Source organism: Leyella lascolaii, assembly GCF_900079775.1.
Lineage (GTDB): Bacteria > Bacteroidota > Bacteroidia > Bacteroidales > Bacteroidaceae > Prevotella > Prevotella lascolaii.
Genome location: NZ_LT556034.1, coordinates 1 through 115,343 on the forward strand (window position 1 = coordinate 1; position 115,343 = coordinate 115,343).

General features: G+C 50.6%; 97 protein-coding genes, 1 tRNA gene, 1 rRNA gene and 5 pseudogenes (1 of these 104 running past the window's edge). 54 read left to right on the forward strand and 50 right to left on the reverse strand.

The window, feature by feature from the left end; all coding sequences use genetic code 11:
* A 16S ribosomal RNA gene (locus tag BN4609_RS00005) occupies window positions 1–625 on the reverse strand; the annotation flags it as partial.
* A 781-nt stretch (window positions 626–1,406) separates the two neighbouring features.
* On the opposite strand from BN4609_RS00005, the gene BN4609_RS00010 reads away from it, so the two are divergent.
* A complete protein-coding gene (locus BN4609_RS00010) occupies window positions 1,407–2,120 on the forward strand; it encodes a Bax inhibitor-1/YccA family protein (protein ID WP_021993420.1) in 714 nt (237 codons plus the stop codon).
* A gap of 338 nt (window positions 2,121–2,458) precedes the next feature.
* On the opposite strand, the gene BN4609_RS00015 is transcribed toward BN4609_RS00010, so the two are convergent.
* Entirely contained in the window at window positions 2,459–3,361 is a 903-nt protein-coding gene (locus BN4609_RS00015) for an Abi family protein (RefSeq protein WP_068854733.1), read from the reverse strand.
* 1,809 nt (window positions 3,362–5,170) lie between these two features.
* On the opposite strand from BN4609_RS00015, the gene argR reads away from it, so the two are divergent.
* The 7 genes from argR (at window position 5,171) to proC (ending at window position 10,795) form a co-directional block, all read left to right on the forward strand.
* Entirely contained in the window at window positions 5,171–5,644 is a 474-nt protein-coding gene (argR, locus tag BN4609_RS00020) for an arginine repressor (protein ID WP_021993416.1), read from the forward strand.
* Between the two features lie 40 nt (window positions 5,645–5,684).
* Window positions 5,685–6,275, forward strand: a complete 591-nt coding sequence (locus BN4609_RS00025) for a GNAT family N-acetyltransferase (protein ID WP_021993415.1) — start codon at window positions 5,685–5,687, stop codon at window positions 6,273–6,275.
* Window positions 6,276–6,398: 123 nt separating this feature from the next.
* Complete coding sequence (locus tag BN4609_RS00030) at window positions 6,399–7,592, forward strand: argininosuccinate synthase (protein WP_068854734.1); 1,194 nt, start codon at window positions 6,399–6,401, stop codon at window positions 7,590–7,592.
* Window positions 7,593–7,604: 12 nt separating this feature from the next.
* On the forward strand, window positions 7,605–7,805 hold the full coding sequence (locus BN4609_RS00035; RefSeq protein ID WP_021993413.1) for a PspC domain-containing protein: 201 nt from the start codon (window positions 7,605–7,607) through the stop codon (window positions 7,803–7,805).
* Complete coding sequence (gene argC, locus BN4609_RS00040) at window positions 7,802–8,767, forward strand: N-acetyl-gamma-glutamyl-phosphate reductase (RefSeq protein WP_068854735.1); 966 nt, start codon at window positions 7,802–7,804, stop codon at window positions 8,765–8,767. The genes BN4609_RS00035 and argC overlap by 4 nt, the downstream gene beginning before the upstream one ends.
* Before the next feature lie 112 nt (window positions 8,768–8,879).
* Window positions 8,880–10,013, forward strand: a complete 1,134-nt coding sequence (locus BN4609_RS00045; RefSeq protein WP_068854736.1) for an aspartate aminotransferase family protein — start codon at window positions 8,880–8,882, stop codon at window positions 10,011–10,013.
* Window positions 10,010–10,795 (forward strand): pyrroline-5-carboxylate reductase, encoded by a 786-nt coding sequence (proC, locus tag BN4609_RS00050; RefSeq protein WP_068854738.1) that lies wholly within the window; start codon window positions 10,010–10,012, stop codon window positions 10,793–10,795. The genes BN4609_RS00045 and proC overlap by 4 nt, the downstream gene beginning before the upstream one ends.
* Before the next feature lie 5 nt (window positions 10,796–10,800).
* Here the strand turns inward: proC and BN4609_RS00055 are convergent, their stop codons facing one another.
* Window positions 10,801–11,079, reverse strand: coding sequence for a hypothetical protein (locus BN4609_RS00055; protein WP_068854740.1), 279 nt, complete (start codon window positions 11,077–11,079; stop codon window positions 10,801–10,803).
* A gap of 300 nt (window positions 11,080–11,379) precedes the next feature.
* On the opposite strand from BN4609_RS00055, the gene BN4609_RS00060 reads away from it, so the two are divergent.
* The 12 genes from BN4609_RS00060 (at window position 11,380) to rseP (ending at window position 24,769) form a co-directional block, all read left to right on the forward strand.
* Entirely contained in the window at window positions 11,380–11,946 is a 567-nt protein-coding gene (locus BN4609_RS00060) for a hypothetical protein (protein ID WP_021993408.1), read from the forward strand.
* 799 nt (window positions 11,947–12,745) lie between these two features.
* Window positions 12,746–13,300: a helix-turn-helix domain-containing protein gene (locus tag BN4609_RS00065; RefSeq protein WP_021993407.1), complete on the forward strand. Its 555-nt coding sequence runs from the start codon at window positions 12,746–12,748 to the stop codon at window positions 13,298–13,300.
* Between the two features lie 79 nt (window positions 13,301–13,379).
* A complete protein-coding gene (locus BN4609_RS00070) occupies window positions 13,380–15,044 on the forward strand; it encodes an AMP-binding protein (RefSeq protein WP_068854981.1) in 1,665 nt (554 codons plus the stop codon).
* 31 nt (window positions 15,045–15,075) lie between these two features.
* On the forward strand, window positions 15,076–16,143 hold the full coding sequence (gene proB, locus BN4609_RS00075; protein ID WP_068854742.1) for a glutamate 5-kinase: 1,068 nt from the start codon (window positions 15,076–15,078) through the stop codon (window positions 16,141–16,143).
* A 19-nt stretch (window positions 16,144–16,162) separates the two neighbouring features.
* Window positions 16,163–17,425 (forward strand): glutamate-5-semialdehyde dehydrogenase, encoded by a 1,263-nt coding sequence (locus BN4609_RS00080; RefSeq protein WP_068854744.1) that lies wholly within the window; start codon window positions 16,163–16,165, stop codon window positions 17,423–17,425.
* A gap of 82 nt (window positions 17,426–17,507) precedes the next feature.
* Window positions 17,508–18,470 (forward strand): Rossmann-fold NAD(P)-binding domain-containing protein, encoded by a 963-nt coding sequence (locus BN4609_RS00085; RefSeq protein WP_021993403.1) that lies wholly within the window; start codon window positions 17,508–17,510, stop codon window positions 18,468–18,470.
* A 559-nt stretch (window positions 18,471–19,029) separates the two neighbouring features.
* The gene (gene tsaB, locus BN4609_RS00090) at window positions 19,030–19,719 is read left to right on the forward strand and encodes a tRNA (adenosine(37)-N6)-threonylcarbamoyltransferase complex dimerization subunit type 1 TsaB (protein WP_021993402.1); all 690 of its coding nucleotides are present in this window, start codon (window positions 19,030–19,032) and stop codon (window positions 19,717–19,719) included.
* 14 nt (window positions 19,720–19,733) lie between these two features.
* Entirely contained in the window at window positions 19,734–20,327 is a 594-nt protein-coding gene (locus BN4609_RS00095; protein WP_068854746.1) for a DUF4290 domain-containing protein, read from the forward strand.
* Between the two features lie 2 nt (window positions 20,328–20,329).
* A complete protein-coding gene (gene murA, locus BN4609_RS00100) occupies window positions 20,330–21,640 on the forward strand; it encodes a UDP-N-acetylglucosamine 1-carboxyvinyltransferase (protein WP_068854748.1) in 1,311 nt (436 codons plus the stop codon).
* 45 nt (window positions 21,641–21,685) lie between these two features.
* On the forward strand, window positions 21,686–22,216 hold the full coding sequence (gene rimM / locus BN4609_RS00105) for a ribosome maturation factor RimM (RefSeq protein WP_068854750.1): 531 nt from the start codon (window positions 21,686–21,688) through the stop codon (window positions 22,214–22,216).
* Window positions 22,213–23,367: a 1-deoxy-D-xylulose-5-phosphate reductoisomerase gene (locus tag BN4609_RS00110; protein ID WP_068854752.1), complete on the forward strand. Its 1,155-nt coding sequence runs from the start codon at window positions 22,213–22,215 to the stop codon at window positions 23,365–23,367. Before rimM ends, BN4609_RS00110 begins: the two co-directional genes overlap by 4 nt.
* A 19-nt stretch (window positions 23,368–23,386) precedes the next feature.
* A complete protein-coding gene (gene rseP, locus BN4609_RS00115) occupies window positions 23,387–24,769 on the forward strand; it encodes an RIP metalloprotease RseP (RefSeq protein WP_021993397.1) in 1,383 nt (460 codons plus the stop codon).
* A 416-nt stretch (window positions 24,770–25,185) separates the two neighbouring features.
* Here rseP and BN4609_RS00120 read toward each other — a convergent pair whose 3' ends face one another.
* The 5 genes from BN4609_RS00120 to BN4609_RS00140 form a co-directional block, all read right to left on the reverse strand.
* Complete coding sequence (locus BN4609_RS00120; RefSeq protein WP_068854754.1) at window positions 25,186–26,124, reverse strand: Ppx/GppA phosphatase family protein; 939 nt, start codon at window positions 26,122–26,124, stop codon at window positions 25,186–25,188.
* Between the two features lie 20 nt (window positions 26,125–26,144).
* Window positions 26,145–28,238 carry an RNA degradosome polyphosphate kinase gene (locus BN4609_RS00125; protein ID WP_068854756.1) on the reverse strand — a complete coding sequence of 698 codons (2,094 nt, stop codon included), beginning with the start codon at window positions 28,236–28,238 and terminating at the stop codon, window positions 26,145–26,147.
* A gap of 188 nt (window positions 28,239–28,426) precedes the next feature.
* Window positions 28,427–29,017 carry a nicotinate (nicotinamide) nucleotide adenylyltransferase gene (gene nadD / locus BN4609_RS00130; RefSeq protein ID WP_068854758.1) on the reverse strand — a complete coding sequence of 197 codons (591 nt, stop codon included), beginning with the start codon at window positions 29,015–29,017 and terminating at the stop codon, window positions 28,427–28,429.
* A gap of 63 nt (window positions 29,018–29,080) precedes the next feature.
* On the reverse strand, window positions 29,081–29,653 hold the full coding sequence (gmk, locus tag BN4609_RS00135) for a guanylate kinase (protein ID WP_068854759.1): 573 nt from the start codon (window positions 29,651–29,653) through the stop codon (window positions 29,081–29,083).
* Window positions 29,654–29,737: 84 nt separating this feature from the next.
* Complete coding sequence (locus BN4609_RS00140; protein WP_068854761.1) at window positions 29,738–30,613, reverse strand: YicC/YloC family endoribonuclease; 876 nt, start codon at window positions 30,611–30,613, stop codon at window positions 29,738–29,740.
* Between the two features lie 1,871 nt (window positions 30,614–32,484).
* On the opposite strand from BN4609_RS00140, the gene BN4609_RS00155 reads away from it, so the two are divergent.
* The 4 genes from BN4609_RS00155 to BN4609_RS00170 all read left to right on the forward strand — a co-directional run bounded on the left by BN4609_RS00155 (window position 32,485) and on the right by BN4609_RS00170 (window position 34,916).
* Window positions 32,485–32,997 carry a GFO_1088 family ECF-type sigma factor gene (locus tag BN4609_RS00155; RefSeq protein WP_084791287.1) on the forward strand — a complete coding sequence of 171 codons (513 nt, stop codon included), beginning with the start codon at window positions 32,485–32,487 and terminating at the stop codon, window positions 32,995–32,997.
* Between the two features lie 34 nt (window positions 32,998–33,031).
* Window positions 33,032–33,487, forward strand: a complete 456-nt coding sequence (locus BN4609_RS00160; protein ID WP_068854770.1) for a PG0215 family putative anti-sigma factor — start codon at window positions 33,032–33,034, stop codon at window positions 33,485–33,487.
* A gap of 83 nt (window positions 33,488–33,570) precedes the next feature.
* Window positions 33,571–34,047 (forward strand): DUF6108 family protein, encoded by a 477-nt coding sequence (locus tag BN4609_RS00165; RefSeq protein WP_241033155.1) that lies wholly within the window; start codon window positions 33,571–33,573, stop codon window positions 34,045–34,047.
* A 17-nt stretch (window positions 34,048–34,064) separates the two neighbouring features.
* Window positions 34,065–34,916, forward strand: coding sequence for a hypothetical protein (locus BN4609_RS00170; RefSeq protein WP_021993936.1), 852 nt, complete (start codon window positions 34,065–34,067; stop codon window positions 34,914–34,916).
* A gap of 83 nt (window positions 34,917–34,999) precedes the next feature.
* Here BN4609_RS00170 and BN4609_RS00175 read toward each other — a convergent pair whose 3' ends face one another.
* The 7 genes from BN4609_RS00175 to BN4609_RS16350 all read right to left on the reverse strand — a co-directional run bounded on the left by BN4609_RS00175 (window position 35,000) and on the right by BN4609_RS16350 (window position 46,609).
* Window positions 35,000–35,836 (reverse strand): DUF3943 domain-containing protein, encoded by an 837-nt coding sequence (locus BN4609_RS00175; RefSeq protein WP_068854772.1) that lies wholly within the window; start codon window positions 35,834–35,836, stop codon window positions 35,000–35,002.
* 388 nt (window positions 35,837–36,224) lie between these two features.
* Window positions 36,225–38,165 (reverse strand): glycoside hydrolase family 172 protein, encoded by a 1,941-nt coding sequence (locus tag BN4609_RS00180; RefSeq protein ID WP_068854774.1) that lies wholly within the window; start codon window positions 38,163–38,165, stop codon window positions 36,225–36,227.
* A gap of 144 nt (window positions 38,166–38,309) precedes the next feature.
* A complete protein-coding gene (locus tag BN4609_RS00185) occupies window positions 38,310–42,464 on the reverse strand; it encodes a glycoside hydrolase family 2 TIM barrel-domain containing protein (RefSeq protein WP_106390468.1) in 4,155 nt (1,384 codons plus the stop codon).
* A gap of 11 nt (window positions 42,465–42,475) precedes the next feature.
* On the reverse strand, window positions 42,476–43,642 hold the full coding sequence (locus BN4609_RS00190) for a hypothetical protein (protein WP_068854776.1): 1,167 nt from the start codon (window positions 43,640–43,642) through the stop codon (window positions 42,476–42,478).
* Between the two features lie 40 nt (window positions 43,643–43,682).
* Entirely contained in the window at window positions 43,683–43,889 is a 207-nt protein-coding gene (locus tag BN4609_RS00195) for a hypothetical protein (protein WP_164071530.1), read from the reverse strand.
* 151 nt (window positions 43,890–44,040) lie between these two features.
* Entirely contained in the window at window positions 44,041–46,377 is a 2,337-nt protein-coding gene (locus BN4609_RS00200; protein WP_164071531.1) for a hypothetical protein, read from the reverse strand.
* 25 nt (window positions 46,378–46,402) lie between these two features.
* Window positions 46,403–46,609: a hypothetical protein gene (locus BN4609_RS16350; protein WP_164071532.1), complete on the reverse strand. Its 207-nt coding sequence runs from the start codon at window positions 46,607–46,609 to the stop codon at window positions 46,403–46,405.
* Window positions 46,610–48,626: 2,017 nt separating this feature from the next.
* On the opposite strand from BN4609_RS16350, the gene BN4609_RS00210 reads away from it, so the two are divergent.
* The 4 genes from BN4609_RS00210 to BN4609_RS00230 all read left to right on the forward strand — a co-directional run bounded on the left by BN4609_RS00210 (window position 48,627) and on the right by BN4609_RS00230 (window position 52,555).
* Window positions 48,627–49,190, forward strand: a complete 564-nt coding sequence (locus BN4609_RS00210) for a transposase (RefSeq protein ID WP_068854784.1) — start codon at window positions 48,627–48,629, stop codon at window positions 49,188–49,190.
* A gap of 524 nt (window positions 49,191–49,714) precedes the next feature.
* Window positions 49,715–50,527: a glycosyltransferase family protein gene (locus BN4609_RS00220; protein WP_068854984.1), complete on the forward strand. Its 813-nt coding sequence runs from the start codon at window positions 49,715–49,717 to the stop codon at window positions 50,525–50,527.
* A gap of 116 nt (window positions 50,528–50,643) precedes the next feature.
* Window positions 50,644–51,594 carry a stealth family protein gene (locus BN4609_RS00225; protein WP_068854985.1) on the forward strand — a complete coding sequence of 317 codons (951 nt, stop codon included), beginning with the start codon at window positions 50,644–50,646 and terminating at the stop codon, window positions 51,592–51,594.
* Window positions 51,595–51,607: 13 nt separating this feature from the next.
* Window positions 51,608–52,555, forward strand: coding sequence for a stealth family protein (locus BN4609_RS00230; RefSeq protein WP_241033156.1), 948 nt, complete (start codon window positions 51,608–51,610; stop codon window positions 52,553–52,555).
* Window positions 52,556–52,558: 3 nt separating this feature from the next.
* On the opposite strand, the gene BN4609_RS00235 is transcribed toward BN4609_RS00230, so the two are convergent.
* The 6 genes from BN4609_RS00235 to BN4609_RS00265 form a co-directional block, all read right to left on the reverse strand.
* The gene (locus tag BN4609_RS00235) at window positions 52,559–53,437 is read right to left on the reverse strand and encodes a glycosyltransferase family 92 protein (RefSeq protein ID WP_068854788.1); all 879 of its coding nucleotides are present in this window, start codon (window positions 53,435–53,437) and stop codon (window positions 52,559–52,561) included.
* 32 nt (window positions 53,438–53,469) lie between these two features.
* The gene (locus BN4609_RS00240) at window positions 53,470–54,462 is read right to left on the reverse strand and encodes a stealth family protein (protein ID WP_068854790.1); all 993 of its coding nucleotides are present in this window, start codon (window positions 54,460–54,462) and stop codon (window positions 53,470–53,472) included.
* A 43-nt stretch (window positions 54,463–54,505) separates the two neighbouring features.
* Complete coding sequence (locus BN4609_RS00245) at window positions 54,506–55,384, reverse strand: lysophospholipid acyltransferase family protein (protein WP_084791289.1); 879 nt, start codon at window positions 55,382–55,384, stop codon at window positions 54,506–54,508.
* A 513-nt stretch (window positions 55,385–55,897) separates the two neighbouring features.
* On the reverse strand, window positions 55,898–56,449 hold the full coding sequence (locus BN4609_RS00255; RefSeq protein WP_068854796.1) for a 3'-5' exonuclease: 552 nt from the start codon (window positions 56,447–56,449) through the stop codon (window positions 55,898–55,900).
* A 376-nt stretch (window positions 56,450–56,825) separates the two neighbouring features.
* Window positions 56,826–57,953, reverse strand: a complete 1,128-nt coding sequence (locus tag BN4609_RS00260; protein ID WP_068854798.1) for a DUF4982 domain-containing protein — start codon at window positions 57,951–57,953, stop codon at window positions 56,826–56,828.
* Window positions 57,953–59,941 carry a ligand-binding sensor domain-containing protein gene (locus BN4609_RS00265; RefSeq protein ID WP_164071533.1) on the reverse strand — a complete coding sequence of 663 codons (1,989 nt, stop codon included), beginning with the start codon at window positions 59,939–59,941 and terminating at the stop codon, window positions 57,953–57,955. Before BN4609_RS00265 ends, BN4609_RS00260 begins: the two co-directional genes overlap by 1 nt.
* Window positions 59,942–60,607: 666 nt before the next feature.
* Between BN4609_RS00265 and BN4609_RS00270 the strand changes: the two genes are divergently transcribed.
* From BN4609_RS00270 to arsB, 9 genes are all read left to right on the forward strand, one after another.
* The gene (locus BN4609_RS00270; RefSeq protein ID WP_068854802.1) at window positions 60,608–60,934 is read left to right on the forward strand and encodes a hypothetical protein; all 327 of its coding nucleotides are present in this window, start codon (window positions 60,608–60,610) and stop codon (window positions 60,932–60,934) included.
* Window positions 60,935–61,185: 251 nt separating this feature from the next.
* On the forward strand, window positions 61,186–61,512 hold the full coding sequence (locus BN4609_RS00275; protein ID WP_005800946.1) for an ArsR/SmtB family transcription factor: 327 nt from the start codon (window positions 61,186–61,188) through the stop codon (window positions 61,510–61,512).
* 77 nt (window positions 61,513–61,589) lie between these two features.
* Complete coding sequence (locus tag BN4609_RS00280) at window positions 61,590–61,823, forward strand: thioredoxin family protein (RefSeq protein ID WP_005800948.1); 234 nt, start codon at window positions 61,590–61,592, stop codon at window positions 61,821–61,823.
* Window positions 61,824–61,832: 9 nt separating this feature from the next.
* Window positions 61,833–62,276: a nitrophenyl compound nitroreductase subunit ArsF family protein gene (locus BN4609_RS00285; RefSeq protein WP_068854804.1), complete on the forward strand. Its 444-nt coding sequence runs from the start codon at window positions 61,833–61,835 to the stop codon at window positions 62,274–62,276.
* Between the two features lies 1 nt (window position 62,277).
* A complete protein-coding gene (locus BN4609_RS00290) occupies window positions 62,278–62,985 on the forward strand; it encodes an aromatic aminobenezylarsenical efflux permease ArsG family transporter (RefSeq protein WP_005655271.1) in 708 nt (235 codons plus the stop codon).
* A gap of 29 nt (window positions 62,986–63,014) precedes the next feature.
* Window positions 63,015–63,341: an arsenite efflux transporter metallochaperone ArsD gene (gene arsD, locus BN4609_RS00295; protein WP_068854806.1), complete on the forward strand. Its 327-nt coding sequence runs from the start codon at window positions 63,015–63,017 to the stop codon at window positions 63,339–63,341.
* A gap of 25 nt (window positions 63,342–63,366) precedes the next feature.
* Window positions 63,367–65,079 carry an arsenical pump-driving ATPase gene (gene arsA / locus BN4609_RS00300; RefSeq protein WP_068854808.1) on the forward strand — a complete coding sequence of 571 codons (1,713 nt, stop codon included), beginning with the start codon at window positions 63,367–63,369 and terminating at the stop codon, window positions 65,077–65,079.
* Between the two features lie 4 nt (window positions 65,080–65,083).
* Window positions 65,084–65,512, forward strand: coding sequence for an arsenate reductase ArsC (locus BN4609_RS00305; RefSeq protein ID WP_068854810.1), 429 nt, complete (start codon window positions 65,084–65,086; stop codon window positions 65,510–65,512).
* A gap of 12 nt (window positions 65,513–65,524) precedes the next feature.
* Window positions 65,525–66,571 carry an ACR3 family arsenite efflux transporter gene (gene arsB / locus BN4609_RS00310; protein ID WP_005655265.1) on the forward strand — a complete coding sequence of 349 codons (1,047 nt, stop codon included), beginning with the start codon at window positions 65,525–65,527 and terminating at the stop codon, window positions 66,569–66,571.
* A gap of 25 nt (window positions 66,572–66,596) precedes the next feature.
* Here arsB and BN4609_RS00315 read toward each other — a convergent pair whose 3' ends face one another.
* The 3 genes and pseudogenes from BN4609_RS00315 to BN4609_RS00325 form a co-directional block, all read right to left on the reverse strand.
* The gene (locus tag BN4609_RS00315; protein WP_068854812.1) at window positions 66,597–67,577 is read right to left on the reverse strand and encodes an IS982 family transposase; all 981 of its coding nucleotides are present in this window, start codon (window positions 67,575–67,577) and stop codon (window positions 66,597–66,599) included.
* A gap of 44 nt (window positions 67,578–67,621) precedes the next feature.
* Window positions 67,622–67,822: pseudogene (locus BN4609_RS00320) on the reverse strand (IS982 family transposase); the annotation flags it as partial.
* Between the two features lie 50 nt (window positions 67,823–67,872).
* Window positions 67,873–68,169, reverse strand: a complete 297-nt coding sequence (locus BN4609_RS00325) for a hypothetical protein (protein WP_068854814.1) — start codon at window positions 68,167–68,169, stop codon at window positions 67,873–67,875.
* A 100-nt stretch (window positions 68,170–68,269) separates the two neighbouring features.
* Between BN4609_RS00325 and BN4609_RS00335 the strand changes: the two are divergent.
* Window positions 68,270–69,498: pseudogene (locus BN4609_RS00335) on the forward strand (tyrosine-type recombinase/integrase).
* Between the two features lie 25 nt (window positions 69,499–69,523).
* Window positions 69,524–70,641: pseudogene (locus BN4609_RS00340) on the forward strand (PDDEXK nuclease domain-containing protein).
* 158 nt (window positions 70,642–70,799) lie between these two features.
* Here the strand turns inward: BN4609_RS00340 and BN4609_RS00345 are convergent.
* The 5 genes and pseudogenes from BN4609_RS00345 to BN4609_RS00360 all read right to left on the reverse strand — a co-directional run.
* Entirely contained in the window at window positions 70,800–72,815 is a 2,016-nt protein-coding gene (locus tag BN4609_RS00345) for a KUP/HAK/KT family potassium transporter (RefSeq protein ID WP_068854818.1), read from the reverse strand.
* Between the two features lie 231 nt (window positions 72,816–73,046).
* Entirely contained in the window at window positions 73,047–73,778 is a 732-nt protein-coding gene (locus tag BN4609_RS00350) for a hypothetical protein (protein WP_068854820.1), read from the reverse strand.
* Window positions 73,779–73,784: 6 nt separating this feature from the next.
* Entirely contained in the window at window positions 73,785–74,702 is a 918-nt protein-coding gene (locus BN4609_RS00355) for a relaxase/mobilization nuclease domain-containing protein (RefSeq protein ID WP_068854822.1), read from the reverse strand.
* Window positions 74,683–74,799: pseudogene (locus BN4609_RS17050) on the reverse strand (plasmid mobilization relaxosome protein MobC); the annotation flags it as partial. The gene BN4609_RS00355 and the pseudogene BN4609_RS17050, both read right to left, overlap by 20 nt.
* Window positions 74,800–74,955: 156 nt before the next feature.
* Window positions 74,956–75,246 (reverse strand): annotated as a pseudogene (locus BN4609_RS00360) (toprim domain-containing protein); the annotation flags it as partial.
* A gap of 483 nt (window positions 75,247–75,729) precedes the next feature.
* Here BN4609_RS00360 and BN4609_RS00365 point away from each other — a divergent pair.
* Both BN4609_RS00365 and BN4609_RS00370 read left to right on the forward strand, forming a co-directional pair.
* Window positions 75,730–76,422: a CPBP family intramembrane glutamic endopeptidase gene (locus BN4609_RS00365; RefSeq protein WP_068854824.1), complete on the forward strand. Its 693-nt coding sequence runs from the start codon at window positions 75,730–75,732 to the stop codon at window positions 76,420–76,422.
* Between the two features lie 11 nt (window positions 76,423–76,433).
* Window positions 76,434–77,432: a peptidase associated/transthyretin-like domain-containing protein gene (locus BN4609_RS00370; RefSeq protein WP_164071534.1), complete on the forward strand. Its 999-nt coding sequence runs from the start codon at window positions 76,434–76,436 to the stop codon at window positions 77,430–77,432.
* Between the two features lie 20 nt (window positions 77,433–77,452).
* Here BN4609_RS00370 and BN4609_RS00375 read toward each other — a convergent pair whose 3' ends face one another.
* Window positions 77,453–78,298 (reverse strand): aspartyl protease family protein, encoded by an 846-nt coding sequence (locus BN4609_RS00375; RefSeq protein WP_068854829.1) that lies wholly within the window; start codon window positions 78,296–78,298, stop codon window positions 77,453–77,455.
* A 209-nt stretch (window positions 78,299–78,507) separates the two neighbouring features.
* Window positions 78,508–78,589: transfer RNA gene (locus tag BN4609_RS00380), tRNA-Leu, on the reverse strand.
* Between the two features lie 817 nt (window positions 78,590–79,406).
* Between BN4609_RS00380 and BN4609_RS00390 the strand changes: the two genes are divergently transcribed.
* On the forward strand, window positions 79,407–80,498 hold the full coding sequence (locus BN4609_RS00390) for a mannose-1-phosphate guanylyltransferase (protein ID WP_021993132.1): 1,092 nt from the start codon (window positions 79,407–79,409) through the stop codon (window positions 80,496–80,498).
* Window positions 80,499–80,593: 95 nt separating this feature from the next.
* Here the strand turns inward: BN4609_RS00390 and BN4609_RS00395 are convergent, their stop codons facing one another.
* From BN4609_RS00395 to BN4609_RS00430, 6 genes are all read right to left on the reverse strand, one after another.
* A complete protein-coding gene (locus tag BN4609_RS00395; protein WP_068854833.1) occupies window positions 80,594–80,998 on the reverse strand; it encodes an HIT family protein in 405 nt (134 codons plus the stop codon).
* Between the two features lie 36 nt (window positions 80,999–81,034).
* On the reverse strand, window positions 81,035–81,502 hold the full coding sequence (gene greA, locus BN4609_RS00400; protein WP_068854835.1) for a transcription elongation factor GreA: 468 nt from the start codon (window positions 81,500–81,502) through the stop codon (window positions 81,035–81,037).
* A gap of 1,094 nt (window positions 81,503–82,596) precedes the next feature.
* Entirely contained in the window at window positions 82,597–83,196 is a 600-nt protein-coding gene (locus tag BN4609_RS00410; protein ID WP_068854838.1) for a porin family protein, read from the reverse strand.
* A 742-nt stretch (window positions 83,197–83,938) separates the two neighbouring features.
* Window positions 83,939–84,517, reverse strand: a complete 579-nt coding sequence (locus BN4609_RS00415; RefSeq protein ID WP_068854840.1) for a porin family protein — start codon at window positions 84,515–84,517, stop codon at window positions 83,939–83,941.
* A 741-nt stretch (window positions 84,518–85,258) separates the two neighbouring features.
* Window positions 85,259–85,837 carry a porin family protein gene (locus BN4609_RS00425; RefSeq protein WP_068854843.1) on the reverse strand — a complete coding sequence of 193 codons (579 nt, stop codon included), beginning with the start codon at window positions 85,835–85,837 and terminating at the stop codon, window positions 85,259–85,261.
* 362 nt (window positions 85,838–86,199) lie between these two features.
* Window positions 86,200–89,109, reverse strand: coding sequence for an AAA domain-containing protein (locus BN4609_RS00430; RefSeq protein WP_164071535.1), 2,910 nt, complete (start codon window positions 89,107–89,109; stop codon window positions 86,200–86,202).
* Between the two features lie 846 nt (window positions 89,110–89,955).
* On the opposite strand from BN4609_RS00430, the gene BN4609_RS00435 reads away from it, so the two are divergent.
* From BN4609_RS00435 to BN4609_RS00450, 4 genes are all read left to right on the forward strand, one after another.
* Window positions 89,956–90,258, forward strand: coding sequence for an ATP-dependent Clp protease adaptor ClpS (locus BN4609_RS00435; protein ID WP_021993140.1), 303 nt, complete (start codon window positions 89,956–89,958; stop codon window positions 90,256–90,258).
* A 3-nt stretch (window positions 90,259–90,261) separates the two neighbouring features.
* Window positions 90,262–92,463: an AAA family ATPase gene (locus BN4609_RS00440; RefSeq protein WP_068854847.1), complete on the forward strand. Its 2,202-nt coding sequence runs from the start codon at window positions 90,262–90,264 to the stop codon at window positions 92,461–92,463.
* Window positions 92,460–93,101: a leucyl/phenylalanyl-tRNA--protein transferase gene (gene aat / locus BN4609_RS00445; RefSeq protein ID WP_068854849.1), complete on the forward strand. Its 642-nt coding sequence runs from the start codon at window positions 92,460–92,462 to the stop codon at window positions 93,099–93,101. Before BN4609_RS00440 ends, aat begins: the two co-directional genes overlap by 4 nt.
* Window positions 93,102–93,174: 73 nt before the next feature.
* A complete protein-coding gene (locus BN4609_RS00450) occupies window positions 93,175–93,642 on the forward strand; it encodes a nucleoside deaminase (RefSeq protein WP_068854987.1) in 468 nt (155 codons plus the stop codon).
* Between the two features lie 3 nt (window positions 93,643–93,645).
* Here the strand turns inward: BN4609_RS00450 and BN4609_RS00455 are convergent, their stop codons facing one another.
* The 3 genes from BN4609_RS00455 to BN4609_RS00465 all read right to left on the reverse strand — a co-directional run bounded on the left by BN4609_RS00455 (window position 93,646) and on the right by BN4609_RS00465 (window position 95,601).
* The gene (locus BN4609_RS00455) at window positions 93,646–94,248 is read right to left on the reverse strand and encodes a LysO family transporter (RefSeq protein ID WP_068854850.1); all 603 of its coding nucleotides are present in this window, start codon (window positions 94,246–94,248) and stop codon (window positions 93,646–93,648) included.
* Window positions 94,245–94,526: a LysO family transporter gene (locus tag BN4609_RS00460; RefSeq protein WP_068854851.1), complete on the reverse strand. Its 282-nt coding sequence runs from the start codon at window positions 94,524–94,526 to the stop codon at window positions 94,245–94,247. Before BN4609_RS00460 ends, BN4609_RS00455 begins: the two co-directional genes overlap by 4 nt.
* Window positions 94,527–94,605: 79 nt before the next feature.
* Entirely contained in the window at window positions 94,606–95,601 is a 996-nt protein-coding gene (locus BN4609_RS00465) for a YqiA/YcfP family alpha/beta fold hydrolase (protein WP_068854853.1), read from the reverse strand.
* Between the two features lie 839 nt (window positions 95,602–96,440).
* Between BN4609_RS00465 and BN4609_RS00475 the strand changes: the two genes are divergently transcribed.
* Window positions 96,441–97,220: a ZIP family metal transporter gene (locus tag BN4609_RS00475; RefSeq protein ID WP_068854857.1), complete on the forward strand. Its 780-nt coding sequence runs from the start codon at window positions 96,441–96,443 to the stop codon at window positions 97,218–97,220.
* 11 nt (window positions 97,221–97,231) lie between these two features.
* Here the strand turns inward: BN4609_RS00475 and BN4609_RS00480 are convergent, their stop codons facing one another.
* A complete protein-coding gene (locus tag BN4609_RS00480; RefSeq protein WP_068854858.1) occupies window positions 97,232–99,421 on the reverse strand; it encodes a CotH kinase family protein in 2,190 nt (729 codons plus the stop codon).
* A gap of 183 nt (window positions 99,422–99,604) precedes the next feature.
* On the reverse strand, window positions 99,605–100,795 hold the full coding sequence (gene kbl, locus BN4609_RS00485; RefSeq protein ID WP_068854860.1) for a glycine C-acetyltransferase: 1,191 nt from the start codon (window positions 100,793–100,795) through the stop codon (window positions 99,605–99,607).
* Between the two features lie 295 nt (window positions 100,796–101,090).
* On the opposite strand from kbl, the gene BN4609_RS00490 reads away from it, so the two are divergent.
* Window positions 101,091–102,044, forward strand: coding sequence for an NAD-dependent epimerase/dehydratase family protein (locus BN4609_RS00490; protein ID WP_068854861.1), 954 nt, complete (start codon window positions 101,091–101,093; stop codon window positions 102,042–102,044).
* Between the two features lie 212 nt (window positions 102,045–102,256).
* Here the strand turns inward: BN4609_RS00490 and BN4609_RS00495 are convergent, their stop codons facing one another.
* The 7 genes from BN4609_RS00495 to rpmH form a co-directional block, all read right to left on the reverse strand.
* A complete protein-coding gene (locus BN4609_RS00495; RefSeq protein WP_084791292.1) occupies window positions 102,257–103,078 on the reverse strand; it encodes a DUF3298 and DUF4163 domain-containing protein in 822 nt (273 codons plus the stop codon).
* A gap of 54 nt (window positions 103,079–103,132) precedes the next feature.
* Window positions 103,133–103,822, reverse strand: coding sequence for a NigD1/NigD2 family lipoprotein (locus BN4609_RS00500; protein ID WP_068854865.1), 690 nt, complete (start codon window positions 103,820–103,822; stop codon window positions 103,133–103,135).
* Window positions 103,812–104,978 carry a 1-acyl-sn-glycerol-3-phosphate acyltransferase gene (locus tag BN4609_RS00505; RefSeq protein WP_068854867.1) on the reverse strand — a complete coding sequence of 389 codons (1,167 nt, stop codon included), beginning with the start codon at window positions 104,976–104,978 and terminating at the stop codon, window positions 103,812–103,814. Before BN4609_RS00505 ends, BN4609_RS00500 begins: the two co-directional genes overlap by 11 nt.
* 53 nt (window positions 104,979–105,031) lie before the next feature.
* Window positions 105,032–106,033, reverse strand: coding sequence for a D-alanine--D-alanine ligase (locus BN4609_RS00510; RefSeq protein WP_021994177.1), 1,002 nt, complete (start codon window positions 106,031–106,033; stop codon window positions 105,032–105,034).
* Between the two features lie 16 nt (window positions 106,034–106,049).
* The gene (locus tag BN4609_RS00515; RefSeq protein WP_021994178.1) at window positions 106,050–107,117 is read right to left on the reverse strand and encodes an RluA family pseudouridine synthase; all 1,068 of its coding nucleotides are present in this window, start codon (window positions 107,115–107,117) and stop codon (window positions 106,050–106,052) included.
* Between the two features lie 47 nt (window positions 107,118–107,164).
* Window positions 107,165–107,842 carry a PASTA domain-containing protein gene (locus BN4609_RS00520; RefSeq protein ID WP_068854869.1) on the reverse strand — a complete coding sequence of 226 codons (678 nt, stop codon included), beginning with the start codon at window positions 107,840–107,842 and terminating at the stop codon, window positions 107,165–107,167.
* A gap of 1,247 nt (window positions 107,843–109,089) precedes the next feature.
* Window positions 109,090–109,245 (reverse strand): 50S ribosomal protein L34, encoded by a 156-nt coding sequence (rpmH, locus tag BN4609_RS15485; RefSeq protein ID WP_021994181.1) that lies wholly within the window; start codon window positions 109,243–109,245, stop codon window positions 109,090–109,092.
* A gap of 184 nt (window positions 109,246–109,429) precedes the next feature.
* On the opposite strand from rpmH, the gene efp reads away from it, so the two are divergent.
* The 6 genes from efp (at window position 109,430) to BN4609_RS00550 (ending at window position 114,208) form a co-directional block, all read left to right on the forward strand.
* Window positions 109,430–109,996, forward strand: a complete 567-nt coding sequence (gene efp / locus BN4609_RS00525) for an elongation factor P (RefSeq protein ID WP_021994182.1) — start codon at window positions 109,430–109,432, stop codon at window positions 109,994–109,996.
* Window positions 109,997–110,312: 316 nt separating this feature from the next.
* Window positions 110,313–111,362 (forward strand): glycosyltransferase, encoded by a 1,050-nt coding sequence (locus tag BN4609_RS00530; RefSeq protein WP_068854988.1) that lies wholly within the window; start codon window positions 110,313–110,315, stop codon window positions 111,360–111,362.
* On the forward strand, window positions 111,359–112,048 hold the full coding sequence (gene radC, locus BN4609_RS00535; protein ID WP_068854871.1) for a RadC family protein: 690 nt from the start codon (window positions 111,359–111,361) through the stop codon (window positions 112,046–112,048). Before BN4609_RS00530 ends, radC begins: the two co-directional genes overlap by 4 nt.
* A gap of 238 nt (window positions 112,049–112,286) precedes the next feature.
* Complete coding sequence (locus BN4609_RS00540) at window positions 112,287–112,607, forward strand: metal-sulfur cluster assembly factor (protein ID WP_021994185.1); 321 nt, start codon at window positions 112,287–112,289, stop codon at window positions 112,605–112,607.
* Window positions 112,608–112,717: 110 nt separating this feature from the next.
* On the forward strand, window positions 112,718–113,488 hold the full coding sequence (locus tag BN4609_RS00545; protein WP_068854873.1) for a UDP-2,3-diacylglucosamine diphosphatase: 771 nt from the start codon (window positions 112,718–112,720) through the stop codon (window positions 113,486–113,488).
* Window positions 113,489–113,509: 21 nt separating this feature from the next.
* Window positions 113,510–114,208, forward strand: a complete 699-nt coding sequence (locus BN4609_RS00550) for an SGNH/GDSL hydrolase family protein (RefSeq protein WP_068854875.1) — start codon at window positions 113,510–113,512, stop codon at window positions 114,206–114,208.
* 212 nt (window positions 114,209–114,420) lie between these two features.
* Here BN4609_RS00550 and BN4609_RS00555 read toward each other — a convergent pair whose 3' ends face one another.
* A protein-coding gene (locus BN4609_RS00555; protein WP_068854877.1) for an acetate kinase crosses the window boundary here: on the reverse strand, window positions 114,421–115,343 show its 3' portion. The gene runs 274 nt beyond the window's last position; only the last 923 of its 1,197 coding nucleotides appear in the window; its start codon lies off the right edge, out of view — the gene reads right to left on this strand; the stop codon is at window positions 114,421–114,423.

A 115,343-nucleotide genomic window follows, 5' to 3' on the forward strand; every position in this document is an offset into this window, starting at 1 on the left:
GAGCCCGGACATTTCACAACACGCTTTTGAGACGGCCTACGCTCCCTTTAAACCCAATAAATCCGGATAACGCCCGGACCTTCCGTATTACCGCGGCTGCTGGCACGGAATTAGCCGGTCCTTATTCGTACGGTACATGCAAAGGGCCACACGTGACCCGCTTTATTCCCGCACAAAAGCAGTTTACAACCCATAGGGCCGTCTTCCTGCACGCTACTTGGCTGGTTCAGGCTTACGCCCATTGACCAATATTCCTCACTGCTGCCTCCCGTAGGAGTTTGGACCGTGTCTCAGTTCCAATGTGGGGGACCTTCCTCTCAGAACCCCTACCGATCGTAGCCACGGTGGGCCGTTACCCCGCCGTCAAGCTAATCGGACGCATCCCCATCCCTCACCGGCATAAAGCCTTTCGTCAAATTAATATGCATCTTTCTGACTGCATCCCGCATTAATCCGTCTTTCGACGGGCTGTGCCGGAGTGAAGGGCAGGTTGGATACGCGTTACTCACCCGTGCGCCGGTCGCCATCTCAGGAAATGCAAGCATCTCCCATGCTGCCCCACGACTTGCATGTGTTAAGCCTGTAGCTAGCGTTCATCCTGAGCCAGGATCAAACTCTACATTGTATAATATCTTACTGCCCCAGCCTCCGTTCACGAAGAAACAGAAGCGAAAGGCATCGTTTGCTCTGTCCAGGACCGCCGTATTCTCGGTTCAAAAAGCACCTGACATCACATTCTTGCGAATCTGACGGTTCGTTTACCTCTGGCTCCCCTCATACGAGACAAGGAGAACCGTGCTCATTGTACTACTTCTCTGTCTTTTATGTAATCTTCTTCAAAGAACTCTTTCTTCCCGCTTCAGTACTTCGTTCCTGAAAGCGGATGCAAAGGTATACACTTTTTCAATTTAATCCAAATCTTTTGAAGAAAAAGTTTCATTTTAAGATGGATTTTAACAGATATTCACACAATACTCTATACAAATTGATTTTGTACCTTATAATATATATACGCGCGCAAGCAGTTTACAAAGACACGACAGACACTGACATTACTGTCACAAAACCAAGGAACACAAGCACCGTATACATAAGTTGGTATCCAACATTTACCGACATCAAAAGATATCATATGCAATCCGCATCTTTGCCATCGCCGACATTACTTTATATAAGACAGGCAAAGCCCTCGCCCATGATGCATTCCATCACGTTCCGACTCCGGATTTTTTGATGTGCCTCCCGGGCATCAAGCGAGTTGATTGCAACTTATTTTGAACGACCACTTACTATAAAAACAAATACTGCTTAATAAAACAAAAAAGTACGGCACGCAATTTGTATCTGATGATAAAAACGCATATATTTGCAAAGCAATATCACAACAAACAAAATTCAGAACAGAAATGGAAAGAGAAAGACTTTATTATTCATCACAAGACAGGGAACTGTCATTATCCGCCGCCTTTCCGGCACTTATGCGTAAAGTGTACATATGGATGACACTTGCCCTTTCAATCACAGGCATCACCGCATACGGCGTGGCGAGCTCACCCAATCTCATAATGGCAATAGCGACCAACAGCGGACTGATGTGGGGCATTATAATAGGAACATTCGCACTCGTAATGATTATCAGTTCCGCCATAAACAGACTTTCGCTCACTACCGCCACCCTACTGTTCACGCTCTACTCCGTGCTGAACGGAATGATGCTGTCGTCCATATTCCTTGTCTACACAATGTCGTCCATCGCGCAAGTGTTCTTCATCACAGCCGGAACGTTTGCCGTAATGGCAGCTGTGGGGTACTTCACGAAAACCGATCTGACATCGTTCGGCAAACTGCTTTTCATGGCTCTAATAGGGCTTGTCATTGCCACAATAGTAAACATCTTCATGAAAAGCGGAACGATGGGACTCATCATCAGCTACGTGGGTGTGCTTATATTCGTAGGACTCACGGCTTATGACTCACAGAAAATCAAACAGATGCTGATGTCATGCGACGATGTCACTGAGAACAGCCAGAAACTTGCCCTGCTCGGATCACTGACCCTGTATCTCGATTTTCTCAATCTTTTCCTCTATCTGTTGCGCATTTTCGGAAGAAGAGAATAAAAAACACGTCTTTCAAAGATAATAAAACCGCAAGCAGTATACTTGAAGAGGAGTGTATCAATCATGATACCTCCTCTTTTTTCGTATGCTGTTCTAACACGAATCGCATCAGACTTAATCCGCAGTTCGTACTGCTGTCAGTCAGATTGATTCCAGCTTGTACCGGAAATGTAACGGTATACACGGAGAAAAAGCGAAATACAAGATGACGGAAACAGTACGGAAGAGGGATGAAAGAACCTACAATCAAGTAAAAAAACGTTATAACAGTATAATGACAGCTTCTGATTTAATGAATGTAAGCAGAAACAGTGACAGGCTGCCACATCATCTTCCCATCATTGCCATAGCGGCTCATTCTCCCAACCTACAGGAAAGCCGAGTGCAGCCTTATCTATTTCAGGAAACGAGGAAAAAAGCCTGTTCATCTTATCAAGCATATCATTGTCCGGAGATATGATGTCAAGGAAGTACTTGATGACACACATATCAAAGTAAACTTTCAGTGAATCTGTCGGCAACGTAATCCAAGGGCGTGACATTCTCATCGGCAACGTAGCACGAATAGAGAATATTCTATTCCAAATGCGGGCATGATGGCAACATGAGTTTCGCGCCACTGCGATAATGGTAAGCCATGACTCAAAAGGTGCTATCTGCAGACCGAACGATTGGGCAATACGCTTCTTTATCTTCTTATTCCTGATGTTAGAATAAATATTGGTGATCACTCCAAACGGCAGTATCTCTGTCAGCATCCATGACGGAGGATACTGATTGCTATATGTCTCCTTGAAATGATTGATGAAATCCTCTTTGGTATGGTTTAGCTCCTCTTCAATAAGACGTAAAGAGCGATTGAACTTTGAAGGGTTTGAGAATCCGTCACCATCAGTCATCCAGAATGGATTGCCCGTCATTTCCGTTCCAAAGTCCACAATAGCACAACGCACAGCCACCTCAATCTTCTCAATCTCATTGAACAAGAGCATACGGAGCTTCTTGTCAAATCTATACAGCATCATAACCTTGCCAAATGTTACGCCCTGCTTGAAAAAATGCCGTTCCTTGGGAATAGAGAGTAACGGATACATATAGGCAGACAAACGATAATAACCAATGTGGGAAAGATAATGCTTAGCCCTTTCCTCATCACTTATCTCCATACCTCTTAATTTAAGCAAACGCACCAACTCCTGTGGTGTGGAATAAGTCTTTATAAACGGAATCCTTGTTGTCATGGTTCTATAAAAAACAAAAACGACCCGCACATTTGAGCATCGTTGAGAGGCTTGGCGGGTTCTCGTGCAACAAAGATACGAATAATCATTGACAACACAAACTTTTTCGCAAGAAAGATTTTAAGAAAGTTTATTCCCAAGACATAACCACTAAGCAAATGCTCCTAATTGATTATCATCAGACAGAGTGATGTCCCAGGGAAGGAGTCCAAAATGCAAAGGTGTCACTTCTGTATCGTCAAGCCACATACCGGAAGTTCCGATGGCAGAAATCGGGCTGACACACATATGAAATAAGACACAGGCGTCCTCTTGTCTCACGTCAGGACATACTCACACATAGTATCGTCAAGACATGGCGAGAAAACAACCAATCTGTCCGGACATACCAGCACACGAAAAGAAAACATTTCTCTATCTTATCGTCTCCGCCACATAATGAAGTGACCCGACCTAAAGACAATGGGCTCTACAGCTTAACACGAAGTAAAAAATATTGACAGAACTATTTTATAAAACAGGCTGCGCCAGGCAAGATGAAAGCAAGCATTCACCGGGTCTGACTACACTGTTTGTCGGCAAAACAGATACGCTGGAGACATCCAGGTGTTTTCTTACTAAAATATTTCCCTCTCATTGTTTTTCAACAAATCATTCGCCGAGCCATATTTCTCAACCACAAGTCGCAGATTCTGTTCTTTTAAGGATGCGCACGTACCCGTTCTTACTGTTACTGACGCAATATGCCGGTGCGGGAAAGCCCGTATCATCCTGCCAAAAAGCCTTTATGAGCACGCGATAAAGGCTTTTCCGCGTGCCGGAAAAGCCTTTTCCGTCGTACAAGACACTGTTTTATACAGATGCGAGGCACACAATATGCCGGTATACAAGTGATTGTTTCAATGTGTCAGAATCAGCGCGTAGGCAGGCAGACGGCATGTTGTCTGCAAATACGCGATTCTCAGAGACTTTACGTTGTCCGCATAGTCCGATTTCCTCCACCGTATTACGTTTACTCAGTGTTTGCCAAAGACATATCCGGAGCATATCATTCCACCCATCTTCCTTTGAGTCACCTTATCCTGTTCTGCACTTGTCACGCAGACGGACGAGATATGTACGGAGCCTTGCGGAAAAGAAACGGCGGAAAGACGGAAGAATGGCGGTATGATATCATGAAAGGTTCTGTGGTTGACTCAAAGCGTCGGGATGAACAGAAACACAAACCACCGTCTCTCGAATATAAAAAAAGAGAGTCCTTGACCCGAATCAGTCATTAGAACGCCGGTCCTACATTTAAGGTTTATTGTAAGCTATTCATCCTTCTTCCGCAATGCTGCCGTAATCTTACATTCCGCCTTTTCCATGTGCAGCCCGCCACATCTTAGATGAATCTTAATACAATCCGGCTGACAGCAGCACAAAATAAGAATGAAAATATAATGACATATTCGGGGTTGAAAACCGCATCCGGCACCGTGTAACGCCAAAGACAACGCCCTCTACGCAAATGCCCCACAACCCCACACCACGCACCTTACGCATTCTGTCTCCACGGTAACGAAGCTGCGGCATAACATCTGTTATTGTAAGAGCAGCAGAGCCACATCTTTTCCGTTGGTTTACCCCGTCCCGGACTCAGGTAAGCAGCCTGACGCCGGAAGTAAAATCATGAGCCGGTTCGGTTTTGCATAAATATTCATAAAATACATCTAAAACCGCATAAAAGTGTAATTTTATGCAAAAACATTTGGTTGTTTATGCAAAAACAAGTAACTTTGCCTGCGAAAAGTGAATAAATATACAGTCATGAAAATAAAGACAAGCAGAATAGAAGCCCTTAAAATGCTTATCTCAAGCAAGGAGCTGACCTGTCAGGAGGATGTGCTCAAAGCTCTTCAGAAAGAAGGCTTCAAGCTCACCCAAGCCACCCTGAGCCGCGACATGAAGCAGTTGAAAATAGCCAAGGCTGCCAGCATGAACGGCAAATACGTCTATGTTTTGCCTAACGAGACGATGTACCGCCGCATCCCCAACCCGCCTTCAGCCCTCGAAATGCTCAAGACACCGGGATTTCTGTCCATCAATTTCTCGGGAAACATGATTGTCATAAAGACCAGACCCGGATATGCGAGCTCCATTGCCTATAACATAGACAACAGCAACATTGACGAGATACTTGGTACGATTGCCGGTGACGACACCATCTTCATAGTTGCCAAAGAAGGCACTTCGCGTGAAAGCATCGTCGAGACAATCAACAGAATAGTGAACAACATCTGATATGAACGACATATCCGAACAATAATCCGACACAGTAAAAATGGAAGAAGTAAAGGTGATAGTAGCCGATGCCACTCACGAGAAATACATCGACACAATTCTTGAGACAATTGAAAGTGCAGCAAAAGTACGCGGTACGGGTATTGCCAAACGCTCACACGAATACATCCTCACAAAGATGAAGGAGGCAAAAGCAGTCATAGCACTGGCAGGCGACCGCTTTGCAGGATTCAGCTACATCGAGACATGGGGCAACAAGCAGTATGTCACGACATCGGGACTCATTGTGCATCCCGACTTCCGGGGACAGGGGCTTGCCAAACGCATCAAGAACCTCACGTTCACACTTGCCCGCACGCGGTGGCCTCACGCCAAGATATTCAGTCTGACAAGCGGTGCGGCAGTCATGGCGATGAACACACAGCTCGGCTATCACCCCGTAACATTCGCCGAACTCACCGACGACGAGGCGTTCTGGAGAGGATGCGAGGGGTGCATCAACGTGGATGTGCTCAAACGGACGGGGCGCAAATACTGCATATGCACAGGTATGCTGTACGACCCAGAGGAGCATCTGCCTGCCAAACTGTCAGAGGATGTGCTTGAAAGAATAAAACAGCTCGGCAGCTGAAACGGCGTCAGCAGCACGACATCCAGCCCGACCGTGCGGACGGTTCCTTTTCCGTCATTAAGGAAGAGACAGGAAGCGCGCAAGACGGCAAACACAAATCAGAATCACAAAAAAACGAGAATAATGAAAAAAGTAGTTGTTGCATTTTCAGGAGGACTTGACACCTCATACACAGTGATGAAACTCGCACAGGACGGATATGAAGTACATGCTGCCTGTGCCAACACCGGCGGGTTCAGCGAAGAACAGCTGAAGGCCAACGAGCAGAACGCCTACAGACTGGGAGCCGCCAAATACGTCACCCTTGACGTCACTCACGAATACTACGAGAAATCGCTCAAATACATGATTTACGGAAACGTGATGCGCAACAACTGCTACCCCATCTCCGTATCGTCAGAGCGTATATTCCAGGCAATAGCGATAGCGCGGTATGCCAGAGAGATAGGAGCCGACGCCATAGCGCACGGCTCTACCGGAGCGGGCAACGACCAGATACGTTTTGACATGACGTTTCTCGTCATGGCACCAGGCGTGGAGATAATCACACTTACACGCGACAAGGCTCTCTCCCGTCAGGAAGAGGTGGACTATCTCAACGCGCACGGATTCAGCGCAGACTTCACAAAGCTGAAATATTCATATAATGTAGGAATATGGGGCACGAGCATCTGCGGAGGCGAACTGCTCGACTCGTCGAAAGGGCTGCCAGAGGAGGCTTATCTGAAACATGTCACGCAAACTGAAGAGCAGCTGCTGAGAATCACCTTTGACAAAGGTGAGATAACAGCCGTAAACGACGAACCGTTCGACGACAAAATAAAGGCGATACAGAAGATTGAGGAGATAGGCGCGGCATACGGCATCGGCAGGGACTGCAATGTGGGCGACACAATCATAGGAATAAAGGGACGTGTAGGTTTTGAGGCTGCCGCTCCGAAGCTCATCATCGAAGCCCACCGTCTGTTAGAGAAATACACTCTGAGCAAATGGCAGCAATACTGGAAGGACCAGATAGCCAACTGGTACGGAATGTTCCTGCATGAGAGCCAGTATCTCGAGCCTGTCATGCCGGACATAGAGGCTATGCTCACATCGTCACAGCGCAACGTGAGCGGAACGGCAATACTGAAGCTGCGCCCGCTCGGGTTTGAGACCGTAGGAGTGGATTCGGTAAACGACCTGCTCAAATCGAAGCTCGGCGAATACGGTGAGATGCAGCACGGCTGGACGGCAGAAGAGGCGAAGGGCTTCATCAAGGTGCTCAGCACTCCTCTGAGGGTCTACTACGGCATTCATCCTGACGAAGAAAGATAAAAAAACATACTTATGACCGGAAGAAAACTATATTTGTCGGACACCGACAAGAAGATAGCAGGCGTATGCGGCGGACTCGCCGACTATTTAGACATCGACGCGACCATCATACGCATCATATGGTTTGTTGCCGCATTTTTCTACGGCACAGGCTTCATCCTTTATCTTGCCTTCTGGCTCATTGTACCACGCGAAAGAAACATTATCCCATGAAGATAGGAATATTAGGCGCAGCCGGCTACACAGCCGGCGAGCTTCTGCGGCTGCTTATAAACCATCCGCAGGCAGAGATTGTGTTTGCCAACAGCGAAAGCAACGCCGGCAATCCCGTCACCGATGTACATGAAGGGCTCATCGGCGATACTGATATGCGCTTCACATCCGAAATGCCGTTCAGTGAAGTGGACGTGGTGTTCTTCTGTTTCGGGCACGGCAAGAGCGAGGCGTTCCTGAAGGAGCATGCCATACCGTCGGATGTGAGGATTATAGATCTCGCGCAGGACTTCCGCATCAAGTCTCCGGGCAACGACTATGTTTACGGTCTGCCGGAAATAAACAGGGGTCTCATTGCACATGCCAAGCACGTGGCAAACCCCGGATGTTTCGCCACATGCATACAGCTCGCACTTCTTCCGGCAGCCGCAATGGGACTGCTCACGTCTGACATCTCGGTCAACGCCATAACAGGAAGCACGGGCGCAGGACAGAAGCCGTCGTCCACCACTCACTTCTCGTGGCGTGCGGACAACATGAGCATATACAAACCGTTCTGCCACCAGCACGTGCCTGAGATAAGGCAGAGTCTGACACAGGTGCAAGGCTCGCTGCCGTGCGACATCGACTTCATTCCCTATCGCGGCAACTTCGCACGCGGCATATTCGCCACATCTGTAGTGAAGACCGACGCGACACTTGACGACATCACGGCAGCTTACAAGGATTTCTACAAAGACGCGCCGTTCACACACTATTGCGACAACGCCATTGACATGAAACAGGTTGTCAACACCAACAAGTGTCTCGTACACTGCGACAAGTTCGGCAACAAACTGCTTGTCACGTCATGCATAGACAATCTGCTGAAGGGTGCCGTCGGACAGGCTGTGCAGAACATGAACATCATGTTCGGACTTGACGAACGGTGCGGACTTGCTCTCAAAGCATCGGCTTTCTAAAACAATATCGGCATGGCAAAGTTCGACAAAGACCTTTTAGCAAACTCAATCATAGTTGGCGCGCTCGTAGCAGGCGTGTTATACATCATCATCACCACATTAAGCAAATAAGATGAAACTATTTGACGTTTATCCTTTATACGACATAAACATAGTACGGGGCAGAGGCTGCACCGTGTGGGACGACAACGGTCAGGAATACCTCGACCTTTACGGAGGACATGCCGTCATCAGCATAGGCCACTGTCATCCGGTATACGTAGAGGCTCTCAAGAATCAGCTCGACCGCCTGGGCTTCTACTCAAACTCAGTTGTCAACACTCTGCAACAGCAGCTTGCCTCACGCCTTGGCAAGGTATGCGGATATGAGGACTATCAGTTGTTTCTCATCAACAGCGGAGCGGAAGCCAACGAGAATGCCTTGAAACTGGCGTCGTTCCACACAGGCAGAACCCGCATACTCTCGGCGCAGAAAGCCTTTCACGGACGCACGTCACTGGCAGTAGAGGCTACCGACAATCCAAAGATTATCGCTCCGGTCAATGCCAACGGGCATGTGACTTATCTGCCGCTCAATGACATCACGGCATGGGAACGCGAACTGGCAAAGAATGATGTCGCAGCTGTGATACTGGAGTGCATACAGGGAGTGGGCGGCATACGTCTTGCCACCCCGGAGTTCGCGCAGGAACTGCAGACGGCATGCCGCAGACACGGCACCGTACTCATATGCGACGAGATACAGTGCGGCTACGGTCGCAGCGGCAGATTCTTCGCCCATCAGTGGCTCGGCATACGTCCTGACCTCATCACCGTGGCAAAAGGCATAGCCAACGGTTTCCCGATGGGAGCAGTGCTCATATCACCCGACTTTGTGCCGTCATACGGGTTGCTCGGCACTACCTTCGGAGGCAATCATCTGGCATGTGCCGCAGCGTTGGCGGTACTTGATGTCATGGAGAAAGACAATCTTGTGGAGAACGCATGCAAAGTGGGCAACCGTCTTCTCGAAAAGCTCGACTCTCTGAAAGCCACACAGCCGCACATCACCGACGTACGCGGTCGTGGTCTGATGATAGGCATCGAACTCGACATTCCCCACAAGGAAGTACGCTCACGACTGATTCACGACGAGCACTGCTTCACAGGCTGTGCGTCCACAAACATCCTGCGTCTGCTTCCACCGCTTTGCCTCACTGAGGAACAGGCAGACACATTCATCGAAAAACTCAAACGCTCATTATGAAAACAGCTATAATAGGCGTGGGTGCCATGGGAGGCGCAATTGCCGAAGGAATGCTTCACAGCTGTAAAGTCAATCCTGCTGACATCATAGCAGCCAATCCACACACCGACAAGCTCTGGCATCTTGTTGACGCCGGAGTCATGGTCACATCCGACAACAAGGCGGCAGCCGCAAAGGCTGATGTCGTCATAGTGGCTGTAAAACCTTGGCTCGCTGAAGACGTAATGAAAGATCTCAAGACAGTCATGGACTACCGCCGCCAGGTGCTTGTATCTGTAGTGGCAGGTGTCACTGCCGCGCAAATAAACGGATGGATGCAGAAAGACGGTGCTCTGCCTCAACTGTTCCTTGTCATACCAAACACTGCTGCGTCAATATGCGAGTCCATGACCTTCATCGCACCATGCAACGCCTCGGAGCATAATACCGAATTGATAAAAAAGCTGTTCGACAACATCGGCTCCACCATAATTACCGATGAGCGTCATCTCGCGGCAGGCATGGTTCTCGCCTCATGCGGCACGGCATTCGCCTTGCGCTACATACGCGCGTCTGCAGAGGGCGGCGTAGAGCTCGGATTCCGTGCCGCTGAAGCCACACGCATTGTCGCGCAGACCGTAAAAGGTGCTGCTTGTCTGCTCATGGATTCCGGAAGCCACCCGGAGGAGGAAATCGACAAGGTCACAACAGCCGGAGGACTGACAATAAAAGGACTTAACGCCATGGAGCAGGCTGGATTCACCGGAGCGGTGATACAGGGGCTGAAGGCAGCTGGGAAATAACCGCCTCAGTACCAAAGCCATTCCAGCGGATATACATTCCTTAACGCATCCCTGCAACTATTGGACTCAACGGCAGCCTCTCTGTTCTCGCCGTCACTTCTTGCGGGCTTATTCAAAGGAGCGTATTCAGCCATACTCCGCATCAGACTTTCCTCGGTATATTTATCAAGAGCCTTAGAAGCAGTCAGACTATTCTGCAATGTGGAACGCAGTTTCTTGTCAGTCCCGGAATCGTTTATAAAGCTTTCAAGATAGGTGGTCTCCGCTTCATCAAGCCCATTCATACCCAGTCATTCTCCGTTATAAAAAAATCAGCAAGCCATAAAAAGCATGTGTATAGGCTCTGTCAAAACTTGTAGAACATCCATCAAGGTTGGGGTGTAAGGCCTTGATCTTTTCCGCGTAAAGCTACTTGTGTAGGTTGTAAGTATCCAAAATGGGATTTCTACCGCGCAGTGATTTTCTCTGCATCATCGCAATATGACTGCGGCAACCCGTTTATTAAGCAAATTTAACTATCGGGGGGGTAAATTAGGAAAGGTTATATATCTTTGCAAATATATAACAACAATATATTATTACATATGAAAAAAATATTTTTATCATTCGTCATTGCTCTTGCCACACTAACAAGTGCATCAGCACAAAATGTCACAGTGAAAGAGCCGGAGTTTGCAGAAGAGACTCTTCTTTTAACTTCCGATTCAGAAGGAATAAAATTATCGCGAGAAAACGGGACTGTTAAAACCAAAGCCGGTGCAAGTCTGTATCTTACCGGTATCGGTAAAGTGAAGACAAGACTGACTCTCAAAGGAACAAAATCAACAAGCAAGGGCGTCGGAGGTTCTACTACACGACTCATTGTAAAAGCCAAGGACAATAACACTGATCCCAATTCTTTTATTTCTATCTTCAAGTTTGAAGTGACGAGAAAAGAACGCAGATACCAACTTGCAGAAGCAGGGACTTTGTCAAAGACAGAAAGCAACAATCTTGCAAGTGTTGAATACAAAGCGAAGAAATACGGTGAAAGTTCATACTATATTGTTATGGAAAATCTTACTCCAGGTGAGTATGGCATTGTTATAGGTGACCCGAATAATGAAAACACGAAAAACGGAATGAAAGTGACAACATTTACCGTTGAATAAATAAAGCCACGACAAAAAAACGAACTTTATCTATCCCAATATGACTGCTTCCATATAGATATTGTATGGAAGCAGTTTTAAAAAAATACCAGTTTGAGAAACATATCACAACACTCCGTTACTGCCAAGCTATATTACCGATGACAGACTTCATGCAATCATAATTGAGACGCACAAATATGCATGAACATACGCTTCTGTCTTGACTTTATTTTGACATTCCGTTTTATCAAAACAGAAACGGGGCATACGTATGCCGTTTATAAAAAGCGGATAAAGGCACAACCGTCACGACACATCAGCCAACCTGTGATGCCGGAAAGGTACTCCCGACTGACCGGAATGCGCTTTCAGACTCACCGGAAAGGCTGTATTGCATGTCCGGAAAGGCTCTGCTGACAGGCGGAAAAGGCTCTTCGGGAAGACGGGAAAGGCTTTTCCGCGGCTTCGGAAAGGTAATCCCGGGACGGAAAATAATGCAAACGGCTGACTTACAGTACATTAAACAAACCGTCTGAAAATCGCGCGGAAGCGGGCGGGATGTCCTTCATGCGCATACAGACGCCTCTCGCGGAGTTGACACTCTGCCGCCGCCGTGCCGCTTACGTATATAAATACACTTTCCAGAGAATTATCGTATAAATATGCACATTACGGCTCCGTTTGTGCCATATGGCTTACAAAAAGCAAGCCAAAGCACGCTCCATGTGATAAAACATCATATTAAAGCCCATATGAAAACGGGTTTTTGAAAAATAATTATTAATTTTGAGCCATTAAAACTATAAACATCACGAATATGGAAGATGCAATAAAGCAAATAGGTCAAAGGCTGAAAGGACTGCGCGAAGTGCTCGACATCCCCGCAGAGGAGGTGGCGCAGCTCTGCGAGATACCGCTCGAACACTACATGAAGATTGAGGCTGGCGAGGCAGACCCGTCGGTCTACCGCCTGTCAAGAATATCAAAGCGTTATGGCATCGCGCTCGACGTGCTGCTCTTCGGTGAGGAACCGCGCATGAGCACTTATTTCCTCACGCGCAAGGGACAGGGAATGAGCGTGGAACGGCGCAAGGACTACAAGTACCAGAGCCTTGCGGCAGGCTTCAGGGGAAGGAAGACCGACCCGTTTCTCGTGCAGGTTGACCCCAAGCCGGACGGCACACAGCACAACAAGAACTCACACGAGGGACAGGAGTTCGACGTCGTGCTGGAAGGCGTTCTTGAGATTACGATAGGCAACAAGACCATGGTGCTCAACGAGGGAGACAGCATCTACTTCGACGCATCGCAGATGCACTGCATGAAGGCGGTGGGCGACAAGCCGGTGAAATTCATATGCGTGGTGATATGAAGCATACATGCGCAGAGCGGCAAAGCCGTGACGGCATGACTTTTTCATCATGAACATCAACATATCATACTGGAATCAAATGATAGAAAGATTTTTAACACAGACTCACTTCTCATCGGAGGAAGACTATCGCAGGAACCTCCACTTCAAGATACCGGAGAACTTCAACTTCGCTTACGACGTGATGGACGTGTGGGCTGAGGAACAACCCGACAAGACGGCGATGATATGGACCGACGACGAAGACCATGAGAGGATATTCACATACAAGGAAATGAAACTGCTGAGCGACCGTACGGCTGCCTACTTCGCATCACTGGGGATAGGACACGGCGACATGGTGATGCTCATTCTCAAAAGACGGTATGAGTGGTGGCTCGCCATGCTCGCGCTCCACAAGCTCGGAGCGGTGGCTATACCGGCTACGCACATGCTGACGAAGCACGACATAATATACCGCAACAACCGCGCCGGAGTGAAGGCGATAGTATGCGTGGGCGAGGAATATGTGCTCACGCAGGTGAGCGAAGCCATGCCGGAGAGCCCGACCGTGGAGACTCTCATAAGCGTGGGTCCCGATGTGCCAGCCGGTTTCCACGACTGGCACGCCGAATGGGAGGACGTTCCGGCGTTCGTCAGACCAGAGCACGTCAACAGCAACGGCGACACCATGCTGATGTATTTCACCAGCGGCACCAGCGGAGAGCCCAAGATGGTGGCTCACGACTTCCTCTACGCCCTCGGACATCTCGTCACCGGAGCGTTCTGGCACAACCTCTCTGAAGACAGCATACACCTCACCGTGGCAGACACGGGATGGGGAAAGGCTGTGTGGGGCAAGTTCTACGGACAGTGGTTCGCCGGAGCGGCGGTGTTCGTGTTCGACCACGAGAAGTTCACCGCCGACAAACTGCTGCGCAAGATAGAGCAGTATCACATCACATCGTTCTGCGCGCCGCCCACCGTATACCGTTTCATGATACGCGAGGACTTCTCCAAGTACGACCTGTCGTCGCTTCGCTACTGCTGCACGGCGGGCGAGGCGCTCAACCCGGCGGTGTACAACAGGTTCTACGAGCTCACAGGCATAAAGATGAAGGAGGGCTTCGGACAGACCGAGACCACCATGACGCTCGGCACAATGCCGTGGACCGAGCCGAAGCCGGGAAGCATGGGACTGCCCAACCCGCAGTATGACATCGACCTGCTCCGCCCCGACGGCACACCGTGCGAGGACGGAGAGAAGGGGCAGATAGTGGTGCGCGTGGGAAAAGACAAGCCCATCGGACTGTTCAAGGGATACTATCGCGACGAGGAGCTCACAAGGCGCGTGTGGCACGACGGCATATACTACACCGGCGACATGGCATGGCGCGACGAGGACGGGTACTATTGGTTCGTGGGAAGAATAGACGATGTGATAAAGAGCAGCGGCTACCGCATAGGTCCGTTTGAGGTGGAGAGCGCGCTGATGACCCATCCCGCGGTAGTGGAGTGTGCCATCACAGGCGTGCCCGACGACATACGCGGCATGGTGGTGAAAGCCACCATAGTGCTCGGAAAGGAATGGAAGGACAAGGCGGGGGACGACCTCGTCAAGGAACTTCAGAACCATGTGAAGCATGAGACGGCTCCTTACAAGTATCCGCGCATAATAGAGTTCGTGGACGAACTGCCCAAGACCATAAGCGGAAAGATACGCCGCGTGGAGATACGCGAGCGCGACAGCAGGGAGAACAACTGACAACAAGCTCACAACAACACCTGAGAAAACTATGAGACTGGTGATAAAGGCGGGAAGCAACGTGCTCACCCGCCCCGACGGCAAGCTCGACATAACGCGCATATCCGCACTGACAGACCAGATAGCGTGGCTGCGTGGTGAGGGACACGAGGTGATTCTCGTGTCGAGCGGTGCCGTGGCTTGCGGCAGAGGAGAGCTGAGGAAGACGCGGCACATGGACAGTGTGGAGCAGAGGCAGCTGTTCTCCGCACTCGGACAGGCAAGACTCATAAACCTCTACTACGACCTCTTCCGCGAGTATGGCATTCATGTGGGACAGGTGCTCACCATGAAGGAGAACTTCTCTTCGCGCCGCGCGTATCTCAACCAACGCTCGTGCATGCGGGTGATGATTGAGAACGGGGTCATACCCATAGTCAATGAGAACGACACCGTGAGCGTCACCGAACTGATGTTCACCGACAACGACGAGCTGTCGGGACTCGTGGCGTCGATGATGAACGCCGACATGCTTATCATACTCAGCAACGTCGACGGCATATACACAGGCGAGCCGGGAACGGAAGGGGCTGAGGTGATAAGGGAGGTGACACCGGGCGACGACGTCACTGCCTTCATAAGCCCGTCACGGAGCAGCGCGGGGCGCGGTGGAATGGCTACGAAATGCGGCATAGCGCGCAAGGTAGCCGACGAGGGTATAGGCGTAGTCATTGCCGACGGCAGACGGGAGGACATCCTGAGAAAGCTCATCACGCAGCCCGAGAGCGTGCCTCACACCACGTTCCTGCCCGCTGGCTACGGTGTGTCGGGGGTGAAGAAATGGCTCGCCCACAGCGACAGCTTCGCCAAAGGGACACTGCGCGTCGACGACAAGGCGGTGCGCGCGCTCCGCTCCGACACTGCGGCAAGCCTGCTGATGGTGGGAGTGACTGCCGTGGAAGGTGAGTTTGAGGAAGGCGACATAGTCAGCATCGTGGCAGCCGACGGACAGAGGCTCGCCGTGGGACGCAGCGCATACGGCAGCGACGAGGCACGGCGGCTTATAGGAAAGCATGACGTGAAGCCTGCCGTGCACTACGATTATCTTTATATGGAATGACAATTAAAAACACATAACCGTGGAACTGACTGGATTATTCAGCAAAGTAAAGGAGGCAAGCCGGTGTCTCACGGACATCGGGGAGGAGCGCAAGAACGCCATACTCACAAGTCTGGCTGACGCCATAACGGCTGGGAAAGACTCTCTGCTAAAGGCAAACGCACTTGACCTTGAGCGTGCCGACAGCGGCAGTCCGGTGTTCGACAGGCTCAGGCTCACCGGAAAGAGGCTGGACGACATAGCCGATGGCATCCGCGACGTGGCTGCGCTGCCCTCACCCACAGGCAGGGTGCTCATGGAACGGACAATGCCCAACGGACTGCGCCTGCGCAAGATAAGCGTGCCGTTCGGGGTTATCGGAGCGGTGTATGAGGCGCGCCCCAACGTCAGCTTCGACATATTCGCCCTGTGCCTGAAAAGCGGCAATGCCTGCATACTGAAAGGCGGGAAGGATGCCGACAGCTCAAACAGGGCTATAGTAGGGCTCATACACGATGTGCTAAGGCAGAACGGCATGGACACATCGGTGGTTGAGCTGCTGCCTGCCACACATGAGGCGACGGCGGCGATGCTGCGTGCCACCGGTTATATCGACGTCTGCATACCGCGCGGAGGGCGCGGTCTCATCGACTTCGTGCGCCGCACGGCATGCGTGCCGGTCATCGAGACGGGAGCGGGAGTGGTTCACACTTACTTCGACAAGGACGGTGACACCCTCATGGGGAGCCGAATCATAGAGAACGCGAAGACAAGACGCGTGAGCGTATGCAACGCTCTCGACTGCCTCATCATTCACAGCGCGCGTCTGAAAGACCTGCCCGCGCTCGTGGCTCCGCTCAAAGAGCACAATGTGAGGATATATGCCGACGCACCGGCTGCCGCACAGCTCACCGCACATTATCCGGAACGGCTGCTCGGCACAATATCTCCGGAGAGTGAGGACGACGTATACGGTACGGAGTTCATGGACTACGCGATGTCCGTAAAGACCGTAGCGAGCGAGGAGGAGGCTCTCAGCCACATCGCCCGCTACGGCTCCGGGCACAGCGAGTGTATCATAACCGGTGACGAGCGTGCGGCACGCCGGTTCCAGAGAAAAGCCGACGCGGCATGCGTCTATTGGAACGCTCCGACAAGTTTCACCGACGGCGCGCAGTTCGGACTGGGTGCGGAGATAGGCATAAGCACCCAGAAGCTCGGTCCGAGAGGTCCGATGGGACTCGAGGAGATGACCACATACAAATGGGTGATTGACGGTGAGGGACAGACAAGAGACGCCTGACGCACCGTCAACGGCTTCTCACACCTGTACGCCACGTACACCGCAAGGACATAACAGACAACAAACAACAAAACATAAGAACATGCATACATTCTTCAACGTGGAAGACCTGGGGTGTCTCGACAAGGCTTTGGACGAGGCAAGGGAGATAAAACAGAACAGATTCGGATATCAGTCGCTCGGCAAGAACCGCACTCTGCTGATGATATTCTTCAACAACAGCCTGCGCACAAGGCTGAGCACGCAGAAAGCGGCGATGAATCTTGGAATGAACGTCATTGTGCTCGACGTCAACGCGGGGGCATGGAAGCTGGAGACCGAACGCGGTGTCATCATGGACGGTGACAAGTCCGAGCATCTGCTCGAGGCTATTCCGGTGATGGGTTCCTACTGCGACATCATCGGCATACGTTCGTTTGCCGGACTGACAGACCGTGAGTTCGACTATGCGGAGACCATTGTGCAGCAGTTTGTAAAATACAGCGGACGCCCGGTGTTCGCCATGGAGACTGCCACAGTGCACCCTCTGCAGGCTTTTGCTGACCTCATCACCATTGAGGAGCATAAGACCAAGGCGCGCCCGAAGGTTGTGCTGACATGGGCTCCACACTGCCGCGCGCTGCCGCAGGCTGTACCCGACTCGTTCGCACAGTGGATGAACGCCGCCGATGTGGACTTTGTCATAACCCATCCCGAAGGATATGAGCTCGACCCGAAGTTCACCGGGAACGCGCGCATTACCTATAATCAGATGGAAGCTCTCGAAGGCGCCGACTTCGTATACGCTAAGAACTGGAGCTGTCCGGGCGTGACACGCCCCGAGGACTATGGCAAGATTCTCTGCAAGGACATGTCTTGGACAATAGACAGCCGCCATATGGCAGTGACGGACAACGGCAAGTTCATGCACTGTCTGCCCGTACGGCGCGGACTTATCGTCACAGACGACGTGATAGAGGGTCCTTCATCGCTCGTCATACCGGAGGCGGCAAACCGCGAGATTTCCGCTGAGGTGGTGATAAAAAGGATGCTTGAGGCTCTTTAGGACGGTTAATCCGTGCGACAATTTCGCTTCACCGTCTTATGAGGCATAATATTTTACATCGCTGCCTGCACATTACACCTTAATATATTAAGGCACTTCTGTAGCACATCAGCAATGCCGGCAGAAAGCAGGGATGTAAAGTGTTATGCCTCTTTATAAACCAGTATATAAGCATACGTCACACTTTCACACACGCACAACGCACCCGACTGATAGCTGAACACTTTATCATGCGCCTTTACCGTGTCCGCTCCAATATGGCGTATCGTTGTAAAAATAGCTGATTTTATTTTGTGCGGCATGCTATTTGCATTATCTTTGCAGAAGATAAGCTACGGTTCGGCAATATCAATCATGATAAAACATCGTTTCATCTGATTGCTGCTGCACTCACCTTGCATTATCTTTGCAGAAGATATATCCGTGTTTGTGAAAACGAAATTGTATTTTCCCTACAATCATCGGATTGTCTTCATTAACAATAAACCGTAAAGTCGATAACGCGGATGCCGAAGCCGGGTGGCTCGGCGGGAGCGTTTATTTAAACAGGAATAATAAAATGTCGTGTATTTTACATATTGAGACAAGCACCGACGTGTGTTCGGTGGCAGTCAGTGAGGACGGAGCCTGCATATACAGTAATGAAGATTACGGTGGTCCTAACCATGCAGTGAAACTCGGTTCGTTTGTCGATGAGGCACTGTCGTTTGCCGACAGCCATGCCATACCGTTCGATGCGGTTGCCGTGGCATGCGGTCCAGGCTCTTACACAGGACTGCGCATAGGCGTGTCTATGGCAAAGGGAGTGTGCTACGGCCGTGATCTGAAGTTGCTCGCGGTTCCTACACTCGAGCTGCTTGCGGTTCCGGTGCTTCTCGGAGAGAAGGTGGAAGAGGGCGCGTTGCTGTGTCCCATGATTGACGCACGCCGCATGGAGGTATACGCCGCCATATATGACAGGTCGCTGAAGACAGTGAGGGAAGTGGGCGCCGACATCGTTACGTCAGATACCTACCGCGAGTATCTTGACCGCGGACCTGTATATTTCTTCGGAAACGGTGCCGCCAAGTGCATGCAGGAGATAAATCATCCCAACGCGCGGTTCATCCCCGACGTGAAGCCTCTGGCTAAATGGATGTCGCCCATTGCCGAGAAACGCATGGCAGAGGGACGCTTTGAGGATGTGGCATACTTCGTTCCGTTCTATCTGAAGGACTTTGTCGCCAAGAAACCGGCACGACAACTATAACGCATACGCATACAATGAATATTGAAGGATTAGACTACAACACCCAGCGGGAGAAGCTCGTCATGCCTGAATACGGGCGTGAGGTGCAGAGCATGATAGACTATGCCGTGACGCTGGAGGACAAGGAAGAGCGCAAACAATGCGCTACGGCAATCGTGGCAATCATGGAACGAATGTTCCCACAGGCTGCCGGAACTGCCGACTTCCGCCAGAAACTGTGGGATCATCTGGCTATAATGAGCGGCTTCAAGCTCGATATAGACTATCCGTGCGACATAAGCAAGGCGGGCAAGATAACCGAAAAGCCGGCTCCGGTGGAATATCCTATGAAGAAGATACCCGTGAGACACTATGGAAGCATGATGTTCAAGATATTCGACAAGCTCAAGACAATGCCAGACGGACCTGAGTACGACGAGCTTGTACGCATCACAGCAAATCAGATGAAGCGCGACCTGAAGCAATGGAGCAACGGGTCTGCCGATGACGAAAAGGTGGCATCAGACCTCGCGGCGTACACCGGCGGACGGGTACAGCTCGACCTTGACGCTTTCGAATTTGAGAAAACGGCTGTCAGAGAAACAGAACGCAAACGCAAAAGGAGATAATCATGGAATCGTTTGTCATCGAAGGCGGACACCCGCTTAAAGGCTCTATATCCCCGCAGGGGGCGAAAAACGAGGCGCTCGAGGTGATAAGCGCTGTGCTGCTCACCGGAGAGGAGGTGAGGATAAGCAACATCCCGGACATCCTCGATGTGAACAATCTCATACTGCTCCTGCAGAACATGGGCGTGAAAGTGACGCGCAACTCGCGCAACGACTACACTTTCAAGGCTGACGAGCCTGATTTCAGCTATATGGGAAGTGACGAATATGTGAGGAAATGCTCGTCATTGCGAGGCAGCGTCCTGCTCATGGGACCGCTGCTCGGACGCTTCGGCAGGGCTACAATAGCCGAACCCGGAGGCGACAAGATTGGCAGACGGAGGCTCGACACGCACTTTCTTGGGTTCAAGTATCTCGGTGCCGAACTGGTGGTAGACGATGAACGCAATGTCTACAACATCGAGGCGGAGAAACTGAAAGGCTGCTATATGCTGCTCGATGAGGCGTCCATAACAGGCACCGCCAACATCATCATGGCGGCAGTACTGGCGGAAGGCACAACAACAATATACAATGCGGCATGCGAGCCTTACATACAGCAGCTGTGTCACATGCTCAACGGCATGGGCGCGAACATCAGCGGCATCGGCTCAAACTACATTACCATCGTGGGTGTGAAGTCGCTCCACGGTACAACCCACCGCATTTTGCCCGACATGATAGAAGTAGGCTCGTTCATTGGAATGGCTGCCATGGTGGGCGACGGAGTACGTATAAAGGACGTGTCGTTGCGCAATCTGGGCATCATTCCCGACGCGTTCCGCCGTCTGGGCGTACTTCTTGAGACGGAAGGCGACGACATCATCGTTCCCGGACAGGAACATTATGAGGTCGACTCGTTCATTGACGGCACAATAATGACGCTCGCAGACGCTCCGTGGCCCGGACTGACGCCAGATCTTCTTTCGGTTCTCATTGTGGTGGCAACGCAGGCACGCGGCAGCGTATTGTTCCATCAGAAGATGTTCGAGAGCCGGCTCTTCTTCGTGGACAAGCTCATTGACATGGGAGCACAGATAATACTGTGCGACCCTCACCGCGCCGTGGTGATAGGACACGACCGCCGCAGGCAGCTAAGGGCGGGACGCATGACAAGTCCTGACATACGTGCGGGCATCGCACTCCTCATCGCCGCCATGAGCGCAAGAGGCATAAGCCGCATAGACAACATAGCTCAGATAGACCGCGGATATGAGGACATCGAGTCAAGACTGAACGCGCTCGGTGCCAGGATAACCCGTACCGACTGCTGACGGACGTAATCCGGCATACCGGAAAGATATATTTTTACAGCTCTTATGATAAGACATGAGGATGTTTACAGAATAGGCAGGATAGGCAAACCGCACGGTGTGGGCGGCGAACTGTCGTTCATGTTCGACGACGACGTGTTCGACCGCTGCGACGCAGAGTATCTCGTGCTCGACATCGACGGCATTCTGGTGCCGTTCTTCATGGAAAGCTACCGCTTCAACAGCGGAACTACGGCACTCGTGAAGTTCTGCGGCATCGACTCACAGGAGCGTGCCCGCGACCTTACGGGATGCGCGGTTTACTTTCCGCGGAGCCTTTCCGACAGTTCCGACGACAGCGTCACATGGTCGGAAATCATCGGGTTCACCCTCACCGACGCCAACAGCGGGCAGAGCGTAGGCACCGTCAGGTCGGTCGACAGCAGCACCGCCAACCTGCTGTTCGAGGTAGAACCTCCGGAGGGAGGCGACATACTCATCCCCGCCAATGAGGATTTGATTGATTCCTTCGACGTTGAACGGCGCGAGATAAAGATGCGTCTGCCCGAAGGATTACTCGATTTGCACAGATTATGAAGAAACAGATATGTATTCTCGGGTCTACCGGCTCGATAGGCACACAGGCACTTGACGTCGTAAGGGAGCATTCAGACCTTTTCGAAATATACTGTCTTACTGCCAACAACAGAGTGGAACAGCTTGCCCGTCAGGCACGCGAGTTCCGCCCGGCGGCGGTGGTAATAGCCAACGACGCGCATTATGACAGACTGAAAGAGCTTCTGTCCGACCTTCCCGAAATAAAAGTTTACGCAGGACGCGACGCCCTCGACCAGATAGTCGAGGCTTCACCGATAGACATGGTGCTCACCGCCATGGTGGGCTTTGCCGGACTTTCTCCGACAATACACGCCATCCTCGCCCGCAAGACGATATGTCTTGCCAATAAGGAGACGCTTGTCGTCGCAGGCGAGCTGATATGCCGTCTTGCCATGGAGCACCGTGTGCGCATACTGCCTGTTGACAGCGAGCACTCGGCAATATTCCAAAGCATCGTCGGCGAGGGCGACAACGCTGTGGAGAAAATCCTTCTCACCGCGTCAGGCGGACCGTTCCGCCTTTTCAGCAAGGAACAGATGGCGACGGTGACAGCCGCAGACGCCCTGAAACATCCCACATGGGAGATGGGCGCGAAGATAACCATCGACTCGGCAACGATGATGAACAAAGGCTTTGAGGTGATAGAGGCACGGTGGCTCTTCGGCGTTCCGGCAGAAAAGATACAGGTGCTTGTACATCCGCAGTCTATCGTCCACAGCGCCGTGCAGTTCTGCGACGGAGCGGTGAAGGCACAACTCGGAGTGCCCGACATGCGCCTTCCCATACAGTATGCGTTCTCCTATCCCGACCGGCTCCCGCTTTCCGGTGACCGACTCGACCTTTTCCGAGGACCTCTCGAGTTCTTCGAGCCCGACCTCGACAAATTCCGTTGTCTCGCCATAGCGTTCGAGTCAATCCGCCGCGGAGGCAACATGCCGTGCATAGTGAATGCCGCCAATGAGATAGTGAACGAGGGATTCCGCCGCGGCGAGTGCTCTTTCACCGCCATGGCAGACATCATAGAGCGCACCATGGAGCGCGTTTCGTTCGACGCATCACCCGATTATGACACCTACGTGCAGACAGATGCCGAGGCACGGAGAGTCGCAAGAGAGTTTATGAACATCTAAAACAATACAATAAACAATAATGGAAGTTTTTCTGATAAGACTGCTGCAGTTCATGCTTGCAATCTCTATTCTTGTTCTTCTGCACGAAGGCGGCCACTTCTTTTTCTCAAAGCTCTTCGGCGTTCGTGTGGAGAAGTTCTACTTATTCTTCGATCCCTGGTTCCACCTGTTTGAGTTCAAGCCAAAGAAAAGCGAGACTACATACGGTGTGGGATGGCTGCCTCTGGGCGGATATTGCAAGATCTCCGGAATGATAGACGAGTCGTTCGACACCGAACAGATGAAAAAGCCAGCCCAGCCGTGGGAGTTCCGCTCCAAGCCGGCGTGGCAACGTCTGCTCATAATGGTGGGCGGCGTGCTGGTGAACTTCGTTCTCGCGCTGTTCATCTACTCCATGTGCCTGTTCTATTGGGGCGAGGACTACGTGCGCACAAAGGACATGCACTTAGGCATGAAGTTCAACAGCGAGGCAAAGGCACTCGGTTTCCGCGACGGAGACATACTCATCGGCACTGAGAAAGGAGAGTTCAAGGAGTTCGGAGCCGACATGTTCAGAGACCTCTCCGAGGCATACCGCGCCGACATCATACGCGACGGAAAGAAGATGTCGTTAAATCTTAACGGCGACATCAACCTTCTCGGCATGCTGAAGGCGGAGCCGATGTTCGCCCGTCCGCTCATACCGGCACGTGTAGACACCGTGTTCGGCAAATCAATAGCACACCGCATGGGTCTGCGTGCGGGCGACCTCATAGTGGCTGTAGACGGCAAGACAGTCGACTCCTACAACGAGTTCCAGAACGAGATAGGCCGCCGTCGCGACATGCTTGCAGCCGCGCAGAACCATGCCGACAGTCTCGCCGCACGCACGGTGAGCCTGTCCTTCGTCCGCATGGCAGGCGGACGACCTGTCACAATAAAGGCGGGAGCCACTCTCGACGGTACGCTTGAGTTCGGATTCGGCATAAAACCGCTCTACGAGTACTACAAGCCCACACACGTGTCTTACGGTTTCTTCGAGAGTTTCCCAGCCGGAGTGAAATACGGATGGAACGTTCTCGCAGGCTATGTTGGCGACATGAAGTATGTATTCTCCGCCGACGGAGCGAAGTCGCTCGGAGGATTCGGGGCGATAGGAAGTCTGTTCCCGCCCGCATGGGACTGGCATTCGTTCTGGCTGATGACAGCCTTCCTCAGCATCATACTTGCCTTCATGAACATTCTTCCCATTCCCGCTCTTGACGGCGGACACGTCCTTTTCCTCTTCTACGAGATGGTGACGCGCCGCAAACCGAGCGAGACGTTCATGATACGCGCCGAGTATGTGGGCATAGCGATACTCATGCTGCTGATGATTGTCGCCAATATGAACGACATACTGCGCTGGCTCGGATATATGTAAACTGCATGCGCACGGTGCGGTATAGCCCGATGCCGTGCGCCATCAAGACATAATCCCGAATCGGTCATCAGAACGCCGATTATACATTTAAGGTTTATTGTCAGCTCTTCATCCTTCTTCCGCACTGCTGCCGTCATCTTGTATCCTGCTTTTTCTTGATGTAGTCCGCTACATCTTCGATAAAGCAGGGTACAAGATGACTGACAGCAGCACGAAATAAGAATGGAAGTCTAATGACCGATTCGGGATAAAATAAGGATGGAACGCACCCGGACACATTCCGGCATACCGCGTTCCATCCTTATTTTATTATCATATCACTCACGCATTGCAGGCATACTGTCAAGAAACCGACAAGACACCCCATTGCACACCGTCCTCATCAGCCAGCCATTTTCGCGCCAGCCACGAGCCGGTCAAGCCTCGCCATTACCGCTGCAGTGGCTCTTCGCGTACATACTGTCTATTATTCCGTCAGCCAGACCTATCACCGGCACATGCACATACTCAGCCTTCACCGTGTCGGCTATGGTAAGGAAAATCCTCGCAGCCGGCACTATCACGTCGGCGCGGTCGGCTTTCAGTCCGTAGTCCTTCATCCTTTGCTCAGGCGTGAGAGGCTCAAGCATGTCGTAGAGAGCCTTCAGCTCGCTTACCGGCAGACGCTGTTTCTTCTTGTCCTTCTTCTCCGCCATGCGGTAAAGCTTGTTTATGTTGCCTCCCGACCCTATTATGTTGATGCCGTCAAAGTCGGCTGTGAGCCGCGCGAGGTCATTCCTCATGGTCTCCCACGTCTCCTCTTTCACCGCCCCGCTGAGCATCCTCACCGTACCGATGTTGTACGATAGCGACTGCACCAGCTGCCCGTTGGTAAGGAGATTTATCTCCGTGCTTCCTCCTCCCACGTCCACATAGATGTAGTTTCCCGTACGGTCCTCGAGACACTCAATGTGGTTGTTGTAAATTATCCGTGCCTCCTCCTGACCGTTTATTATCTCTATGTTGATGCCGGAGTCCTTCAGTATGCGGCTTATGACGCTCTTTCCGTTGCGCGCGTCCCTCATTGCCGACGTGGCGCAGGCACGATAGTCAGTCACCTCATATATCTTCATCAGCTGACGGAAAGCCTTCATCAGCCGTCTCAGTTTCTTCGCCTTCTTCTCCGACAGTTCGCCAAGTGCGAACACATCGAATCCGAGTCTCAGCGGCACACGCAGCAAGAGAGCCTTCGCAAGACGTCTGCTCACAAGGTTCTCGTCCTCATCCTCTTTCTTTATAAGCAGTCTCACGGCGTTGGACCCTATGTCTATCGCCGCATAACACTTTCTTTCCTTATCAGTCGTTTTGTCACACATGTCTTCTGTTTATATCATTATCATTCTGATGCCTGCGTCTCCCCGGCAAGCTGTTCCCTGTAATGCAGGTAAAGTTGTTCCTGCGATCTGAACGCCTCTCCGTCCTCCGTGGTCCACGGTCTGTTCTCTCCCGTGCCGTCGACTATGCGTCCCTGCATCGTGTCACGCAGCCCGTAGTCTATCACTTTCTCCAGATCCTCCTTTATCTTAGCGTCGTACACCGGAGTGACCACCTCTATACGGTTGTCCAGATTGCGCGGCATCCAGTCCGCCGAACCTATGAAGCACTTCTTCTCTCCCCCGTTTGCAAAGATGAAAATGCGCGAGTGCTCCAGGTAACGGTCTATTATTCCGCATATGCGGATGTTGTCGCTCTTGCCCGGTATGCCCGTCACGAGCGAGCAGTTGCCTCGCACCAGCAGGTCAACCCTCACTCCGTTCTCCGACGCCTCATACAGTTTCCTTACCATCTCCGGCTCCGTTATATGGTTTATCTTCACCTTTATATATGCCGGCTTGCCCTGTTGCCTGTTCTTTATCTCGTTGTTTATCAGCCTGACAAACTTCTTCTTCATCTCGTTGGGCGACACAAGCAGCTCCTTGAACGTCACAGGCATGTAAGGCTTCTCTATGAACGTGAACACCGCATTGACGTCCTTCACGATGTTCTTTGCCGCAGTCATGAGCATGTAATCGGTATAGACGCGCGCGTTTCCCTCATGAAAGTTGCCCGTGCTGACGCATGCTATGTCGCTGCCGTTCCTCATTCCGATGTGCGTTATCTTGGAGTGCACCTTCAGGTTCTCCACTCCGAATATCACATTAACGCCCGCATCCTGCATCTTCTTCGACCAGTTGATGTTGGAAGCCTCGTCAAACCGCGCCAGCAGTTCTATCACCACCGTCACCTTCTTTCCGTTGCGCGCGGCACAGATGAGAGCCTTCACCACCTTGGAGTCCTTCGCCAGACGATACAGGGTCGTCTTTATGCTTTTCACCTCCTTATGTATGGCAGCCTCCTGAAGCAGACGTATGTAATAGTCGAAACTGTGGTACGGCACGTGGATGAACCGGTCTCCCTCCTGCACCATGCGCAGCACACTGTCCCGGCTGCTGTTAGTCTCGGGTCTGACGATGGGTTTCCACACCGGATACTTCAGGTCGTCGCGTCCGCAGTCAGGGAAAGCCATCAGGTCCTTATGGTTGTGATAGCGTCCTCCAGCCTGCACAGTGTCGAGCTTGTCGAGGTTAAGCAGGTTCATCACACGCTTGTGCAGAGCTGCCGGCATGTCCTGATCGTATATCACTCTGAGCGCGTCGCCCTTCCTGCGGCTCTTCACTCCCTTCGATATCTTCTGCAGAACGCCTGTCCGCAGGTCGTTGCCAATCTCCATCTCCGCATCCTTCGTGAACTTGAAAGCATACGCCTCAAAGTGCGTGTAGCCCAGTCCGCCGAAGATGAACGGCAGACAATAGCGTATCACGTCGTCCAGATACATCAGATATTTGTTCCCGTCACGGTCGGGCAGCCTCACGAACCGTCCGCTCACCTGCACCGGCAGCTCTATCAGCGCGTAGTCGCCCGCCTTCCTGCCCTCGGTGTTCATCTTCACGGCGAGGTATATGCTGTCGTCCGTCTCCTCGGTAAGCTGTCTGGCGGCGGTTATCCACACCGGACTCACAAAGCCGCTCAGCCTCTGCCGGAAGAACCGTCTCACATACCTCTGCTGCTCCTCGTCGAGCTCGTTCTCATTTAGCAGGAATATATGTTCGTCGCGCAGCCTGCTTCTCACTCCTGCCAACGCCTCCTCATATTCCTTCGCATATACGGTGTTGAGCCTGTTTATGCGCTTTATAAGTTTCCGGGCGTGCTCACTCTCCTTCCTCAGCGACTTGTCCTCACACTCCGCTATGCGGCTCAGCGTAGCCATGCGCACTCTGAAAAACTCGTCGAGATTGTTGGAGTAGATGCCGAGAAAGCCCAGCCGTTCCAGCAGCGGCACGTTCTCCTTAGTTGCCTCCTGAAGTATGCGCCGGTTGAAATACATCCAGCTAAGGTCGCGGTCGATGTAGTCTGAATGTGCTTTTTTCCTCCTGTCTGTCTTGTCTGCCATATTCCGTTTTTAGTTTTATGCAAAGGTCGGATAAACATACTACAATAATGCTACACTTGTGTTACAATCCCGATACAGCCATGCTGCCGGGAGCTTTCATGATATTGTCAAAGCAAACGTCCGCACCATGCCAAGGCATGAGGCGACGGGCGGATGATAAGGAGGGCGCGTCCGCCGTCTGCGGCGGCTCATTCCTCCGCCATACCGCCGTAATATCTCACAGCCATCTCCGCGATGTCGGCAGGCACGAGAGAGCTTATGTCCCTGCCCTCCTTTATGAGCTGCCTTATCTCCGTGCTGCTCACGTCATACAGTCCGGTGTCTACCACGCGCGCCCCTGCTGGCAGCGACCGCGCGTCCACGTTGTATCCGCGTCGCGGATAAATAAGTATCTCGCACGAGCTCATTATGTCTGCGGCGTGATACCATTGTCCGAAGCGCGCCCAGTTGTCCGCTCCTATCATCAGCACGAACTCCCTCTCAGGAAAGTCGCGCCACAGAGACTGCAACGTGCGCCATGTGTACGACGGCAGGGGCAGCGACATCTCATAACCGCACGCCTTCAGTCCTGCCATGCCCCTTAGCGCCGCACGCGCCATCTCCATGCGTCTCGTGTCGTCGAGCAGCGAGCCGCGCTCCTTAAGAGGGTTCTGTGGCGACACCATGAACCACACCTCCTCCAGCCCGGCTTTCTCCCTCATCTGCCGCGCTATGGCTATGTGGCCGTTGTGTATGGGGTTGAACGACCCGCCGTAGAGTCCTGTGCGTATCTTCTCCATATGTCTGTTGTCCGGTGTAACGGCAGGTGCGGCTGTGTCCGTCGCACCGTGCCGTTTGTCAGGTTACAGTCCGAGAAACTCCTTCACGATGGCAAGTGTCTCCTCCTCCGCATTCTGCAGGTCGTCGTTCACCACCACCCTGTCGAACTGTCCGGCAAAGGTCAGCTCGAACTCAGCACGCGCTATGCGGTCGTCTATCACCTCCGGGGCGTCTGTTCCGCGCCCTTCCAGACGGCGGCGCAGCTCGTCTATCGACGGCGGCTGTATGAATATGCTCAGCGCGCGGCTGCCGTAATACTTCTTTATATTGCATCCGCCCTTCACGTCGACGTCGAACACCACGTTGTCGCCCTGTGCCGACTGTCTCTCCACCTGTTCCTTCAGAGTGCCGTAGAAGCGGTCTTTGTATACCTCCTCATACTCCAGGAACTCACCGTTGTCTATGCGGCGGCGGAACTCCTCGGGCGTTATGAAGAAATATTCCACCCCGTTCTGTTCCGTCCCTCTGGGCTGTCTGCTCGTGCACGATATGGAGAACGCCAGCCGCAGTTCCTTATGTCTCATCAGCCATCCTATGATGGTGCTCTTCCCGCATCCGCTCGGTGCGGAGAAGATAATAAGTTTTCCGGTTTTCATGTCGCTGTACTTATGTGTGATTTATCATGCCGCCATGGTGCGCGCCGGGTCAAGGCGTGGGCACACACAGGCGGCATATGCGTGTCAGAGAGCGTTGAGCACCTGCTCCTTTATCTGTTCCAGCTCGTCCTTCATCTTCACCACTATGTTCTGCATCTCGGCGTTGTTGCTCTTGCTTCCGGTGGTGTTTATCTCCCGTCCCATCTCCTGCGCGATGAAACCAAGCTTCTTTCCCTGTCCGCCGTTCTCTTTCATCGTCTCGCGGAAATACGCCAGATGGTTGGCGAGCCGCTGCTTCTCCTCGCTAATGTCGAGCTTCTCGATGTAGTATATCAGTTCCTGCTCCAGACGGTTCTTGTCGTATTCCACGTCGGGTATAGTCTTCAGCCCTTCCACAATCCGCGCCTTTATCTTCTCCACGCGCGCCTTCTCATACGGCTCTATGCTTTTGAGCAAAGCTGCAATGTTGTCTATCTTCTCCGTGAACTTCCGCTCCAGTGCCGCACCCTCCTGATTGCGGAACGCGATGAGCGCGTCTATCGCCTCGTCAATCGCCTTGCCAGCGACATCCCACTCCTCATCGTCGAGCTCCTCCACATCGCTTTTTGCCGTCACGTCCGGCATGCGCAGCAGTGTCAGAAACCAGTCCTCCGGTTCGGGAATGCCCGTCGCCGCAGCGATGTCCTTTATCTGCCGGTAGTAGTTCTCCACCAGTGCGGTGTTTATTGGAGTGGCGTCTGTGGCGGCGTCTTTCTCTATCCATATGGAGAAATCCACCTTACCGCGTATCAGTCTTGCCGTTATCGTCTGCCTTATCTCCATCTCCTTCTCGCGGTAAAGCGGTGCTATGCGGGTGGAAAGGTCAAGCGTTTTGCTGTTGAGTGACTTTATCTCTACATGTATTTTTTTTCCTTTACAGGTTGCGGTAGCCCTACCGTAACCGGTCATTGACTGTATCATATCTATATTTATATTTATTGTGACAGCGCGTCCCGCCGTCTGTGTGAATTAAAAAAATATCCTTTTTACGTAACGTCATCATGCGGTGAGACTGCCGTCATAAGGTTGCCGGATGACGTTTTTATCATTGCGGGATGGTGCATGCGGACCGGAAGAGAGTCTGCCTTCACCATTCCCAAGTGCAGTTTTTATTTCGCGAAGCTAACGCAAGGCGAGAGCAACAGCAAGACGGGAAAACTTTGTTTTACCGGACTTGATATTGCCGAGCCGAAGCTTAGCTTATGCAAAGCTGATGCAAGGCGAGAGCAGCAGCAAGACGGTGAGACGAAGTCTTACCAGGCTTGATACTGCCGAGCCGAAGCTTAGCTTATGCAAAGCTAATGCAAACGAGCGGAAAGAGAGCTTGCTCTTATTTTCCCGAGTGCAGCTTAGCTTATGCAAAGCTAACGCAAGGCGAGAGCAACAGCAAGACGGGAAAACTTTGTTTTACCGGACTTGATATTGCCGAGCCGAAGCTTAGCTTATGCAAAGCTAATGCAAACGAGCGGAAAGAGAGCTTGCTCTTATTTTCCCGAGTGCAGCTTAGCTTATGCAAAGCTAACGCAAGGCGAGAGCAACAGCAAGACGGGAAAACTTTGTTTTACCAGGCTTGATACTGCCGAGCCGATGCTTAGCTTATGCAAAGCTAATGCAAACGAGCGGAAAGAGAGCTTGCTCTTATTTTCCCGAGTGCAGCTTAGCTTATGCAAAAGTACAAAAAATATATATCCTCGCATTGTTTCCCGCACTATAATTTTGCCCGACACACACCGCCGTAACAATATTCCGCACTTTTACACCTGCCACACAGACCGCAAAACCGCATAAATATACACCTTCGGCAGTAAAAAATATTGACAATTTAAAATCTGAAAACAGCGCGTCGCACCCTGTCAACTACCCTCATGCCCCACCGTCACCACTATTGAGAAAGACTATAAAAACGGTGTTACAGTACAATTCCAGCCTCATAACATCGCCAAAAAGCCTTTCCCGCGTCACCGAAAAGGCTCCGCGACATGACGATATACACTTTTCTGCACCACGAAAGAGGCTTTTTCGTAATGCAGGAAAGCCCGTTTCGCATCGCAGCACAGCTCCCTCCGCAGCCACATTCAGTCCATACGTCTGACTGTCAGACACTTACGCAAACCGCGTAAAACCAGCGTATTCGCATCCATATTTCCGTTTGTGGATTACAAGGGCACTCTCGCGGACTTGCCGTGAATAATTATTCATCATCCGACAACCGTTTCCGCATATTTATGCAATGCCCCATAACCTCATCATCCCCACCCGCCCCAGCCAGTAGAGACGCAAAATCTTGCGTCTCACGAGCAACCCGTCGCTACATGGCAACAGCAAAAGCATCATGAATATAAACGCATTTTTGGCTTGTGAGACGCAACCAGTCGTAACACGAAAACAGCTGTAACAACATGAATATATACGCATTTTTTGCTTGGGAGACGCAAGATTTTGCATCTCTACTTTGGTTACACCGCAATATAATATACAAAAATTTAAAACGGGAGACGCAAAATTTTGCGTCTCTACTATGGATACACCGCAATATAATATACAAAAATTGAAATCGGGAGACGCAAGATTTTGCGTCTCTACTTTGGATGCACTGCAATATAACATATGGTGTCCTGCGCCATAAAACAATATTCCTCGCCATGTCTGAACAATCCGTCATACACTGTCGTCGCAACTGTAAAAGCCGGCATTTCACATGAAATTGTCATTGCGGAGGCACATTCTGGCGGGCGTGATGAAAAAAAATCGTGTCCGGATGTCACGTTTTCGCGTTTCAGACGTTTATATTAATGGAAGACGAAATGAGGACCGACGAATTCAACAACACGATATTACCCATGCGCGGTGAGCTGAAAGGACTTGCCTGCCGCCTTGCCGGTGACACATGCACAGCGGAAGACATGGTGCAGGAAGTGATGCTACGGCTGTGGAGCATGCGCGACTCGCTCGACACCGACGGACACAACCGCGCCCTCGCCTTCACCATCCTGCGCAATCTCGCAGCCGACCGCAGGCGTCACGGACGCTACGAACAGGGGTGCGCAGCCACTTACGAGCCTGCCGCCGACTACTCCGACGCACTGGAAGCGCGCGACGAGGCTGACCTCGTGAGGCACATCGTGGACACTCTGCCTGCCTTGCAGCGCATGATATTCCGCATGAAGGAGATTGAGGGATACGACGCGAGCGAGATCATGCAGATAACCGGCTGCTCGGCGGAGAACCTGCGCAAGAACCTGTCGAGGGCACGCATGAGGATACGCGAGGAGTTTGTCAGACTCACGGCTGTACGCCGCACCTGACGCATACGTACATTTTATCAATACACATACTGACATGAAGAAGAACGACGGACACATAGGCACACTGATAGAACGCTACTTCGACGGCACAACCACCGCCTCGGAGGAACGTGAGCTGGCACGCTACTTCAGACAGGCGGGCGACAACATACCCGACGAGTGGGTGCCCATACGCGCCATGATGGCTTATGCCGACGAGGAACGCGCCGCTGTTGACGCGCCCGACACCACCGGCGTGAGGACTGCCCGCACCGCCGTGATGAGGCGAAGGCGGCTTATCCCTGCTGTCGCCGCACTGCTCGCGGCAGCCTGTGTGGCAGGCGTGCTGCTGCTCACAGGCACTCACGGAGGCAGCGACGGCTACGCGGTGATAGACGGTAAGGTGTACACCAGCCGACGGGTGGTGGAGCGCGAGGCTGTGGAGGCTTTGCGTATGGTGTCTGCCGACGACTCCGACCCCTACTCGGCACTCGACATGATGACCTACTGAGAGACTCTCCCTGTCACATGCTGACGCGACAAAGTGCCGTCAGAACATATAAACGAACAGACGAAAAAAGAAACAGCATATATATGAAACACTTTTATATCGGTCATACACACGGCTCGTGGCACCGCACATTGTTCTCCCGCATGCTGGCGGTGACGGTGATGACGATGCTCGCCGTGACCGTATGCGCACAGAAGGGGCTCGCTGTGGACGAGGTGTTCAGCCGGTTCGGACACGAGCGGGGCAGCAAGATGGTGGAGATGAACAACACCACGCTGCTGGGATACAGGCTGAAGGTGTACAAGAGTCTCATATACCGGAGAAACGCCGAGGGCATAGAGACAATTCTGAAAGCCGACCGCCGCAAGGCGAAGAAGATACGCGAGGTGGTGGAGGACGGACAGGTGGTGAGCGGATACTACATGATGGAGCCCGCCGCAAAGGACGCCAACCGCTACGTTCTCTTCAGCAGGAACGGCAAAGGACGCGGCACCGTGATATACATAGAGGGCGACCTGTCGCCCGACGACATCATGAAACTGTGCTATTCGAGGAAATAACGTAAAACAGAATACATATGGACATTAGAAAAACTCTTCTGCCGGTGATGCTCATACCGCTCACCGCAATGGCTTCGGAACCTTCCGACACCACTCTCATGGTGAACAACAGACAAATAACGGTGAACGACTCGGCGGGCATAACGAGCGTGACCGTCTACGACAAGAGCGGCGGACAGCTCACACGCACATACGAGACGTGCTTTGCCGACGGACAGGAGGTGGAGCGGGTGTATGTCACCTCACCCTTCATCCCTCAGATGCTGGGCAAGAACAAGCGTCCTATGGAGAGCCATTATCCGTTCTTCTTCATGGGCTACAACCTGTTGGCGGACAACGCTTTCGGCTTCAGCGGAAGCTCGGCTCTGCACACGCGCGACTCAAAGTCGTGGGAGTTCGGCTTCACTCTGGCGAGCGTGGCGTTCAGGCTTGGCGGCAATTTCGCCCTGACAACTGCCATGCAGACCACATGGGCGTACAATCACTTTCAGGGAAACAACGTCATGACGACCACAGACGGCATGTCGTCGCTGGAGAAGAAGGAGGACGTGAAGGTGAAGAAGAGCTACATCACCTACAGCACCATACGCATACCGCTGATGATGGAATGGTCGGAGAAGAGCTTCTATGCCGGACTCGGCGCGTCGGTAGACATGCGCATGTCGGGCAAGTCGAAATACCGCGCCAACAAAAAGACACGCACACAGACCGACGACATCAACCTCAACCCGCTCGGACTGAACCTTGAGATGCGCCTGGGATATGGTGCGCTGATGATATACGGGCGTGCCGGACTCACTCCTCTGTTGAAGACGGGACGCGCGCCAAAGTGCTATTCGGCATCGTTCGGTATGGGAATACGTCTCTGAAAAGGCATGGCGCGCGGGAAACAGTGCGCGCCATGCCATAGGAAGAGAAATAGAATGCCGACGCCTCGGCATTATTCCATAGATTAAAGACTTATTATGTTGAGTGTGAATCCGAACGAAGTGCCGTTGGAGCAGAACATCCACGGCGCGCAGGACACCCTCACCTTATGCCTGGCAAGCTCACGGCAAGGGTTGCCGGCGAACAGACCTATCACCTCGTTGACGGGGTCTATGAGGAAGGCGACGATATTGCCGAGCGTCCTCGAACCGCACAGCGTGTAGCCGTTGTCCACGATGCTCCTCTTCAAACGGTAGAAAGTCTCGCCGAGGATGAGCCCCGACATCGGAGTGACAATAAGGTCCTGTACGGACGGAACCTCCATGAACGCCTCTATGCCATACTCCCAGAAGAGGGTGGATATGGCGGTGCAATAGAGGAAAGAGCCGAGGGCGTTGAAGCCCAGACTGCGTGCGCTCATGTAATAGGCGGCTCCGGCGTAAGGATGGAGCACGTAGTTGAATATGAACTTGTCGCCGTCGAACCTCGGACCTTTCCTCACGTGATTGCTCCAACGCTTGAAGAAGGGCACCCTGCGCAGCTCTTCCTTGTTCCATGCCGTGGCATTCTCGGGCAGAAGCTCGAGCACACCGAGAGCCGTCATGCCCCCTGCGAACAGCACGCCCGTGTTGAGCCACATGCGCTTATAGTCGGGACAGCCCGTGCTTAAAGAATAAGGCAGCGCGTAGATGTTGGGCTTCTCTTTCCTGACTTTCCTCAAAGTGTCGGCAGCAATGACACGTGTCACTGCCGTATCGGGGCTGTGCGCGGCTATGGAGTCCGTCGTCATTGCCGCGCGGCACGGCATTACGGTGACGGCACACAGTGCCAGACTTATTATGCGGTTTGCTTTTCCTTTCATATATATAATGTCTTTGGCGGCGGCAGAGAGTCGTCAATGCTGTGTGAGACGCTGTGTACTGCCGTTCCGGACAGATGTCCGAGTGACTTTCCTTTTACATGGATAATGCAAACGGGAGGGAAAAGAGCATGCTCCTAACTGCCCGAGTGCAAATTATCTTTGACAAATTTAGGGATAAAAAGGATAGTCAGTACTATGCGGCAGACTAAAAATGACGAAAAAAACTAAAAGGAACTGAAAACCGGAATACCGTGTTAAGTTTTACTAAAAAGCACTGTCCCATACTTCTTCATGTGTATACAGAAAGGGCGACAGCCGCACTCACCTGGCTTGGAGTGTGCGTGCGGCTGTCGCCTTTTGTGTGGATATTTATACCGGCAGCGCGTTGTCAGCGCACTCTCTCGAGTGTGATGTTGCCCATGATGAGAGAGTTGCCCTTGCCGGTCTTTTCAATCTGCACCGTGACGGAATTGTCCTGAGCGGTCAGCCCGATTTCTCCCATGCCCGCATCCTCGCGGAATGTGTCGGAGGCGGAGTGCGTATCGCGCCAGTCTGACACAAGTCTCTGCCTCTGCCATATGCGGAACCGCGCTCCGGCAGGTGTCTCGTGAAAGCTCATACGGAGCCTGTAGCGTCCCTCAGGAATACCGTTGAGCATGACGCGCAGCCTGCCACCGCTTTCCGTGGACAGGCGAAGTCCGCGGTCGTTGTTTATCTGTATGTCGCCTTCGGGCGTTATCTCCATGAGCTGCGGATAGAAAACGTGTCTGTCGGGAAAGTGTTCTCTGAGCAGGTCTCCGGCAGGCTGCATGCGGCTCACGGGCGCGGTGTCCGAGTAGTAGAATGCTATCGAAGTGTAGTCTACGGGATAGCAGTTGTTCACATCACCGTGTTCAATGCCGTGGAAAATCTCTCTGTCGAAGGTCAGCTTGTCGCTTACGAAGAAACGGTAACCGCCGGTGCGCGACATCTGAAGCGAATAGTCGAGACATCCGTGAAGCGGCATGCTGTGCCCGCGGTCCCAACGGTCGAGCAGCGCATACCACCCTCCGTTGAAGTAATCCTCAGACCCTGTGCCGTGCATGCGCGGCTTTCCGTCGACAAACGTACTGTCGTCGCCCTCGAAGAAGGTAGTCATGCCGGAGCGCAGACCGCGCGCAAGGAGTATGGTGCCGACGTAGTGTCCACGGCTTTTCGCGCTGAGGAATGTGTGATATTGTCCTATCGGTGTGCGTGTGCGACGCCACGAGGAGTAGAATCTGCCCTCTTTCGCGGCGTCACGACCGGTGGAGTTGTGGTATATCCTCACCTTTACGGTTATGGGCGGCTGCTGTATGCTGTCGTCGCGGAGATAAAGTAGCCTCATACTGGCGCGTTTGTCGAAAGGCATCGGCAGGTAACAGTAGTTGGTATATCCGCTCCGTCCCATGAGCATCCCGCGCATGGCAGGGCGTCCGTAGGCGTAGCCGAAGAAGTCGGCGACGGGCGCGCATATGGCATCGGTACTGTCATTGTCCCATCGGGCGGTGAGTATGACGTTCCTGTCATTGCCCTCAAAGGCGTTGCCGCCGTCGAGCTCTATCCCCGTGATGCGTCCCGGCGAACCGCTCTCGAAGACCACCTCCCCGTCACCGGGGCTGAGAGTGACGGTCTTCTCGCTCACCGCTGCTCCGGAGGAACGTCCATGCGCGAAAGCCATGGCATCGGGACGGGCGGCAGACCAGGCGCGGCACACCTCGTCGAGCAGCGTTCTGTCGGCATCGGTGAACGTGCCGTCGTAGGTCTCCACCTTCATGCCGGGCAGACGGCGGTATTGTATCTGTATGAACTGCAAGCCTTCGCCCTCCATCACAATCTTACACGACCGGGCGTAGGTGATGGGCAGATAGCAATAGAAGCCGCCCACCTCGTTGCCGCACAGAGGACTGACGAATGGAAAAACCTTGCCGGAGAAGAGGTCGGAGAAACGGATGCGCAGTCCCGGTTCGCTCTTCCCGTCGAAGTAGAAGCTGAGCATGTTGTCGTTGGGAGTGGGTGTCCATATGCGGTTTATCACTCCCGCGCCCTCCATCTCGGCTATTACGAGTCCTCCGTTTTCCTTGCGCAGGTAGGAGTATTTGCCCGAAAAGCCGTCGTCGTTGCCCCATGTGCGGTCGTAGCTGGAGAACTGTTCGACATGGCAACCGTCCCGATATTCGGGCAGACGGTCGATGGCGCGGAGCAGAACGAGTTCGTCTGTCCATCTGTATTTGTCACTGGAGACGGCACTGACGGTGTAAAGCATGATGCAGAACAGTGCCAAAGGTCGGATGATGTAATGGATTCTCATATCAGTTACAGGTTTTTATATGTAACGTGAAACCGCACGTTTTATTGTAAAAACGCCCGTACGCATCGAGCGCACGGGCGGTCCGAAATAAACTATTTAACCAAAATAATTGCCAGCCGCTGCCGGACAAGTATTGGGTGAATGTCATTTGTTCACGGTGTCGGGAGTGAACCGCAGCGTGTAGGTGTAGCTTCCGCTTGTGGGGCACTCATATTCCGGCAGGCAGACATCGCCTGCACAGCTGTTGTTTCCGAGTCCGCGCTGCCAGTAGTCGAAGTGGGCGAACACTTTGCCGTATCGGGTCAGGTCGTACGGATGGAGCACATTGCTCCACATTGTGTCGCCAGCATCGCCCCACTGAGCCTCATCATAGTGTGAGAGAGAGAACGCCACGGTGCCCATAGTCTCCACCTTGAGCGTCGTTCCGGTCTGCGGATTGGTTAGCGTAAGGTCGCGCAGAGCCTGATGGTCGCCCATTGTCTGCGGATGGGTGAGTTCCTCAAACATGTTGTCTACAGTAGTGGCGTAGCGTCCGAGGTATGAGCCGGTCTGCCTGTCCACATAGTTTGACCACGGTCCTTTGGCGTAATACTCCACTCCCTCGAAGCCGTCAGCGAACTCCATACCGATGCCCAGACGGCGTGCGGCGCGCTGAGGCGTGAGCGTGACACGCATGTCCACCACGCCTGAAGGATAGAACGTATAGGCTATGGTGTAGTTGCATATGGTGCCGCTGCCGCTCTGTGTCATGGTGACATTGTCTCCGTCCTTACCAAAAGACTTTGTTATGCGGTGGTTTGTCCATTGACTGAGCGCCATGGATTGCAGTTCGCTGCTGCGGTCGTTGTCTATGTCGCGGAAGCAGTTGAAGTCGGGTCCCTCCGCGATGAGCTGCTGTCCGTCGAATGTCCATGAGCTCATCTGTCCGTCACTTCCGAATCTTATCTCGAACGTCTTGCCTTCGGCGGTCGTTCCGCTTACGGTGTTGTTGCCCGAAGTGACGCTTCCTCCGCCGGTGACATCAGGCAGTTTATCGGCGCGTTCTTTAAGTATGAACTGCTCTTCTGCCGGAGTGTAGCCCGCGTCAGCCCATGAAGCGTCGTCCCGAAGACTCAGTCCCACCATTATGGTGTACTCTCCTTCAGAGTCGCAATCTGTGGTGTAAGGCACCTCTACCGTTCCTGTCTGACCCGGAGCGACGGCAGTCATCGGTGTGGAACCGTTCTCCACGAGCCGTCCGTCATGCAGAACGGTGTATGTAAGGTCGAACTCGCTCAGGTCGGTGAAGTTGTACTTGTTCTTCACTGTGAGCGTCTTGCCGTCCAGACTCTCGAAGTCCGCATACTGATAAACCTTCTTCACCTCGGCAAGTTTTGCCGTGCGGGCACGGTCGGTTGTTATTATTCCGTTGTTCATGAAGTTGCCCTGGAATCCGAAGTCTATACCGCTCGGACTGTTGTAGTCGTATCCCGACGTGAAGTAATGGAAGCCTCGGTCGTCCTGCTTCTGCCCTGCGAGCAGCTTCTGCGGGTCGTATATGGATGTGTCTACCCAGTCCCAGATGCATCCGCCAATGATTCCCGTGCTGCTCTCTATCACGTCCCAGTATTCCTGAAGGTTGCCAACAGCCTGTCCCATGGCGTGCGCATACTCGCAGATGAAGTAAGGCATGCCGTTGTTTCCGCGCGAATAGCCCCTCACCTGCGATACTGTGGGATACATGTTTGAGAACATATCGGAGTAGCCGCTTGTGGCACTTCCCGCCTCATAATGCACCATACGGTCGTCCAGTTTCTTTATCGCCTCATATGCGTCGCGCAGGTTGCTGCCGTTACCGCACTCGTTTCCGGTGGACCAGAATATGACGCTCGGGTGGTTGCGGTCGCGCAACACCATGCGCACATTGCGGTCGACGAACATCGAAGACCACGATGTGTTGCTTGTAAGTTCGTGATTGTAGTGGCACTCAACGTCAGCCTCGTCCATGCAGTAAAGCCCGTAGTAGTCGAACATGGCGTACATCTTGGGTTGGCGCGGGTAGTGGCTGGTGCGCACGGTGTTGACGTTCGACTGCTTCATGAGCGTTATGTCCTTCAGCATTGTCGGCACGTCAATGGCGCGTCCTTTCTCCGGATGGGTGTCCTGAGTGTTCACTCCCTTGAAGAACACGCGCTGTCCGTTGATGTATACAAGCGTTCCTCTCCGCTCGATGTTGCGGAATCCGTATTTTGTGGAGAACACCATCTCCTCGCCTCCTGAGGCATTGCTCTGGCGGACGACAACGGTATAGAGATGCGGTTTCTCAGCGTTCCACGGCGTGAGACCGGATAACTGACGGCTGCTGAGCGTGATGCTCTTCTCCGTCTCGCCCTCAGCCATGCTCACGTTCTGCGACATGCGTGCCACCTTCGAGCCGTCGGCATCGAGCAGCTGCACCTCTATCTGTTTCTCGGCTGCCTCTCCGTCGCGGTTGTCAATCTCCAGCGCGACGTTCAGCGTAGCCTGTGTGGCGGCTGTGTTCATGTCTGTCGCGGTGATGTAATGGTCGCGTACGAATGTCTTGGGAGTCGCCACGAGATACACGTCACGGTGTATTCCAGCCAGATGCCACATGTCCTGTCCTTCAAGATAGGAACCGTCGCACCAGCGGTAGACACGTACGGAGAGCTGGTTCTCACCGTCCTGGGTGACAAAACCGGTGATGTCGAACTCAGCGTCGGTGTTAGCACCCTCGCTGTAGCCTACATACCGTCCGTTAACCCATACCGCCGCGGCACTGTACACACCGTCGAAGTGGAGGAAGACGCGCTTGTCTCCCCAGCCCTCGGGCAAGGTGAAGGAACGGCGGTAGAAGCCTGTGGCATTGTTATCCTCAACGCCATACTGGGTCAGACCTCTGCGGGCGTAGGGAGGCTCGTAGTTGAACGGATAGCCCACGTTGGTATATACCGGTGTGCCGAAGCCTGCCATCTCCCACGAAAGGGGCACAGTGATGGTGTCCCAATTGGAGTCGTCCAAGCCTGCGGCATAGAACTCGCTTGATCCGGGACCGCTAATCGTGCCCGGAACAAAGCGGAACTTCCACGTGCCGTTGAGGTTGAGAGTCATCGCCTTCTCCGGTGTGAGCCACGGAGTGTTGTAGAACGGGTCGGCGTTCATGTCCGCCGTAGAGGCGTAAGGAATGAATGTGGCGTGCGCATCTTCCTTATAGTCGCCCAGCTTCTGCTGGTCGGAGATGAACGATATGTCGAATATGCGCTCCTCCTGTATGGGAGGTTCGCTTCCGCCCTCGGCTTTTGTGAACACATACGACACCGCATTGTCCTGACTTGTAGTGCTCACCGGTGAACCGTCAGTGACCGTAAGATAATAAGGAACGCCGTTGAATCTGACGCAAATCTTATAGCTTCCGTCGTCCTGGGGCTCGAAGCTGAACAGCTGGTTGGCGTTTCCCTTCTCCACCTGCCACTGCAACGGTGGTTTCGTTTCGCCGTCGCACGCCATGTCGAGAGCCTTGCCTGAATATTCGTTCACGAGTCTGTAGCTGTATTCTGACGCTGTCTCCTCATACTCCAGACGCCACTGCTGGTTGGTGGTGTTGGCGAGAGACTCCACAAGGATGGGCGCATCGTTAGCCGTGGAGTTCACCGTAAACACGCTGTTAGGGTTGCCTGCCACGCTGATATAGTACTTCTCACCCACCGCAGGCGTTCCGTCACCGGTCGTACCTCCGCCTTCTCCGCTCTCGTCGGGAGTAATTACGCTCACCTCTTTATATGTAGCCCAGCTGCGGGTGTTTCCTTCAAGGCTTCCCACAGTGAGCGAGCCGAGGGCGTAAAGCTCCCGCATGGCATCCGCAGTATAGCTTGCCATGAGCTCGCCATTGATGTGCAGACCCTCCTTGTCGAGCTCCACGGTGAGGTCGGTGCTGGTCAGCGTGTATTCGCTCCGCACGCTCGTCTGCTGCATGTTCACCCAGTTGAGCTGCAACCGGCGGCTCGACGGAGTATAATAAAGGTGTATGTTGTGGCTGCCATACCACACGCTGATGTCACCGCCGATGGAGAGGATGTTCTCATTCTCGTTGAAATTCTGACATGAGGAGAGGTCTATTTCCGCCCGTAATGTCTGCGTACCAAGGTCTATTTCACCTAATGTCTTTGAGAACTGACTGCCATTGGGTGCAAAACTTTCCCACAACACCTCTTTTGTCTGTGCCGTAGAGTTTGTCGTTGCCGCAAGCCATAGCAGCGCGGAGATAACCGCTATTATTATATTATTATGTGTTGTAATTTTCATTGTCCTACATTTTATTTTATTACGACTTTCTTTCCATCTGTCACATACACTCCAGGTGTCATACCGTCAGTATCGTCAGAGTTCTTTCCAGTACTCTTTCCGTCGATTGTGAATACTTCTCCCGGCTCGCCATCAGAGGTTAGAGTACCCTCGATGCCTGTTGTTCCATCGTCTATTGCCCATGCGTTGAGCTTTGAGCCTGCCGTACCATCGGTAATATAACAGCGGAAACCCTTTGACTCCATCGGAGAGACGAGCTGATATACCTTGTGTCCTGTGCCTATGACGAAAGCGTCAGCAGGGACTTCCATCTTGTTGAAGCAACCGCGCATAAATACCCCATCATGCTCTACATCGAGCGGTTTCTGTGCAAATGAGGTCACTCCGTCTATCTCATAAAAACCACTTTCCGGGGTGGAGTTCTTCGGATTGATGAGATAAGGCTTACCAGCCGTTATACAATCTGCGTATGTAAAATGCATCGTTGTACCATCACAGCTTGTGAATGCGGCAATAAGTGTGCCCTCACCGAATACAGACCGTACCTGCGCGGAGTTCATGTCGAATGGCAGACACAGCGTATTCCATCCTCCGGAAGACAGAGTGCGCCGCAGCCGCACCTTAACACCGCCCTCAGAATCATAAGGCTCGTTGTACTCAGTCGCGTTCTCATCAAACATCACCGTGTTTTCCTCATATCCGCTCTCTGCCACAAGTTTCCATCCTCCGTCAGCATACAACGCATCCGGCATATATGTATCCTGCGTCACCTCACCATTCTCACCACCATAAATATAGGTGAATGCATTGCTTTCCCTGTTAAGATAAGCCACGCGGCATGCGTCCTCCACATTGCCGTCTTCACTTGGTCTGATGAGCCATCGGTCATACTGTCCAGAGCCATCGGAACTAAGTCCGTCATGAGTTGACGCTGTTATGCGTCCCTGAGGAACGGTCATATAGAACGTTCCTGCAACATCACCCGTAGAGGTCAGAGTCACGGCTGTTCCGGAGCCACCAAGTTTCACTGAGCCATCGGGCATGGCAGTGAGCCATGCATTGCGTCCTGTGTTGTAGATATAATATGTTTGTCCATCCTCCGGAGTCTGCGGCGACGACTGAGCGTGTACGGCAGAAGCGGTCATAAGGATGAAAAAAATTGTTGCTGTTGTTTTCATTGCTTTCTGTGTTGTCGTTGTAGTCAAGTCTGATTGCGTGTCACCATTTGGTGTCCCAAACATCATTGTTGTTCTCTTTACCCAATATCTCCGTCGGGTTCTCATGCGTCACTCCTTCTCCTCCAAGTCCGTTCTCCATACTTAGAGTCATATCGGATTCCTCTTCGTTACTTCCCTGCAAGATATCACTCTCAGTCTCCATACCCACAACGACAGCTTCAGGTCTTGTGTAATGTTCTTTTTTCATAAAATGCGTATTTTGTTGTGTTAATGATTGTTTATAGTGCGGCACTATGAATGCCGTCTTTAATAATGCAAAAAAGCCAAGCGTATCCATATCTGGAACGCCTGGCTTTATATGATTACTACGTTATGGCAGTATATATGTCATTGAAAAATTATCGAACAACATGTTTTCTACCATTTACAATATAGATGCCCTTTGCAAGTCCATTAAGTGATGTGCCTTCAGCAACCTTCTGTCCGTTGAGGTTGTAAATGCCTGTTGCGTTGACATTATTCTCTCCTTCTACTGTGATGCCGCTTATACCATTGGTAATATCTCCATCACCAAAGTCGATAGAAAGTTCTTTCGCACCAGTGAAAGAAGGTCCTTCAAGCTTCCACATTGTACCGGTGAGGTTTGCCCAAGTGTTATCAGCATCCAGATAGAACATCTTACCTCTTGATACAACGTATGCATCTTTTGGTGCTGTCTGATTCCAGTAGAAGTAACCGGTGAAATTAAGATCTTTTCCTTCGTTTGTATATGTTTTTGTTACGATACCATCTTTATATGTTCCTCCGTTGGCTTTAATCAGCTCACCAAGTTTTGACGTTCTTGTCAAACCGTCAATCTGATATATTGGACCATAATATGTAACAGGTACTTTTGTATCACCTAATTCATCGTTGCTATATACATCAAATTTGTATGGCATATTTCTTGCTACTTCCGGTGCTTTGGTTACTTTTATTACATAGCAGTCTCCTGCCAATATAACTGTTGCATTTGGGTTGGTTTTCAAATCTACTGCTTCAAAGCGAATCTGATTGCCATTGTTTGCAAGACCTACGAGTTTGCTAAGCTTAACATCGTTACCGAATGCATTTCTTACCTGTGTAGCTGTCAGGTTAACCGGCAGAACGAGAGCTTCCCATTTAGCATTAGCTTCCTGACCTGCTGCTGTGATATTGAAATCGCGTACGAGGTTGAACTGACGTGCGTAGCCATACTGATACTCGTCTATACCATCTGTATTGTTTTCAGAGAAAGGGGTGTTGTCTGTGCCATATGAATCAATACCAAATTCGTATGTTCCTGAATATTTAACATCGATATTTGCAATGTAAAGTGTTCCTTGCACTTGATTTTTTGCAGCACCGATTGTCAGGGTACCAGTTTTACCGTCTTCACCTGCAGTAACTGTTACATTCAGTGTAATTGTCTTGAATGCAGTGTTAGGATTGTAGATGGCATCAGAACTCTTTGTGTAATCACCACCGGTTGCCAGGTATTCTCCTGCAGCGACGTTGCCACGGAAGTATTTTGGGGCACTTGCAGTTAATACATCCTTATGATAGTTGTAGAAATTCGTAGTAAAGTTTGTCTGATCTCCGTCAGTAAGAACCGGTATTTCCGCACCTTGGTTCACCCCGCTTGTTCCTGCTGCAAAAAGGAATGCGATATTGCTGTTGTTTGTGTTATCAATTTCATTATCGTCATCAGAAACGAATGCTTGTGCAGTAATTGTATATGTTCCTGGTCTTATGCCGCTTATCTGCTGGCGCATAATTATAGGTTTTTTCATCTCTCCGGCACTGAAGCTACCATAACTCTTTGCATAGTCAAGTGTTATATTGGTTTGTCCATCGTGATCTTTAACAGGGATACCTTTAATGGTTTCTGCACCAGGAGCCATTGAACGGTATGCTTCGTAAGATGCAATTCCAAGACCTGTTCCATTAGGTGTGCGTTGTCCATTTACCCTTTCAAACCCTACGTTGTCTTCTGTTAATTGACTTCCATGTGAAGTTCCACTAATTGTCCACCATTGCCAAGATGATGTTCTATCCATATAACGTACAAAGCGTGTATTCTGGAACAAACCGCTTACTTCGATGTTTGTCTGATGGGTAACGTTAAGCAATACGTCGCGGAATGCAGTACGAGGTATAAGAAGCCAGTAACTATTAGCAGGATTATCATCATATACCAATAGCGTGTTTTTTGTTGTTTCTATACCAAGGTATTGGTTCCCTACGTTCTGAATATCATAATATGTTTTCCCTGATGGATTGGTCGATGTATGAGCAGTAAGTGTCCAATTCTTTTCTTCAGCAGCATTTCTGTCAAGGAAGACTCTCTTTGTCTCTGGCTCCATTCCTAATGAAACACCCTCAGTTGGATTATAAAGAGTTCCATTAAAGTTAGCAGTGCTTACGTTTCCGTTGCGTTGAACATTTCCCGATACAGTTAATTTCATTCCTCGGTTTGAGGCAATAGCCTGTGTTCCATATTCACCTCCAGCGTTAACAAATGTGTATTTGTTATTCTGGCTATCCCAGTGACACAGATATATTCCGTCTGCAGCGCTTTTTGCTTCAGTGAATGTTACGGCATAATTTATCCATTCAATCTGCTCTTCCGTCTCATAAGTTTGCGCGGATGCTGTTGTCTTGACACCAAATACGGCAGTCAAGATCAATGCCATTAATAATGTAAACTTCTTCATGCTTTTGCTTTTTACCTTGTTGTTTTTATTCCCATACATTAAAACTCTTAGAACTACTTGGACGATTAGGAGTCCACTGATCATTAGCTTCATCAGTGATTTGGTCCTCATCGTCAGGACCAATGATAGGGAGTGATTCTTCGCCTGTATGCCATGACTCGGTAAGCAAGGCACCTTCCGTCTTCACTTCCACAACGGAAGTGTTAGGAATAAGATACTTTTTTTTCATCATGCGTTAATTTAATTTATATGTTATTATTTCACTTAATTCAAATGTTGCACACTATTATTTCATCATTTCATCATTGTGTGTGCATGTATGCAGCCGGATATGTTTGCGGCATGCGCTGTAGAGTAAAAGAAAATAGCTTGATTTTAAGATTTATGCCTTCTTTCCGTAATCTGTTTTTTTAATGTTGTACTTGTTATATTCAGTAATACATTCAACAATATAGTAGTACCTCCATATCGGGAGGAACGTGCCGTATTTCAACTAAACCTCTGCAAGAGTTAATACTTTTATGAAAACAAGACAAATAAATGGGGATAAAAATAACACTGTAAAGGTATTTTTTAACAATAAGAGGGAAAGAACAGGAAGGGGAAAATATAAAAATTAAAAGAGTAAAAAGGTAAAACGGTAAAGGGAAAATAAGATTTTTAAAGGTAAAAGGGTAAAAATTAAAGAGGTAAAAAGGGAAAATGAGAGGGTGAGGAGGTGAGAGAGTGAGTAGGTGAGATGGTGAGGGAATGGATGTTTATACGTTTTCGGGAGTAAAAAAGGGTTGGCAACGGGAAATGGGGAAAGAGGAACGGATATGGTGGGAAATGTGGGTTATGGAGCAGGAAAAGGGGTGTCGGGGAGGTGTTTTAGGGCTGACGGACGGGGAAAAATGTGACGACGGAGGACGGCGGAGAGGTTATGACGATACCGGTATGCGCTAAGGAAACGTATATTTATGCGTTTTAAGGAGTAAAAATATTGACAACGGGAAATGGGGAAAGAGGAACGGACGGGGCGGAGGATGTGGGGTAAGGAGCGGGAAAAGGGATGTCGGGGAGGCGTTTTAGGGCTGACGGACGGGGAAAAATGTGACGGCGGAGGACGAAAAAGGCTTTTCCGCACTGCCAGATTGCCCGTATGGCGGTGCCGGACGTACCACATCGCGACTTGAAACGGGCTTTTCCGCAAGGCGAAAAAGCCCGTTCGGCAGCGCAGGAAAGGCGATAACAAACGGCAGAAAAGCGTAAGGCATTGTGTGACAAGGCATTGCGTAAAGCCCGCGAGAATCGCGTATTTGCGCCCGGAGGAGGCACTACAGACAAATACGCGCCCTATTCGGAGTTGGCGTGAATATTTATTCATCGCACACCCATGCGTTATGCATGTTTATGCATTTATGCTGCGATGCCGTCACAGTTACGCCGCACCATTTTCGGCAGAAGGGTTTGGACGAACCGTTAATACGTGAGATAGCTATAACGAAATCACGATGCCAAGTTCACAAACGGTTCCTGCACAGCAGTTCCCCACACCATCCCCTCAATGGCGACAGCCCTGTAGAGACGCAAAATTTTGCGTCTCACGAGAAGGTTTTCACAAGGAGGGGCAGCGATAATGTGCTGACGGTGGGTGCGTTTGTTGCACGGGAGACGCAAGATTTTGCGTCTCTACTTTGGTGGATTGTGATATCATATAGCAGAAATTGGGATGGAATAATGGTGGCGTAGCCTTGTAGAGACGCAAAATCTTGCGTCTCACGAGGGAGGTAAGTACAAAGAGGGATAACCATAATGTGCTGACGACGGGTGTGTTTCTCGCTTGTGAGACGCAAGATTTTGCGTCTCTACTTTGGTGGACTGCGATATTATATAGCGGGAATCGGGATGGAATAATGGTGGCGTAGCCTTGTAGAGACGCAAAATTTTGCGTCTCACGGGGAGGTAAGTACAATGAGGGATAACCATAATGTGCTGACGGTGGGTGTGTTTGTTGCACGGGAGACGCAAGATTTTGCGTCTCTACTGGGCTGACGCCATATAATAAAACAGGGATAATGGATATTTTATGCATGTTTTTATGCGATATTCGGCTTAAAACAATTACCTTTGCGTGTCACGGTGAGACGACTGCCATACATGCGGAAGCCTGTAGGGTTACGCATAAACATACCGTTACATAACCGTTGATACCGCGACGATGACCTGATAACTTATTTATTAACTTCAAACAAAACACATACAAATCCATGCAAGACATGTTTCATGACCAATACAGGGTCAGCTCCACGCGAGTGGACTGGACGGATTATGAATGCGGAATATACTTCATAACGATATGCACAGCCGGAAAGAAGCACTGCTTCGGTGAGGTGGAGGACAACATTGAGCCACGGATGGTGTTGTCAGAGTTAGGAAAGCATCTGGAGGAATGCTGGTATGACAAGCCCCTTCATTTCCCATTCGTAGAGCCGGGACCTTTCGTCGTCATGCCGAACCATATGCATGGCGTTGTCATTATGAACGATGACAACACCGCGACGCACGATTTCACAACGCAGCAAAGCAACGTCTTCGGTCCGCAGTCGCGCAACCTTGCATCCGTGGTACGAGGTCTGAAGGTGGGAGTAACCAAATATGTGAGGCGGCACGGCATACCTTTCGAATGGCAACCACGTTATTTTGAGCATATAGTCCGTAACCAAAAGGATTTGAACAGGATAACGCTTTACATTGAAAGGAATGTCACGGTATGGGCGATGAAGGGTGAGGAGTATGAGGAGGCATGGATGGAGAATGCGGCGTTACGGTAATAAGTGATGCGGCATCATTGTCAATGGCATTCAACATGTGATATACCCGAATTAAATAATGGTGGCGCCAGCCCTGTAGAGACGCAAAATCTTGCGTCTCACGAGTAGGTATGCGCAAGGAGGGACAGGCATGACGCGCTGATGCTGGATGCGTTTGTTGCTTGTGAGACGCAAGAGTTTGCGTCTCACGGGGAGGTAAGCATTTGTTTGTCAGCGTATTATAGCGTATGGATATTGGGATGGGCTGGACGGGAGACGCAAGATTTTGCGTCTCTACTTTTAGGAACAAGCGACATGGCAATGGGGAAAATATATAGGGCATGCGGCGGGGCGGAGGGAGCGGCGTACATGTATCGAAAAACAAAAAACGGGGAACGGAAGCATTATTTTGGGCGAGTGTTGACATTTACCGTTTTTTTTTCTAATTTTGTATGCTGAACTTCCGCATCCGAAGGCGGCACGACAGGCATATGACTGCGCCGCGCGGCGGGAGGCAGGATGAAGACAAAACAACGCACAGCAATATGAACACACGCCCGAACATGTCCAAGCAACAGGTCGTGGTGTCGCTGACCTCATTCCCAGCAGCGGCGCCCTATGCGGCGAAAGCCATACAGTCTGTCATCAACGGCTCGGTGACGCCGGACAGGATTGTGCTGTATCTCACGTTCGCACAGTTCGGCACGGAAGGCATTCCTGCGGAACTGACAAGGATGGCGGAGCAGAACCCTGTATTCGAGATAAGAAACTACGACACGGACATAAGGTCGTACAGAAAGCTCATTCCGGCACTGAGAGACTTTCCCGACGCCGTGATTGTGACCATAGACGACGATGTGGCATACCACCCCAACATGCTTCGCGACCTGCTCAGGCTGCATGACGAGCTACCGGAGGCTGTCATCGCCCACCGCGCAAAGCTGATGAAGCCGGGCATGCCCTACCGCACGTGGACAAAATACCGCTGGTATGACTTCCTGACAAAGCGCATACACCGCAGCTACAGAAACATACAGACGGGTGTGGGAGGCGTGCTCTATCCGCCTGGAGCGCTTAAAAAGGACATGCTCGACGAAGAGCTGTTCACACGACTGGCACCCACCACCGACGACATATGGTTCTGGGCGGCGGGCGTGGCTAACGGTACGTACGTGGTGCCGGTGCCCTTCGGACACAACAAGCCCAAGGGACTGAAGAAGCCGAAGGAGCTGTCGCTGAAAACAGTGAACTACAAGACAGGCACCGACAGGAATGCCGCCGCGCTGAGAGCCATAATGGAGAGGTTTCCGGAAATAGGCGACAGACTCAGCGAAGAAACCCGGAGCGCAGGACGGTGAGCGGCGGACGAACCGCAGGCACAGCCACGCGGGCACGGGAAAGAGCCACGGCAGTGCCTCCGGCAAGGAAGAACAGACATAAGGAGATTATCCGGCAACAATACAATGAATATGATATGGAAAATAAAAATCAAGATATTGACCTCGTATACTTCTGGGTGGACGGCAACGACCCGGCATGGCAGGCAAAGCGCAACGCCTTCATCGGCAATGTGAAGGCGACCGACGAGAAGAACTGCAAAGGACGCTACGCCAACAACGACGAACTGAGATACAGTCTGCGCTCGGTAGCCATGTACGCTCCGTGGATACACAGGATATTCATAGTGACAGACAATCAGGTGCCGGAATGGCTGGACACGTCAAACCCCAAGGTGCGGATAGTGGACCACAAGGAGATATTGCCGGAAGAGAGTCTGCCGTGTTTCAACTCATGTCTGATAGGACATTATGTGTACAGAATACCGGGACTGTCGGAGCGTTTCCTCATGGGCAACGACGACACCTTTATAAACAGGGAGGTGACTCCAGACTGTTTTTTCAACAGTGAGGGCTACCCCATCATCAGACTGAAACGCAAGCCGCTGAGAAAACTGCGGTGGTTCTGGCGGGAGAAGATACGCAGAAAACCGCTGAAGAACTACAGCAAGACGGTGGAACGCGCCTCGCGGCTTGTGGACGAGAAGCTTGGAAAATACTACACGGGCATGCCCCACCACAACATAAACGCCCTCTCGAAGAGCGTGTGCAGGCAGGTGGCGGAGGAGATAATGCGCGACGAGTTTCTCGCCAACAACAAAAACCACATGCGCAGCAACGACGACGTGCAGAACATCGTGTTCTCCTACGTGGCACTGGCGGAGGGACGGGGCGAGCTGCGATATGTTACGGACAAGGAATCGATGCTTGTCATGATTCACAAACACCATCATTACAGAAGGTTTGAGGAACGCAATCCGATGCTGTTCTGCATGAACGACTCCGAATATGCTACGGATGAGGACCGCATGATGGAGAAAGCCTATCTGGAGAAACGCTTCCCCGACAAATCGGAATTCGAAAAATAAGACAACAGGACATATGGCGCACGAAACGATGGACATAGACTTAGTATATCTGTGGGTCGACGGAAACGACCCTGAATGGCTGGCGAAGCACAACGCCTGCGTGGGAAAGATGGAGGCGAAATCGGCGACCGACTGCAAGGGACGGTATGCCGACAACGACGAACTGAAGTACAGTCTGCGCTCGATAGAGAAATACGCTCCGTGGATACACCGTATTTTCATCGTGACAGACAACCAGACTCCGGCGTGGCTCGACACGTCCGACCCGAAGATAAGGATTGTGGACCATTCGGAGATAATGCCTGCCGTGAGCCGACCGTGCTTCAACGCCACGGTGATAGAACATTTCATATGCGACATTCCGGGACTTGCCGAGCATTTCCTCTTTGCCAACGACGACATGTTCATAAACCGTCCGGTGACGCCCGAAACGTTCTTCGCCGAAGACGGACTGCCCATAATAAGATTCAACCGCAGACCGTTCAGGAAGTTCACACTATGGTATAAGGAGAAGGTGCAGGGCAAGAAGCTGAGCAACTACATACAGATAATACGCAACGCGGCTGAACTTGTGGAGAGGAAATACGGGAAATATTACGGCGGAAAGACCCATCACAACATTGACGCATACCTGAAAAGCGACTGCCAACACGTGGAGCGGATGTTCAGAAAGGAGATAGAGCCGACGCTCACCAACCATGTGAGAAGTGCGAACGACATACAGCGCAACCTGTTCGCCTACGTCGCGCTGGCTGAGAAGCGCGCCCATCTGCACTATGTGGGGCAGCGGACGTCGTTCAGACTGCACATACAGAACGAGAGCCATTACGCCAAGCTGGAGCGATACAACCCCATGCTGTTCTGCATGAACGACTCGCAGTATGCCGGGGACGCCGACCGCGAGAGGGAGAAAGCATGGCTTGAAAGGCGGTTTCCGGAGAAATCGAGGTTCGAGAAATAAGTCTCAGTCGTCCTCAATGTCGTTGAGGTCATACACCTTGAAGTATCTTGACGGCACGTTTCTGTTGGTTCCGCTCGCCCTGCCGCGCGCCTGCTTCTCCAGAAACTCCTCATACGACCTCACGGCATAGTGGTTGATGCGTATCACGTCCTGCTGCGGCTCGCGCTCGCGGAAGTTCTTTTTAATGGGATTGCCGTGCGAGTCGGCTGCACAGCCTGATATGCGCGCCGCCTCATGACAGCCTATCATGTTGAACACACGGCGCGGATCGACAATGCTTTTCACGTGTCTGTTAAGCACATGGGATGGTTGCGAGTGGCTTCTGAACCGCTCCATCATCGTGCCGGGCAGCCTCTTCTTGGCTCCGCCGCTGCCGTATACGAGCCAGTTTATCTCTACCGCCGGGAACGCCTCGAACCTTCTGAGGAACTCAGGAATGGTACGGTCTTTCACCGGAACGATGAACTCGTCCAGATCTATAAAGGCTATCCACCGCGCGTCAAAGCGGTGTCTCCTCAGACAGTCGTCGTAAGCGGCAAGCTGACGCCTGTAGCCCGGGAACCGTATATACTCCACCAGTCCCGCCCTGACATACTCCTCCAGCACCGACCTGGTGCAGTCTGTGCTCTCGTTGTCATAGATATAGAACTTTTCAACGCCACGGCTGCGATGCCATTCAATCCATTCCTTGAAATAAGGACCCTCGTCCTTGGCTATGGCGCACACCGCCAGATAATACTGCGGCTGCGTGTGGTCGTGCCTCAGACGCCATTTCAGCCTTACGGCGTTAAGAAGTCCGAAGCGCAATATGCCCCGCCACCTGTTCCTTGTCATCTTGTGCGGAATCATTCCGGCGACTATCTCAGCCATCACCTTATTCATAAGCAAGTGTCTGTTAAGGTTAAACGGTCATCTCAGCGTTCGAAGCCCGACTTCTCCGGGAGTATGCTTTCAAACGCGGCACGTATGTCTGCCATCACCCGGTCGTAGTTACGTATGTGCACATTGTCGTTGAGACATATCAGCGAATAGGACTGGTTGTATATCGCCCTTACCGCCTGCCGGGGTCTGACCATGAGCGGAAACATCTTCGTATCGCTGTAAGTGTTGTACGGCTCGAAGTTTCCGCGGCATATCTGCCATGTCCGGAACAGCTCGGGAGTGAGGTCGTTGAGTGCGCGGAACCTGTTGGCAGATGTCTCGGTAAGCTCCTTTCCCGCTACAGCCCACACCTCTTCGAAAGTGCTTTTCAGATAAGGCTGGGCGTTGTGCGGCGTGCGCAGGGTGATGAACTTGCCGTAAGGCTTCAGCAGATAGTTCCAGCGCGCCTTCGAGCCATAGCTCTTATGAAACCACTTGTCGCGGTCGCGCCTCATCACCTCACGCTTGTCGAAATGACGGTTTATTATCTTCAGGTTGTTCTTTATCCTCTTATACCACTGCGACCACGACGGATTGTAGAGGAAGGCGGCTATGTCGCATGGCATGCCGTTCCTGAAGAAGCGGGCAGGAGTGATGGTGTTTATGATATAGAAATCGTCGTTGAAATAGACGAAATGGTCTGCCAGACCGGGTATGCGGTGTATATACCGCTCTATAACAACCGAGTTGTATGTGGGCAGGAATTCCTCCGGGATGTAATCCTTATGGTTCACCAGATTTATCTTAGGGTTGCTTTCGTCGAGCCACTCCGGCTTCTGACCGCTTGTGACGAAGTGTATCCTGCGCACCCAAGGCGCGAACTTCTCCACACCGCGGAACCAGTAGCGGAGGAAGCCATTGTCGCGGAAGCGTGCCTCCGACACCCCGTTCTTAGTGTTTTCCTTCCTCCCGGAATACTTCGAAAAATCCGCCTGCCACTTCGGGTCGTTCATATCAACCCACGTTATAACAAAGTCTATATCCATGACACTATAGAATTCCTGTTTATGTTTCTTTTATTTTATATTATCATCCCGCCTGCTTTCTGGCATGCTTGAAACGCCGGTGCGTCCACAGATAAAGCTCCGGCTGCCTGCGTATGGCATCCTCGAGCATGCGGAAATAGATGGCTGTGAGCTCGAAATCGGGCAACGACGAGGGAGCATCGTGCATCCTCACATACTCAGCCTCGTAATAACCGCGCCTCACACGCCTCACACGGAGAAACCATGCCTCAAATCCGTAATGCTTGGCTATCTTCTCCGTACCCACAAGAACGGGCACCTCATGATTGAGGAAATGCAGGAAATGACGCGAGTCGCGTTTCCTCGGCGACTGGTCGGCTATAAAACCGACTACGCATATGCTGCCGGCGCGCGCCTGTTCGTTGATGTAGCGCGCTGTCTTGCGCATCTCCACACACGTCGCCCCCATACGTTCGCGGTTGCGCATCATGATGCGGTCCACGCTCTTGTTGCGCAGCCTATGGTATATCTCAGCCGATGTGGTGGTCTTCTCGAAATACAAAGGCATGGAGGAACACCATTCCCAGTTGCCGAAATGACCCATATACAGCGCGACGGACTTACCCTCCCGCTGCACGGCATTGAACTCATCCATGTTTACGAATCGCATCCTCCGCCCCATCTCCTCGCGCGAGATGGTGGTCATCTTGCATGTCTCGAGCAGATTGTCCGCAAAGAAACGGTAGAACTTTTTCTCTATATCAAGTATCCCGCGAGCGTCTTTCTCAGGGAAAGACTCCGTGAGATTCCTCCGCACAACCGCACGTCTGTACCTGAACACATAATATATCAGAACATACAACACGTCTGATATGACGTACATCACCCCGAAAGGGATGTGCGACAGGAGCTTCAAGAAAAAATACAGCAGATGATATGTCATATTTCCCAAACCGTTTTTAAAGTACTTTCATTCATCAACCATATGCCGGATGACACGCCACCGGATGCCGCGCGCTGCCCGGCAAGCCTCATCCTGCGGCTCTGAGACACGGGCGTCACACCGCCCTTCCGCCTGCGAGAGGCATCTTTCAGGGCGCGTACGGCACCATAAGCCGACAGCATTGCATGCCACGCGGCATCTCCCGCAGACACCGGAAACACGCCCCGGTAATTCCGGCGCATTATGGTCATATTAAGAATATGTTGCAAAAGTAATCTAAAAATCCCACTTTCAGCCTATTTTATGCGCTAAATATACGACATATGCCGTTTTACTGTTAATCTTCGCGTCATACGCGTTGGCATATATCGCGCATGAAAGGTTGCCGCACGACAGGATTACACGTACGGAGTCACATATTGCGGACGGCGTCGCTTCGCCATACAGACTGCCTTACGCCCCTGTCGGGACGCTAAAGGCATAGCGGAATACAGGCATAGGGATAATACGGCATCAAAGCTTTCCGTTGCAAAAAACCATTTCTTCAAGTTCCGGACTGCCTGAGTCCTTAATCTCTCTGAGAAACAGACGCGCGCACATCTCGGCGTCGTCACCTGCCCGATGATGCCTTCCGTACGTTATCCCGAACTGTCCGCAGAGATAGTCGAGGGTGTTGCAGCGGAAGTCGTAAAGCTTTCTGGCTGCGCGGAGCGAGCAGTAATAGGTGACGTCCGGCTTGTCGAGACCGTACAGTTCGAGCGAACTGCGGATGCAGCTGATGTCGAACGCTGCGTTGTGAGCCACAAGGACAGGGCACGCGCGAAGATATTCCGATATTTCAGTCCACACCTCCGGGAAGTCAGGCGACATCTCCGTGTCGTCCGGGCGGATGCCGTGTATCTGCGTGTTCCAATAACTGTATACATTGCCTTGCGGACGCACAAGCCACGACCGGGTCTCCGCTATCCGTCCGTCACGCACCACGCATATGCCCGCCTCGCATATAGAGGCACGCCTTCCGGTGGCTGTCTCAAAGTCTATCGCAATGAAATCTATTCCTCGCATATAAATATCACTCACGTTTTGCATGTCACATGTCACATGAGAGAGAAGGAGTCACGGGTGCTGAGAGCCTCATCATGAACATGCGCACATAGTTTTCAAAAAATATCTTTACCATGCAGAACGTCCGCATACCCACCCTACACCTGTCGCGGAAGTATGGACAAGCGGATATTCTGATGGTGCAAAGATACTCATATGTATGTAAACAAACGGCAAGAAAATGATTTTTCTCTTAATAAAGGCATCAGCCAGAAGCCGGTGACACCGTTACGCGCATCATCATTTTGCGTCCTGACGCCAAATGATGGCAAGACATGGCAGGACTGCACCGGCATCGTTTCATTGAGACTTATGCCAGACAGCCTGAACGGACGAGTCAGATTACAGAGATGGCAAGCGAACCCGACAATCCTTTCGCGGCATCCTTGACATTCAGAATGATTGTCCCCGGACTGTCAGAAGCCTGTACCACAACGACCAGCTTACCGCTGAAAAGTCTCATTTCCGGCTTAGTGAACGGCTGAAGCGACGTGGCATCCCCGTTGCAAGCCGCCCGGTAGTGCCCTGCTCCTGTCACCTCGAACGTGAGATTGTCGTCAGCCGTAGGTATCTCATTGCCGTCTTTGTCAACAAGACTCACTGTGACAAAGCACAGATCGTCACCGTCTGCCCTCAGCCGGGTGCGGTCAGCAGACAGCTTCAGGGCAGCTGCCTCACCTGCTGTAAGCACGGTTTTCTCATCCGTCTTGTTGCCGTTAGCGTCATAAGCGACGACCTTCAGCTCTCCTGGAGTGTATACCACATCATTCCACATCAGACGATAGCGGTGTGCACGTGCCTCCGCTTCCTCCGGTGTGGCAGGTTTTCCTTTCTTCCATTCGCCTTCCACGCCAAGGTCTTTACTTCTCTTTCCTTGGCTGACACCGTTGACAAAGAGCTCCGCAACAGGATAATCGGTATAACAGAACACAGGTATTTTCTCACCCTCATGTCCTTTCCAGTTCCAGTGAGGAAGCAAATGAAGGGTGTGGTCTTTCCTGTTCCATACCGACCGGTAGAGATAATACCGGTCCTTGGGAAGCCCTGCCAGGTCGACAATGCCGAAATAACTGCTTCGGCTTGGCCAGTTTGTTATTATTGACTCTAACTTCACAATGTCTGTTTCTATCACCAGCGACTTCTCCGCGGCAATGAATATGAACTTCTTGTCAGGATTGGCTTGCCTGAAACCGTCGAACACCGATTCGCACAACGAGACTGCATCAAACGCTGACATGATTATAAGATTGTCTCCGGCGTCTTCAAGACGATTCAGCTCGAGTATGCGATGAATCATGTTATTGAGCTTCACGGCATTGGTGTAGACCGTATCAAGAGTGTGCCGTATCTGCTCACTGTCGGTCTTTTCCTTAAGAACGCTTACCGGTCCCATAATCAGGGACAGAGGTGTCTTAAGCTCGTGGGAAACGGCTGACAGGAAATTGACCTTCTTCTCGACATTCATCAGTGCCTGTGCCCTTTCGCGCTCACGCGCTCTCGCATGCCGCGTCTGCGCACATACCACAATATGCACCCTATAACAGAAAGCAACAGAAGGACATATAAAGAGACCGCCCAGACGGAAAGATAATACGGATAGCCCACACGGAGTGGGATAACGACAGGCGACTGCGGACTGCCGACGGTTTTTATCTGTATATCATAATCACCGGGACTCATGCCGGTCAGGCTTATCATGCCGGCTCCCTCCGGCATCGCAATCCATTCTTCGCTGCCGTCTGATGACTTCCTGACAAGCCTGTATTCTATATGCTGCACCACATCGGGAGAATAGTCAAGCGTACTCACAAGAAGTGACACGTTCTTATCATATGCCACCGACAGACCGGCGGGATTGCCAACCAGATTGTTCAGTCTGATGTCATCGCCTTCCGGACATTCCATCACCAGTCTGACAGTACCTATCTCCTGTGCCTTGCTGAGCGATGCCTTGTCAACTTCCACTATCTCGTCCAACGCTCCCAAAATCACCTTACCGCTTCCAGCATCATCCCATATTGCCGTAAACGCATATCGGGGAACAGGAACAGCCGACGGAACAAGGGTGTTGCCGTCTATGTTCCACATGTTATTCAATGTGGAAACCCACACTCCCGTTCCGACGGGAGCCATCGTCAGCACAGCGGCATCGTCTCCCGTATGCGGGAACTTCACATCAACCGTTCCGCCGTTTCTGTCTATGACAAGCGCGCCTCCGTCATAAGCACACCACAGGCGTCCTCTGCTGTCCAGACACATGTGTGAGGGCATGCCTCCCGAAACCTTTCTTACATCAATCCGCCTTATCTTTTTGCCGGTGACATTGTAACGGTATATGTTACTGTCATCATAAAGTAATATCCACAGATTCCCATCCTTATCGGCAACCATACTGTTCACATAGTTGTTTGAAAGTTCCTTGCCCATACGCAAGGAAATAAGCGAACTTATCTTTATGAAACGGCATACGGAAGAGTTTGAGGCTATGGACATGCCATGCTCTGTCCCCAGCCATATGTTATCATCCTTATCGGTCATGACACACCATATCTGATCACCGGAAAGTGAGCCGCTGTTACGGGTGTCGCGCTTGTAATGGGAAAGCGTTCCGGCATCATCGTAATACAGTCCGCCACTCGTCCCTACCAATATCTCACCTGACGCATTCCTTGCAATGCTCTTCACAATTGCGCCAGACAGTCCGCCCACACTGCCCCATCTCTCATGAGAAGGCTGATATGTGTACAGTCCTTCTCCGGTTCCCACATATATGGTATGCCCGTCCTTGCTCTCCACCATGCAGTTGACAAACGCGCTCTTGCTGCTTTTAGCAAACACAGGCGAATCCACTTTGTAGAACCTTGAAGCATAAGCGTCATATCTGGCAAGGCCGGCATAAGTTCCGGCATATATCACACCACGGCTGTCTATAAGCAGACTGTAGACCGAGCTGTGGGGCAAGCCTGAACTTATATTCTTCATTTCACCGCTTCTCAAATCCATACAGTACACTCCGTTCAGACCACCGACGAACAAATGGCTGTCTTTGCGGGACATACATCTCACCTCTCCGACATGTCCGGACACAGGCTCTTCAGTCTTGCCACTTCCACAATCATACACCTTCAGACCATGATTTGTGCCTATATAAAGCCTGTCCGCATATTCAACAATGGCATATATCTGTGAGCCGGAGAGGGCTTTCCCGCCAACACGACGTGACGTCGAGCCGTCATAAAGATACAGTCCGCGACTCGTACCTATACAGACAATGCCGCGGCTGTCAGGATAAATACAGAACACAGCCGACCTTCTTCCGTCAACATCGACATTATGACACGTCAAGGCATGACTGTTATCTGATGTGAATATCACATTTCCCGCTACTTCAGATACACTACATGACACCACAAACAGCATGATAATCTGAAATAAGACTTTGTTGATCTTCATAACGCAAAACGATTGAGTTGACATGACCGAATAATTATGCGACATTTGTTTTCAGACTGTTAACGGAATAAAATCATACAGATAGACATGGCGGAAATGTGTATGTTTCTTCATTTTAACAACTATGCGGTATCTGGATCATTAAGTTCAAACCGTTGAATGCACAGTCTGTATACAACAGTTCGGCAAAATAAATGGTATCTCCAAGTAAATCTCAAATAAAACTGAAATAATTCTGCATTATTAAAAATGACAATATCCGCACGCTCTTTGTAGCGTGTGAACATTTAACCATTGTATCTATTATTAGTTGATTATCAGTATCATACGCTCTAAACGGTAGAAAAGTGACTGTGTGGATTCTGTTTAGATACGAAAGGGTAATAATTTAACGTATTTAACTTTCGTTTACATTGTATTCTCATTTTGGAACATTTCAAGTGACCACCAAGCAACAAGTATTGGGTATCAATGCAATAACATCACTCTTATATAATCCTACCCAGATTGCACATGATAGCAAATATACCTTGTATCATTGTCCATTCTCAAATTCTACCTGTTTTATTTTATCGTTGATATGATTAGCGTAAGAACCTCTCTCTCGCAAAAATATAAGACAGGTGACATCTGTCAAGGATTGCAGCAATAGCAATACTTCCGATTATGCTAACTGCTGCTGACATTGAAAATAAGGTAAAGGGCTATGGATGGAAAGTCATAGGCATGTATAAAGTGCAGGATAACGGCAGACTTTCACAAACAGACTACCGCAAGACAGTTTATGACGGTGGATATATGGATTATTGGTTTAAGTCAGACGGTCATCTTATAGGTTTCCACCATGGCGATACCGATGGTAAGTTCTATAACAAAACAGAATGGTTTTATGATGCTGTAACAGGATTTATCATGCGTGGTTTGGCAAGTCAAAGTATGCAAAGCCGCTATATGCAAGTTTTACGCTTCACAAAAACAGAGTCAAAATATTAGCAAATGTACACCATGCAGAAACTGGGCGATGCAACCGATGAGAATGGAAATCTGAAACTATTCTATGGCATTGTGACCCACATTTTTTAAAATTACGCAAATCTCTGTATATAAATGTTTCAGCTTAGATGCAAGGTGCAAGCCATATATATAGATATATACTTGCACCTATCCGAAAAAAATATGCCGAAAAATTTGGCTATTTAAAACAATGTTCGCAACTTTGCGAACAATAAAAAAGGAGAATTGGAATGAAAGAGAAACAGTACACAACAGAGCAGGAACAGATTGCTCGTTTTGCCAAAGCAATGGGGCATCCTGCACGGATGGCTATTCTTGCTTTCTTGGCAAAACAAGATAGTTGCTTCTTCGGTGATATTCACGAAGAACTACCTATTGCTAAAGCAACCGTTTCGCAGCATTTGAAAGAATTGAAAGAAGCTGGCTTAATTCAGGGGGAAATAGAAACGCCCAAAGTCCGGTATTGTATAAACCGGGAGAACTGGGAACTTGCCCGAAAATTGTTTGCAGCTTTTTTAGGGGATTGTAAATGTAAAGGTACATCGTGCTGTGAATAGCAGTACCCTTTTTTTAGAATCTTCGTTCGTAGTTCTACGAATTACGATTGTTATATTAACTTTAAAGTAGAATGACAATGGAAATTAAAGTATTAGGAACTGGGTGTTCAAGCTGTAAAGCCTTGTACGAAACCACCAAACAAGCTATTTCAGAATTAGGTTGCGATGCAACCCTTATCAAAGAGGAAGATTTATTGAAAATCATGGAGTATAACATTTTAGGGCTTCCGGCTTTGGTGATTGACGAGAAAGTCGTATCAGCCGGGAAAAAGTTATCCCTTGCAGAAGTGAAAGAGTTGATAACCAAATAAAAGTGAACTATGAGAAATTTATTTTATCTACTGATTGCAACGCTGGTCTTAGTTTCCTGTGGTAATGGTTCAAAGAAAAAGACCGGAGAAAACCAAGCGGAAGAAATACAGTCTAACCGCATAGAGGTTCTTTATTTTCATGGAGCGCAACGGTGTATCACTTGCCGGGCGATAGAAGCAAATACAGTAGCCATTTTGGATAGCCTTTATTCAAAAGAAAAAGCGGACGGTAAAATTATCTATAAAGTGATAGACATTTCAAAGAAAGAAAATGAAGCGATTGCAGACAAGTACGAAGTTACATGGTCGTCTTTGTTTGTGAACGGCTGGAAAAACGGTAAAGAGAATGTAAACAACATGACCGAGTTTAGTTTTTCCAATGCGAAAAATGCACCGGACAAGTTTAAAGAGGGAATTAAAAGCAAGATTGACGAATTGTTAAAACAGTTGTAGGATGGATTTTCTTCAATCGCTATTAGATAACAGTTCTATTCCTGCTATTACAGCTTTTATATTGGGGATTTTAACGGCGGTTAGCCCGTGTCCGTTAGCGACCAACATAACGGCAATAGGATTTATTAGTAAGGACATAGAAAACCATCACCGGATATTTATAAACGGATTGCTTTATACATTCGGCAGAATAGTAAGCTATACGGTTCTTGGCTTTATCCTTATCCCTATTCTCCGTGAGGGGGCAAGCATGTTTATGGTTCAAAAAGTCGTAAGCAAGTACGGGGAAATGCTGATTGCTCCGGCGTTAATCATCATTGGAATATTTATGCTCGATATAATAAAACTCAATCTGCCGAAAATCAATATCGGCGGTGAAAGTTTGAAAAAGAGGACGAAAGGCGGTTGGGGGGCTATGCTATTGGGTATTTTATTCGCCCTTGCTTTTTGTCCTACCAGTGGAGTATTTTATTTCGGTATGCTTATGCCTTTGTCAGCAGCAGAAACGGGCGGGTATCTCTTACCTGTAATTTACGCTATTGCTACGGGATTACCCGTAATCCTTGTTGCATGGATTTTAGCGTACAGTGTTGCCGGACTGGGTAAGTTTTATAACCGGATGCAAATATTCGAGAAATGGTTTCGTAAAATAGTTGCCATCCTCTTTATTGCGGTAGGAATTTATTATGCAGTAGTCTTTTATCTATAACATAGAGTATCATTTTAAATAAAAACAGTATGAAAAAGATAGAAATTTTCGACCCGGCAATGTGTTGCCCTACGGGTCTTTGTGGAACAAATATTGACCCTGAATTAATGCGTATTGCGGTTGTTATTGAAACATTGAAGAAACAGGGTATCATCGTTACCCGTCACAATTTACGTGACGAACCGCAAGTGTATGTAATTAATAAAACAGTAAACGAGCATCTGCAAAAACATGGGGCGAATGCACTGCCTATTACTTTAGTGGACGGCGAAATCACTGTTTCAAAAACCTATCCTACCACCAAACAAATGAGTGAATGGACGGGTATCAATTTGGATTTTATGCCCGTAAAATGAGTATTCACCAGCTAATTATATAAAAATGAAAACATTTAATTTATCAGATATAGATTTGACGAAATACCTTTTCTTTACCGGAAAGGGCGGTGTAGGGAAAACTTCGATTGCTTGTGCTACTGCGGTAGGCTTGGCAGATAATGGAAAGAAAATACTTCTTATCAGTACAGACCCTGCTTCAAACCTGCAAGATGTGTTTAATCAAACACTGAACGGACACGGCACGGATATTCAAGAAGTACCCAGCTTGACGGTCGTTAATCTCGACCCGGAACAAGCCGCAGCCGAATACAGGGAAAGCGTTATCGCTCCTTTCCGGGGACAACTGCCCGAAAGTGTAATTCAGAATATGGAAGAACAACTTTCAGGCTCTTGTACGGTAGAAATTGCGGCTTTCAACCAGTTTTCCGATTTTATCACGGATGCCGATAAAGCAAAAGAATACGACCATATTATCTTTGATACAGCCCCCACGGGACACACGTTGCGAATGTTACAACTGCCATCAGCATGGAGTACATTTATTAGTGAGAGTACGCACGGTGCATCTTGCTTAGGTCAATTATCCGGTTTGGAAGAACGGAAAGGTATCTATAAGCAGGCAGTTGAAACACTTTCGGATGCAAATGCAACCCGCTTAGTGTTGGTTAGCCGTCCCGAAATCGCACCACTAAAAGAAGCTGCTCGTTCTTCACATGAATTGCAATTACTGGGAATTAAAAACCAGCTATTGGTAATCAACGGGCTTTTGCTACAATTAGATGAAGCCGACAGCGTATCGAAACAGATATATGACAGGCAGCAAAATGCCCTGAAACAGACCCCTGCGGAACTGCTGGAATATCCGTCTTATTATGTTCCTTTACGGTCATACAATTTATCTAATATTACGAATATCCGCCGGATGCTTTACAATGATAATTTAACAAATGATGCGAACTATCAGCGGATTACCGATGCCAAAGGGATAGATGAACTGGTAAACGACCTCTATCAATCAGGAAAAAGGGTTGTTTTTACTATGGGAAAAGGCGGCGTGGGAAAAACCACTTTAGCCACTGAAATAGCCCTGAAATTAACAAAACTGGGTGCAAAAGTGCATCTTACCACCACTGACCCGGCAAACCATCTGAATTATAACCTTGCTGTTCAGGCTGGCATTACGGTAAGCCGGATTGATGAAGCGGAAGTGTTGGAAGCATATAAAAACGAGGTTCGCAGTAAAGCTGCGGAAACGATGACTGCCGAAGATATGGAATATATAGAGGAAGATTTACGTTCACCGTGTACGCAGGAAATTGCAGTATTCCGGGCTTTCGCTGAAATTGTCGATAAAGCAGAAAATGAAGTCGTAGTAATTGACACCGCACCTACCGGACACACTTTGTTATTGCTGGATGCAACGGAAAGTTACCATAAAGAAGTGCAACGTACACATGGCGACACTCCCGCTTCGGTAAGAAAACTGTTACCACGTTTGAGAAACCAGCAGGAAACAGAAGTCGTTATTGTGACCCTGCCCGAAGCAACACCCGTATTTGAAGCCGAACGTTTGCAAATGGATTTACAACGTGCCGGGATTAATAATAAATGGTGGGTCGTGAATGCTTGCTTGTCATTAACAGGCACCGAAAATTCTTTCTTGCGGGCAAGGGCGCAAAATGAATTGGCTTGGATTAAGAAAGTAGAAGAATTATCAAAGGGAAATGCTGCCCTGATAGCTTGGAAAAATAACTAAAAACATGAAGATTTTAATTCTTTGTACAGGGAATAGCTGCCGCAGCCAAATGGCACATGGCTTTCTACAATCATTTGACAATAAACTGGATGTCTTTTCAGCAGGAACAAAACCTGCTGAAAAGGTTAATCCGATGGCGGTAAGGGTTATGGATGAAATGGGTATAGATTTAGCCCACCATACCCCTAAAAGTGTAAACCTATATATAGGACAGGAATGGGACTATGTTATTACGGTCTGCGGTGGGGCAAACGAAAGCTGCCCGATGTTTACGGGTGAAGTAAGAAATAGGCTGCATATAGGATTTGACGACCCCTCGGAAGCAACCGGAACGCCGGAGTTTATAAACAGTGAATTTCATCGGGTACGGGATGAGATAAAATCCCGTTTCTATGACTTCTACCTGAAAGAATTAAGACCACAATTAAGCTAAATAGTTGTTGTTATGGAAAAGAAACAAGGAATTGGATTTTTTGAAAAATACCTGACTATCTGGGTTGCCTTGTGCATCATTATTGGAATTGCTGTGGGACAATGGCTTCCGGCAATTCCGCAAACATTAAGCAAATTTGAATATGCCAACGTGTCTATACCCGTGGCAATCCTGATTTGGTTAATGATTTATCCGATGATGCTAAAAGTGGATTTTCAAAGTGTTAAGAATGTCGGCAAGCGTCCGAAAGGAATAATAGTCACTTGCGTTACAAATTGGCTGATAAAGCCATTTACCATGTTCGGAATAGCTTATTTGTTCTTCTATGTGGTTTTCAAAGCCTTTATACCTGCCGGATTAGCCGAAGAATATTTAGCCGGGGCGGTATTATTGGGGGCTGCACCTTGTACAGCTATGGTGTTCGTGTGGAGTTACCTTACTAAAGGGGATGCCGCTTATACGCTGGTACAAGTGGCAGTGAACGATTTAATCATATTGGTAGCGTTTGCCCCTATCGTTGCTTTCCTGCTGGGAGTTGGCGGCGTATCTATCCCGTGGGACACTCTGTTGCTATCCGTAGGGCTGTTTGTTGTGATACCACTTGCTGCCGGGGTCATTACCCGAATAATGGTTATCCGCCGCAAAGGTGTGGAATATTTCAATAACGTATTTATTAAGAAATTTAATAATTATACGGTAGGTGGGTTGCTATTAACGCTTATTATCCTGTTTTCATTTCAGGGAGAAACGATACTGAACAATCCCCTGCATATCTTATTGATTGCAGTTCCGCTTGTGTTGCAAACGGTTCTGATATTCTTCGTTGCTTACGGTTGGGCGAAAGGGTGGAAATTACCCCATGATGTTGCCGCACCTGCCGGAATGATTGGGGCAAGTAATTTTTTTGAATTGGCGGTTGCTGTGGCTATTTCTCTTTTTGGTTTACAATCCGGGGCTGCATTGGCTACGGTGGTGGGCGTGCTGGTCGAAGTTCCGGTGATGTTGATGTTAGTAAGGATTGCCAATAACACACGAAGCTGGTTTCCGGCTACAAAATAATAATAGGGCAAACCCGTTGGCGGAATTAATTTAGTGCGTACTTAATTCTGCCAATAGGTTTGTTATTAATATAGTTGGCGTATTGTGATACGGTCAGCGCACTAATTTTGCCAATGATTCTGGCAAACAAACCGTTCGTTATTTTAGCATAGTTCCTGATGATTAGAAACTGGTCAGACAATTGAGAAAATATCGTTTCAATCCTCTTGCGGGCTTTGGCAAAAGGGATGAAAGTCGGTTTCCAATCCTGTTGATTCAGCCGGTAAGGACATTCAAGCCTGATATGTGCCGTCTCAAAGAGGTCGAGCTGTACGTCTGCCAAGATATATCCTTTGTCTCCATAAATGCTGCAATTATGATATTCCAGCTTTATGTCTTTCATGTAATTGAGGTCATGCACACTCGCCTTTGACAAGTCATAGGAATGTACGCCCCCACTTAACCCACAGACGGCATGAAGTTTATAACCAAAATAATAGGTGTTTTGCGAAGCGCAATAGCCGAAATCGGGAGCCTTGGAAAAATCTCCCGTCTGTCCCATCTTGCAGCGTTTCCCCCTTGCGAGACGACAGACTTCTACCGGCTTGGAGTCCACAAGGAAGAAATCCTCACCGCAGTCCATCTTCAAGGCAATCCTCTTACGTATGGCTTCGCACAGCCCTGCGGTTTTCTTCCTGCGGTCATTGAATTGCCTGCGCGATATGAGATTGGGGATTTGTTCCTTGTATTCTTGCAACTTGTAATCAAAAAGCCATTTCTCGCTATCGATGCTTTCCGATTCTGCCGCTAAGGACAATGCTACCACCTCCAAATCCGAGAACTTTGGAACCGGACCACAGCGGACAATATTTCCTTGGTCATTAACGAGATTATTGGAAAATTGCTTGCATATCTCAAGTATTCTGACGAATTTTGTGTATAAGTTGTGCATACGATGATTTAAACTTAATGATTTGAGCAACACTAAGTTAATAAAAATCAGAGATATGCGCAACTTTTCAAGCATAATCTTTACTTCATTTAATTCCGCCAACGGGTATAGATATTANCCTCCAAATCCGAGAACTTTGGAACCGGACCACAGCGGACAATATTTCCTTGGTCATTAACGAGATTATTGGAAAATTGCTTGCATATCTCAAGTATTCTGACGAATTTTGTGTATAAGTTGTGCATACGATGATTTAAACTTAATGATTTGAGCAACACTAAGTTAATAAAAATCAGAGATATGCGCAACTTTTCAAGCATAATCTTTACTTCATTTAATTCCACCAACGGGTTGAAATAATTCTGCATTATTAAAAATGACAATATCCGCACACTCTTTGTAGCGTGTGACCATTTAAGAAAGAAACATCCGGGAACCGAACAATCAATAACGGACGAATACAAAAAGCGGTCAGGCATTGACATACATCCGCCTGACCGGTTTTGTTGTACCCAGACCCGGTACAAGGCATAGAAATCATAGGAAGATAAAAGAATTTATCTTCCTTATTATCAATTATTTGCGTCTTTCTTATTTTCTCCATTTTTGCCATATTTTGCCCATTTTTCGTCATTAAGTACACTTTTAGTACACTTTGAAATTCCATTTTCTTTTGTACCTTTGCAATATCGGAAAACAAAAGAAAATCAATTATTTAGCGTAATCACCCGGTTATGGTACCTAAATCGGGATAAAACCTCTAAACAATGGCAAAGTTAGAAAATAAAACGAAAGAAAACCCTAAATTGGAGCAAAACAGGCTGTCGGACGGCAGAATTAGTTTGTATCTGGAGTATTATTTGGGTAGAGAGGAAAAGCCCGTGTTGGATGAAAACGGTAATCAGGTGTATTATGAAAGCGGTAAGATGCAGGAAAGCCGAAGTTCGCTATCAAGCATCACAGGCGAAAAGAAAACCTCAGTTTATATCTGATAGAAAAGCCCCGTACTCCTGCGGAACGCCAACAGAACAAAGAAACATTAGAGCTTGCTGTAAGAATACGTGCGGAGCGTGAACAGGAGTTCAAGGAAAGTATGTTGGACTATCGCTTGAAAAAAGACAGGCATGTGAATTTCTTGGATTATTTTCAAGCCTACATTAACGATTATACAAAGAAAGACATTCGGATGGTGCAAATCGCATTAAGCCGTTTTAAGGACTTTCTGCAAGAACATTATCCAATGTATGAGTTCAGCATTAAGCCGGAACTTATTACAAAGGACATGATGGAACAGTTTGTAGCTTATCTGCAATCCCGAAGCGTGGGCGAAGGAGCCAAAAGCATCTTTCAGCGTTTCAAGAAGGTTATCCACTATGCGATTGACCACGATGTGATGCTGAAAGACCCCTGCAAAGGCGTTACCTGCAAGGCGGATAACCAGATACTACGCAAGGACGTGCTTTCGCCGGAAGAAATCCAGCGGTTGATTGCGTGCCATTATGACAACGAGAACCCCAACGTAAGGCGTGCGTTTATCTTTTGCCTGTATTGTGGCTTGCGCTTCTGTGATGTGAAAGACCTTACCTATAAGAATATCGACTACGCTAATAAGCTGCTAAAATTTGAGCAGAACAAGACCAAAGGTCATTCCGCCAGTAGCGGTGTGGTCATTCCGCTCAATGACGGTCTTCTTTCGCTTGTGGGAGAACCGCCGGCAGACGGTAACAAAGACGCTCTCATCTTCAACCTGCCTTCGTATGAAAGTTGCTGCAAATCCGTCAAGCGTTGGGTGAAAAGAGCCGGGATAGATAAGCACATAAGCTGGCATTGCGCCCGTCACTCATTCGCCGTGAATATCCTCAACAATGGGGCGAACATCAAGACGGTTGCCAGCCTGCTCGGGCATAGCGGACTGAAACATACGGAGAAATACACCCGTGCGGTGGATAAATTGAAAGAGGAGGCGATAAACAGCCTGCCGGAATTAAAGTTTTAACCATAAAAGACTTACCTTTGCAATTATGGACTTTGAAGCATTAGTAAAACATATCAGCACGATACAAAGCACGTTGCAGGCGCAAGCCGCACACGCTGTAAACCTCGCCCTGACTGCCCGCAATTGGCTCATGGGCTGCTATATCGTGGAGTTTGAGCAAAACGGTGAAGACCGTGCCGCATACGGCGAACAACTGTTGAAGAAACTGGAACAGCGGTGAATGTCAAAGGACTGAACGAGCGCAGGTTTCGTGAGTTCCGGCGGCTATACCTTGTTTATCCGCAACTGAAAGAGCCTATCGCACAATACATATTGGCAGGAAGCGAAATTCGGCACACACTGTCCGCCGAATTCACAGGCCCAATTCGGCACACGGTGAGTGCCGAATTACAATCCGTTAATAATCAACCAAGTGAATGGAATACACAAACTGATAGATTATTTGAAAGATTACCGTATTCTCATTTAAAGTTTATTTCTAAAATAGAAAATCCGGTCAAACGTGCTTTCTATGAAATGGAAGCAATAAGGGATTGTTGGTCAGCAAGAGAACTGGAGCGGCAAATCAATTCCCTCTATTACGAGCGCAGCGGATTGTCGAAAAACAAAGAAGCCTTATCTGCTTTGGTGCAACGGCAAGCCATGCCGCTGCAGCCCAAAGACATTATTAACACGCCCGTTACGTTGGAGTTCTTGGGATTGAACGACCGTGCTTTGGTAACGGAAAACGACTTGGAGCAATCCATTCTGGACAACCTGCAACGCTTCCTGTTGGAAATGGGGCATGGCTTCTGCTTCGAAGCACGCCAAAAGAGAATCCTGATAGACGGGGATTATTTCTTTGCCGACCTCGTGTTTTACCACCGCATTTTGAAATGCCATGTCATCGTGGAATTGAAGATAGACAAGTTCCGCCACGAATACGCTTCGCAACTGAACCTATATCTTAACTACTTCAAGGCGGAAGTGATGCAACCCGACGACAATCCGCCTGTCGGCATCCTGCTTTGCACCGAGAAGGGCGACACGTTGGTAAAATACGCCACTGCCGGATTAGACCCGAACATCTTCGTGCAAAAGTATATGATAGAACTTCCCACTGAAGAGGAAATTAAGAAGTTCATTTCAACTGCAAACTATTAGCAATAAAAAACACTACTGGCGAAAAGAAGGAAAGCCATTCTTTCTCTTTTCGCCAGCACGTTTATTACTGCCAACAAGAATAGGTTTAGGTTAGTTTGGATGTATATACAAAAGACAGAACTAAACCGTAAATGCAGACGATAATTATAGCAAGTCACTTATGATACATTCTGTTCTTCCAAGACTATATTAGCATCATTATCGCATTTTTCAGGCTTAATCCGCTCTATACGACGAATATGTTTTGCCCTATTAGCTATAATTAACGGTACACGCTCGACAACAACAACCGATGTGTCAAGCCCCAACGCACTCGGTTCTCCAATGCCTATCTTTCTAATTAAGGCATAAAGGCTCATCAGCAAATTTTGTCGGCGGTTACGGGAATCTTCAGGATAATATATCCGGTGGATAATAATAAAGCGAAAATCACCCGGTATGCCATTCTTATGCAATGAAGGATAAGAGCTTGTTAGTTCTACTTCACCATCCGCAACAAGGTCATCAACTACTTGTCGTAAATAAAGGCTCACGCGCGGTTCTATACGAAAGCCTATACGCATGGTTATACTAAACAATGTCCCTTTTATTAATGTGGAACAATTATATTCAAGTGTGTCTGGTGTATCCACAAATTCAAGGTTAATAAGCCAATAATGATCTGCCCGTTTAGGCTGCTTATTAATTATGGAATACAACAATTTATCGTCCACACAACCTTCTTTGTCTGCATGATTCACATAGACAAGATTAGAAGCATATTTGGATATGCTTTCGTCCGCCTTAATATCAGAAATAATGTTGTAGTATTCACTTAACCGTTTGGAAGACATATGTTTTCGACGAATTTTGTTGGCACTTACCCATACAAACATGATAAAACATAATAATCCACCTATTAACAGCGTAAACCAACCTCCGACCATAAATTTGGACAGGTTTGCAGCAAGGAAAATACCTTCAATAACACAATATCCGCCGACAAACAGTATTGATAGAATGCGTGGAATGTTATGCATATGCAAATAGAACCCCAACAACAATGTTGTCATCAACATTGTAATAGATATGGCAAGTCCATAAGCGGCTTCCATGTGGGTGGAATCTCGAAACAACAATATAGTAAATATTACTCCAATATACATTACAAGGTTTACCATTGGAATAAATGACTGACCTTTTACGTTGGTAGGGTGCTTAATACGCATACGAGGCCAGAAATTCAAGTTCATAGCTTCACTCAATATGGAAAATGAACCGCTTATTAGAGCTTGGCTCGCAACAATAGCTGCCCCGGTAGCCATTGCTATGGAAAACAACAGTATTTCTTGTGGCATGATTGAATAAAATGGGTTCACTGTACCTTCTGCACTTTCCGGATGATGCAATACCCACGCTCCTTGCCCCAAATAATTTAGAATAAGCATCACCTTTACAAATATCCAACTGACCGTAATATTTCGTCTGCCACAGTGCCCTAAATCAGAGTATAAGGCTTCTGCACCAGTGGTACACAAGAAAACGGCACCCAATATCAGAAACCAGTGGGGGGATTCCACTAATAACCGTATTGCATAGTAAGGATTGAATGCCTTGAATACTTGAGGATAGGAAGTCAGACTGATAGCTCCGGCGATTCCAAGAAGCAGGAACCAAAGTAGCATAAATATGCCAAATGACCGTCCTATATTTTCTGTACCAAAACGCTGAACGAAAAATATAATGGTAATAATGGTCAGTGTAATAGGAATCACAGGCAGATGCGGACTGATACTTTCAAGTCCTTCTATGGCAGTTGTGACCGTAATGGCTGGAGTGATAATACCATCAGCAAGCAAAGTGCTCGCACCGATAATGGCAATGATGTAAATCCACCTTCTTCTGTGGCGGCGTAAAAGGGCATAAAGCGCAAGTATGCCACCCTCCCCGTTATTGTCGGCACGGAGAGCCACCAGCACATATTTCACCGTAGTCTGAAGAGTAAGCGTCCATATGATACAAGACAATGCGCCTAAAACATAATTTTCATCAAGAGCTTCTCCAGTATGAATGATGGCTTTCATAACATAGAGTGGCGATGTTCCAATGTCACCAAAAACAATACCCAATGTGATGAGTAACCCGGCAAATCCAAGTTTATGTTGAATATTGCCTTCTTTTGATAGGTTTGCCATAAAAAGTAGTTTTTTATTCTACATATATTTGTTTTCCTTTCAAGCGGCGCAAATATAAAATAAAATCTTAACAATAAGATTTCACTTTTCTTTTTTCGTGAAAAATATCATATAAACCTTGACGATGGTCAAGGCTTGTCTAAAAAAAAATAGTCTGTTTGAATTACGTATAACTATTAAACTCAAAAGCCGAAGTTATGGGACTTATCCTTCACCTCGGCTTTTTGCTATTTACTGATTTCCTAACCTATCAGCTTCCTTTTTCAACTGCTCAGCCTGCTCATTAAGCAGCTTTGCCCGTTCCAAGGCTTCCGCCTGCCTGCGGCAACGTTCCTCAAAATCTAGTACCGAATCCGTCAGGTTGCGGATAAAACGCTCGTCCCGCTGCCACTTGAACTTATTCTCCAGTCTTTCAAGGGTATTGGCGTCCGCTTGTCCCTGCATCAGCAGATAACGGTATTTCATGTCGTTGTCCTGCAACTGCCCCATCCGTTCAGCCAGACGGACATTCAGGAACAGGGACGTGGCACAGACAATCAGACCTGCCGAAAAGAGGAATAGCTTCGGGCGTACCAAAGAAGTTACTTTGTTGTAAATCCGCCGATGAAACGGTACGGGTTTGGCTTCTTCTTTTTCTGCCATGCGCTCATCATGGTACCGCTTCATTGTTTCCAGCATTTCCTTGAGACAGCCGAAAGTGGCTACTACATAATTCTTGACCTCCCCGAAAGATTGCCGTTGTTCCTGTCCTGATTTCCGCAGTTCGGCAAGCCGGGTCAGGATGTCTTGCAACTCTTTTTCGGGAACCGCCGGGTTCCTGCGTAACTCAGACAATGCCCGTTCTATAGCCTCCAGTCGGGAAAGGGTTTCCTCGCGTCCGGCTGGCGTCACCTGCGCTTCCTGCTTCTCCTTCAGTTCCGTGACCATGGAGAGAAGCCCCTCTAAAATCAAATTTTCTTCCATATCCGTTTACAGTTTAAGTTGTCTTTTCTTTTTCTTCTTATTTTTTCTCAGACTCCAGTCAATTTCTTCGTCCGATGGAGCAGACGGCGAAACATTGAACAGGTTGAACAAGCCCATTGAAGGGCTGTCGTTCCTTTGCAGCGTTTGCTCAGGCTCCCAAATAGGTGCGGAAACTATCTGCTGCCGGCTATTTTCTACGGTATCCATTCCTGCGTTCCCGAAATGCTTATCCAGTTTGGAGAAGCTGAAATTGCGGTCTATTTCCGAACCTTTGAACGTATAGGCACCTTTGGTGAAGGAGATGCCCTGCACCTCGTCTGTACGCCCTTTATACTTGAAGCGGATGCCGATGCCCTTTTCTGCCAGCCGCTCCTGTAACTGCCGCCAACTTTTGGACTTGCCGATTTCATTCCTCACAGCCGTGTAAATCTCGTATTTCGACTTGTCCGGCTCTTTCAGGCGATGCCGCTTAACCAGTTCCTTGCCTTTGGCGAAGTATAGCCCGTGCTTGGCTTTCAGCTCCTTGCACACCTGCTCGTTGCGGTACATGTCGTTCCTGTCCGAGATGGTCTTGCCGTTGTTGTCTATGCGATTGAACACGATATGCACATGCGGATGCTCCCTGTCTTGGTGGCGCACGATGATGTACTGCGTATCGGTGATTTTCATCTCGCGCATATACTCTTGCGCAAGTTGTATCATCTTCTCGTCCGTCAGCTTGGGCGCATCGTTTACCGAATAGCTCAGCGCGATATGTCCGACTGGCTTGCCCAGACGGGGATTCATGGAGGCTTGTGCACAGAAGCAGCGGATGATGTCCTGCCTGCTTTCCGCCAGTACTCCGTCCGCATGGAGCAAGACCGCCTGCTGCTTGCCCAGCACGTAGTCCACACAGCCCTTAAACCCGCTTCCTAACGGCGTAATACTGCAACTCGGTCAGCTTCGTGCTGACCACACGTCTTTGCTTGTCTATCCGGTTCTTTGCCGAACGACCGCCTGATTTGTTCCTTGTATCTGTCATACATTTTTATATTTGGAAGTTGTCTTGAAAATTGCGACCGACGGGAGCGGTTTCCTTTGCGGGGAGCAAAGCAAGGCGGTTTCGGTCTACCGAAACATAACCTTGCTTCCCCTAAGAAACGTCTGCCCGTTGCTCACAGTGTCTATCTCCGCCGGGTTAGATTCCCCTGCCTTTCTTCTGCCTTAGCAGCAGTTTCTGTCCGTTTTTCTGTTCCTGCTTCCTGCCGCACAGGTAATCGTTCAGGTCGGAATATTCCCGGTAATTGTGCGAGAAATCCCGTACCCGATAGGAGTATTCCGCTGTGATGGCTTGCGTTGCCCGGATGCCTGCCCCGTCATTGTCGAGCAGGCAGTGGATGCGTTCATACTGCCCCAATGCGTCAATGGCTTTCTGTACATTGGCGGTGGAGTTGAGTATGACGTAATCCTGCCTGTCAAGGTTGGGCAGGACAAGGATGCCATGCCCTGTGTGTGTCGGATTAACTACTATAGCAGGAATTTGATTGTCGTGGAAGGTAAGCATTATTTTCGTACCACGGCCTCCATCCGCTCTTCTGGCTTCAGCGCGCAGCCCGGACTGGATGTCTTTGCCCGCATCGTTGTCAGCGATAAAATCTTATGGCAGCAGGTGTTCAGGTAGACCGTCTCTCACTGCCTTTGGCGCTATCCCACTTGCCGCGTCTTTAACTTCTTCAAGTCGATGCGGTTGAAATCGTAACAAAGTACTCAATGATGGGAAAAATTCCACCAAAAGGTGTAAGTTTCTCAAATTATATTCGTATTTTTGCCATGTCTTGCTGGTGATTCGTTTTCTTTTTTGCAGCACTAAGAGTTAGGTGAATTTTCCGACATGGCAAAATCCTGAGCAATATTTTGCTGCTTAGGAACTTATGAATAAATCTAAATTATAGTGCTGCGGAATTTAGAGTATATGGACAATAAAAGAAGCGAAACGAACAATATAACTTATAGTAAGCCAAAGTGTGTTAGCAGGATTATCGTTTTTTTGGTGATATGCTTGGTGGGCTCGATCTTAGTTGCTGCACCTTTTATGGGCCTTTTCTTAAATAACGGGGACAACGCAGTCGCTTCCAAATTGGCACCAGATCTCATGGCTATGGCCTGCTCTGCATTCCTATTAGTCGCGTTGGCCATAGAGAATAAAATAGAAAAGCTTGACTTATGGATGTTGCGGCCATCGGCACTTCAAATGAAAGTGGTTTCGATTTCCATTCTCTTAGGTCTGCTTTGGCAACTTGCCATATATCTCATTTGTCAGTTGAGCAATACGGCCTATCCACATCCTACTGCGGAACCATCCCCACTGCTCATTTCTATTGTCTCGACAGGCCTGTTAGGTCCTTTCGCTGAGGAAATGCTGTTCAGAAAATGGCTCGTCAGCATGATGGAAAGAGGTGGCTTTAACCCCATTGCTATCATTGTGTGCAGTTCCATCTTGTTTTTCTGCGCCCATCTTGGAGACTCTTTCTTAAGAGTTGACACGCTTGTCTTTGCAATACCTTTATGCTATCTGTTTATCAGATACCATGATGTGAGATATTGCTTCATCGCTCATGCCGTCTGTAATCTGGCAGGAATAGTTTTCCCTCTTCTCATTCACTAAATCTTAAGTTCGTGGAAAATATTATTGCGTTGGTTGTTTGTTGCCTTTTAGGTGTAGAAGCAAAGGCACAAGTACAAGTACAGTTCAGGCTGTTAGACAGCCATACACGGCAACCTATTGAATTCGCATCGGTCTTCAATGCAAGAGGAACACTGCTGACGACTTCAGACTCCGAAGGTTATATTCGTTTTAAGGACAGTGTTCCTAAGTTTTCCGTATCCCATGTGGCCTACCTGAACAAAGATGTTGACACCGACACTTTGAAGGACAAGGTGTTGTACATGGATACCCGGGAGCAAGCGCTAAACGAGGTGTCAGTTGCCACGAAACGTCCTGAATACGTTGTGTTTGAGGCTTATTTCAGAGCACCGCAGTTCTATAATGGACAACTGGAGTATTATTATGATGGCGTGGCTTACTACTTTGTCAAGCTCAAGAACGGAGAGGTTGACCATCGTACGCTTGCCGCAAGATATTTCATTGACGAAAGCATTAAGAAAGAAGAATGCAGGAATGGAAGTCTTTTATCATACGCACCTCCTTTTCCCGTTCCTGACTTCTATGGTGTTGGCAAAAACAAGGAAGCGATGAATCCGGCATCCTGGCGAACTGACACGCTCGCTGCAAAAGTGCTGTTCAGTTTCGACCATCTTTATCCAGACACTGTGAAGTCCTTGTCTCTTGGCAAATATAAACAGCAGTTAAAAAGTTCCCACTCAAGCGAGGTTTATGCGCTTCGTCCTGATGGAATCACCTATACCGATATGGTCTCCAGCCGGTGGTCCCGACAGATGACGGTAACCATTAAGGACGTCCGCAAGATATATGACCAATGGGAAGAAGTGTACATCACTAAGGCTTCTTTCGCCGACAAGCAGGATGTGAAGAAGTTCAAGGACGAGAAGATTGGTATAGTTGATGTGGACCAGTTCATCGAGCAGTCCGCCATTCCTCCGATCAGCAACAGCATCAAGGCCAAGCTGCCGACAATGACGGTATCAAAACGCTAAGCCACCTGCTGCCAGCAGAATTATTGAGACAATATGAGCAGCTGCCGATGCTCATAATCAAGCACCCATTTCTTTCCCATGAGGAAGCTTGCATTAAGACGGGGCTCCTCCGAGCCGTCGTCCGTGGGCTTGATGAAGTCAACCTTGAAACGATAATCGGAAATCTCTACGGGGATGTTTTTGCATTGCCCTACCGTTTTTGTAGTTAGTGCCTCTGCTATATCGGCGCCGGGTATCTCAATATAAGCTGTAGGTGTCAGTTCGGATGTAGGAAGCACAGCATTGAATCTGGCTCCGGTATCAAAGTGTATGCGCGTCTTCTTGCCTGCTATCTTCCCCTTAAAATGAATGATGTTCAGTCCAGCGTCGGCATAGTTCTTCCAAGCCAAGGATGTCGCGACGTTGGTGGGTAAATTGTTTAGACGTTGAAGTTGGCAGGTCTTCAAATCAAAGCACCATGGATCCCTTTTTAAGATGTCACCACCGATAATAAACTTAGGGGCGAACTGCTTCAGCTTCCCGGTCAAATCCACAATGAAGCACCACACATGAGTGTATGTGGATGACGCAAAGGAGATGCTGTCCAAATAGACATAGGACGATTTAATGCTTTGTCCGGCCGTGTTGTCCATTATCTTGTCTCCTTTTAAATCCTTGATGTGGCACGAGTCTACGGCATAGGTAGAATCGATGATACAAACCGAACAGCCAGTATCTATCAATCCCGGGACGTTGTGGACAGAGCCGCCGTCAGAAAGAGTTACATCCGTGTACATCCAGTCTCCCTTCATCGTTATCTTTGATTGACTCCAAGCATTTAGAGATAACAATGCCAGGGTGAGCATCAGAAGTAGTTTATGGTTCATTGCCTTGTATCCTGCTTTATATGATAAGTCTGCAAGTGCAAAGTTAGATATAAAAGCCGAGCTGGGCAACAATGTCCTAAAGAAATTCAGAGTTGTTGTACAGCTTCTCCTTTCCGATTCTTGCCCAATATTAACGCCTTATTAACACCATGAGAAAGAAAAACCCCTTGTAAATCATTGATTTACAAGGGATTTGTAGCGTAAAAGGGTACCCAGACCCGGGGTCGAACCGGGACGGATTGCTCCACTGGTGTTTGAGACCAGCGCGTCTACCGATTCCGCCATCTGGGCATAAATGCGTGTGCAAAGGTAGTGTTTAATTCCGAAATAACAAAGAAAACAGGCATTTTTTTGCTTTACGGAAGACATCGGTAGGGGCAAAAGAAGATATTGGCAGGGGTAAAGAAAGACATTGAAAGGGAATAAGAAAGGCATTGGCGGAATAAAAGGAAGATATTGGAAAAGGTAAAGAAAGGCACCAGTAGAGGCAAAGAAAAATACAGGCAGGGCTTATGATGTATGGCAGCATTGCATAGAAAGAACGGGAATAGGGTTTTAAATGAAAAGGAAGGATGCGTATTATGAAAAGAAAGAGTGCGTATTATGGAAAGGGAGGAAGCGTATTATGGTGAAAGACAAGGTTCAAGGCGATGTGCCGTGCAGCGTGAAGAGGCACGAGGCGAGGTGCAATAAGGCGCATAAAAGCGGTCGGGAAAGCCGGAGTCATCGTACGGAAGTGCCACAATAAAGGCAACGTATGCCTGATGCGCCCCATCCGCACCATCACCTCAGAAGCGGAGAAGTTGCCGGGCTCTGTGGGGTACATGGCTGCGGAACGCCGTGACACGATATCTTATAAACCGTGATACGATATTATATAAGTCGCGAGACGACATCTTATAAGCCGTCGCGTGATATCTTATAAACCGTGACACGATATTGTATTAGCCGTAACACGATATATTATAAGCCATGTCGTGATATCTTATAAGCCGTGACACGATATCTTATAATTCGTGGTTATTCTTAAAATAAATATAAAAGTCTTGGCTGTATCAGTGGAACTTTGTACTTTAGCTGAAGTAAACTATATATAAACCCAAACGTCATGAGAAATAATCATAAAAACAACTATTGCGTTATACTGGCAGGAGGAAAAGGGCGCAGGCTATGGCCGTGGAGCCGCGAACAGTACCCGAAGCAGTTCATAGACTTCTTCGGATGCGGGCGCACGCAGCTGCAGCAGACATTCGACCGTTTCTCAAAGATTGTTCCGCATGAGAATATATATGTAAACACAAACATCAACTATGCCGGCATAGTGAAGGAACAGCTGCCGGAACTGCCGGAGCAGAACATCATGGCGGAGCCGATACACCGCAACACGGCGCCAAGCGCGGCATGGACCACCCACAGGATACTTCACACCAATCCGGAGGCGAGCATCGTCATCACGCCGTCCGACCAGATAGTGCAGAATGAGGAAATGTTCGCAAAGAACATAAACGAAGGGCTTGACTTCGTGAGCACGCACGACTGCATACTCACAATGGGCGTTAAGCCCACCCGTCCAGAGCCTGGCTACGGCTACATACAGGCAGGCGAGCCGGTGGGAAACGATGTCTTCATGGTGCAGTCGTTCACCGAGAAGCCCGAGCGGGAGTTCGCAAAGATATTCATGGAGAGCGGAGAGTTCTATTGGAACACGGGTCTCTTCTTCGCCAACGCGCGCTATGGCTTCAAGCGATTCGGCGAGATACTGCCCCACGTCCTCACCTCGTTTGACGAGCAGCATCCCGACTTCACCGTCGAGGACGAGCAGAACTTCATACGCGAGAACTTCCCCTCATATCCCAACCTGTCGCTCGACTACGGTTTTCTGGAGCAGACCGACAATGTGGCTGTGATGAGATGTGAGTTCGGATGGGCAGACCTCGGCATGTGGCACAGCATATACGAAGCCATGCACAAGGGCGAGGGCGACAACGTGGTGGTGGACAGCAACGTGATGATAGACGACGCCCACAACAACGTGATAAAGCTTCCGAAAGAGCGGCTCGCCATCATCAACGGTCTGGAAGGATTCATCGTGGCGGAGAAAGACAACGTGCTGCTCATATGCAAGAAGGAGGACTCGTCGGCACTTGTGCGCAAATTCGTCAACGAGGTGCAGATGAAGAAAGGCGACAAATACATCTGACACACGCCCGCACATACCTGCCACAAACTGAAAATGCCTTATGCCGCGTCACAAGAAGTGCGGCATAAGGCATTTTCCTTATTCCTGCGGACGTGTCATCCGGCTATTTTCTCATACTCGGCGAGTATCTTCGCCGCTATACCGGCAAACTCCTCATCGCTGAGCTTGAGTTTCGGAGCCGAGAAGTTCATGTCCTTCTCCGACTGCATCGGCACGAGGTGTATGTGCGCATGAGGCACCTCGAGCCCCAGCACAGCCTCCCCCACCTTCACGCAAGGGAACGCAGCCTTTATCGCCATAGCCACTTTCTTGGCGAAAACCTGAAAGCGCGCTATCTCGTCATCCTCCATATCGAAGACGTAGTCCACCTCGCGGCGCGGTATGACAAGCGTGTGTCCCTTCACCATAGGGTTGATGTCGAGAAACGCATAGAACTCATCGTTGGCGGCACACTTGTAGCTCGGTATCTCTCCCGCCGCAATCTTTGCAAATATTCCCATAATCTTACGCTTTAAAAACAGTCATTACCTCATGCGTCACTCTATCGTGATGTTGTCTATGCGCAGCTTTATCGTTCCGCGCGGAATCTTTATCTCAGCCACGTCGCCCACCTTCTTGTTGAGCAGTCCCTGGGCTATAGGAGTCTTGATGGATATCTTTCCGGCTTTCAGGTCAGCCTCGTTCTCGCTCACGATGGTATAAGTCATCTTCGCCTTTGTGGTCATGTTGGTCATCTCCACCTTCGACAGAATCTGCACCATGTCCGAGCTGAGGCGCGAGGTGTCGATGATCTTTGCCTCGGCGATGGTCTGTTTCAGCTTGTTTATCTTGTCTTCCAGATGAGCCTGAGCCTCTTTGGCTGCATCATATTCGGAATTCTCACTCAGGTCACCCTTATCGCGGGCCTCTGCAATAGCGGCCGATGCCTTTGGGCGCTCCACAGCTTCAAGCTGTTTCAGGTCGGCAACGAGCTTCTCGTAGCCTTCTTGTGACATATAAGCCATAATCTTGAAATTTTATAAGTTAGTTTTTCCTGGCAGACAAAAAAGACAGAATTCCGACACGCGAGCCCTGCCGTCGGAATTCCTTAGCCTTTGTCCCCATAAATAATATTCTGATGCAAAGGTATGAATTTATTTCCTCCGGCACAAATATTTATACAATTAATAACAATAAGGGAGAATTTGTTAAAATACGACAAATCCTCAGACATGCGCCTGTTCCGAATCCTTTCCGCAACGCCACACATCATACGGCTGCGTGATTACGCACCTGTGCAGGCAGTGTCCGAGCGTCGCACGAAGACGAACAAAACTCCAACGCGCGCGAACTTCCGCCCACCCATAAGTCCGCGAGAACGCTCTATTTGCATCGGAAGGAGCATCAGGACGCAAATAAACGATTTTCAGAGCATCATACCAAACCGTTGACACACAACGCATTAGCGAAAACATCCCGACAGGAAGCACTTCTCCGCATTGCGGAAAAGCATGTCTCACCATACGGAAGAGCCTCTTTCGCAGTGCAGGAAAGCCTCTTTCGCACATCCATAAAGCCCGTTCCGCACCACGGAAGAGTGTCTCCGGCACTGCGGAAAAGGCTTTCCAGCAAGTCCGACCCATAAGAATACCCTCACCGTAAAAACCGTTCCGCCCGGAAACACGTGCGGAAAAGCGATACGGACGGGTCATGACGCCGATATAAAAAGCTGTTTCGGGATTTTCAGTTGTCAAAATTCTTTACTACCTGCGATGCGGAACCTACGGTCTGACGTCACACCGTCAAAGCGTTTTTTTCACCTTACCGCCACACCTACGTTCCCCTTCCGCGCAACCACCATCATCATGCTTTCTGCATTTACAGTATGTTTCACCACACATCGCGTACATGAAAGCAAGCCCACAGGCATGGCGGCGGCACGGAACGCGGCATGAGCAGGGTGACACATTCATGACATACACGCATCCGCCACATCACCGCAACAACGGCGGATACGGATTACGCTGCGCCGACTGGTATGAAAAAGAGGGCAATGTCTCGCGACACCGCCCTCTCGGAATATCAAACATTTGGAAAAAAAATTTAACTATTACTATGTTCAAATATTAAACTTGTATCCTAATGTTATCTGGAACACGCTGTTCTTGCTTCTCTCAAGGTCGGATATCTTGGTCAAGCCGAAGTTATAACGCCCGTCTATCACAACGTTCTTATACTCGTACGACAGACCGATAGGAATAGAGAAATCGAATGATTTGATATTGTCCAACTTACCCTGGGCACTTATGTCGCCATTAGAATATGCCATTTTGCTGTTCACATTGAACGCCGGCTGTATGCCGAGCTTGACAGCCAGATTCTTCACTACGTATACATTTGCCAGTATAGGAATGTTTATATAGTCAAGCTTCACGGTTGCCGTGCCGTCGAGTTTGTTTCCGTCTTCATCCAACGGGTCTCCCTCGGCTCCCTGCTGAGAGTAAAGCGCACCTCCGGATATGCTGAGTATGTCTGTAAGCTGATACTCGAGCTCTGCTCCCACAACAACTCCTATCCTTGGGTCTGAACCGTCTGCCTTGGTAAGGTTTGCGATGTTCATACCGATTTTAGGCTGTAATGTCAGACTGCCGACAGGGCGCTGAGCGAATGTGGCTACTGATGCAAGCATCAGAACTGCCATGATGATAACTTTTCTCATAATATTCATATGTTTAAATTAAACTGTCCTCCACTGCCGGAATTCATCCGGATGGGGCTGGATGCCTCTCCGCTCCGTCATGCCAGAAGCCTGTCCGGGCACCATGAAAGCGTCGCTCACAACGCCTTCCGCGCTCCGTCCGGCTGACAAGCGGCACGTTTCTTTCGTCCGCAAATATAGAATAAAAACATAATACGCTCAAAGGTTTTACGTGACTTTTTCGCCTCTGCCACACACTTTTATCGACTCCGCGCTCCGGTTGGTTACAAACGAAACAATAATACCGACAGACCCTCCATCAGCACCGTACCGCCGCTCATTTCTGTCTTGTCTGTAAGGTGACGGAAAGACGGTATTTCCTTTCTTTGAATATGTCCCCGTCACCATCTTCCATATTGTATTCACACAACCGAATCCGTTGCCAGTCATGCGGCGGATGCGGCTTCACCAAAAGCCGGTCATCAGACCGTCATAACGCTTTCTTACTTTATTGCAGACCTACCCATCGCGCTTCCTCACCGCCGCCGTCATCTTGTCTCACGCTTTTTCCGGATGCAGCACGCCACATCTCCGATGAAGGCAGGAACCAATATTAATGACAACAGTACGAAATAAGGATGAAGTCTGATAACCTATCAGGTGTTACACGGTGTGGAAAGACACAAAAAAGAGGGCAATGTCTCGCGACACCGCCCTCTCAAAATATCAAACATTTGGAAAAAAAAATTATCAGTAACCTTATTTAAATATCAAACTTGTATCCTAATGTTATCTGGAACACGCTGTTCTTCGAGTCCGCATGCTTGTTTATTTTGGTCAGACCGAAGTTGTAACGTCCGTCTATCACAAAGTTCTTGTACTCGTATGACAGACCGACAGGAATGGAGCAGTCGAACGTCTTCGTTCCTTCTATGGAGCCCTGTACGCTCGCATCGCCTTTTGAAGCCTTTTGCTTGCTGTTCACATTGAACGCAGGCTGCAAACCGACCTTTACTGCCAGATTCTTCACAACATAGACATTTGCCAATAAAGGGATGTTTATATAGTCTAATTTACTTGTCAATGTACCGCCGTTCTCTGACAATTCACATCCCTGCTGGGAATACAACGCTCCTCCGGAGATGCTGAAGATGTCGGTAAGCTGGTATTCGAGTTCCGCTCCCGCAACAAGTCCTATTCTTGAGTCTGTACCGTCCGACTTCGTAACATTTGCGATGTTCATACCGATTTTAGGCTGTACTGTCAGACTGCCGACAGGACGCTGCGCGAATGTGGCTACTGATGCGAGCATCAGAACTGCCATGATAATAACTTTTCTCATAACGATTAAATGTTTAAATTAAACTTTACTATACCGCAGGAATTTCTCCCTACCGGGCTGGATGCCTCTCAGCCCTGTCATGTCTGAAGTCTGTCCGGACACCATGAAAACGTCGTTCACAACGCTTTCCGCGCTCCGCACGGCTGACAGGCGGCATGTTTATTTCGTCCGCAAATATAGAATAAAAACATAATACGCTCAAAGATTTTACACGACTTTTTCGCCTCTGCCACCCACTTTTGTCGGGTCCGAGCTACGGTTGGTTACAAACAAGACAATAATACCGACAGACCATCCATTCCAACCGTGGCGTCGCTCATTTCTGACTTGTATGTAAGATGACGGGAATACGGCGTTTCCTTTCTCTGAATCCGTTCCTGTCACCATCTTCCATATTGTATTCACATAACCGAATCCGTTTCTGATAAGTGTCGGATGCGGCTTCACCCATAACCGGTCATCAGACAGTCATGACGTTTTTTTACTTTATTGCAGACCGTCCCATTCCTCTTCCTCACTGCCGCCGTCATCTTGCTTCATGCTTTTTACCTGTGTGGCACGCCACATCTCCGATGAGACCAGGAACCAATATTACTGACGTCAGTACGAAATAAGGATGAAGTCTGGTAACCGATACGTGGTTACGAGGTGTGTACATCTATAAAATAAAGAGGGCAATGTCTCCCGACACCGCCCTTTCGAAATATCAAACATTTGGAAAAAAATTATCTATTACCCTATTTAAATGTCAAGTTTGTATCCTAATGTCAGCTGGAACACGCTGTTCTTCGAGTCAGCATACTTGCTTATCTTGGTCAGACCGAAGTTGTAACGTCCGTCTATCACAATGTTCTTGTACTCGTATGACAGACCGATAGGAATGGAGAAGTCGAACGTCTTTATTCCTTCGATGGAGCCCTGTATGCTCGAATCGCCTTTTGAAGCCTTTTGCTTGCTGTTCACATTGAACGCAGGCTGCAAACCGACCTTTACCGCCAGATTCTTCACTACATAGACATTTGCCAATATAGGAATGTTTATATAGTCAAGCTTGTTTGTCCTTGTACTGCCGTCCTCAGACCATTCACATCCCTGCTGGGAATACAACGCACCTCCGGAGATACTGAAGATGTCACTGAGCTGGTATTCGAGCTCTGCTCCCGCAACCAGTCCTATTCTTGACTCAGAGTCGTCCGCCTTCGTAAGAGTTGCGAAATTCATACCGATTTTAGGCTGTACTGTCAGACTGCCGACAGGACGCTGCGCGAATGTGGCTACTGATGAAAGCATCAGAACTGCCATGATAATAACTTTTCTCATAATGGTTATATGTTTAAATTAAACTTTCCTCTCCTGCCGGAAGGTCTCCTGACAGGGTTGATCATCTCTCAGCCTCGTCATGCCTGATGTCTGTCCGGAAACCATGAGAATGTCATTCAAAACGCCTTTCAGACTCCGCACCGTCGGACAGACGGCATGTTTGTTTATTCCGCAAATATAGAATAAAATAGAATAGGTTCAAAGCTTTTACTCATCTTTTTTTATTTTCGTCACCAATTTTGGCGGAGTCTGCGCCCCGTATGGTGACAAACAAGACAACAATAGCGGCAGCCGTCCGTCCGCATCATATTATTCCTCATCCCCGTCTTGTCTGTAAGGTGACGGCAGGACGGTGTTTCCGTTCACAAAGTCCACTTCATATACTTGCCGTCACGCCTGATGCGCTCCATCAGACCGGCGTACACATCGCTCCCGGAGAGTATCTCCGGATTGCCCGTGAGAATCATCTGGCGGCGCGCTCGGGTGAGCGTCACGTTGAGCTTGCGGTCTATCACACGTCCGTTCTCCTCAAAACTGTTAGCCGTGAGGAACCCGAGCTGCGCGTCGCTGTTCACCGTGAGCGAGCAGATTATCACGTCGCGCTGCGAGCCCTGGAATCGTTCCACAGTGTCGATGCATATGTCCGGAGCATCACCGGGGCAGCGGCGTTCCATCTCGCGGCGTATCATGGTGATCTGGTTGCGGTAAGGCACTATCACGCCTATGGTCTTCTCGCAGCTGAACCCGTTGCCTGCCATGCGTCGGATGCGCGCCACGAGGTCGGCTACGATGCGCGCCTCGCAGGCGTTCACCTTGTCGGAGCGTCCGTCGCCACCGCCCTTCTCCGACGGAATGAATATCACCCTCTCCCTCGACAGCACCTCGTCAAGTCTGTCGGCAGGCGGGACAGGATAGCCCGGAAGAACCTCCGTCTGATGGGGACACGGCACTGGCTCGAGCCGCTCGTCGGCATAGAACATCGCTCCGGCGTAGGCTGCTATTGCCGGATGCATGCGTCCCTGACGGCGCAACACTCCGATGAAGTCCTCGCGGCGGGCTTCCCGCTCTGTTCTTACGAGCCGCTCGAACAGCGAGTCGCGGCAGTTTCTTATCCCCACCCCGTTAAGGCACGGCTCGTTCACGGCAGATTCCTCCACGCTCTGCTGCACCACCGCCGGCAGCTGCTTGTAGTCGCCGATGAGTATGAAACGGCTTATCGCAGGCTCGTCCGCACTCTCCGGACTATGCGCCGAGAGCAGTCCGACGAGTCCCGGCTCGGTTATCTGCCCCGCCTCGTCGACCACCGCGAGCGCGAAACGCTTCAGGGCGAAGATGTAAGGGCGCGACATGAGTGTCGTGACCGTGCCCACATACACTCGGGCAGCCATGAGCCGGTCTTTCAGTTTGTCCAGACGCGGTGTCTGTTCCACCATGTTGCCAACGAGGAAAGGGCGGAACCGCCCGTCGCAACTGTACTCGCTGCCGAGCCGCAGAAAGCTGATGCCCGCATCGCAGAGCATGGAGCATATCTCGTCCACGGCACGGTTGGTGTATGCCGTAAGCAGTACCGACGGCTCCCCGTCGGCTGCCAGCTCCTCCTCTACGATGTAGCGCATTGCCGTGGAGGTCTTGCCCGTGCCCGGAGGACCCACAAGCAGGAAGTAGTCGCGTGCCTGCATGGCGCGCAGAAGAAGCGGGTCGAAATAGCCGCCGTAGCTTTTCGTGAGCCTCACACTTGTGTCGCGCCGTGGTGAGCGCGCGCCAAGCAGCAGGGCGCGGCGTTCGGGCAGAGAGGTGACGAAGTCGAAGAGCGTGCGCATGACCGCCGCCCCGCCCACGTCGCTTCCGGCATGCTCAATGGCGTAGAGCAGCCGTCTGCCACGGCTGTCGCGCCGTGCCATGACGTCGGGATTCTGCAGCGCGTTGCTTAGAAACACTCTCACGCGCTCCGCCTCTATGCTCACCATCACGCCCTTGAACAATATGCTCCGGCGCACGTCGGGCTTTTCGTCTTCCGCATAAGCGTATACATACACCATGTCTCCGCTCCTGAAGTTGGGCGAGAAGTCGTCGCCGCAGTCGGGAACGTCGAGTGTCAGCATGTCGTAGCTGCCTGTCGCCTCGTTTATTGCGAGTCCGGCAAGCTCCAGTCCCACGTACATGCTTCCGGCGTCGAGCTTCTCCTCCACACTCATGCGCCACATGTCAGCCACGCTACAGCCCGCTCCGGCAAGACAACCCGTCTTCGCCAGCTGCTGCTCTTTGAGCACAAAGGTCATCATGCGGCACAGATAGGCGCGTTCCAACTGCGGGAGCGACGCCAGCGGAGAGGTCACCTCCTGAAGCTGCGGCAGTAGATATCTGTCATAAAAGAAACCGTCCATGCCGTTCACGTTGAGCGTTTCTGGCGTCAGACGGTCTATCGCCGAGGCAAAACCGTCGCTTGTCATGGCGTGCTCCTGCGCCACAACGAGATTGCGGAAAGCTATTGCCTCGCGCAGTTCAGCCTCAAGATGTCTCGTGCGTATGAGTCCCTCGGGCATCGGATACTTCGAGTAGAGCAGCATGACCTCGATGTCCTGCCCGTCCAGACCGAAGTTGTATTTCAGCACTCCGTAATAAAGCAGCAGCTGGACATAATGTTTTTCAAGATACTTTCCGCCGCTGCCGTTTTGCCTGCCAAGCTCTATGTATCGGTTTCTGCCCGACTTCTGCTCCACGAGCATGCGTCTGTCGGACGTCATCATGTCCACACGTCCCTGCACACCGAGCATCTCACACACGAACGAAGGCTCGAGAAGCACTTTCGACCTGTCGTATATGCCGAACAGGGCTGATGTTGTCTGCCTGATGTTACGTGCCTGTGCGGTAGCGTCCTTCTTGAATGTTGCCGGACTGAACTCACCGCACGAGGCATACTCTATGGCTTTCTCGCGGAAGTTTTTCCTTATTGTGTCGTTCAGAGAGAAGTGCGGGCTGTTTATCACATCGTCGAGCACCATGCCAGCGAAGTTACCGAGTATGATGTGATAGGTGTTAGGGCGTTTTTTCAGACGGTTGAGCGTGTAGAGCAGCGGATGGTGTCCGAAGTCCTCGAAGCACGCCGCCAGCGAGCTTATGTCTACCAGAAAATCGGGCTCGACGACTATCTCGCCCGCCACAACCTTATTGTCCGCCATGCGCGTGTCGAGCAGATTGAGCCGCATGCCTCTGCGTAGTATACCGCGCAGATAGCCATACTCGTCACCGCCTGGCGCGGCACCGTATGACACGCGCAGCTCCCTGACGCCCTGTTTTTTTTGAGCATATACAGTAATGTAGCTATCGCTATAACACTGTACAACACATCTTATATAATTATCCTCTTCATCCCGTTTTTCTTTTGTTTTATTACACTTAATCCCCTTTATCTTATCAAAGCTATTGGTAAATAGTTCAGGATGAGAAAACACATTAGAGATAAAATCGTATAATGCTATTCTGTCACGATTAATTACTTCAGGCAATAACTCTTTGTTACTGTTTGCATCACGCTTAACTTTATATATCCGGTTTTTTTCATGAACAGAAAGACAAAATGTACTACACAAAATATCAAGTCGCTCTTGCATATTTGTGTTTGCACATTTATTTTCACCCAACACCATGATACTCACCTTGTCCAATACTTCAAACATTATTTTTTTTGCATCCGGGCTCTCCGTATGCCTCAGTTTTTCCACGAGGTGATATAAATCCTCCTTAAAAGCCTTATTATATATCATTATTATTAATGTTTATAGGAAGTCCGCATATTGCTGATGATACTTATAAAATAAGCTTTTATTAATACATTGTCTTGTAACTCGTACAATTAAACATGCTAATCCTGCTATATAATAAATTAATAATGGAATCTCTAATATTCCAACAATCCGCAAAGTTAGTCATAATTTAACGAAAGTTTCTGAAAAAGACTTACATATTTTGAAATCAACATATATAATATATGTATACAGCCTGTGCTCCGCCATATTTTAATATGTCATGTTTGGAAGGTCGGGAAAAAATCAGTAAGTTTGCATCAGACAACAGACGCGCTGCCCTCACACGGCAGCCCATTTTAAAGAACAGTCAACATGGCAAAGGAACAATCATCCATACGCGAACGCGAACACACCGGAACGTGCGAGCCCAGAAGGTATAAGGTAATCATACACAACGATGATTTCACTACGATGGAGTTTGTGGTGACGGTGCTCAAGACGGTTTTCTTCAAGACATCGGAGGAGGCTGAGCGTATGATGCTCAACGTCCACCGCAACGGACAGGACGTTGTGGGGATATACAGCTATGACGTCGCGCTGTCAAAGATAAAGAAGGCGACACACATGGCACGCGAACAGAATTTCCCGCTGAGGTTCAGTTGCCAACCGGAATAGATTATGGAAGAGTACGCAAATCTGAACAAGATACTTTCGCTCGCGCTAACCTACTGCAAAAGACAGCGCAAGGAGTTTGTCATGCCTGAGCATGTGCTCATGGCACTGCTCAACTACAGACCGTTCATAGAGGCTCTCTATACCGTGGGGTGCGACGTGGAGGAAATGTATAAGGAGCTCAACGAGTATATGGATACGGTGGAAAGCGTGCCCGGGAAAGCCGAATACAGCCCGGAGGCATCGGTGCAGCTGGGGCAGATGCTGGAGATAGCGACAGCCCAGGTGGAGCAATCGGAGGCGGCAAGGGTGGACATCCCGCACCTCACAGTGGGACTGCTCAACCTCACAGACTCCGAGGCGACAATGCTGTTGAACAAGTATCTCGGTGACAACGTGGGCGACTTCATCAGCCTGCTCATATCCTCGCACCCGTCACCGCACGAGGACGACCGACCGGAGGAACATCCGAAAGAGGCGTGGAGAAGCCTCGTGACGTGCATGAACGACATCGCAGACTCGTTCACTCCGCTCATAGGGCGCGACGAGGAACTGGAACGCACCATACAGGTGCTGTGCCGCAAGGACAAGAACAACCCTCTGCACGTAGGCGAGCCGGGCGTGGGAAAGACGGCTCTGGTGCGCGGTCTCGTGGCGAGAATAGTCCGTGGGGACGTGCCGGAGAGGCTGCGCGGATGCCATGTCTACCAGATGGACATGAGCACAATGCTCGCCGGAACCCAGTTCAGGGGCGACTTCGAGAAGAGGATGAAGCTCGTCATGGACGGAATAGCAGCCGAGGGAAACGCCATTGTGTACATAGACGAGATACACAACATGATGGGAGCCGGACGGGGAAGCGACGGCGCGCTCGACGCTTCGAACATGCTGAAGCCGTACATGGAGAACAGCAACATACGCTTCATAGGCTCCACGACCTACGACGAGTACAACCGGCACATGGCGCGGAGCCGGGGCATAGTGCGCAGATTCCAACAGATAGACATCGCCGAGCCTGATGTGGAGGAGACGATAAGGATAATCAGCGGACTGAAAGACAAGTATGAACAGTTTCACGGAGTGGAATACACTGAAGAGAGCATTGCCTACGCGGTGAGGATGGCGGCGCAACACATATCAGACAGGTTTCTTCCCGACAAGGCGATAGACCTCATCGACGAGGCGGGAGCATACCGCGCCACACACCCTTCGGCAGGGGAAAGGCAGCTGGTGGACAAGAGTCTGATGACGGAAGTGCTCATGAAGATGTGCAAGATAGACGCCGCCGTGATGAAGGAGGACGACAACACCAGACTCGCATCGCTCGAGCAGAACATCAAAGCGAGGATTTACGGTCAGGACGAAGCCGTGAGCCAGGTGGTGGAAGCGGTGCAGATGGCGAAGGCGGGGCTGCTCGACGACAACAAACCGTTGGCAAGCCTGCTCTTCGTAGGACCCACCGGAGTGGGCAAGACGGAGGTGGCGCGCGTCCTCGCAGCCGAGCTCGGCATCTCGCTCGTGCGTTTCGACATGAGTGAATACACCGAGAAGCACACCGTGGCGAAGCTCATCGGCTCACCGGCAGGATATGTGGGCTATGAGGACGGAGGACAACTGACCGACGCCATACGCAAGACACCCAACTGCGTGCTGCTGTTCGACGAGATAGAAAAGGCTCACCCGGACATCTACAACATCCTTCTGCAGGTGATGGACTATGCCCGGCTCACCGACAACAAGGGTCAGAAGGCTGACTTCCGCAACGTTGTGATCATCATGACGAGCAATGCCGGGGCGCAGTATGCGTCGCGCGCTCAGGTGGGATTTGCCGGAGGTATATCGCAGGGCGACGCAATGATGAAACAGGTGAAGAAGACCTTCAAGCCCGAATTCATCAACCGGCTGTCAGCCACTGTGGTCTTCCACGACATGGACATGCACATGGCGACACTCATAATGGACAAGAAGCTCGGCGAACTGCAGGAGAAGCTCAGCCGGAAGAACATCACCATGAAGCTCAGCGAGGCTGCGCGACAGTGGATTCTGAAGCGGGGATTCACCAAGGAATACGGTGCGCGCGAGCTCGACCGCATCATCAGCCGCCACCTGAAGACCATGCTCACACACGAGATTCTCTTCGGACGGCTTGCCAAAGGCGGTGAGGCGGAGATTGACATAATTGACGACAGACCGGCACTGGCACAATGATATTCCGCATAGACAAACGACTGGCATTCCCGGACCCGAGGCTCGGCGATCCCGACGGGCTGTTCGCCGTGGGCGGCGACCTGAGCACAGACCGCCTCATACTGGCATATTCCAACGGGATATTCCCATGGTATGCCTTCCGGTGGGCGGACGAGATACACTGGTATTGCCCCATGGACCGCTTCGTGATATTCCCGGAAGAGATTCACGTGTCGCATTCCATGCGCACACTCATGAACAAGGGCTTGTATACTGTCACCATAAACCGCGACTTCCACAGCGTGATAACCGCCTGCGGACAGCTGCGCATAGGCGAGGCGGGGGCATGGCTGGGCGACGACATGACCAGAGCCTACGAGGAACTGCACAGGCAGGGATTCGCGACAAGCGTGGAGGTGTGGGACGGCGGCAGGCTCGCGGGCGGACTGTACGGTGTCTGTCTGGGCAGATGTTTCTTCGGAGAGAGTATGTTCTCGCTTGTTCCGAGCGCGAGCAAGCTGGCTCTCATACACCTCGCCCGTTACATGGCGGAGCACGGCGGAGCGATGATTGACTGCCAGTTTGAGACGCCCCACCTCAAGTCGATGGGCGGACGGCACATCAGCTATGACGAATACATGAGCATTGTGCGCGGTTAACGGCTCACTAAAAACAGACTATAAGAACATGAACAACACATTCCGGAAAGGAATGGACATAAAAACGACTATTATGGACAAGAAAGAACTCATGCGCAGGGCAATCGCCCTGTCGGAAGAAAGCGTAAGAAACGGCGGCGGACCGTTCGGTGCCGTCATCGCGCGAAACGGCGAGATAGTGGCAGAGGCGTCAAACAGCGTCACTCTGGACAATGACCCCACCGCCCACGCGGAGGTGAACTGCATACGCCGCGCCGCCGCAAAGATGGGCACGTTCTGTCTGGAGGGGTGCGAGATATACACTTCGTGCGAGCCGTGCCCCATGTGTCTGGGAGCGATATACTGGGCTCGTCTTGACAAGATATACTACGCCAACAACCGCAAGGACGCCGCGAAGATAGGATTCGACGACGACTTCATCTATCAGGAAATACCTCTGCCGCCCGACGAGAGACAGAAAAAGATGGAGCTGCTGCTTCCTGACGAGGCGATAAAGGCGTTTAGGATGTGGGAGGAAAGCGGCGAGAAGACCGAATACTGACGGTCAGAGCGTGCAGAAGAACGTGACGAGAAACGGCACGCTGAAGTCGGTCACGAAACCGTGAAAGACCGACAACACCACATACTGAGGTCCCACGCTGCGCGTAATGACGGGCAGCGTGGTGTCCATGGTGGTGGCTCCGCCCACGGAGATGGGTGCCAGAGAGCCGAACCTGCGGGCAAGGAAAGGAGCGAGGAGCAGCGCAGCCAGCTCGCGCAGGATGTTGGCAAGGAGTGCCACAGTGCCAAGCTCAGCTCCGCGATACCCGGTTATGAATATGCTGGAAAGCGAATAGTAGCCCATGCCTGAGCCGAGAGCAAGACAGTCGGAAAGCGTGCGGTGGGGCAGGACGAGCGATGACGCCATGCTGCCGGAAAGCGTACCGGCGATGGTTACGAGCGGAAGGAGGGCAAGACGCGGATTGAGCCGTCTGAAGCTATGCAGCGTAGCGGAGTCGCAACCTATCGACATGCCGACGCTGAACATAAGGGCGCACAGCACCAAAAAGCTCGTGCTGCTGCTCACAAAGCCTTCTGGTATGAGCTCCGTCACGCCGCACGCCACTCCGGCGGCGAAAAAAAGGGTTATTATTATGCTTCCTTTCATTTCCTGTCATCGTTTTCTTCTCCGCGCACCATACGCCACATCACCCACGAGAACAGCACACACCCCACGACACTGCCTGCCGCTACGGCAAGCGCGTCGAGACCGAGTGTGAGCACATTACCGGTGATGCGGCGGTCGGCTCCCACCTCCACGCCAAGCATGAAAAGCAGAATCCATATGAGCACAGTCACCACACGCGACACCGCAGGACGGCATCTCATGCCGGCGACACGCCCGGCAAGCACACCGCAAAGCATTATGATTATTACAGTAAACATCCTTCCGGACTTGTTTTTATCCCTAACCGGCAGACGCCCTTAATTCACTATCATCTCCTGAACAGCACACGCGATGACGTCACTGTCCGCCAAGACGGTCGAAAAAGACTATTATCTCCTCCCATGTCTTGAACTCGTCGCTTCCCCACACCACCGTGGTGCCGATGAATCCGTCGCTCTCACGGTCGGTGATGAGATAGTCGCCGTAGAGCACCTCACGCCGGTTGGCGAACACCACACGGTCGTGGGCGGGAGCGCTGAGATATCTCTCCACCCACTCCACCGTCTCCGCCATGCTGCCACGGTCGTTGAACGGCGCAGGAGCCACCACGTAGACGTCATATCGCTCGATAAGAGCCTCATACGCCTTATGCATGCTTGCCGTGGCGTTGCGGTAGCTGTCGGCAAGTGTGGAGATGTCTATGAGCACCGTGGGACGCTGTCTGCCATCCTGACGGTCGTCTATGCGGCGTATCAGGGGCACGAGATAGTGTAGCGCGACCTTGTCGGTGAGCCTGTGACCGCCGTGAAAGTGTATGGCTTCGGGGTAATGCTCGCAGAACAGATCGAACGTGTGTACGACGGGATCCTCATCACCGAACAGTCCCGTAACGCGGCAACGCTCCTCCGGAGTGATGTCCTCGAAGCAGTGGGACGTAGCCTCTGCATATTCCTTCACGAGCGACTTGGTGACGATGAACTCCTGTACACCGTCGGCTCTGGGGTTCTGGAACGTCTGCTTGCCTGTCATTCCATGCTTTGTCATGGTCTCGCCCATGCGGAAGGCAGGGTTCACAAGGATGCGGTCGTAGCCCTTGAGCTGCTCCGTGTACATGCCTCCCATCGACGTGCCGATGATGAGATGGGGCTTCTCTTCCTCACACATGGCACGCAACATGTCCATCGCCTCGGCGGGATGTATGGGTATGTCGCGCGCCACAACGGTGGCATCAGGCATGAGAGTGCGCAGAAGCGTCACCGTGCCCGACTGCGCCGACGAGCCGAATCCGTGTACATACATTATCTTCTTTCCGGACATGAGCCCGGGAAACTGCTTCACATATTGGTTTTCCATATCTCTCCTGTTTTTATATATCAACGGTACGGACGCTCCGCATTATCCGCCTGCATCCATCGCACCATCTGTCCTTACATCCGGCACGTGACGACCAGTATGCCGCGGAGCACCTTCCGGCAGAGTGCAAAATTACACATTTTATTCCGCCCGACCGCCATCCGCCCCACACAGATTGCACCGCCACCGCACAAAAACAATCCTGCATATTCATGCAATTCCGTCCGTCGCTTATGCATAAACCGTCTTTCCCAACTCCACGAGAGCGCCTCCGTTTCGCACAAAAGCATTCGCGCCCGCATACACGCGGTTCTCGCAAAGAACGAGTAAATCCCTGGCAACCAACCGTTTACCAAGAATCGTCTCACAGAAAACGCTTTCCGCCACTGCCAAAAAGCCTCTTCCGTCTCACCAAAGAGCCTCTTCCGCAACACAAGAAAGGCTTTAATGCATCGCCATAAAGCCCTTCCAGTCACATCAAAAAGTCTTTTCCACACCGTATGCGATGCTTTTCAGCCCTGCCGTAGCATTTAAATGCACTTTTTATTCACGTTTTACGGTATTACAGCTTCTATTTTGAAGATTTGTTTTGTCAAAATAAAGTCAAGCCGGGATGCATAAATATACATTACAGGCGTATAAAATCCATAATGTCGCGAATATCGGAATTAATTATTACTTTTGCAGAAGCTATAGCCTCGACAGTGGCAATGACACGCGTATTGCGTCATCGGTGTCGCGGCATGAAGCACGGACGACGCTTGTGCTGGCATAAGAAAGACACGCCTCGCAGGCATCGACACGTATATTAACGACACATAAAAAGAAACGGAACAGTTATGGAAGGACTTATAATAGCACTCACACTGCCGCTGCTTGGCACGATGACAGGCGCGGCGTTCGTATTTTTCATGAAGCACGAGATGCCTGCGCTTGTGCAGAAATCGCTGCTCGGATTCGCCTCGGGAGTTATGGTGGCAGCCTCGGTGTGGTCGCTGCTCATACCCGGCATGGAACTGAGCGGCGGCGAGGGATGGGTAAAGGTGATGCCGGTAGCCGCAGGCTTTCTGTGCGGCATAGGCTTCCTGCTCGCCATCGACTATCTTACGCCCCACCTGCACATAGGCGGAGCCGCTCCCGAAGGACCGCGCAGCCGTCTCTCGCGCACGGCGATGCTCTCGCTTGCAGTCACCATCCACAACCTGCCCGAAGGCATGGCGGTGGGCGTGGTGATAGCCGGAGCGATGCAGGGTGAGGCAGGCATAACGGCGGCTGGGGCAATGGCGATGTCGCTCGGAATAGCAATACAGAACATACCCGAGGGTGCCATCATATCGATGCCGCTTCGCGCGGAGGGCAACAGCCGCACGCGCTCATTCGCGATAGGCTCGCTCAGCGGTGTGGTGGAACCGATAGGGGCGGCTGCCGTGATACTTCTCGCATCGGCAGTCGCCCCGGTCATGCCCTATCTGCTTGCCTTCGCAGCGGGCGCAATGATATATGTCGTAGTGGAAGAGCTGATACCCGAGGCGTCAGAAGGCAGCCACAGCAACCTCGGCACCATAGGTTTTGCAATCGGCTTCACACTTATGATGATGCTCGACGTGGTGCTCGGATGAGCACCGCGGAGTCATTTCAGCATCACCTTACGCACGGTTCCGTCTGAGTAGCGGATGATATTCAGTCCGCTCTTCGTTCCCGACTGTCTCACTCCGTCGGCGGAATAGATGCCTACAACCGTGCGCTCACCCGTAACAGACGGCGATGATATGGCGGTGGGAGTCTTCTCCTGACGCGAGAAGGCGAGCACCGAGAGGGTGGCGTCGTTGCGCATGTTTATCGTGACAGACTTCACCTGGCGGTTCTCGTCGCAGCTTATGGCGTTCTCGAAGAGACAGTAATGGCAGTCAGTGCCGTAAGAAGAGTCTGACAGGGTCATGCATCCGAGCTGCGTGACAGCCTCATCACCTACGGGATTTCTCACCGACCAGTCTCTCACAGTGAGCATCTGCGGTGACGAACTCGTACCGTCAGCATAGTTAACCACAGCCTCTATCTCGCTCTGTCCCCTGCCGCTGGTTGCCAGCATGCTCAGTTCGGCAGTGGCGAACGGCTTGTCAAACACCAGTTCTCCCGTCTGTCCGGAGCTTCTGAGGTGCAGTGAGTTGTTGCCGTCGTAGGCAGCCAGCCTGTACTCAATGTCTGAGTTGGACACTATCACGCGCGAGTCAGGCAGTCCGCCCTCGCTCTTCAGCGATTCCGAATAGAACGACCGGTTGTCGTCGATAGCCCCGGTGGCATGCCCCGATGCGGGCAGCGACTCTATGATGACGTCTCCGTTCCACCCCTCCGAAACACTCACCGGAACATAACGCAACGACGGGTCGCGCGGCAGAAGCTGCTTGTCCATGAACTTCACACGGTTTCTTATCCAGTTCTTCAGATAGTCTATCTCGTCCCCATAGGTCTGACCTACATAATAGTTGGGCCACACCTGACGTCCGATGACGTTCCACGCGCTCTGGTTTCTGTTGAGTGCGCCGCCGGAGGTGATGACGTTTGTGAGCGAGTCTATCTTCGCCTCGATAGCCTCATCGGAATATTGTCCGTTGCGATATTGCTGCCAGCGTTGCTTCACATTGTCCATGAAACTCTTGTCGCGGGTCAACTTATACCACCAGAAGGGCACGAGCTGAGGGTCGCCTGTGCGGGCGTTGAAGTCATACTGCCACAGGTCGGTGCGCTCGCCATAATTATAGTTGGCGTTGCCGTAGGCTATGTTGAAATCCCATAACGACATCTTCCATCTGTGGTCGAGTCCCTCGCGTGCGGCGCGCGTCTCGCTGTACTTATACAGATTGGTGCTCAGACGGTAGCCGTCGATGTTGAACGAGAGCTCTGTCGCGAGCATGTAGTCTATGAACGAAGTCTCGTCGACGTACTTGCGGTAGCCGCGCTCCGGGTCGCTGTAGTAGCTTGTGCGGAACGAAGCCTCCATATCGTCTATCGCCTTGTGCAGTGCCGCCTCCGTGCCGGCAGGCAGTTCGGCGAAGTCATCGTATTCGGGAGACTTGTACTGGTATGTTATCCAACTCGAGGACAGTTCGTTTCCGCTGCCGTCCACGGGATGATACTTCGACCGGTAGTACTGTGGCTCGTCGTCGCGGTCTATCTCCACGTGGAAGTCTCCGGTGAGATCGCCGTCGTCCTCGCCCGGGTCGTTAAGGTTGAGACGATTCTTTCCCTTGCCCACACGTTCCGACATGATGAACACTCCATAATAAGTGCCGTCGAGAACGAGCTCGCAGAACTTTGCGTGAGGCACATAGTCGAAATACGGGCGCGCCAGTTCGAAGGTGAGCACATCGCGTATCATGCTCTTGTCGGAGAACGGGGCGAGCAACGCCCAGTCGTTGTCCTTGCCCATACCCATTATCTTCACCTTCTGCTTCTTGCCTCCCTCCTCGAGCGGTTTGTCCAGCGGGCGGAACGAGTATGGCTTCTTTTCAGAGCTGTTGAACGACGAGTTGCCTCTGTATTTCAGCCCCACATATCCCTCATAGTCCACCTTCTGGTCAGGATGGGCTATGGTGTCACCGTAGTTGTACTGTCCCTCTCCGTTGTCAATAATCTTCACCCGCGCCGTGACACGGTCCTCACGCTGTATCATCTGTCCGTCTACGTTGATGAAGACAATAGGCATGTTGGTTCTCGTAAGCCTCACATTAGGATTGTTAGTAGGCTTGTAGTTGTCTGAACGCTGTGCGTGCGATAACACCGCAAGCAGCATAAATGGCATAAGTAAAAGTATTCTTTTCATTTAAATACGTATTTAATTATTAAGTCATTAAATGGTCTCTATAATATAATAACAACCGAGAAAGGTTTTTACTAAAAATATAAAACATAAAAAAACATAAAAAACAATGTGACGGCTCCTGCTACCCGGAAAACCGGCGGATGCCGTCACATTATACATATATATTAAGAATGGTATACAGTCTTACTTGATGACGTTCAGCTCACGGCCCACCTTGACGAACGCGTCCACCGCCTTGTCAAGATGGCTGCGCTCATGTCCGGCTGACAACTGCACACGTATGCGTGCCTGTCCCTTCGGAACGACGGGATAATAGAAGCCCGTCACGTAGATGCCTTCCTCCTGCATGCGTGCCGCGAAGTCCTGCGACAGCTTGGCGTCATACAGCATCACGGCGCAGATGGCGCTCTGTGTGGGCTTTATGTCGAAGCCTGCGGCGAGCATCTTGTCGCGGAAATATGTCACGTTGTCCATCAGTTTGTCGTGCAGCGCGTTGCTTTCCTTCAGCATACTGAACATCTCTATGCTCGCGCCTACTATGGAAGGAGCTACCGAGTTGGAGAACAGATAAGGACGCGAACGCTGGCGCAGCATGTCGATAATCTCCTTGCGTCCTGTCGTGAATCCTCCCATCGCACCGCCGAAAGCCTTGCCGAGCGTGCCAGTGAAGATGTCGATGCGTCCGTAAACATCGTAAAGCTCGGCAACACCGTGACCTGTCGGACCCACGACTCCGGCTGAATGAGACTCGTCAACCATAACGAGCGCGTCATACTTCTCGGCAAGTTCGCATATCTTGTCCATAGGAGCTACGTTGCCGTCCATTGAGAACACGCCGTCGGTTGCGATGATGCGGTGACGCTGTGCCTGCGCCTCCTTCAGGCAACGCTCGAGGTCTGCCATGTCGGCATTGGCATAACGGTAACGCTTAGCCTTGCAAAGGCGCACACCGTCGATTATGGACGCATGGTTGAGAGCGTCTGATATGATGGCGTCCTCGTCTGTAAGCAGCGACTCGAACAGTCCGCCGTTGGCGTCGAAACACGATGCGTAAAGAATCGTGTCCTCCGTCTTGAAGTAATCGGAAACGGCTGCCTCGAGCTGTTTGTGCAGGTCCTGGGTGCCGCATATGAACCTTACGGACGACATACCGAAGCCGTGCGAGTCCATGGCTTTCTTTGCGGCGTCTATGAGACGGCTGTTGTCAGACAGCCCCAAGTAGTTGTTGGCACAGAAGTTAAGCACCTCTCCGCCCTCCTTAACCTTGATGTCAGCGCGCTGCGGAGTGGTTATCACACGTTCGTTCTTGTACAATCCGGCAGCCTTTATGTCTGCCAGTTCCTTCGCGAGGAATTCTTTCATTTTACCATACATAGCTTTATGATTTAATATATTGTTTAAGCACCATTGTCATGTCGCAAGACAAAGTTCATATTTTTTTTGTACCTGACAAAAAAATAAGGTAAAAAAATGCTTTTTTACCGCCAAAACTGCATACCTTTGCATAAGATAAGATGCACTCGGGAAATATAGAACAAGTTCTCTTTCCGCTCGCTTTCATTATCTTTGCATAAGATAAGATACGCCCGGGAAATAAAGAACAGGTTCTCTTTTCCTCACGCCTGCACCATCTTTACTTACAGAAAGACTATACAAACAAACCTCGACAATGAAAAATATTCTAATCATCGGTTCTACAGGACAAATCGGTTCCGAACTCACCATGATGCTGCGCAACCTTTACAGCGGCAACATCGTTGCCGGATACATTCCCGGCGCAGAACCAAAAGGGGAATTGAAAGAAAGCGGACCGTCTGCCATCGTTGACATAACCAACCAACAGCAGATAGCGGATGCGGTGGAGAAATACCACGTCGATACAATCTACAACCTTGCAGCACTGCTTTCCGCTGTGGCGGAAGCCAAGCCGCAACTGGCATGGAAGATAGGGGTGGGCGGACTGTTCAATGTGCTCGAAGTGGCGAGAGAGAAGAAGTGTGCCGTATTCACACCGAGTTCCATTGGCTCGTTCGGACCGTCCACACCGAAAGACAAGACTCCGCAGGACACCATACGCGACCCGAAGACAATGTACGGGGTGACAAAGGTGACAGGCGAACTGCTGAGTGACTATTACTATACACGCTTCGGCGTAGACACGAGAGCCGTGCGTTTCCCCGGACTTATCTCATACGTGACTCCTCCAGGAGGCGGAACCACCGACTACGCGGTTGACATCTACTACTCCGCAGTGAAGGGAGAGACATTCGAATGTCCCATCGTCGCAGGCACGTTCATGGACATGATGTACATGCCGGACGCCCTTCGCGCTGCCATAGAGATTATGGAGGCTGACCCGGAGAAGCTCGTTCACCGCAATGCTTTCAACATAGCGTCGATGAGTTTCGACCCGGAAATGATATACAACAGCATCAAGGAGGCTGTGCCCGACTTCAAGATGGTGTACAAGGTGGACCCTCTGCGGCAGGCCATAGCCGAGTCATGGCCCAACTCTCTCGACGATTCGTGCGCACGGGAGGAATGGGGTTGGAAGCCTGATTACGACATGAAGACAATGACAAAGGACATGATTGAGAAACTGAGGATAAAACTCGGCAAGTAAAGATTATACATATTATATATATAAAACGGATGTGCCCTTCAAGCGGAGCACATCCGTTTCAGTTTTCCGGGAACGTTATCAGACCGCCGGAAATATCTTTTGACACGCAACAGGCGTAAGGATACTGACAGAGGAAGCCCGATGAAGTCCGGCATGATTGGCTTTCCTGCTGACAGCCGGTTCCTCGTCAGGCATCACGCTACGCCCCTGCGTCACTTCTTTACAATGGCTGTCTCAATGTCAGAATAAGCCACCGAGGCACGTATGGTGCCGAGTGCGTAAGCCGCAACATCGTAAGGCTGGTAAATGAACGTGACACTGTCCTTGCCCAAAACGAAATTGTCGGGCACGTAAGGCTCTCCCAGAGCGAATACGCCTTGGTCCTTCAGACCGTCCAGACCGTCTGTCTTATATTGTGCCGAGAGGCTTTTGATTATTCCTTCTGTCACCACGCTGTCAGCGTCTGCGGCAAAGAAGTCAGCCTTCCCTATCTTCGCGCCGGTGGCGGTGTCGAAGTTTATCGCCTTGACAAGGTTCATGCCGTGCGCTCCTCCGGTGAACGAATAGATGTCAGACAGATATGTTATCACGCCCGGACGACCTTCCTTGGCTGACGTTTTCACAATATACTCATAGTTGAGCGACGCTCCGCTCAAGCCCTCATTAACCATCTTGCCGCACTCCTCGCGGTAACCGGCGATGTATGAGGCGACAAACCGGTCCACAGCCTGCCTCATCGTGATGCCCGAGTCAGGCTTTTCCTCAGACTTCCACATATCTGTCAATATGCCGGAATTCATTATCGAGTCGTTCACGGCATCCGCATTTGCTCCTACGGCATAAAGAATGTTCATTTTAATTTCGCACCTCACGGAGTCGTTATCACCGTTGAGCATAGCCACAGTATCGACTACGATACTGTCGAAAACAAGACTGTCTGCATCGGAAGAGCCTTTGCTCTGACCGCCGCATGAGCTGAGCGCCGCAATGATGAAGGCAGACAGCACAGCAAACGGGAACATAATCTTTTTCATAATGATGGAGTTTAAGAGTTTGAATTATAAAAATTGAATTATAAAATAATTGTATCAACGCAAGTACACCAGCTTTTCAGTCTCTCCGGAATAGGTGTTTATCCTTATCCTCACAGCGTCGGCGTCTATGTCGGAGGTCCTTATGCTCAGATATTTGCGCACCGAATAATATTCCGGAACACCGCCCTGGTCGTGCATGAACCGCAATACGGCGCACCTGCCTCCGTCGGGCAAGTCCTCGGTCTTGTCTTCCACGACCCCTACGGTCTGCACTCCTCCGTTGTCATCTGACGTCCCCGACTTCAGCACCACGCACATATTAAGATACTTGCCTTCTGCCGACAGCCACGCGCTCTCGAACGTCACGGGGTCGGCGGGCACATTGTCTGTCTGCCGCAAGGGCACTATGTTCAGCACAGGCACCCTCACCACCGACAGAGCCTTGGCACAGGCAGTACCCGATTCGTTGTAAGTCAGGTTGTAATACATCAGTGCCCTGTACACCGAATCGGGCACCGTTATCCACGACAGTGTGAAAGGCGGGTTTGTGACGAGTTTCTGTCCGTCGTCCGTCACGACATAGTCCACCGTCTCTCCGGCATCCGAATGCATCTCCACGAAGTCGGCACGCATGTACGAATACTTGCCGTCACCGCTCTCATACCCGTCGGCTGAGCATCCGGCGAGCACTGCCAGAACCGCCAGCACGCCTGCTATATGAATGAAGCGCGTCTTACACATCATCCCCCATCACACTGAAACGGTTGCGCGCCGGATTGGCATACATCGTGAGCATGCGCTCGCGCAGGAATGAGTAGTCAGGTTTCTCCAGCTCAATCCTTGCAAGCTGTGTGTCGATATATTTCTCAAAGGCAGCCTTCTCGGCTCCGGTATAATGCGCGGAGAGAGCGTCTGAGCCTTCGAGCATGTCGAGTGCGATGTAGTTGTTGGGATAAAGCCGGTAGCCGGAGAATATGTCGCGGTCGATATGTTCAGCCACCGCATGGTAGAAGTCGCCTTTCGGCATGTCTTCGTCGAGGGTCATGAGCCATCCGTCCATGCATGGCGCGCAGTGGTAGTGTATGCGTCCCTTGTAGCCCATGATGCCGGTCTGCATGCTCACGATGTCGTCCTGCGCCGACTTCTTCCATCCCTCCACGTCGCGTTTGAGCTGGAACTCCCTCGCCTTGAGGAAGTCGCACGGGTCGAACTCATACGATATGGACAGCGGGACGATGTGCAACGCCGCGATGCGGTCTCTCACCGTGCCTTCCCCTCCCATAGCCATCATCTTCAGTATTGCCTCCTGCGTGCGGTCGTCGGAGTCCTTGGCGCGTCCCTCGCGCTGCGCTATCCACACACATTCCTTCTTCTCCGCTATGACAAGATGCATGTAGTCGGACAGCCGTTTGCTTGCCGTGAGCATCTGTCTCATAGACAACGCCCGCTCGACAATGAACGACTTGTTTATCCTCACGATGTCCTTCACCCACGGCAGAGACAGAAGATTGTCGCCGATGGCTATCTCGCACGTCGTGGAGAAATGCGAGTCGAGCAGCATCATGTTGAGCAACGCCGAGTCGAGCACTATGTCGCGGTGGTTGCTCACAAACGTGTAGTTGCGGCTGTTGTCTATCGCCGAGCAGTCGATGTCGCATCCCCGGCTCGCCTTGGCGAGCAGTCCGGAGAGGAACGGATAGCAGAACGTGCGCTGGAAGTCGAGGTTCGTGCGGCACGCACGCATTCTCTCAGACAACGTCTCAAACGGGATGTCGGGGAAGATGGCGGCAGCCACCGCCCTGAACTGGCTGTTGGCGACAAGGCGCTCATACACTTCCGGAAGCTCTTCCGGCTCGAACGGCCTTATCGCATCATACTGTCTTAATAACTCGATGTTCATAATCACTTAATTATCAGGTAGGTAATAAAGTGGAGCCACGCTCAGGCGCCGGTTCAGAACTGGTTCTCCACTATGTCTGTCAGCACGTCCTTGATGTCGAGTCCGGCGGCACGCACCTGCTGGGGGATGAAGCTTGTGGCGGTCATACCCGGTGTGGTGTTCACCTCGAGCATGTTTATCTTGTCGTTGCCGTGTTCGTCTTTCGTTATGATATAGTCCACACGTATTATTCCGTTGCAGCGAAGTATGTCGTAGATACGCGATGTCTCCTCAGCCACTCGCGCCGCCGTGTCGGGCGATATGCGCGCCGGAGTGATTTCCTGGACCTCTCCGTTGTACTTGGCATTGTAGTCGAAGAACTCGTTGGCGGTGACAACCTCCGTGGCAGGGAACACCACCGACTTGTCCTTTGTCTTGTAACAGCCTATCGATATCTCCGTTCCGTCGAGGAAACTCTCTATCATCACCTCGTTGCTCTCCATGAAAGCCACGCGCAGGGCGGGCGCGAGCTGGTCGGCGTTCTTCACCTTCGACACGCCGAAACTGCTTCCGTCGGCGGCGGGCTTTACGAAGCACGGCATACCGATGATGCGTTCTATCTCCTCCTCGCTGTACTTGTTCTCCTCCCCGCGGCGCAGCAGCAGACTGCGTGCCACGTTTATTCCATAGCCGCTGAGGTAGCGGTTGAGCACATACTTGTCGAACGTCATTGCCTCGACGAGCACTCCGCTCGTGCTGTAAGGCACGCCTATAAGCTCGAAGTAGCCCTGCATGAGTCCGTTCTCTCCCGGTGTTCCGTGTATGGTTATGTAGGCATAGTCGAACACCACAGCCTTTCCGTCCTTGACGAAGGAGAAGTCGTTGCGGTCGACGGGAGCGGTTGTGCCGTCCTCGAAGTTCACGTGCCAGTTCTGTCCCTCCACGTCAACGATGTACACGTTGTACCGTTCCTTGTCGAAGAACGAATAGAGTCCGTTCGCCGAATTCATCGACACGTCGTGCTCCGACGAGTCGCCGCCACACACGATGGCTATGTTTCTCTTTATATTTTCCATTTTTTCAAAACGTTGCTTACTGATTCTCAAATGTGTTGTTGTTTGTCCCGGATATGTATACGCGCCACTTTTCTATCAGCGCGGCAAGGTCGGCGGGTGGCGGGGAGTCGAAGTCCATCTGCCTGCCTGTGAGCGGATGGCGGAAGCCGAGGGTGCGGGCGTGCAGTGCCTGACGGTCGCAGAGCTTGAAGCAGTTGGTGATGAACGCCTTGTAAGAGGAGCTTCTGTTGCCCCGCAATATCTCGCATCCGCCGTAACGCTCGTCTCCGAAGAGCGGATGACCTATGTGCCGCATGTGCGCCCTTATCTGATGTGTGCGTCCGGTCTCAAGGATACACTCCACAAGAGTGACATAGCCGAACCGTTCCATCACCCTGTAGTGGGTCACGGCAGGCTTTCCTATGCCCGAGTCGGGAGGGCAGACGGTCATCCGCAGACGGTCTTTCGGGTCGCGGGTGATGTTTCCCTCTATGCGTCCCTCGTCCTCGTTGAAGTTGCCCCACACCAGAGCCACGTAGCTGCGGTGGGTCGTCTTGTTAAAGAACTGCGCTCCGAGCGACGTCTTCGCAGCCGGAGTCTTTGCCACGACGAGCAGTCCGCTCGTGTCCTTGTCTATCCTGTGGACCAGTCCCACCTCCGGGTCGTTGGGGTCGAAAGAGCCGACGTCCTTCATGTGCCATGCCACGGCGTTGACCAGCGTGCCGTGGAAGTTGCCCACACCCGGGTGCACCACCAGTCCGGCGGGCTTGTTGACAACCATCAGCTCGCTGTCTTCGTAGACGATGTCGAGCGGTATGTCCTCCGCCTCTATGGTTGAGTCGAAACGCGGACGGTCAAGCATCAGTGTCACCACATCGCCCGGACGCACCTTGTAGTTGCTCTTCACGGGACGGTCGTTGACGTGTACGAACCCGGCGTCCGCAGCCTTCTGTATGCGGTTGCGGCTGGAGTGCTGGAGCTTCTCGCACATGTACTTGTCCACGCGCAGTGCCTCCTGTCCCTTGTCCACCACGAAGCGGAAATGCTCGTATAGCTGTTGCGCCTCCTCGTCAAGTTCCTCTATGTCCTCTATGTTGTCTGCCATGAATTGTCATGATTTTGTTTTCACACCTATTTATATATACTACCGGTTCATTCGGCAGCCGGTTCTTCATCAGGCAACGGAGCTGTCACTACCTGGAACTCGTCCACGTCGCCCTCGTCCACAGGCTCGAACGCGTCAACATCCACATACTCTATGCTGTCCGACTCGTCGCGCATGCCGCTTCCTGCCTGCACCGTCACAACGTCGTCCACCGATATCCTGTCGCCTGCCACCACCTGTCTGCCGCGCACCGTCACACCGTAGACCCAGTCGCGCTCGCCCGGCACATACTCAGGCTTGCCCACCTTGAATCCCATGGCGGACAGTTTCGCCATCGCCTCGCGCAGCGAACTGTTGTCTATAATGTCCGGCAGGGCTATCATGGGCGAATGTTCGGCGTTGATGATTACCGTCACCACACGTCCGCTCTTCACCTTCTCGCCAGGTGCGGGCGTCTGTTCGAGGATGCAGTCGGGCGACAACGTCTTCACGTAACCCGTATCGCTCACCACGACATCGAGCCCCAGCCCCTGCAATATGTGCTGGGCGTCCCTGAACGACTTCTGCCGCAGGTCGGGCACCACTATCGCCTCACCGTGATGGGTGTACACTCCGAGCCAGTATTTCAGCCCGAATACCGCCAGCAGCACCACAAAAGCCATTGCCGCCAGATTGCCCCATAGATACCAGCTTTTGAACTTTTTGAAGAAATCCGTAGGTTTCATCTCACATCATTTTGTACATAGGATATGCGCACAAGGGAAAAGCAGACATATCATTTGCTTTCCCGGCGCAGCCTTTTTTGTGCAAAGACAGTGCCAGCGAGCGCAATGAGAGCTTGCTCTCAGATTGCCGAGCGCAGCCTGTCTTATGCAAAGACAGTGCCAGCGAGCGCAATAAGAGCTTGCTCTTAAATTGCCGAGCGCAGCCTGTCTTATGCAGAGACAGTGCAAGGTGAGTGCAGCAGCAAGGCGGGGAAACGAAGTTTTACCAGACTTGATGATGCCGAACCGATGCCTGTCTTATGCAGAGACAGTGCCAGCGAACGCAATAAGAGCTTGCTCTTAAATTGCCGAGCGCAGCCTGTCTTATGCAAAGACAGTGCAAGGTGAGTGCAGCAGCAAGGCGGGGAAACGAAGTTTTACCAGACTTGATGATGCCGAACCGATGCCTGTCTTATGCAAAGATAACACTAACTACTCAATGAACAAAATAAAAGCACAGATAAAGTGTAAAAAAACACCGTCACACCAACAACCCGGCAACCGCCCTCCGCTCCCGCTGTCCGGCCACGCCCCGACCGCACGAGGCACGCACCACCCGTGCCCCATGCCCCATACGTCCCCTCCATCCGTCCCGACACGCATTCTCCGTACAGAAAACCCGGAAGCGGAGACGCGCTGTTTTCTTGACTTTTTCTTTACATAACAAAATCGCGAAACAGACATCCGGACAACACAAATACCTACTTTCCGAACACCGCTCACGCCCCTCCGCCATGCCTCTACCCCACTCCCGATACCCCCAAACGGGCTTTCCGGCTCACCGCAAAGCCCGTTTCATGACGCGGAACGTGCCGTATCACAGCGCGAAAGAGCCTCTTTGGCGGTGCCGAAAAGCCCGTCCGGCAATGCAGGACAGTGCTTTCCGCGTTGCCAGAACCACCATAAAGAAAGCAAGCCACTGAATATCAACAACTTGGAAAAACCTCTTGAAAATCGCGTTTTTCGCATCAGAAGAAAGTCACGGAGCAAACAGCCCATTCTCGCGGACATAAGACAGAAAACCCGAGCCTGCCAAGCCACGCCACACCAGCACAAAAACGGCTTCTCACACCGCACCGTCACGGCATACCTGAAAACCGCCACGGCATGCCCGACACCCGTCATACGCCATAAAAAACAGCAAGGAGCAGGTACTTCTCCCTGCTCCTTGCTGCTCACAATAATCCCGTCACCGACGGAACTCCGGCTTATTTGCCGTGGTGCTCGTCTGATACAGTCAGCTTTTTGCGGCCGTGAGCACGACGTGAAGCCAATACACGGCGACCGTTCTTTGTCGACATTCTCTCACGGAAACCGTGCTTGTTCACTCTCCTTCTGTTGTGAGGCTGAAACGTTCTTTTCATTTTCTATCTATAATTTTATTTGTTATTATTCACGCTTTGGGCTGCAAAATTACTCATTTCTTTTCAAACAGCCAAGAAGAATGCGATTTTTAGAAGATTTATTTAGGTTTTTTTCTAAAATAAACGTAACTTTGCAGCGAATTAAGGAAGAACAAACGAACAATTCAAATTTAGACAGACACATATGATCAATTCACAGGACATTAAGAACGGAACCTGCATCCGCATGGACGGCAAGCTGTTCTTCGTCATCGAATTCCTGCACGTGAAGCCCGGAAAGGGAAACACCTTCATGCGCGTGAAACTGAAGAACGTTGTCGACGGACGTGTGCTTGAGCGCCGGTTCGACATCAGTGAGAAACTTGAAGACGTACGCGTGGAGCGCCGCCCATACCAGTATCTTTACAAAGAGGGCGACGACTACATCTTCATGAATCAGGAGACATACGACCAGATTCCTATCGCACACGACCTCATAACAGGCGTCGACTACATGAAAGAGGGCGACGTGATAGAGGTTGTGTCAGATGCGTCAAACGAGACTGTGCTCTTCGGCGAGATGCCGGTAAAGACAAACCTCCGCATAACACACTCTGAGCCGGGCATAAAGGGCGACACCGCAACCAACGCCACAAAGCCCGCGACGCTCGAGACAGGCGTTGAGGTGCGCGTACCGCTGTTCATCAACGAGGGCGACCTCATTCAGGTAGACACCCGCGACGGCAGTTACCTGCAGCGCGTGAAGGAATAAAAGGAACACAACTCACTTATAAGGGAAAAGGTAAAAACCGGACACGCAACGCTGCATGCCGCTTTTTACCTTTTTCCGTTTTCATAAGCAGATGTTCAAAATCAACCGATATTATAATATTACTCATATGTTATATATATCTTTGTAACCATCCTGTGCGCTCTTCATGGCTTCACACCAAAGTCTCATAACTCTTCAGACCTTTAAATGCAGCCCCGGACAGCACACAATATGATGGCAATCAATTCAGAACATCTGCTTGACAGAATACGCCGGAAACGCATTCCGGCACTCCAACCGGAAAATATTGGTGACTATGAAATACAGCTTCATCATTCCAGTTTACAACCGTCCCGACGAGGTGGACGAACTGCTGCAGAGCATGACACGCCAGACGCTCTCCGCATTTGAGGTGATTGTCGTGGAGGACGGCTCAGTGCGCGACTGCAAAGAGGTGTGCGCACGATACGCCGGAAAGCTCGACCTGCACTACTACATGAAGGAGAACTCTGGTCCGGGACAGAGCCGCAACTACGGGGCGGAGCGCGCGCGGGGAGAGTATCTCATCATACTCGACAGCGACGTGGTGCTTCCCGACGGATATCTCAGGCATGTCGACGACGAGCTGCGGCGCATGCCGGCAGACGCCTTCGGCGGACCTGACCGCGCGCACTCCTCGTTCACGCCCACACAGAAGGCGATATCCTTCTCCATGACTTCCTTCCTCACCACGGGAGGCATACGCGGCGGAAAGAAGAAGATGGACAGGTTCTATCCCCGCTCGTTCAACATGGGCATACGGCGCGACGTGTACATGAGGCTCGGAGGATTCTCACGCATGCGCTTCGGCGAGGACATCGACTTCAGCATACGCATATTCAAGAGCGGATATGCGTGCCGCCTGTTCCCGGAAGCGTGGGTATGGCACAAGCGGCGCACCGACTTCCGCAAGTTCTACAGGCAGGTGTACAACTCCGGCATTGCCCGCATAAATCTCTACAAGAAATATCCTGAATCGCTGAAGGCTGTCCACATGCTCCCCGCAGTGTTCACCGTGGGCGTGCTCATGGCTCTGGCGGTGCTGGCGGCAGGCACGTGCATGAGCCTCATGTCGGCTGACCCGGTTGTCAGGGCGGGCGGCAAGCTGCTGTGCCACATAGGAAGGCTGCCTCTCCTGCTGTTTGCCGCAGCCGTGTTTCTCGACTCCATTGTCAGCCGCAACACCGTCATCGTGGCTCTGCTGAGCGTTCCGGCGGCTTTCATCCAGCTCATGGGCTACGGCGCGGGATTCCTCAACGCATGGTGGAAACGGTGCGTCAGGGGACGTGACGAGTTCTCCGCTTTCGACAAGACATTCTACAAATGACAGACAAACTCAACATAAACCAATGGGCGGAGGACGACCGTCCGCGCGAGAAATTCATGCGCAACGGAGCCAAAAGCCTGTCAAACGCAGAGCTGCTCGCCATACTCATCGGCTCAGGCTCGACCGACGAGAGTGCCGTGGAACTGATGAAGCGCATACTCGGAGACTGCAACAACAACCTGAACACTCTGGGAAAGAAAACCATACACGACCTTACAGCATACAAGGGCATGGGACCTGCAAAGGCGGTAACGGTGCTCGCGGCATGCGAACTGGGCAAGCGCAGACAGGCGGAGACCACCGAGCAGCGTCCGAGACTCGACTCGGCGGATGCCATCTACGCGCATATGCTCACCCGGATGCAGGACCTCGACGTGGAGGAGGCGTGGGTTCTGCTCATGAACCAGAACTTCAGGCTCATCAAGGAAGAGTGTGTCTCGCACGGAGGCATCAGCGAGACGGCTGTCGACATACGCATCATCATACGCGAGGCGATACTGCACAACGCCACGGTCATAGCCCTGTGCCACAACCATCCGAGCAACAACGCCAGACCGAGCGCCGACGACGACAGGCTGACTCAGAGACTGAAGAAAGCCTGCGAAGTGATGAGGATTCATCTGGCAGACCACATCATCGTGACCGACGGGCAGTATTACAGCTACTGTGAAGAAGGAAGGATGTGACAGCAAAAACACCGTTTTTTCATTGCAGGACAATTTTTTTTTCATATCTTTGTATAAGATAAGCTGCACTCGGGAAAATAAGAGCAAGCTCTCTTTCCTCTCGCTTGCATTATCTTTGTCAAAGATAAGACTGCACAAAACAGTTTACATCATACCATCACCGCGCCCGCTTTCGCCATTCCTGCCTGAGACAGGCTCGCATACCGCCAATGCAGGCGCCTTAATAAGGACATAACACATGACACAGGAAGAAAAGACAAACATAGAGGAGCGCGTCGTCGACATGCTGAAGACGGTCTACGACCCTGAGATTCCGGTAAACATATACGACCTCGGACTCATTTACAAAATCGATGTGAGACCGACATACGACGTCGTGATAGACATGACGTTCACCGCACCGTCGTGTCCGGCGGCAGACTTCATAATAGAAGACGTCAGACTTAAGGTGGAGACGATTGACAAAGTGAAGTCGGCGACGGTCAATCTCGTATTCGAACCCGAATGGGACAAGAGCATGATGACCGAAGAGGCACGCGTTGAGCTGGGCTTCGAATAGGCAGACCGCACACCGGCAAGGCACACATCGCGGCACAGACCGTGAGAAGACCGGCACCGGCATATGCCCGCACGCGACACATCAGACACATCCCTACGCCATCTTTCATTATGAACAAAAAAAACATATACTTCCTTTCCGACGCCCATCTCGGCTCACTCGCCATAGAACACGGGCGCACACAGGAACGGCGGCTGGTGAGATTTCTCGACAGCATAAAGCATAAGGCTGCCGCGATATACCTGCTCGGCGACATATTCGACTTCTGGAACGAATACAGATACGTGGTTCCGAAAGGCTACACACGGTTCCTCGGCAAGCTCTCGGAGCTTACGGATATGGGCGTGGAGGTGCACTTCTTCACAGGCAACCACGACATATGGACATACGGCTACCTTGAGAAGGAATGCGGACTCATCGTACATACGCAGCCTCTGACGACGGAGATATACGACAAGGTGTTCTTTCTCGCGCACGGAGACGGACTGGGCGACCCGGACGCACGCTTCAAGCTGCTGCGCCGTCTGTTCCACAGCCGCACGTGCCAATGGCTCCTCAACACCGTACATCCGAGGTGGGGAATGGCTTTGGGACTGAACTGGGCAAAGCACAGCCGCCTCAAACGCGCCGGAGGAAAGGAACCGCCGTACATGGGAGAGGACAAGGAGTATCTCGTACTGTTCGCAAAGGAATACATGAGAACGCACCCGCAGATAGACTATTTCATCTTCGGACACCGGCACATAGAGCTCGACCTGATTCTCTCACGCAAGTCGCGGCTGATGATAATAGGCGACTGGATAACGCAGTTCACATATGCCGTGTTCGACGGAGAGCACATGTTCCTCGAGGAATATGTAGAGGGCGAAAGCAGACCATAAACAAACTATATAACATCTATTATGATTTCACTGAAGACAATAGTGCTGGCAGCGGCATGCTCGCTGCTTACATGCACCACGGCAACGGCACAGAACCACAACGACTTTGCCAACTACAGACGCTACGCTCAGGAGAACGCCAGACTCGGAAAGCCTGCCAAGGGCGAGAAAAGAGTGGTTTTCATGGGCAACTCAATCACTGAAGGATGGGTGAACACGCACCCGGAGTTCTTCAAGAAACACGGTTACATAGGACGGGGAATAGGCGGGCAGACGTCATACCAGTTCCTCATGCGCTTCCGCGAGGACGTGATCAACCTGGAACCGAGGGTTCTCGTGCTCAACTACGGCACCAATGACATAGCCGAAAACACAGGTCCCTACAACGAGGACATCACATACGGCAACATTCTCTCCATGGTGGAGCTTGCCAGGGCACACAAGATAAAGGTGATACTCACATCCACCCTGCCTGCAAGAAACTTCGGATGGCGGCCGTCTGTGACCGATGCGATGAAGAAGATACGCAGCCTCAACGCACGTGTGAAGGCTTATGCGGAGAAGAACGGAATACAGTATGTGGACTACTTCACAGCATTGCTCGCTCCCGACAAGGAAGGGATGGACAGCAAATACACTCCTGAGACAGTGCATCCCAACGGTGCCGGATACGACGTAATGGAAAAACTGATTGTACCCGCAATAGAAAAGGAACTGTAAAGGCAGCCTTGCGTATCCGCAAAACATGCTTTGCAAATACTTGAAAACCGATTTTCTGATACGCAAAGACATTTTTACAGATATGCGACAACAGCTTTGCCAATATATAAAAACCGGTCTGCGGATAATTAAAAAAAGGTTTACTGATATAAAGAAAGGCATGTCACTCTTCATGATGACATGCCTTTCTACTTTTAATATGTTCTTTTCTCTCACTTCTGAAGCAACGCCATGGTGTCCTTGGCAATCATAAGCTCCTCGTCGGTAGGTATCACGCATACCGTAACCTTTGAGTCGGGAGCAGATATGACAGCCTCCTTGCCCTGTGTGTTGTTGGCTTCATGGTCTATCTTTATGCCGAGGAACTCAAGTCCTTTGCACGAGTCCTCGCGCACATCGGTCTGGTTCTCGCCAACACCGGCGGTCCAAACGATGATGTCAACACCACCCATGGCGGCGGCATACGCACCGATGTATTTCTTGATGCGGTAGCAATACATGTCCAGAGCGAGGCGTGCGCGCCTGTTGCCATCGGCTGCCGCCGCCTCAACTTCGCGCATGTCAGACGACACACCGCTTATTCCGAGCACGCCGCTTTGCTTGTTCAGATACTCAGCCATCTCCTGCGGCTGCAGTCCGAGCTTCTCCATGATGTATGTGACAGCCGATGCGTCAATGTCACCGCTGCGGCTTCCCATCATCACTCCGGCAAGGGGAGTGAGTCCCATTGACGTGTCCACGCACTTGCCGAACTTCACTGCGGTGACGCTCGCGCCGTTTCCTATGTGGCAGGTTATGATGCGCTGCGTGCTGATATCGCGTCCAAGGAACTCGCATACACGCTGTGACACGTAGCGATGGCTCGTTCCGTGGAATCCGTAACGGCGCACATGATACTTCTCATAAAGCTCGTACGGCACGGCGTAAAGGTATGCGTAATCGGGCATGGTGCTGTGGAAGGCGTTGTCGAACACGCATACCTGCGGAACGTCGGGCATCAGTTTGTCCACCGCACGAATGCCTTTGAGGTGTCCGGCGTTGTGCACCGGAGCAAGGTCACAGAGGCTTTCGATGCCCCGTTCCACGCTTTCGTCCACGATGACACTCTTCTCAAACAAGTCGCCGCCCTGCACAA

Excerpts from the sequence above, each read along its gene's own strand:
- BN4609_RS00010 (WP_021993420.1), top strand. The coding sequence starts at position 1,407 with ATGGAAAGAGAAAGACTTTATTATTCATCACAAGACAGGGAACTGTCA.
- BN4609_RS00015 (WP_068854733.1), bottom strand. The coding sequence starts at position 3,361 with ATGACAACAAGGATTCCGTTTATAAAGACTTATTCCACACCACAGGAG.
- argR (WP_021993416.1), top strand. The coding sequence starts at position 5,171 with ATGAAAATAAAGACAAGCAGAATAGAAGCCCTTAAAATGCTTATCTCA.
- BN4609_RS00025 (WP_021993415.1), top strand. The coding sequence starts at position 5,685 with ATGGAAGAAGTAAAGGTGATAGTAGCCGATGCCACTCACGAGAAATAC.
- BN4609_RS00030 (WP_068854734.1), top strand. The coding sequence starts at position 6,399 with ATGAAAAAAGTAGTTGTTGCATTTTCAGGAGGACTTGACACCTCATAC.
- BN4609_RS00035 (WP_021993413.1), top strand. The coding sequence starts at position 7,605 with ATGACCGGAAGAAAACTATATTTGTCGGACACCGACAAGAAGATAGCA.
- argC (WP_068854735.1), top strand. The coding sequence starts at position 7,802 with ATGAAGATAGGAATATTAGGCGCAGCCGGCTACACAGCCGGCGAGCTT.
- BN4609_RS00045 (WP_068854736.1), top strand. The coding sequence starts at position 8,880 with ATGAAACTATTTGACGTTTATCCTTTATACGACATAAACATAGTACGG.
- proC (WP_068854738.1), top strand. The coding sequence starts at position 10,010 with ATGAAAACAGCTATAATAGGCGTGGGTGCCATGGGAGGCGCAATTGCC.
- BN4609_RS00055 (WP_068854740.1), bottom strand. The coding sequence starts at position 11,079 with ATGAATGGGCTTGATGAAGCGGAGACCACCTATCTTGAAAGCTTTATA.
- BN4609_RS00060 (WP_021993408.1), top strand. The coding sequence starts at position 11,380 with ATGAAAAAAATATTTTTATCATTCGTCATTGCTCTTGCCACACTAACA.
- BN4609_RS00065 (WP_021993407.1), top strand. The coding sequence starts at position 12,746 with ATGGAAGATGCAATAAAGCAAATAGGTCAAAGGCTGAAAGGACTGCGC.
- BN4609_RS00070 (WP_068854981.1), top strand. The coding sequence starts at position 13,380 with ATGATAGAAAGATTTTTAACACAGACTCACTTCTCATCGGAGGAAGAC.
- proB (WP_068854742.1), top strand. The coding sequence starts at position 15,076 with ATGAGACTGGTGATAAAGGCGGGAAGCAACGTGCTCACCCGCCCCGAC.
- BN4609_RS00085 (WP_021993403.1), top strand. The coding sequence starts at position 17,508 with ATGCATACATTCTTCAACGTGGAAGACCTGGGGTGTCTCGACAAGGCT.
- tsaB (WP_021993402.1), top strand. The coding sequence starts at position 19,030 with ATGTCGTGTATTTTACATATTGAGACAAGCACCGACGTGTGTTCGGTG.
- BN4609_RS00095 (WP_068854746.1), top strand. The coding sequence starts at position 19,734 with ATGAATATTGAAGGATTAGACTACAACACCCAGCGGGAGAAGCTCGTC.
- murA (WP_068854748.1), top strand. The coding sequence starts at position 20,330 with ATGGAATCGTTTGTCATCGAAGGCGGACACCCGCTTAAAGGCTCTATA.
- rimM (WP_068854750.1), top strand. The coding sequence starts at position 21,686 with ATGATAAGACATGAGGATGTTTACAGAATAGGCAGGATAGGCAAACCG.
- BN4609_RS00110 (WP_068854752.1), top strand. The coding sequence starts at position 22,213 with ATGAAGAAACAGATATGTATTCTCGGGTCTACCGGCTCGATAGGCACA.
- rseP (WP_021993397.1), top strand. The coding sequence starts at position 23,387 with ATGGAAGTTTTTCTGATAAGACTGCTGCAGTTCATGCTTGCAATCTCT.
- BN4609_RS00120 (WP_068854754.1), bottom strand. The coding sequence starts at position 26,124 with ATGTGTGACAAAACGACTGATAAGGAAAGAAAGTGTTATGCGGCGATA.
- BN4609_RS00125 (WP_068854756.1), bottom strand. The coding sequence starts at position 28,238 with ATGGCAGACAAGACAGACAGGAGGAAAAAAGCACATTCAGACTACATC.
- nadD (WP_068854758.1), bottom strand. The coding sequence starts at position 29,017 with ATGGAGAAGATACGCACAGGACTCTACGGCGGGTCGTTCAACCCCATA.
- gmk (WP_068854759.1), bottom strand. The coding sequence starts at position 29,653 with ATGAAAACCGGAAAACTTATTATCTTCTCCGCACCGAGCGGATGCGGG.
- BN4609_RS00140 (WP_068854761.1), bottom strand. The coding sequence starts at position 30,613 with ATGATACAGTCAATGACCGGTTACGGTAGGGCTACCGCAACCTGTAAA.
- BN4609_RS00155 (WP_084791287.1), top strand. The coding sequence starts at position 32,485 with ATGGAAGACGAAATGAGGACCGACGAATTCAACAACACGATATTACCC.
- BN4609_RS00160 (WP_068854770.1), top strand. The coding sequence starts at position 33,032 with ATGAAGAAGAACGACGGACACATAGGCACACTGATAGAACGCTACTTC.
- BN4609_RS00165 (WP_241033155.1), top strand. The coding sequence starts at position 33,571 with ATGAAACACTTTTATATCGGTCATACACACGGCTCGTGGCACCGCACA.
- BN4609_RS00170 (WP_021993936.1), top strand. The coding sequence starts at position 34,065 with ATGGACATTAGAAAAACTCTTCTGCCGGTGATGCTCATACCGCTCACC.
- BN4609_RS00175 (WP_068854772.1), bottom strand. The coding sequence starts at position 35,836 with ATGAAAGGAAAAGCAAACCGCATAATAAGTCTGGCACTGTGTGCCGTC.
- BN4609_RS00180 (WP_068854774.1), bottom strand. The coding sequence starts at position 38,165 with ATGAGAATCCATTACATCATCCGACCTTTGGCACTGTTCTGCATCATG.
- BN4609_RS00185 (WP_106390468.1), bottom strand. The coding sequence starts at position 42,464 with ATGAAAATTACAACACATAATAATATAATAATAGCGGTTATCTCCGCG.
- BN4609_RS00190 (WP_068854776.1), bottom strand. The coding sequence starts at position 43,642 with ATGAAAACAACAGCAACAATTTTTTTCATCCTTATGACCGCTTCTGCC.
- BN4609_RS00195 (WP_164071530.1), bottom strand. The coding sequence starts at position 43,889 with ATGAAAAAAGAACATTACACAAGACCTGAAGCTGTCGTTGTGGGTATG.
- BN4609_RS00200 (WP_164071531.1), bottom strand. The coding sequence starts at position 46,377 with ATGAAGAAGTTTACATTATTAATGGCATTGATCTTGACTGCCGTATTT.
- BN4609_RS16350 (WP_164071532.1), bottom strand. The coding sequence starts at position 46,609 with ATGATGAAAAAAAAGTATCTTATTCCTAACACTTCCGTTGTGGAAGTG.
- BN4609_RS00210 (WP_068854784.1), top strand. The coding sequence starts at position 48,627 with ATGCAAGACATGTTTCATGACCAATACAGGGTCAGCTCCACGCGAGTG.
- BN4609_RS00220 (WP_068854984.1), top strand. The coding sequence starts at position 49,715 with ATGAACACACGCCCGAACATGTCCAAGCAACAGGTCGTGGTGTCGCTG.
- BN4609_RS00225 (WP_068854985.1), top strand. The coding sequence starts at position 50,644 with ATGGAAAATAAAAATCAAGATATTGACCTCGTATACTTCTGGGTGGAC.
- BN4609_RS00230 (WP_241033156.1), top strand. The coding sequence starts at position 51,608 with ATGGCGCACGAAACGATGGACATAGACTTAGTATATCTGTGGGTCGAC.
- BN4609_RS00235 (WP_068854788.1), bottom strand. The coding sequence starts at position 53,437 with ATGAATAAGGTGATGGCTGAGATAGTCGCCGGAATGATTCCGCACAAG.
- BN4609_RS00240 (WP_068854790.1), bottom strand. The coding sequence starts at position 54,462 with ATGGATATAGACTTTGTTATAACGTGGGTTGATATGAACGACCCGAAG.
- BN4609_RS00245 (WP_084791289.1), bottom strand. The coding sequence starts at position 55,384 with ATGACATATCATCTGCTGTATTTTTTCTTGAAGCTCCTGTCGCACATC.
- BN4609_RS00255 (WP_068854796.1), bottom strand. The coding sequence starts at position 56,449 with ATGCGAGGAATAGATTTCATTGCGATAGACTTTGAGACAGCCACCGGA.
- BN4609_RS00260 (WP_068854798.1), bottom strand. The coding sequence starts at position 57,953 with ATGAATGTCGAGAAGAAGGTCAATTTCCTGTCAGCCGTTTCCCACGAG.
- BN4609_RS00265 (WP_164071533.1), bottom strand. The coding sequence starts at position 59,941 with ATGAAGATCAACAAAGTCTTATTTCAGATTATCATGCTGTTTGTGGTG.
- BN4609_RS00270 (WP_068854802.1), top strand. The coding sequence starts at position 60,608 with ATGCTAACTGCTGCTGACATTGAAAATAAGGTAAAGGGCTATGGATGG.
- BN4609_RS00275 (WP_005800946.1), top strand. The coding sequence starts at position 61,186 with ATGAAAGAGAAACAGTACACAACAGAGCAGGAACAGATTGCTCGTTTT.
- BN4609_RS00280 (WP_005800948.1), top strand. The coding sequence starts at position 61,590 with ATGGAAATTAAAGTATTAGGAACTGGGTGTTCAAGCTGTAAAGCCTTG.
- BN4609_RS00285 (WP_068854804.1), top strand. The coding sequence starts at position 61,833 with ATGAGAAATTTATTTTATCTACTGATTGCAACGCTGGTCTTAGTTTCC.
- BN4609_RS00290 (WP_005655271.1), top strand. The coding sequence starts at position 62,278 with ATGGATTTTCTTCAATCGCTATTAGATAACAGTTCTATTCCTGCTATT.
- arsD (WP_068854806.1), top strand. The coding sequence starts at position 63,015 with ATGAAAAAGATAGAAATTTTCGACCCGGCAATGTGTTGCCCTACGGGT.
- arsA (WP_068854808.1), top strand. The coding sequence starts at position 63,367 with ATGAAAACATTTAATTTATCAGATATAGATTTGACGAAATACCTTTTC.
- BN4609_RS00305 (WP_068854810.1), top strand. The coding sequence starts at position 65,084 with ATGAAGATTTTAATTCTTTGTACAGGGAATAGCTGCCGCAGCCAAATG.
- arsB (WP_005655265.1), top strand. The coding sequence starts at position 65,525 with ATGGAAAAGAAACAAGGAATTGGATTTTTTGAAAAATACCTGACTATC.
- BN4609_RS00315 (WP_068854812.1), bottom strand. The coding sequence starts at position 67,577 with ATGCTTGAAAAGTTGCGCATATCTCTGATTTTTATTAACTTAGTGTTG.
- BN4609_RS00325 (WP_068854814.1), bottom strand. The coding sequence starts at position 68,169 with ATGGAATTTCAAAGTGTACTAAAAGTGTACTTAATGACGAAAAATGGG.
- BN4609_RS00345 (WP_068854818.1), bottom strand. The coding sequence starts at position 72,815 with ATGGCAAACCTATCAAAAGAAGGCAATATTCAACATAAACTTGGATTT.
- BN4609_RS00350 (WP_068854820.1), bottom strand. The coding sequence starts at position 73,778 with ATGGAAGAAAATTTGATTTTAGAGGGGCTTCTCTCCATGGTCACGGAA.
- BN4609_RS00365 (WP_068854824.1), top strand. The coding sequence starts at position 75,730 with ATGGACAATAAAAGAAGCGAAACGAACAATATAACTTATAGTAAGCCA.
- BN4609_RS00375 (WP_068854829.1), bottom strand. The coding sequence starts at position 78,298 with ATGAACCATAAACTACTTCTGATGCTCACCCTGGCATTGTTATCTCTA.
- BN4609_RS00390 (WP_021993132.1), top strand. The coding sequence starts at position 79,407 with ATGAGAAATAATCATAAAAACAACTATTGCGTTATACTGGCAGGAGGA.
- BN4609_RS00395 (WP_068854833.1), bottom strand. The coding sequence starts at position 80,998 with ATGGGAATATTTGCAAAGATTGCGGCGGGAGAGATACCGAGCTACAAG.
- greA (WP_068854835.1), bottom strand. The coding sequence starts at position 81,502 with ATGGCTTATATGTCACAAGAAGGCTACGAGAAGCTCGTTGCCGACCTG.
- BN4609_RS00410 (WP_068854838.1), bottom strand. The coding sequence starts at position 83,196 with ATGAGAAAAGTTATCATCATGGCAGTTCTGATGCTTGCATCAGTAGCC.
- BN4609_RS00415 (WP_068854840.1), bottom strand. The coding sequence starts at position 84,517 with ATGAGAAAAGTTATTATCATGGCAGTTCTGATGCTCGCATCAGTAGCC.
- BN4609_RS00425 (WP_068854843.1), bottom strand. The coding sequence starts at position 85,837 with ATGAGAAAAGTTATTATCATGGCAGTTCTGATGCTTTCATCAGTAGCC.
- BN4609_RS00435 (WP_021993140.1), top strand. The coding sequence starts at position 89,956 with ATGGCAAAGGAACAATCATCCATACGCGAACGCGAACACACCGGAACG.
- BN4609_RS00440 (WP_068854847.1), top strand. The coding sequence starts at position 90,262 with ATGGAAGAGTACGCAAATCTGAACAAGATACTTTCGCTCGCGCTAACC.
- aat (WP_068854849.1), top strand. The coding sequence starts at position 92,460 with ATGATATTCCGCATAGACAAACGACTGGCATTCCCGGACCCGAGGCTC.
- BN4609_RS00450 (WP_068854987.1), top strand. The coding sequence starts at position 93,175 with ATGGACAAGAAAGAACTCATGCGCAGGGCAATCGCCCTGTCGGAAGAA.
- BN4609_RS00455 (WP_068854850.1), bottom strand. The coding sequence starts at position 94,248 with ATGAAAGGAAGCATAATAATAACCCTTTTTTTCGCCGCCGGAGTGGCG.
- BN4609_RS00460 (WP_068854851.1), bottom strand. The coding sequence starts at position 94,526 with ATGTTTACTGTAATAATCATAATGCTTTGCGGTGTGCTTGCCGGGCGT.
- BN4609_RS00465 (WP_068854853.1), bottom strand. The coding sequence starts at position 95,601 with ATGGAAAACCAATATGTGAAGCAGTTTCCCGGGCTCATGTCCGGAAAG.
- BN4609_RS00475 (WP_068854857.1), top strand. The coding sequence starts at position 96,441 with ATGGAAGGACTTATAATAGCACTCACACTGCCGCTGCTTGGCACGATG.
- BN4609_RS00480 (WP_068854858.1), bottom strand. The coding sequence starts at position 99,421 with ATGAAAAGAATACTTTTACTTATGCCATTTATGCTGCTTGCGGTGTTA.
- kbl (WP_068854860.1), bottom strand. The coding sequence starts at position 100,795 with ATGTATGGTAAAATGAAAGAATTCCTCGCGAAGGAACTGGCAGACATA.
- BN4609_RS00490 (WP_068854861.1), top strand. The coding sequence starts at position 101,091 with ATGAAAAATATTCTAATCATCGGTTCTACAGGACAAATCGGTTCCGAA.
- BN4609_RS00495 (WP_084791292.1), bottom strand. The coding sequence starts at position 103,078 with ATGAAAAAGATTATGTTCCCGTTTGCTGTGCTGTCTGCCTTCATCATT.
- BN4609_RS00500 (WP_068854865.1), bottom strand. The coding sequence starts at position 103,822 with ATGATGTGTAAGACGCGCTTCATTCATATAGCAGGCGTGCTGGCGGTT.
- BN4609_RS00505 (WP_068854867.1), bottom strand. The coding sequence starts at position 104,978 with ATGAACATCGAGTTATTAAGACAGTATGATGCGATAAGGCCGTTCGAG.
- BN4609_RS00510 (WP_021994177.1), bottom strand. The coding sequence starts at position 106,033 with ATGGAAAATATAAAGAGAAACATAGCCATCGTGTGTGGCGGCGACTCG.
- BN4609_RS00515 (WP_021994178.1), bottom strand. The coding sequence starts at position 107,117 with ATGGCAGACAACATAGAGGACATAGAGGAACTTGACGAGGAGGCGCAA.
- BN4609_RS00520 (WP_068854869.1), bottom strand. The coding sequence starts at position 107,842 with ATGAAACCTACGGATTTCTTCAAAAAGTTCAAAAGCTGGTATCTATGG.
- rpmH (WP_021994181.1), bottom strand. The coding sequence starts at position 109,245 with ATGAAAAGAACGTTTCAGCCTCACAACAGAAGGAGAGTGAACAAGCAC.
- efp (WP_021994182.1), top strand. The coding sequence starts at position 109,430 with ATGATCAATTCACAGGACATTAAGAACGGAACCTGCATCCGCATGGAC.
- BN4609_RS00530 (WP_068854988.1), top strand. The coding sequence starts at position 110,313 with ATGAAATACAGCTTCATCATTCCAGTTTACAACCGTCCCGACGAGGTG.
- radC (WP_068854871.1), top strand. The coding sequence starts at position 111,359 with ATGACAGACAAACTCAACATAAACCAATGGGCGGAGGACGACCGTCCG.
- BN4609_RS00540 (WP_021994185.1), top strand. The coding sequence starts at position 112,287 with ATGACACAGGAAGAAAAGACAAACATAGAGGAGCGCGTCGTCGACATG.
- BN4609_RS00545 (WP_068854873.1), top strand. The coding sequence starts at position 112,718 with ATGAACAAAAAAAACATATACTTCCTTTCCGACGCCCATCTCGGCTCA.
- BN4609_RS00550 (WP_068854875.1), top strand. The coding sequence starts at position 113,510 with ATGATTTCACTGAAGACAATAGTGCTGGCAGCGGCATGCTCGCTGCTT.